Source organism: Pseudomonas cyclaminis, from assembly GCF_015163715.1.
Classification (GTDB): domain Bacteria; phylum Pseudomonadota; class Gammaproteobacteria; order Pseudomonadales; family Pseudomonadaceae; genus Aquipseudomonas; species Aquipseudomonas cyclaminis.
The window spans coordinates 1-98,090 of the sequence record NZ_JADDUM010000037.1 but is presented as its reverse complement, the minus strand read 5'-3'; the positions used below and the strand labels follow the sequence as shown (position 1 = coordinate 98,090).

Genomic DNA, 98,090 nt, shown 5'->3' with positions numbered 1-98,090 from the left:
TGTGTTGGCCGGACGCATACGATACCCCTGCCATAGCGAAAGTCCCAACGCACAGACTGCAATCGCCAAGCTCAATTTATCTATGTGCGACTTCTTCAATGCTCTTGCCTTACCTTTCGGGACTGTGCAGAGATAAAATTGCTAGCAGTAGCCTGCCCGTTGAGAGAACGTTCATGTCTGTTTTCTGCGCCTCTAGGGTTAGAGCTGAACGTCAATCCACGTAACGTCATCTTCAACAGCAATAAAGTCGCTATCTGGTGCTACCAGCAAGCTGCTTTGCTGCGATTCCGTTAACTCCGCCCAGAAGCCATCGGTTACGAACACCAGTCGTTCACCGACGGCCAATTGATGAAAAACAAAGTCAGGGTCCGGGGCACGATTAGCCTTCAAGCATCGGGTTATCCAGTTTCGAGCCGGATCTTGCGCCAGCTCACGGTGTGAGCGGTCGCGCCTCCAATTGGCCTTGCAGTGGGGCGGCGTAATCCACTCGATCGTGCCTGCCGGTGTCACCACTCCACACGAACAGTCACCCTCATACGCAAGCGTGAGCTTCCCATGAGCAACGACACCGACCAGGTAACACGTCGTCCCTGTCTGGTCCGCAAACAAAGTGGGGTGAAGCTCGTTCAGCACTGAACAAAGTACCTGCTCCACTGCACCATGCTCAGTAATATCGCCCCCCTGATCTAAGTGTTTCTGGTAGGCCGCTAAAACACCTTTTACGAAGTGTTCAGCCAGTTGGCCACTGCCGGTCTTCGACGTACCGTCCGTGATAACGAACAGCCCTCTTTCGCCATCGCAGAGAGCTCCAGCACGGTCATGATTGGCTTTCCTGGTACTTCCTATTACTGATCTGGTGTCGTATCTCATGCGTTGCCCAGGTCCTTCATGCGCATGTGGATGATTCGGCCTCTACCCGGATTAGCCTGCACCGAGCCCGAACTTTCAATCACGTAGTCGATACCACTGAGCGCCGTGAGGTCTCGAATTCCAGCAGTGATGAATTCCTTGAGCTCAGACTCTGCTTGACGAACTTCCTCCAAAAGCTCTGTACGACCATCAATCAAGATGATGATGTCTTCGACGTCCTTGTGGTAGGGGTCGCCCTCACCGCGGCCGCTAAAGGCCTCTAGTTTCGTCGCAAGAAAGTAGGTCGGTTTAAATATCTGGATTACGATACCGCTGGGCAACGTAAATTTATCAGCCCTCGCCAGCCCCTCCACGAACCAACGGTTGGCATATCCGAGAACAGCGGGGTCAGAAGGCATCACGTCGACGACGACGTCGTTGAAGCGGAAACGACAGTTGACCTCATCTTCACCTGTGATCTTGAAGTTCTTAGCCGCCAGGCGTTCTGTGAGGTGTTGCCAAGCGCTAATGCCTGCTAGCTCGATCACCAGGTCAACATCATCGGTGAAACGAATGTCGTCCAGCACAGCAGCATCAGTCACCAGCATGGCCGTGGTGCAACCACCGACAAAGGCAACCTCAGCGAGAAAAGCCTCCCCCAAGCCGTCTGCAACAAATTCTATGAGCTCATAGTTGTGATCAGCGTTTGATGACATGTTATTTCAGACCCATCCCTGCCTTTAGAATGTTAACTGCCACACCACACTCTCGCGGGCCGCCAAGACGGATCGCATCAGCAAGCGCAAGATAATGATAAAGAGTTCTGTCCTTCTTTACCGCTTCCGGCACCGTCTTGTAGAGCGGCTCTATCGCCTGACCACGCTCAGTTCCGAGGGCATCAGGCCAAACCGGAATCAGCCCGCCAGCGCTCTTGATGCTTTTGGAGAGCGCTGGCGCTGCGAAGCCCGTTGGAATACCGCGAACCATTGCGCCCGGCTTCACCGGGAAAAAGTATTTCAGAGCGTGCTCGGTGATTTTCAGCAGCTCTCGCCGATTAACTTTCGGAAGCCCGGTGTCGTAATCATTGGTGAGCATTCCAGACTCGCGACACCTAGCTATGGAGTTTGAAACCTCGCTTTTGCTTAGCCCAAGAGACGCGGACAGCGCACGCAACGAGTAGCCTTCACTCCAGCTCGCCAGCGGCGGAGAAGGTACGGGGTCCAACCAACCTTCCCACCCATCCTCGTCGCCCAAGGGCGAGTCGAACTCCTGGCGGTGGAATACAGTTTCTTCACCATCAGCGGGGTAGGTGACTAGCGGCTGCCCCACTCGCCCCCCTGCCGTCATTCGATGTATCTGCTGCGGCTTTAACAAACCCTCAACCGTGTTCGAATTCGACTCAGATTCCATCACCCCATAAAGATTTTCTTCTTGGGCGTGCAGACTGGCCATCTTGAACAGAAGCAAAATATCTTGACTCTTCATAAAGCCAAAAACCTCAAGTGTCCACATTCCATAAAACGTGGACACTTGTCTCATTGGAAATATTAAGCCGTCAAGACCTTTCGAGATTTAATCTGGGATTTCGCTATGAGCAGGAAAGAAGAGTCTCCTAGGCGACGCTGGCAAAAAGCAGTCTACGCGCGACTGGAAGGACTCATCAGTGCCTGCGCGATTTCCTTGAACTCAATTCAGCGGGCCAATCTCTGGCGTTTAACCCTCAACGCAAAGAGCAGCCCTAACCTACGTTGACCTCGACCAATCGCAAAGGGGATGACGGCACGTCCAGCATGTACTGCCTGGTCACCATCTCCGCCGTAAGCCCGGCAGCCGTCAGCACCCGCCTCCAAGTACTATAGTCCAGCAAATTGACCGCTCTCTGTACAAGCATGGGCGACTCCAGTGGGATCAACTCGTCAAACTCCTCATGCTTCGTGAAGCCCTTGCGATTGAGGTAGGTGAAGCCGGATTTAGCCTGCTCGGCTGTGAGCAGATCAAGGGTGTGAGCCCTAAAGATAAGCGCCTTGAAGCTTACCTTCCAACGAAGCTTCATATCCTTGAGCGCTGGCCAATTAAGGTACTTGCCTCGCATCGGAGGAAATTCTGATGCAAAGCTTACCCGGGGCATCAACAAGGCACTGGCAAACTGGTTAGCCTGATCCTCAGTGAGGCGGCAGCCGGTCTCAATACCTTGATGCATGACCAAATGGCCCATCTCATGAGCAAGGTCGAAACGTTGCCGGCATGGATTGACCTTGGCGGTGTTCCTGACGATCAACGGCCGTTTGTTGGATAACGAAAACGCATCGACCTTGTCATCGGCTTCCGCTAGGTTAACGACCAATACTCCAACCTTCTCTGCCAGCTTTGTCACGCTGGACAAGGGACCGACTCCCAGGCCCTGTTCACGTCGAAATTTTTCAGCTACCTGTTCGATTTTGCTGACACCGGATACCGGCTCTTCAAGCATGCTGAAACTCAGTGCAGGAAAAGCAACCTCCTTATCCAACTCGTCGATCAAAAGCTCAAACATCTCGACCTGAGCTGCAATGGTCTTTTTTAGCGTCTGCGAAGAAGATCGCACGCTTCGAAAATGGCATTGTTCCAACTCCACCGAACCGCGTCGTGGCGTAAAGAAAAAGCTCTCGCGCACGCCCAAGGCCTCAGATAGCTGGGCGAGTTGGGTGCTCGAAGGTATCGCATTAACTTCCAGCTTATGCGCGTATTGCCGAGTAACGCCCAGGAGTTCTCCGATATCAGCGAGCGAGCGCCCCGCCGCGCATCGCGCGAGGCGGAGTTTGTCGGGCGAAAATTCGTCGCCAAAAGGCAAAAAACCTGTTCTGTCATTCATTTATTGGATCAGCATCTCGTGATGCGTTCTGGTCGGCATCTTTGTCCCGACGAGCGACTAATGGTTCCTCGATCTCCACCTCTTGTGGAAGCTCGGTGGTACGAGGAGCAAACAGAGGCACGTAATCATGCACCCACTTACAGACGAGACTGCGGTTGGTATCGAACCCCAGAATCGAAGCCGTTAGCTTGGGTCCGTCGAAGTTGCCGTCGCTATCTACATACAAACGCCAGGTAATGTTTTTGTCGATCGCGGGGCCGAGTAGGCTAGCTTGGTAGAGTTCAACGCGATTGGACTGAAGTCGGTAGCCTTTCTTCCTGACCTCGGGATCGTCCATCACCACCTGCATGAGCACGCCGTTCACGCTAAGCGTGAAGTCCATGGTGCGATTGGTAAGCAACAGCCATGGAAGAGTTGGGTCGCGATGTAAACGTTTGAATCGACCATGGACGCGGCCATACGGGAGTGTTCCCATCGTCCAGTTGGTGTCATCTTCTGTAGAGGTGACCTCCAACGCACGGTAAGCCGCCTCCAGAACGTTATTGCAGACTAGCTCAATGTATTCCTGCTTCAGTTTCGGTTCTAGCTCACTCGGGTGCTGGATCGGGGGCATGTGGCCTCTCCATGAAATCGTGCAAAATATAGATACTGTCAACCAATATTTTTGTGCAGATAATAAGTTTTGTCAACCTACTGCTTTAATGAACGTCGATGTTAAAGAAGCTTTTGAGCCCTGCCGCAGGACTGCCATCACCCTGCTACCACATGGTCAATTGCTTAGCTACGATGGGTCTGCCCGGCAAGCGAACATGCAGCGCTTTGGGTAAGCCCACGCGGGTCGCAGATAAATAAAAAGCCAAGAAAGGATTCTAAGTTGAAACTTCAGCACGTCCGCATCTGCGGCTTCCAATCCTTCGGGGCAGAGCCGGTCACCATAGATCTCGAAAATCTCACATTCCTTATTGGCCCGAATGGCTCGGGGAAGACCGCGACACTACAGGCGCTCTGTCGGCTTTTTTCTTTCGATCCCAATCAACGGCGACTGCGTAAATCCGATTTCTCCGTCCCTCACGACGAGGAGCAGGCACCTGACGAAAGAACTCTGTGGATCGAGGCTGAGTTTACATTCCCAGAGTTGGATGACGACGCGGGTGAGCATCCGACCATCCCTTGTCACTTTGGGCACATGCGACTGGATGATCCAGACGGGGTGCCTCGCGTAAGGTATCGGCTAGATGCTTCGATCGGCGTTGATGATGAGATCGAGCAAAGTCTTCGCTACGTCCTGGATGTCGATGAAGAAGGTGATCCAGTCGATACCGTCCCTGTGCCTCGGGATGAGCGGAACTTTATCCAAGTGCACTACCTTCCGGCTCGTCGTGATCCGGCAGACCATATCGCGTATGGTGCGAACGCATTGCTTGGTCGCCTGCTGCGAGCGGTTAACTGGTCAGCTCAGCGCGATACTATTAAGCAGTTGACCACGGACATATCGGAAAGCCTAACCGACAACGAGTCGGTTCTGAATCTCAGTGCAGGGCTGTCCAAGACTTGGAAGGAGCTCCATAAAGGGCAGTTCTTCGCGAGCCCAAGTGTGACGTTCATTGCCAACGAAATTGAGTCACTGCTCCGACATCTGTCCGTATCTTTCTCACCAGGCCACGGTGAGCAGATGGTCGATTTTTCAAGGCTTAGCGATGGTCAGAAATCGATGCTGTATCTGTCATTGGTTTTGTCATCGCAGGCTATAGGACGAGCAGTGCTCAATGGCGATGATGAGTCCTTCGACTCAGATAAGCTGAGACCGGCGGTCTTCACGATTGTAGCCCTGGAGGAGCCCGAAAACAGCTTATCTCCCCACTATCTGGGTCGGATAGTTTCCTCGTTAAAAACATTAGTGGGCAGCCCAGGATTCGCTGACTCGCAAGCGTTGATTGCCACCCATGCCCCGTCGATGTTGCGACGTGTCGAGCCGTCTGCGATCAGGTACCTGCGGCTGGATGAAACGCGGAGCACGGTAGTGACCAAAATCAAAATGCCGCCCAACAAAAAAGGCGAGGCGTACAAGTTCGTAAGAGAGGCTATCCAGGCCTACCCTGAAGTGTACTTCTCACGCTTGGTGATATTAGGGGAAGGTGACAGCGAGGAGATCGTGCTGCCTCGCTTGCTCGCGGCAAAAGGGTTACTGGTAGATGAAGCAGCTATTTCGATTGCGCCGTTAGGCGGCCGTCATATCAACCACTTTTGGCGACTTCTCAGTGGCTTGGAAATCCCTTACGTTACTCTTCTTGATCTTGACGTGGCACGGTTTGGTGGAGGTTGGGGGAGGATCAAGTATGTCGCTACTGAGCTCAAGGAGCACCGGCCTAATGAGCTTTACTTGCCGGAGGATCAGTTGGCAACGCTACCAAAATGGAACAATGCCACTCATAAGATTCTGAAGGTAGAAAAAGACCCTAAATACAGATCTTACATTGGTGACCTTGAGCCGATGGGGGTGTTTTTTTCGGCACCAATGGACCTCGATTTTTCGATGCTCAAAGCTTTCCCTGAGGCTTACGGTTTGACGGCCGATAAGCGGCTCCCCCCGAAACTTGCCCAGGTCAAGTCCGTGCTGGGTGATAGCCATTTTGACGCCAAGCAGTACTCACTGACTGAGCGTAAGCACTTCATTGCGTATCACAAGCTTTTCAAACTCGATAGCAAACCCAAGTCGCATATTGAAGCGCTCTCGCAGCTGACCGATCAGCAGCTGAAGGAATCTATGCCTGCATCCTTGGAGCGCCTGGCAGATTTCGTAATAGCCAAAGTCGAGGCGCTCCAGGAATGATCCTGATCGAAGATTGGACGCCCTCTGAAGGCATAGTGCTTGAGCCAAATGCCGAAACTGCGGTGAGGGAGGTCAAGCGATGCGTTGCGCTCACTGCTGGCCCAGGCTCAGGAAAATCCGAGTTGCTTGCACAGCGGGCTGATTTTCTGCTGACGACGGGAATGTGCCGCTACCCGAAGAGAATTTTGGCCATCGCCTTCAAGGTCGACGCGAGCAACAACTTGAAAGAGCGAGTCTGGCGGCGATGTGGGGCTGGGTACGCCAATCGGTTCGATAGCTACACGTTTCACGGTTTCGCTAAACGGATCATTGAGCGCTTTCGACCGGTTCTCACTGGTGATGACGCGCTGGATGCCGGATTCCAAGTGGTGCCCAAAGGAAAGGCCCATCCTGTTCAGACCGAGTTCGGTCTTCTTATTCCACTGGCCATCAAGATCCTCGATGCTTATCCGATGGCTGTGAATGCCCTCAGGCAGACCTACAGTGACGTGTTTCTCGATGAGTTCCAGGACTGCACGGACGAGCAGTACGCATTGGTCAGCAAAATTTTCGTAGGCACAAAGCGTCGCATCACTGCCGTTGGTGATGTAAAGCAGAAAATTATGGGGTGGGCGGGTGCGCTTGACGGCGTTTTCGGCAAATTTGAAAGTGACTTCGCTGCAACTCATCTCAATATTTACCGCAATTTTCGTTCGCTGCCGCGGCTTCTACGGTTGCAAAACGAGATAGTCAAAGTCCTCGATCCAGGCTCTGAAATGCCAGAAAGCCTGCTTGAAGGAGAAGGCGGGGAAATCCATGCCCAAGCTTTCGACAACTGCACGGAAGAAGCCGATAGCCTGGCAGCACAAATCAACATCTGGATCAACGTGGAGGGCCTTGTTCCTTCTGAGATCGCGGTTCTCGTGAGAAGCCAACCTGAGGCCTATACCACCCGGTTGGCTGTGGCGCTCGACGCGATGGGCATATCACACCGTAATGAGAACCAGATACAGGACCTAGCCACCGAGCCTATGGCAATGGTGATTGTGGACTATTTGCTATGCCTTTACGGTTCGCGAGAGCCCCGGGCGTGGACGAGGTTAATGCGTCGGATCATTCCATCCGACGATGACGAGCAGGGCGGTGCCATGCGCACCGACTGGAACAGATTCATCAAAGAGGCTCGCAAGTCTGCTGCCGAGGATTTGGCAAAGAGATGCTATGCCCAGCGGTGGAGTCTTTTGAAGGAGTTCCTGTCGATGGTTGGGGTGAGTTTACTCACGGGCCTTTCCAACGACTACGAGTCGAGGGACCGACTGAAGGAAGTCATCCGAGATATTAAAAAGCATATTGATGCCACGTTAGAGCAGGAGCCTGACTTGGTTCAGGCCTTGTCCCAACTGTCAGATGATCAGTCGATCCGTATCCTCACGGTTCACAAGAGCAAGGGCCTGGAGTTTGACTCTGTGATCATGCTTGGTGTGGAAGACCAAGCCTATTGGGGCAATGACAGTCATGAGACCCGCTGTACGTTTTTCGTCGGAGTGTCACGAGCCAAAAGACGACTGGTGTTAACCACAGCTCAGACTAGGGATAACCTGAGCAACATTAGTAGTTGGCGTTTCAGGCGAAGCCCTCATGCTGAGTTTATAAATCATGTCTCGAAATGGCAGAATGACATTCTATAAAATCGGCCATTCTCGAGCATCGCGTTGTTACTCAGCTTTGAACGGACCCGAGCAGCCCTGCTACTCGGGTGTATCACATCAAGACTTAGTAATATCTCGTGCGCATCTGCCTTTTTCGTTGGTTTCTTCGATGAAAGTCACTTCAACATCCAAATACGTCTCATCAAGCATATTGCGAGGAGTTAATTCTTTGCGCGGAAAAAACAGACTCTCACCTTGTACGCTTCTAATAAAACCGTAGTTAACACCAGTAGCTGAGTGGACGACCTTATGAACTTTTCCAGAGTTTCGTACCCCGGCTGAAACTGGTGCTACTGGCGCAGCACGCTGTAAAAGATCGTTAGCCTTGAACAAATTTTGTGATGTACAGTTTTGTATATACATATCAAGACCGATTTGCAAGGCTTGCAGGGATTTAGCAGAGAATTTAGCAAATGTAGAATCTATCAATCCGAGAATTTCTATAGATATAGATGCATCATTAACTTGCACATAATAGGCCTCTGCATCCACTAGAGTCTGGCACAATCTTTTTACAGTGCCGTGGTCGAAATCGCCACTTTCAATTGCATGTGACAATATACTAACCCGCCTACAAATACTAAGTTTTGCTGCTGAGTAATCATTATCTCTAAAGGATTGAGATGTCATACGCCGATAACAGTTTGAAGCCTGATCATAAGTACTAATTCGAAACTTTCTATGCCGTGTATTTTGCTCAGGAATTAACTCTTCATACAACACAGCCGCCGACTTGTAATCTCCGCTCAATGTTAAAATCCATGCCTTGCAGGTGCGCAGCGCGATATCTTTACTGTCAACCTGCAATGCTCTGTCAATATGTGTTCGGGCGCGAGGAAAGTCTTCTTCGCTAATTAGAAACTGGGCATATGCGTAGCGCGCTATTGCTGAGTCCGGATTAAAGGCGATAGCTTTCTCAAGTTCCACTTCTGCTTTGTATGGCGATGAATCCTTGAGGATATATCCGTGAACCCTGTAGCACTCAGAGAACTCTGGCATTATATTTTTAGCTTGAAATATAAGCTCTTCGGCTTCCTTAAATTTCTGATTTTTTGCTTCCGACAATGCTTTTTTTAAATAGATGGCACAAATTTTTTCATCTCTTGTTGACCAGGAGATCGTATTCAAGTCGTAATTATAGTGATGCTGCATTATATTTGTCGAGTCAAGAATATTCTGCAGCTCCTTTCTTTTCGATTTAACCATTTGATATGTTTCTTCAGACACCGGCCGAATGCTACTCATGTACTCTTCAGCTACACCAGTCAAAGAATAGAGCCTACCTTCTCCATCTTTTGCATCTACACCGGACTCAAGCATACTTGAATTATGTAGTTGATGGAGTGCCTCTTCAATTTTAACCTCAGTCTCACCATCTAGAAAAAATCTGAGTTCTACTGCAGAAACAGGTTTTCGCAAGCACGCAATAATAGAAATTACTCGAGTCTCGACGCTCCCAAGCTTGTCGTAAAGATTCTCAAAGCAAAAGCGCAGCGCATCTTTAAAGCTCAGACCCTCCTTATTTATCAAGTCGGCTGGACTGCTCCCGGCCGCAACGGCTAAAACATACCACTTTATCAATAGCGGATTATTGTGGAGCCGTTTACATAAATGCTTTAGCTGCTCTGATTTTTTCTTTGAAATACTATCCAAATTCAACAGTCGCGACATATTTCGCATAAGATCAATTGACGGCTTATCATCCAGTTTGTCGAGCTTATATCTATATTCTATTTCCCCCAAACCTATGCGTGTAGTGATCAAAACTCTTGAATGGTGGGGGATATTCGCTAGAAAATCTCTAATCTCAGATGAACTGATTGTCTCTAAGTTATCAATACAAAGAAGGATTTTGAATTCCGACATGTATTCAGATATTTCATTTAGTGAGCTTGTTAGATCGCCGTGCTCACCCGGATCGCCCCCACCTAACACAGCAGAAATATTATGAAAAAGCCCTGAACTCGAACTGATCGCATTTTGAATCTGCTCTACACCACCAATAGTTAGCCGATTAGTCTTAAGTGTAACCCAAATAATAATATCATATAAAGAAGAGTCATTCTTTTCATCTTCACACAGCTCAAGAATATCATAGAGACATCTTTGCGCTAACGCAGTCTTACCAATTCCGCCCTCACCAACAATGGATATCACAGAAGTGTTTGAGCCAAGTAATTTATTTATCGATTTTCTGTCATTATCTCGCCCCATAAAACCTGTATCATCAAACTCGGGAAGAGGAAGGTTATTATATATAGCTTTTTTGCTGGGCTTCCAAAAATCGGGAATTGATAAAGAAAGTGCAAACGCAGGATTATTTAGATTCCTAATTGCTTCATTGATATTTTTCCAGTCAAGCCTATCTCCCGTATCGATCAGTTCTTGAGTAAAGTCAAGGAGGCTCACAAAGTCGGTAGGTTCAAGCGGCCTTGAATGACAAACTCTATTCCTACATTTAGATAGCTTTTCTAGCCCTGCAGTTATGTCCTTCAACTCGCTCTCAGAAAAAGCAGTTTGGGTTTTTGCGATTTTATTCAGAATTTTACTGAGATCATAAAAATCAATAAAGTCTAAGAGCTCAGACAAATCCGTCTCTTTGGAAAATACTTCTTTTTTATGGTCTAAATACCTTGCTTTAGCAGTTATGGCAACGTCTTCAGGCAGGACTTTCAAATAATCGTCATACGACTGAAGTGCCAACACATTTCTTAGGTCGGTTTCTATGGAAGAAATTAGTGAAAAACACGACATCCTTGTAGCATAGTTGCGTCCTGTCATGGCGCGTTCCTTTAGTCATTAAATTCTAAAAAATCACATCGTCGTTAAAATCACATACACTCTAATAAATTCCAATTAAAATCTAAAATTTTACAAAAATTTTGTTATGTACAAACACGCAGGCGCTTCAATTCGAGACAGAGCGTGTCGTATCTTAGCGTGTATCCAGTCCTATTAACCAAGTGATGCTCTGATTGGGATCGCTCGGATTCCTAGGCTCATGCGCGATGACCGCTGCTGGCCAAACCTGCTTAAACAGTCGATTGCCCCAAACGAACGGCATCATCCGTGAAAATACCTTTTCAGCATCCCATAATGTGCAATCCCTGCCGCAGCCTTAGGTCTAGATTTCAATTTCAGCCGAGCCCTTCTCAGTCACGACGGTCACGCCCGGCTTTTTCAACAGAATCGGCCGAATGCGTCTTTGCTGAGGGTTAACAGTAACTGTTCGCTTGGTACCTGCCGGATCGGGAAGGAACGGCTCGAACACTACCCAATTTCAAGCATCCACACATGACCAAGAGCTAGCTTTCGCCAAATGCGCTTTGAAGTCTCTTGGAATCGAGCACGAAACACACGCTGCAAAATCAGTACAACCACGGTACAGTAGTCAGCTTGAGTAGCCTTCACCAATTTACGCTCAACACCACGAACTACGGGCCTTCCAGCTATGCCAACCTACGTTCACCTACGAACGATTTCTCTAGGCATATCACCTCGCCCAGCAACTCATAATCCTTTGGTCCACGGTTCAAGTCCGTGTGGGCCCACCAACTCCAAAGCCGCGCATTGCGCGGCTTTCGCGTTTCTGGAGGCCTGGTATCGGTGTCGGGCCTGTCCACAAAACGTCCACCGTCTCACTTCGCAAACAACTGCCCAATATCCCTGAATGCCTTGAACTCCAGCGCATTGCCGCAAGGGTCAAACAGGAACAGCGTCGCCTGCTCCCCTACTTGTCCCTTGAATCGAATATGCGGTTCCAACACAAACGTCGTCCCCCGCGCCTGCAAGCGTTCCGCCAGTGCGTGCCAGTCCTCCCAGCCCAACACCACGCCGAAATGCGGCACGGGGACATCATGGCCGTCGACGGCGTTGGTGTGGGCAGCTTCCTGGGAGGCCGTTTTCGGGTGTTCGTGGATCACCAATTGGTGGCCGAAGAAGTTGAAGTCGACCCAGTGTTCGCTGGAGCGACCTTCCTCCAAACCGAAGACGTCACCATAGAAGTGGCGTGCAGCTGCGAGGTCGAATACCGGAATTGCCAGGTGGAAAGGCGCAAGTGTCATCAGGTCAAACCTCTAGGGGTATTAAGTGCTTGGAGTTTAGCCTTGCTCCAGCCGATGAAAAGACGATAGTTTTCGCGTCGAGCTCAAATTATTTCGATGAATAGAGACCCCTATGCTGCGTGAATTGAAGACCTTTATTGCAGTCACCCGCCATGGCACGTTCGCGGCGGCGGGCATGCATATCGGCCTGACACAGTCGGCGGTCAGCGCGCAGATTCGGCAGTTGGAGCAGACGCTGGGGGTGCAGTTGTTCGATCGCACCGGGCGCCAGGCCATGCTCAATGCGGCGGGTTTGCGCGCGTTGCCATTGGCCAAGGAAATCATTGAGACGTTCAACCGCATGGCGGTGCCGGTGGATACCAATGAATACCGGGGCGAGTTGAAAGTCGGTGCCATCACCACCGCCCAGACCGGCTTGCTGCCCCAGGCGTTGGTGCGTTTGCGCCAGGCTGCGCCAACGGTCGAGTGCAAGCTGGTCCCTGGCGTGTCCCTGGAGCTGTTGAGCCAAGTGGATGCCGGCGAGTTGGATTCGGCGATCATCATTCGCCCGCCGTTCGATCTGCCCAAGGAATTGCACGTGCAGGTGCTGCGCAAGGAGCCGTTCGTGCTGGTCGCGCCGCACACAATGACCGGCGATGATCCTTTGCAGTTGCTCAGCAGCCACCCTCATGTGCGCTATGACCGCGCATCGTTTGGCGGCCGGCTGGTGAGCCGGTTCCTGCGCGAGCAGAAAATTGACGTACAGGTCGCACTGGAACTGGATGAGCTGGAGGCCATCGTCAAGATGGTGGAATGTGGCCTTGGGGTATCGCTGATTCCCCAGGCGGGCCTGTGGCTGGAGCGTTCGCCTGAAATAAGAACAATCCCCCTGGGCAGTCTGACTTTTTACCGTGAGATCATCCTGCTCAGTCGCTACAGCCAACGGCATCTGCCGGTCCCGCAGCTGTTCGCCCGCTGCCTGCTGGCCGATACAAGCCTGTAACATGCGTGGCTGTTGCCGCCCGAAATGGAGCCTCTCTTGCCTGCCCTAGATGAAATCGACCGCCAGTTGATCGCCGCGCTGCAGATCAACGCCCGCGAAAGCGTGGCCATGCTTGCCCGGCAGTTGGGCATCGCACGCACCACGGTGACATCGCGCCTCGCACGCTTGGAAAAAACCCAGGTGATCACCGGTTACGGCGTGCGCCTGGGGCAACGTGTGGCAGACGGTGGTTTACAGGCCTACGTGGGCATCACCGTGCAACCACGCTCAGGCAAAGAAGTGCTGCGCAGGCTGAGTGCCATGGCTCAGGTGCAGCAGTTGTGCGCGGTGAGCGGCGAGTTTGATTACGTGGCTTGGCTGCGCACGGATTCCCCGGAACAGCTTGATCAGTTGCTGGACCAGATCGGCAGTGTCGATGGTGTGGAAAAGACCACCACCTCGATCATCCTCAGTAACAAATTGGATCGCGGCCAGCCAATCTGACCATCACATTCGTCACTTCGACTGAAAACAGTCCATTTCGACGACACATTGCGTCTTATTAACGAGTGCAACGCTCCCTAAACTGGCTGCCATCTTTTCCTATACTCAGCGGGTTCCTTCCGCCTAGTCGTCAGTAAGGTCAGCCATGAGCATTCCGTCCAGCACCCTCAACAAGACCAATCGCCATCCGGCAGACGGTAAAAAACCCATCACCATCTTTGGCCCGGACTTTCCGTTTGCCTTTGATGACTGGATCGAACACCCCGCCGGCCTGGGCAGTATTCCCGCCGCCAACCATGGCGCCGAAGTTGCAATCGTCGGCGCCGGCATCGCCGGTCTGGTCGCCGCCTACGAACTGATGAAGCTGGGCCTCAAACCCGTGGTGTACGAAGCCTCGAAGATGGGCGGCCGGTTGCGCTCCCAGGCCTTTGAAGGCGCCGAAGGCATCATTGCCGAGTTGGGCGGCATGCGCTTTCCTGTGTCATCCACCGCCTTCTACCACTATGTGGATAAGCTGGGCCTGGATACCAAGCCGTTCCCCAACCCGCTGACGCCGGCCTCCGGCAGTACCGTGATCGACCTCGAAGGCCAGACCCACTACGCACAAAAGCTGTCTGACTTGCCTGCCCTGTTCCAGGAAGTGGCCGACGCCTGGGCCGACGCGCTGGAAGCCGGCTCGCAGTTCGGCGATATCCAGCAGGCCATTCGCGACCGCGACGTGCCGCGCCTCAAAGCGCTGTGGAATAAGCTGGTACCGCTGTGGGACGACCGCACCTTCTACGACTTCGTCGCCACCTCCAAGGCCTTCGCCAAGCTGTCGTTCCATCACCGTGAAGTGTTTGGCCAAGTCGGTTTCGGCACCGGCGGCTGGGACTCGGATTTCCCCAACTCGATGCTGGAAATCTTCCGGGTGGTGATGACCAACTGCGACGACCACCAGCACCTGGTGGTCGGTGGCGTGGCCCAAGTGCCCATGGGCATCTGGCGCCATGTGCCGGAACGCTGCGCCCACTGGCCGGCCGGCACCAGCCTCAGCTCATTGCACAGCGGTGCACCTCGCGCAGGGGTCAAACGCATTGCCCACGCCGCAGATGGCCGGTTCGCGGTGACCGACAACTATGGCGACACCCGTGAATACGCCGCCGTGCTGACCACCTGCCAAAGCTGGCTGCTGACCACCCAGATCGAATGCGATGAAACCCTGTTCTCGCAAAAGATGTGGATGGCCCTGGACCGCACGCGCTACATGCAATCGTCGAAAACCTTCGTGATGGTCGACCGCCCCTTCTGGAAAGACAAAGATCCGGAAACCGGCCGCGACCTGATGAGCATGACCCTCACCGATCGCCTGACCCGTGGCACCTACCTGTTCGACAACGGGGACGACAAGCCAGGGGTGATCTGCCTGTCGTACTCGTGGATGAGCGACGCGCTGAAAATGCTTCCGCAGCCCATCGACAAGCGGGTAAAACTGGCCCTGGATGCCTTGAACAAGATCTACCCGAAAGTCGATATCAAGGCGCGCATCATTGGTGATCCGATCACCGTGTCCTGGGAGGCGGATCCGCATTTCCTCGGAGCTTTCAAAGGCGCATTGCCTGGCCACTACCGCTACAACCAGCGGATGTACGCGCACTTTATGCAGAAGGACATGCCCGCCGAACAGCGTGGGATTTTTATCGCGGGCGACGACGTTTCCTGGACACCCGCGTGGGTGGAAGGCGCCGTACAAACCTCGCTGAACGCGGTGTGGGGCATCATGACCCACTTCGGCGGCAGCACTCACGCCGAGAACCCCGGCCCCGGTGATGTGTTCGATGAAATCGGGCCAATCGCCCTGGCCGAGTAAGGAGTTACGCCATGCGTGTCGCCCTGTACCAATGCCCGCCACTGCCACTGGAGGTGGCGGGCAACCTCAAGCGCCTGCGCCAGCTTGCACACGAAGCGACCGGCGCCGATGTGCTGGTGCTGCCGGAGATGTTCCTCACCGGCTACAACATCGGCGCAGAAGCCGTCGGGGCCTTGGCCGAAGCACGGGATGGCGAGTCTGCCCAGACCATCGCCGACATCGCGCAAAGCGCCGGGCTGGCCATTTTGTATGGTTATCCGGAGCGGGCCGACGATGGGCAGATCTACAACGCCGTGCAATTGATCGACGCCCACGGCCAGCGCCTGTGCAACTACCGCAAGACCCATCTGTTCGGGGATCTGGACCATTCGATGTTCAGCGCCGGCGACGATGACTTCCCACTGGTGGAGCTCAACGGTTGGAAGCTGGGATTCCTGATCTGCTACGACCTGGAGTTCCCGGAAAACACCCGACGCCTGGCCCTGGCCGGGGCAGAGGCGATCCTGGTGCCCACCGCCAACATGGTGCCGTTCGATTTTGTTGCCGACGTCACCGTGCGGGCGCGGGCCTTTGAAAACCAGTGCTATGTGGCCTATGCCAACTATTGCGGGCAAGAAGGCGAGATTCAGTACTGCGGGCAAAGCAGCATCGCCGCGCCGGATGGCCAGCGTATCGCCCAGGCGGGGCTGGATGAAGCCTTGATTGTCGGCACGCTGGATCACCAATCGATCCTCGACGCCCGTGCCGCCAATCACTACCTGCAAGACCGTCGCCCCGAGCTTTACGGCCCGCTGCACAAGCCCTGACCCAACGGGTTTGTTAGCATAGGCACTTGCCCCGTTCTGGAAGTGCCCATGCCTGCCCCGGCCCACCCTTATCCCGTTCATTTGACCCTGGCCAATGGCCTGCGTGTTTCCCTGCGCCATGCACCACGTTTGAAGCGTTGCGCCGCAGCCTTAAGGGTGCTGCCGGCAGCCACGATGTGCCGCTGGATTGGCCTGGACTGGCGCATTTCCTTGAGCATTTGTTGTTTCTTGGCACCGAGCGTTTTCCCACCGGCGAAGGGCTGATGGCCTACGTACAACGCCACGGTGGCCAGGTGAATGCCAGCACCCGCGAACGCACCACGGACTTCTTCTTCGAGCTGCCGGTTTCGACCTTTACGGATGGGCTGGAGCGGCTGGCAGACATGCTCACCCATCCGCGCCTGGCGCTGGAAGATCAACTGCGCGAGCGCGAAGTGCTGCACGCAGAGTTTGTCGCCTGGTCCCAGGACGCCAAGGCTCAGCAACAACTGGCGCTGCTTGAAGGTTTGGCGGCAGATCATCCGTTGCGTGGCTTTCACGCGGGCAATCGCGAAAGCCTGCCGGTGGAGCGTGAGGCGTTTCAGCAAGCGTTGCGGGAATTCCACGCGCAGTTCTATCAGAGCGGGCAGATGACCTTGAGCCTCGCCGGCCCGCAGTCGTTGCAAACGCTGGAAACCATGGCGCAGCAATTCAGTGAGCAACTGATCTCTGGCCCGCAGTATCCACAGGCTGCGCCGCCCGCCTTGATGCAAGGCGCGGCCCGGCGTTATCAGCACACCGAAGACGGCCACCTGCACCACGTCATCACCTGTGAAGCGCCCCGCGCAGCACTGGATTTCCTCTGCTCCTGGCTCAACGCCACTGCGCCGGGCGGGCTGCTCGCCGAGTTGAAAGCACAACAACTGGCCAGTGCATTGCGGGCGTCCGTGCTGTATCACTTCGCCGGACAAGCCGTGCTGGATATCGACTTCACGCTCGGTACCGCAGACACACCTGCGACACACATCGAGGCACTGTTGCACGACTGGCTGAGTTTTTTCTCACACAGCGACTGGACGCCACTGCGCGAAGAGATCGCGCTGCTGAACGCGCGCCAACAACAGATCCAGGGCGCATTGGCATTGGCCCGAAACGACAGCGAAGATCTGTGTGAACACGATATCGCCGCGCTCAAGGCCCTGCTTGAATCACTGCAACTGCCGCCCGCCGAGCACATTTGGCAACTTCCCCCGAACAACCCGTTCCTGCGCCCACCGGTCAAGGAAGAGCGCGCCGGCCTGATCCGCGGCCAAACCAGCGCCCACCGGGGCCTGCGCACCTTTGCCCAGGACCGCTCGCGGGGTCGCCGCGAGGTATCGGCGCTGACCTTCAGCCAGGCCTTGGCGGATGACAGCGACGAAGGCGCGCTGTACCTGCAATGGCGGTTCGACGCGCCAGTTGCTGCCGCACTGGAAAGCACCTTGCAACCATTGCGCGAGAGTGCACGCCAGGCGGGCGTTGAAGTGTCCTTCGAAACCACCGGCACTGACTGGCGGGTGAAGATGACCGGACTGCACGAGCCCATGCCGGCCGTGCTGGAGGTCTTGGCGCAAACCCTGAACCTGCCGCAAGAAGCTGTCATTGCCCCAGCGCCAATGATTCCAATCCGGGCGTTGCTCAAGGCGTTGCCCTCGTGCGGCGCCAACGGCAATGTCGAGACCAGCGAGCAGCCTGCATCCTGGGCTACCGCACGCTGGCATGGCCTGGGCCTGGGTTTGCCCGCAGCGACCCAAGTGTTGATCAAGGCAGCGGCCGCTCGTCTGCCTGGCCAACCTGCCCACCTCGAACCACCTCTGCAAACCCTCAGCGGTCAACGCGTGTGGCATGCGATAAAAACCGATACCCCTGAAGCCGCCTTGCTGCTGTTTTGCCCGACACCGAGCCCATCCCTGGCCGACGAAGCGTCGTGGCGACTGCTGGGACACCTGCTCCAAGGACCGTTCTACCAACGCCTGCGAGTCGAGTTGCAGTTGGGCTACGCGGTCTTCAGCGGTGTCCGACAGATAAACGGAGAAACCGGCCTGCTATTTGGCGTGCAGTCTCCCAGCGTGTCCCTGGAAGGCATCGTTGAACACTTGAACACCTTCCTGGCCCGACTGCCGGCGTTGGTCGGCAGCAGCGAAGACCTGGACAATATTGCCCTTGCCCAACAGTTTTCACCTCAAGCGTTGCCGGTCGCCCAAGCCGCCGAACTGCTGTGGCATGCACACTTGGCCGGCCATCCGTCGGCTTATCTCACCCACCTTCAGCAGTTGATCCAAGGCCGTAGCCGTGAAGACGTGCTGCGAGCCGCCCAACAATTGAACGACGCCCAAGGTGGCTGGCGCTATGTAGCCAACGGCCCCACCGCGAACGTTTGAATGCCTGCAGGTCGATCATTGCCAACCCTGCAACAGGCTTTTTCCATCGAGACAGCGCTAACTTGATCAGAATTGCGTAACATTCCTACACACACATCTGAACATCTCCGACTGGAGGTGGACTATATGTATTACTTGGTAGTAAACGTCCCATCCCTTCGTAGGAGTAAGAATATGACTTGGTCCAAACCTGCTTACACTGATCTGCGCATCGGCTTCGAAGTCACCATGTACTTCGCCAGCCGTTAATCCGCTGGGTAATACAACGCCTCGGTCCGCCCGGGGCGTTTTTGTTTTGAGCTTTGCGTGATGGAGCAATCATGTTTGTCCAGATTCTAGGTTCCGCGCCGGCGGTGGTTTTCCGCAATGGAATTGCAACTGCGTGAACTGCGCAGGTTTTCGTGATGGCAGCCTGCGGGCCCAGGCACGTACCCAGTCGTCCATCGCGATTTCTGACGATGGCGTGAATTGGGTGCTGTGCAATGCCTCGCCGGATATCCGCGCACAGCTGCAAGGCTTTGCGCCGATGCAACCCGGCCGCGCCCTGCGCGACACCGGCATCAGCGCGATCATCCTGATGGACAGCCAGATCGACCACACCACGGGCCTGTTGAGCCTGCGCGAAGGCTGCCCGCACCAGGTGTGGTGCACCGACATGGTCCATGAAGACCTGAGCACCGGCTTCCCGCTATTCACCATGCTCACCCATTGGAACGGCGGCCTGGCCTGGAACCGCATCGAGCTGGACGCCAGCTTCACCATCCCGGCCTGCCCCAACCTGCGCTTCACCCCCCTGCCGCTGCGCAGCGCTGCGCCGCCGTACTCGCCGCACCGCTTCGACCCGCACCCCGGCGACAATATCGGCCTGATCGTCGAAGACCTGCGCACCGGCGGCAAACTGTTCTACGCCCCGGGCCTGGGCAAGGTCGACGCGCCGCTGCTGGAGATCATGGCCGGCAGCGACTGTCTGCTGGTAGACGGCACGATGTGGGACGACGATGAAATGCAGCGCCGTGGCGTCGGCACCCGCACCGGTCGCGAGATGGGCCACCTGGCGCAAAACGGCCCCGGCGGCATGCTCGAAGTGCTGGAGCAGTTGCCCGAGCAGCGCAAGGTGCTTATCCATATCAACAACACCAATCCGATCCTCGATGAAGACTCTCCCGAGCGGGCGGAGCTGGTGCGACGCAATGTCGAAGTGGCCTACGACGGCATGAGCATTGAATTGTAGGAGCAGACGACATGACTGACACAGCGTTGACCACCGCCGAATTCGAAGCGGCCTTGCGCGCCAAGGGTGCCTTCTACCATATCCATCACCCGTACCACGTGGCGATGTACGAAGGCCGCGCCAGCCGCGAACAGATCCAGGGCTGGGTCGCCAACCGCTTTTACTACCAAGTAAACATTCCACTGAAGGACGCCGCGATCCTGGCCAACTGCCCGGACCGCGAGATTCGTCGCGAGTGGATCCAGCGCTTGCTCGACCACGATGGTGCACCCGGTGAAGACGGTGGCATCGAAGCCTGGCTGCGCCTGGGCCAGGCTGTCGGCCTCGACCCGGATCAATTGCGTTCCCAGGAATTGGTACTGCCCGGCGTACGCTTTGCGGTGGACGCCTACGTCAACTTCGCCCGTCGCGCCAGCTGGCAGGAAGCCGCCAGCAGTTCGCTGACCGAACTGTTCGCGCCGCAGATCCACCAGTCGCGCCTCGACAGCTGGCCGCAGCATTACCCGTGGATCGACCCAACCGGCTACGAATACTTCCGCACTCGCCTGGGCCAGGCCCGTCGCGATGTGGAGCACGGTTTGGCGATTACGCTGCAGCACTACACCACCCGTGAAGGCCAGGAGCGCATGCTGGAAATCCTGCAGTTCAAACTGGACATCCTGTGGAGCATGCTGGACGCCATGAGCATGGCCTACGAACTCAAACGCCCGCCGTATCACAGCGTGACCGAGCAGCGGGTCTGGCATAAAGGGATCACCCTATGAGCTTTGATCGCAGCAGAATACCGACCTGGCGCCAGGGTTATCGCTACCAGTACGAGCCCGCGCAAAAGGGCCATGTGCTGCTCTACCCGGAGGGCATGATCAAGCTCAATGACAGCGCCGCGTTGATCGGCGGTTTGATCGATGGCGAGCGCGACGTGGCGGCGATCATCGCCGAGCTGGATCAGCAATTCCCCGGCGTGCCTGAGCTGGGTGACGACATCGAGCAATTCATGGAGGTCGCCCGTGCTGAGCACTGGATCACCCTTGCCTGAAAAACCGGCTATCGGTTTGCCGCTGTGGCTGTTGGCCGAACTGACCTACCGCTGCCCGTTGCAGTGCCCGTACTGCTCCAACCCGCTGGATTTCGCCGAGCAGGGCAAGGAGCTGAGCACCGAGCAGTGGATCAAGGTATTTCGCGAGGCCCGGGAAATGGGCGCCGCGCAGTTGGGTTTTTCCGGCGGTGAACCGCTGGTGCGCCAGGACTTGGCGGAGTTGATCGCCGAGGCGCGCAAGCTGGGGTTCTACACCAACCTGATCACCTCCGGTATCGGCCTGACCGAGCAGAAAATCAGCGACTTCAAGAAGGCCGGCCTGGACCATATCCAGATCAGCTTCCAGGCGAGCGACGAACAGGTGAACAACCTGCTGGCCGGCTCGAAAAAAGCCTTCGCGCAAAAACTGGAAATGGCTCGGGCGGTGAAAGCCCACGGCTATCCGATGGTGCTGAACTTCGTCACCCATCGGCACAATATCGACAAGATCGACCGCATCATCGAGCTGTGCATTGCGCTGGAAGCCGACTTTGTCGAACTCGCCACCTGCCAGTTCTACGGCTGGGCACAGCTCAATCGGGTGGGGTTGCTGCCGACCAGGGAACAGCTGGTACGCGCCGAACGCATCACCAACGAATACCGCGCCAAGCTCGAAGCCGAAGGGCACCCGTGCAAGCTGATATTCGTCACACCGGATTACTACGAGGAACGCCCGAAAGCCTGCATGAATGGCTGGGGCAGTATTTTTCTTACCGTGACGCCAGACGGAACCGCCCTGCCCTGCCACGGCGCCCGACAGATGCCGGTGCAGTTTCCGAATGTGCGGGATCACAGCATGCAGCACATCTGGTACGACTCGTTTGGCTTCAACCGCTTTCGCGGCTACGACTGGATGCCCGAGCCGTGCAAGTCATGTGATGAAAAGGAAAAGGATTTCGGCGGCTGCCGTTGCCAGGCCTTCATGCTCACGGGGGATGCGAGCAATGCCGACCCGGTGTGCAGCAAGTCCGAGCAACACGGCATCATCCTTAAAGCGCGGGAAGAGGCCGAACACGCCACCCAGACCATCGAGCAACTGGCCTTTCGCAATGAACGCAATTCACGGCTCATTGCCAAAGGCTAGCGGCCTCAGCGCTTGGCGATGATGTACACCGCGTGGATGATGCCTGGGAAGTAACCGCACAAGGTCAGCAGAATGTTCAACCAGAACGCGCCGCCGAAGCCTACTTGCAGGAACACACCCAATGGCGGCAGCAGAATGGCGATGATGATACGAATGATGTCCATGGGTAAGCTCCAAAAAATCGGCTCGTGTGAGCCGTGTAGCTAATCGACCTTGGGCGCTCGTGAGGGTTCAGTGGAATCTGGCACTGGGCCACCCTCAGGCCAGGATTTCCAATCCATGCTTTTGCACGATGCTCAGAAGCTTGAGCGCCATCCCGCTGGGTTGTTTCTCACCCGACTCCCATTTTTTTACCGTGGACGCGCTGGTGTTCAGGTAACGGGCGAATACAGGTTGGCTTACATGGCTGTTTTCACGCAGTAGCTTGATCTGTTCGGCCGGGATTTGTTCCGGGACTGCTGATAAGCAAGCTTCGTCATATTCACGGAGGGTGGTTTTGTTGATGGCCCCAATTGAATAAAGTGCTACGGCGGATTGATGAATAGACTCAAACGCCTCACTTTTATATTTCTTAGTCATGATCTATCTCCACAAACTCCTTGAGGTCCAGCATCTGCTGAATCTGTGCTTCGTTGAAATGTTCATAAGTCTTAGCCAGCGATCGAAACCAAGCCAGCTCGCTCTGACTGATACTGCTTTGATCCTGCTTGGCAAACAGAAGCTGATAAACCCAAAAATGCCTGCCCTTGGCCAAGACAATAGCGCGATGACGGTTTTGATTAAGGCGCTTCTTCCAAACCCCACCGCCCAAATTGTCAGCTTGTCCTCTGAGCATTTCGCGGAATGCCTCACTCAACTCCGAATCACAAATCCAAGCCTTGCTGGCCGCATTGGCAAAATTGCGGGTTTTGAACAACCTGAGTCTCATGGATATCCCTTCCCATAAAACATACCACCCAGTGGTACACATAAGAAATAGCGTGCGAAAATAACCTTCACACCCCATCGACAGTCCTTGCCGACGCTCGCTAAAAAGCCATTGTTTTCACAGGCAATCAATCAACGCTTTCAATCCAAAAATTTCACACACAAAAAAACGCCCCCAGCCAAAAAAATCAGGTCGGAGGCGCCGCGTATACCGCGAGACGGTTCAGAAAAATGGGGTTAAACAGCGATGCCCTTGCGGCACTGCAGTTGTGCGGTGCGCACGCGGGAGAAGGCGCGGGCCAGGCGCAGGAGCATTTCGTCGATGTTGCTTCTGCTCACAGTCAACGCCGGCGTGAAGCGCAGGCAGTCAGGTTGCGGGGCATTGAGGATCAGGCCTTCTTGCAACGCGGCGTTTACCACGGCATCAGCAGAATCATCCGACAAGGTCAGGCCCCACATCAGGCCCTGGCCACGCGGTTGGCCGTGATCGTAGCGGTAGGCCAGGCGGGCGAGGCATTCGCCCAGATAAAGGCCGGATTCACGCACGTGCTCAAGAAAACCATGCTCCAGCACAGTGTCGAGTACCGCCGCGCCGGCTGAAGCCATCAATGCATTGCCGTGATGAGTGCCTTCCAATTCGCCCACTTCGAAACAACAAGCCTTGCCCCGCGCCAGCAGCGCCGCGAGGGGCACGCCGCCGCCCAGGCCTTTGCCGAGGGTGATGATGTCGGCACGTACGCCGTACTGTTGTTCGGCCAGCAACGTGCCACAACGACCGAGGCCCGTCTGCACTTCATCGAGGATCAGCAGGATCCCCAATTCACGGCACAAGCGCTCGACCCCCTTGAGGTAGTGTTCGGTCGCGGGGGTTACGTTGGCGCCCTGGATCGGCTCAAGCAGGATGGCAACGGTTTGTGCATCGACAGCAGCGTGCAGGGACGGCAGGTCGTTGAACGGCACATGGCTGAAACCCGGCAGTTGAGGTTCGAAGCGGTTTTCCAAACTACCGGCCGACGCAGCAAGCGCCGCGAAACTGCGGCCATGGCACCCGTTGCTGGCGCTGATGATGCGGTAGGCGCCGCCGCGATGCAGTTGGCCCCATTTGCGTGCCAACTTGATCGCCGCTTCACAGGCTTCTGCGCCACTGTTGAGCAAATAAGCCTGGTCGCTGCCGGTGCGGTGGCACAAGCGGTCGACAAGGTTGAGTTGGGCGCGGTTATGCAGGCCCATGCCGGGGTTGATCAGCGCATGGGTTTGTTCGCTCAAGGCTTTGATCAACACCTGCGGGCTGTGGCCGAGGCTGTTGGCGCCATTGCCTTGGCTGAAGTCCAGATAGGCGCGGTCGTCACTGTCCCACAACCAGGAACCCTGGCCACGCACAAAAACGTGCGGCGGCCGCGCCACAGTGGGCATCAAGGATTCGCCGGACGGATCATCGTGCTGCGCGTCCAAGATCAGATCGTCCAGGCTTGGGGCGGGGCGGCGGATAGAGAACAAGTTCACAGATCCCTCCCGATAGCAACCGAGCCTGGTGCCGACACCGCCTTTTGATTTTTTGACTTGCCTATGTAAACCCTATCAACACAAACACTGTTCATTACCCGATCCGGCCCTGTAAGCCCTGCGAATAGGCGCTAGACTAGGCGTCTCCCAGGCCAACGGCCATTTCGATTTTCCAGCTTTTTCGATAAGAAAGACTTATGGATTTCAAGCAACTGCGTTATTTCGTCGCGGTATATGAAGAAGGCCATGTGGGCCGTGCCGCCGAGCGTCTGTCGATCTCTCAACCGGCCCTCTCGCAACAGATTCGCCAGTTGGAGCAGAACCTGGATGTGAGTCTGTTCGAGCGCAGCAGCAAGCGTCTGCTGCCAACCCTGGCCGCCCACACGCTGTACAACCATGCGCTGCCGTTGATCGATGGCATGCAGCAAGCCGTCGAGGCGCTCCGCAATTTCAAGGGCCAGGCATTGCGCACCTTGGCCATCGGCGTGCTGCAAACCGTGCACACCAGCCTGGTGCCGCAGATGCTTGAGCGCGTGCGCAAGGCCCAGCCGCACCTGGTGGTGCAGATCTATGAACTCACCGGGATTGAGATTGAACGGCGGTTGCTCAACGGCTCGCTGGACATTGGCATCAGCTACCTGCCGCCGCGTCAGCCAGGGCTGCACGGCGTGCTGCTGTATGAAGATGAGCTGAAAGTGGTGATCCCAGACGATCACCCCCTGCGTGAATTCAAAAAAGTCTCCCTGAAACAAGCCGCAGAGTTGCCAATGTTGCTATTGGGAGAAGAGTTTCAAATCAGGCAGATCTGGCAGGGCCAGCTCGCCAATCTTGGGCGACGACCGCAAGTACAGGCTGAGCTCAATACCATGGTGGGTATTCTCGACAGCCTGCCCCATACCAAACTGGCAACCGTGCTGCCGGGGCGCTCCCAGGACGAACACAACAGTCAGATGCTGCTGTGGAAACCCTTGAGTGAACCGAGGGTACCGCTGAAAGTAGGCTTGGTCTGCCGTGATGTGCAGCGCCAACAGGCGACGGTGGCGTTGCTGCGCACCTTGCTCGAAGACGTGATGAATGCCCCGCAGGCGCCGGCCTGACTTTTTCGCAGGCAAAAGAAAACCCCGCCGAAGCGGGGCTTTGCAGACTGTTTCCCTGACATCCATTTCACTCCGCCGTCCTGGCAGAATCCTACGTGTCCGTGTTGTTGCTTTGCGCTTCCTGCGCGACGTCCATGTGAAGTAGATTATCCGTGGATCCAATTTGGCGATAGAGGACGAATAGCAGTACGTCATGTAAGAGAATGCTTACACGCCCTCCAACCCCTTAGAACAGTGCCTCATCCAGCAAAAACAGTGATTCACTACCGGCTTTTACCGACGCGCTCAGCGAGTGAATACGCGGCAGCAGGCGTGCAAAGTAGAAGCGCGCCGTCCCCAGCTTGCTGGCGTAGAAGTCTTCTTCAGCCTCTTTGCCCAATGCGGCTTTGGCCATACGCGCCCACATGTAGGCGTAGGCCATGTATCCAAACGCATGCAAATACTCCACCGAGGCCGCGCCGATTTCGTTCGGGTTGCTCTTGGCGCGATCCAGTACCCAGGCCGTCAGTTCATCCAGGTTATCCACCGCCGCGCTCAGCGGTTTAGTGAACTCGGTTAACCCTGGGCCTGACTCAACGACGAACTGGCGGATCTCGTCAGCGAACAAGGTGTAGAACGCCCCGCCGCTACCCACGATCTTGCGGCCCATCAAGTCCAGGGCCTGAATGCCGTTGGTGCCTTCGTAGATCTGGGTGATGCGCACATCACGCACCAATTGTTCCTGGCCCCACTCGCGGATGTAACCGTGGCCACCAAACACCTGCTGGCCGAGCACCGTGGTTTCCAGACCCAGGTCGCTGAGGAATGCCTTGGCGACTGGCGTCAGCAATGCCACCAGGTTATCCGCTCGTTCACGGGCCGCGGCGTCTTCGCTGAACTTGGCGATATCCAACTGCGTTGCCACGTAGGTGGAGAACGCACGGCCGCCTTCATTGGCGGCTTTCATGGTCAGCAGCATGCGGCGCACGTCCGGGTGGACGATGATCGGGTCAGCGATTTTGTCTTTCGCCTGGACACCGGTCGGCGAGCGGCTTTGCACACGGTCACGGGCATATTCAATCGCGTTCTGATAGGAACGCTCGCCGGACGCCAGGCCCTGGATACCCACACCCAGACGCTCGTAGTTCATCATGGTGAACATCGCCGCCAGCCCGCGGTTAGGCTCGCCCACCAGGTAACCCACGGCTTGGTCGAAGTTCATCACGCAGGTGGCGGACGCCTGGATACCCATCTTGTGTTCAATGGAGCCACAGCTCACCAGGTTGCGCGCGCCCAGGCTGCCGTCGGCGTTGACCATGAACTTCGGCACCAGGAACAGCGAAATGCCTTTAGGACCGGCCGGCGCATCCGGCAGCTTGGCCAGGACCAGATGAATGATGTTTTCGGTGAGGTCGTGCTCGCCACCGGTAATGAAAATCTTGGTGCCACTGATCGTGTAGGAACCATCCGCCTGCGGCTCGGCCTTGGTACGGATAATCCCCAGGTCGGTGCCGGCATGGGCCTCGGTCAGGCACATGGACCCGGCCCACTCGCCGGAATACATCTTCGGCAGGTAGGCTGCCTTGAGTTCTTCACTGGCGTGGGTGTTGATCGACACACACGCACCGGACGTCAACATTGGATACAGGCCAAACGCCAGGCTCGACGAGTTGATCATCTCCTCAACCTGCGCCGACACAGCTTTGGGCATGCCCATGCCGCCAAACGCTGGATCGCCGCCGACGCCGACCCAGCCGCCTTCAGTGTAGGTTTTGTAGGCCTGTGGATAACCGTCCGGGGTGAACACCGCCGTGTTGTCCCAGCGGCAGCCTTGTTCATCGCCGCCGCGACTGATCGGGGCAATGGATTTGGCGGTGACCTTGCCGGCCTCTTCGAGGATCGCCTCGACGGTTTCGGCGTCGACGGTGTCTGCCAATGCCGGCAATTGGGCCCACGTGTTGGCGACCTCAAAAACTTCGTTGAGGACGAAGCGCATATCACGCAGCGGCGCTTTGTAATCAGCCATGGCAAACCTCGTGAGAACGTGAAAAGTGATTCGATAGGATCGGTTTTACAGGCTCCGAGTGTACCCGAACAACTTTTCAGACACATAGGGTCCACTTGTGACTGAGTGGTATTTTTAAGTCACTACAGCGCAAACGCCTCCGCGGGCAGACTCATCAGGCATTCGCTGCCCGCTTCCACAGCGGCGCGGTGCGCTGCAGTACGCGGCAGCAAGCGCTTGAAGTAGAACTCGCACGTCGCCAGCTTGGCCTTGGCAAACTCGACATCGTCGTGGGCCTGCGCCGCGATCGCCATGCGCAGCCACAGGTAGGCGAGGATGATGTAGCCGCTGTACATCAAGTAATCCACGGCAGCGGCGCCCACTTCGTCAGGATTTTTCATCGCGGCAATACCGACCTGGGTGGTCAGTTCGCCCCACTCTCCGTTCAGTTGATTGAGCTGTGCCACAAAGGCCTTGAACTGTGGATGTTCAGCATTCGCTGCGCAGAACTTATGCACAATTTTGGTGAAGCCGCGCAGCAACTTGCCCTGGCTGCCCAATACCTTGCGGCCCAGCAGGTCGAGCGCCTGGATGCCATTGGTGCCTTCATAGATCGGCGCAATCCGCGCATCGCGGGCCAGTTGCTCCATGCCCCATTCGCGGATATAGCCGTGGCCGCCGAACACCTGCATGCCGTGGTTGGTCACTTCCAGCCCGGTGTCGGTCATAAACGCCTTGCAGATGGGCGTGAGAAACGCCAACAGGTCTTCAGCGTCCTGGCGTTGAGCGGCGTCGCTGCTCAAGTGCGCAGTGTCGAGCAACTGCGCGGTGAAGTAGGTCAGTGCGCGGTTGCCTTCGTTGAAGGCTTTCATGGTCAGCAGCATGCGGCGCACATCGGGGTGCACGATGATCGGGTCGGCGGCTTTGTCCGGAGCCTTGGCGCCGGTGAGCGAGCGCATTTGCAGGCGGTCGTTGGCGTATTTGATCGCGCCCTGAAAGCTTGCCTCGCCGTTGCACAGGCCTTGCATGCCGGTGCCCAGCCGCGCGTGGTTCATCATGGTGAACATGCAGTTGAGGCCTTTGTTCGCCTCGCCAATCAAAAAGCCCCTGGCACCGTCGAAGTTCAGCACGCAGGTGGCCGAGGCCTTGATGCCCATCTTGTGCTCGATGGACCCGCAGTGCACCGCGTTGCGCTCGCCGGAATCGGCGTGGAACTTGGGCACAATAAACAGCGAGATGCCCTTGGTGCCCGCCGGCGCATCCGGCAGTTTGGCCAACACCAGGTGGATGATGTTGGCGCTCATGTCGTGCTCACCGGCCGAGATGAAGATCTTGCTGCCGGTGACCGCATAACTGCCGTCCGCCTGTGGCACGGCGCGGGTCTTGATCAGGCCGAGGTCGGTGCCGCAATGGGCTTCGGTGAGGCACATGGTACCGGTCCATTCACCGGCCGTGAGTTTGCCCAGGAAGGTGTCTTTCTGCTCAGGGGTGCCGTGGGCGTGGATCGCCGACATGGCGCCGTGAGTCAGCCCGGGGTACATACCCCAGGAGGTGTTGCTGGAGCCGATCATCTCACTGAGCACCAGGCCCAGGGATTGCGGCAAGCCCTGGCCACCGTAGGCCGGGTCCGCCGCCACGCCGTGCCAGCCGCCTTCGACGTACTGGGCGAAGGCTTCCTTGAACCCCTTGGGCGTGGTGACGACACCATTATCGAAATGGCAGCCTTCTTCATCGCCGCTGCGGTTGAGCGGCGAGAGCACGTTCTCGCAGAATCTGGCGCCTTCTTCGAGGATCGCGCTGACCATGTCCGGGCTGGCGTCGGTTGCGCCCAGCGCGGCGTAGTGGCCGTGGAAATCGAACACGTTGTCGATCAGAAAGCGCATGTCGCGCAGGGGAGCTTTGTACTCAGGCATGGTCATGTCTCCGGCAGCAGATGGTCTCAACCTACTGCCGGCGCACGCCGCAAACAATCACTGTAGAACCGCTGAATACAGCGCCATTACTCAACCGGTAGCGCTTTCCATGCGCACTGCGCCACGGCGCGTCTGCCCGGCGGCAATCACACAGTTACGCCCCGCGCCCTTGGCGGCATAGAGTGCCTGGTCGGCAGACTTGAGGACTTCTTCCGGCGTGCGCTGCTCGGCCTGGCGTTCGGCCACGCCGATGCTGACGGTCACCGACACACTTGTCGCGCCGCTGCCCGCCCGGCGCTGACGGCCTTGCTGATCATCATGGGGACGGTCCGCGTTGCGCAGCTTGATGTCGTAATTGGCGACAATTTCGCGGATTTCTTCCAGGTGCGGCATGCACTCATCCAGGGTCTTGCCGGCAAATACCACGGCGAACTCCTCACCACCGTAGCGATAGGCACGCCCGCCGCCGTTGACCTTGGACAGCTTGCTCGCCACCAGACGCAGCACTTGGTCACCCACGTCGTGACCATGGGTATCGTTGAAGCGTTTGAAGTGATCGACGTCGGTCATTGCCAGCACATAGTTGCGCCCCAGCCGTTGCATGCGTTCGTTGAGGGCGCGGCGCCCCGGCAGGCCGGTCAGCTCATCGCGGAACGCCATTTGATAGGCCTCGTGGGCCACGCCGGCAGCAATCATCAGCATCACCTGGCTGCACATGATGTTCAGGGTAAACGGCAGGATGAAGGTTTTCGGCAACATCCAGAACAGCCCCAGCAGCCCGACCAACTGCGCCGCATGCAACGGGCGCGGCTGGTACCAGTACTGCGCGGCGAGGGTCAGAAAACCGATCAGGAACATCGGATAGGACAACTGGATCAGGCTCATCCAAGTGCCGTGCAGCGCCGGCCAGCGAATCTCTGCCAGCCAGTTCAGTACCGCCTGGGGAAAACTTTGTTCCAGGGCCAGCGCCACACTGCCGATGGCCAGCAACACGGCGCAGCGGGCCACGAAGTCGCGGAACAAATGGGTCTTCTCCTGCCACAGCGCGTAGATGCTGAACAGCAGCGGCAACAACAGGCAACACAGATGAAATACCACCGCCGCGTCTTCGCGCACGCGGCCGTTGTCGCGATAGAAATCGGTCTGGGTATCGAGCAGGAAGTAGGCGATGTACACCGTGATCATCAAAAACAGCTCACGCTGACGGCGATATACCGCGCAGTACGAACCGCCGAGCAACAGCACCAAGGTGGGCAACACGTTGAACAATGATGTGAAGAAGACGTTGAGGTCCTTGACGTACGCAGCCGAGAGCCCGGCCAGCAAGAGCAGCAACGAAGGGAGAAAATGACTGAAACGTACAGCGGACACGCGTGACAAGGGTAAAACTCCGACCCGCAAAAAATGATGGCGATGTGCCTTGGCCGGAACAGTTAAGCACACCCTGCCTGCCATGTATCACATTGCCATCACTGTAACGGCAGCCGGCGGCAATCCCTGAGCGCCGCGCTGTGTTTTTTATCCGCTATAAAAAAACCGCCGCTCCCAAAGGAAGCGGCGGTTTCAGGTAAACCCGGTGAGGCTTAGTAAGCCAGGCCGAAGTCTTCCTCTTTCATGTCCATCAGGTTGTTGGCACCGGACAGCATGGTTGCCTTGTGCGCCAAGGTACGCGGCAGGATGCGCTGGAAGTAGAAGCGCGCGGTCTGCAGCTTGGCGGTGTAGAAGGCCTCTTCGGTGGTGCCGGCAGCCAGTTTTTCAGCCGCCAGGCGGGCCATGTCGGCCCAGAAGTAAGCCAGGCACGCGTAACCGGAGTACATCAGGTAATCCACCGAGGCAGCGCCGACTTCTTCACGGTCTTTCATCGCCGCCATGCCGACCTTCATGGTCAACTCGCCCCACTCTTTGTTCAGTGCAGCCAGCGGTGTCACGAATTCCTGAACGGCGGCGTTGCCTTCGTTGGCCTGGCAGAACTTGTGCACGATCTTGGTGAAGCCCTTGAGCGCTTCGCCTTGGGTCATCAGCACTTTACGGCCGAGCAGGTCCAGCGCCTGGATACCGGTGGTGCCTTCGTACAGCATCGAAATGCGGCTGTCGCGAACGTTCTGCTCCATGCCCCACTCGGCGATAAAGCCGTGGCCGCCGTAGATCTGCACGCCGTGGTTGGCCGCTTCAAAGCCGACTTCGGTCATGAACGCCTTGGCGATCGGGGTCATGAAGGCCAGCAGGCCATCGGCCTGTTTCTTGGCTTCGTCGTCGGTGCCGTACTTGACGATGTCCACTTGCTTGGCGGTGAAGTACACCATCGCACGGTTGCCTTCGGCGAAGGCTTTCATGGTCAGCAGCATGCGGCGCACGTCGGGGTGCACGATGATCGGGTCAGCAGCCTTGTCCGGCGCTTTCGGGCCGGTCAGGGAGCGCATTTGCAGACGGTCGCGAGCGTATTTCAGGCCGCCCTGGAAGCCGATCTCGGCGTGGGACAGGCCTTGCAGTGCGGTGCCCAGGCGAGCGGTGTTCATAAAGGTGAACATGCAGTTCAGGCCTTTGTTCGCCGGGCCGATCAGGAAACCGGTGGCCGCGTCGAAGTTCATCACGCAGGTGGCGTTGCCGTGGATGCCCATCTTGTGTTCCAGGGAACCACAGGTCACCGCGTTGCGCTCACCCACCGAACCGTCGGCGTTGGGCAGGAACTTCGGCACGATAAACAGCGAGATGCCTTTGGTGCCGGCCGGTGCGTCCGGCAGGCGGGCCAGTACGATGTGGACGATGTTGTCGGCCATGTCGTGTTCACCGGCCGAGATGAAGATCTTGGTGCCGGAGACTTTGTAGGAACCGTCGGCCTGAGGCTCGGCCTTGGTGCGCAGCATGCCCAGGTCGGTGCCGCAGTGTGGCTCGGTCAGGCACATGGTGCCGGTCCACTCGCCCGACACCAGTTTGGTCAGGTAAGCGTCTTGCTGCTCGGGGGTGCCGTGCTCGGAGATGGTGTTCATCGCGCCGTGGGACAGGCCTGGGTACATGCCCCACGACCAGTTGGCGGCGCCAACCATTTCACTCACCGCCAGGCCCAGGGATTCCGGCAGGCCTTGGCCGCCGTGCTCCACGTCGTGGGCCAGGCTAGGCCAGCCGCCTTCGACGAATTGCTTGTAGGCTTCTTTGAAACCCGTCGGCGTCTTAACGCCTGACTCACTCCAGGTGCACCCTTCGATGTCGCCTACGCGGTTCAGCGGTGCCAGCACTTGTTCACAGAACTTGGCGCCCTCTTCAAGGATGGCGTCAACCATGTCCGGAGTAGCGTCCTGGCAAGCCGGAAGGCTCTGATAGTGCGCTTCATAACCGAGCAGTTCGTCACGAACGAAGCGAATATCACGCAAGGGGGCCTTGTAGTCAGGCATAGCGATAAACCTCTGCTGATGTAGCTGGAATGAACAACCGCATGGAATGTGTTGTGGCGGTCAAACAGGTGTTTGAAACATACGTTTACGACCTGGGGATGTCAAGCGTCGGTCAGATGCCGTTTGTCATGACGTGCATCAATCCAGGCGCAACAAGGCCTGCGGCGAGATGCCACATCAAATGGGAGTAGAGATTGATCAGGGTGAAGGATGGCAAATATGGGAGGGGGGCTTGCCCCCTCCCAGATTTAGATCAGGCGTAGGTGTCGATCAGGGTACCGAGCATTTCGTCGGAAGCCTTGGCGACTTTGACGCCCAGCTCCACCTGAAACTTGCCTTCGGCCAGTTCCACCATATTGCTGGCGGAGTTGGTCGGCTGGCCACGGTTGACCGCCTGCAAGCGATCATTCTGGGCATCCGAAGGTTGGCTGGTGGCTGCACTGGCGATCTTGCCAGCGGCCTGGTCGACACGGCTTTGCCCGGACTGAATGGTATTCAGGCCCGAGTAAAACGCGCTGCTTCCAGAGATTTCCATGGCGTATGCCTGCCTTTAGAGAATCATGAACGCTGATTGAAGCAGAGAACGTAACAAAACGCCCGTCAAAAACCCTAATGGCATAATGCCTTGGCGATAGCCAAAATCAGTCAAGCAAGTCCAACTGCAAGTATTCCGCCACCGCTTCGGCGCCGGCATGCTTGAGTTTGGGCACGCGCCCCAGGCACGGTGCGGGCAACCGTTCGGCCAAGGTGGCGAGGTTTTCCTCCAGACGGGAGGTCTTGGGGTCGATGATGTTCGCGACCCAACCCGCCAGCGCCAAACCGTCCCGGGCGATGGCTTCGGCGGTGAGCAAGGCATGGCTGATACAGCCCAGACGCACGCCCACCACCAGGATCACCGGCAGTTTGAGCGCGATGGCCAGGTCCGACAGATTGGCCTGGTCAGCCAGCGGCACGCGCCAACCGCCCGCGCCCTCGATCAAGGTGAAATCCGCTCGCCGCGCCAGAACCTGCTGCATGGGCTTGAGCAGCGATTGCACCGTCAGCGAAACACCGGCCTCCCGCGCCGCCAGATGAGGGGCTATGGCCGGTTCGAACGCCACCGGATTGACCTCGGCATAACTCAACGGCAATGAACATTCGGCCAGCAGCGCCAGGGCATCGGCATTGCGCAGGCCGTTGGGGGTCACTGCACAACCGGAGGCCACGGGTTTGCCGGCGGCAGTGCTTTTGCCGGCTTGGCGGGCGGCATGCAGGAGGCCGGCGGCGACGGTGGTCTTGCCGACATCGGTGTCGGTGCCCGTAATGAAATAAGCGACGCTCATTGAGGTTTCTCCAGTACGGCGTACACCACTTGATAAGTCGCCGGCAGGCCCTGGGCCTGGCGGAACCGCTCATAAGCCTCGACCAGTGCCACAATCCGCGCCCGACCGGTCAACCCGCCGGGGCGGCCGGGGTTGAGGTTGTGTGCACCGAGGGCCTTCAATTCATGGGTCAGGCTGCGCACATCCGGGTAATGCAGCACATGGGGCTGGCGCTCCAGGCTGACCACGCGTAAACCGCTGGCCGCGCACAGTTGCTGGTAAGCCTCGAAGGTGCGGAAACGGTTGACGTGCACCAGGCCATCGGCGGCGCGCCAGCTTTCGCGCAGTTCATCCAATGTGCCCACGCACAAACTGGCAAACGCCAACACCCCGCCCGGTTGCAGCACGCGATGGGCCTCGCTGAGCACCGCATCGAAGTTCGCACACCATTGCACCGCAAGGCTGGAGAAAAGCAGCTCAAAGCGCTCGGCTTTCAGCGGCAAGCGTTCGGCATCCCCCGCGATGAAGTGCTGCGCGCCACCCAAGGGCCGCGCATGGTTGAGCATGCCTTCGGCAATATCCAGGGCCACGCCCTGGCTGGCGGGCAATAAATCCCCCAGCACGCGACTGAAATACCCCGTACCACATCCCATATCCAGCCAACGGCGCGGCGCACACGCTGCTGGCAGGCGCGACAGCAGTTCGTGCCCCACTGCGCGCTGCAACTCGGCGACGCTGTCGTAACTGGCCGCCGCACGGGAAAACGACGCCGCCACCTGGCGCTTGTCTGGCAAGGCACCCGGCAGAAGGGGATGAGATAGATCAGTCATCAACACACTCATGCAAAAAAGCCTGAATGGCCCCCGCTACGCCGTGGGGGTCTTCCAGAAGAAACGCGTGACCGGCCTGTTCAATCAGGCCGATTTCAACATCGGGCAGCAGCGCCAGCAGGTCGCTGGCGGCTTCGGCGGGCACCAAGCCGTCCATACCGGCAAACAGATGCAGCTGCGGGCCGCGATAGGCCAGCAAGGCTTCGCGGGTGTCCAGTTGCGCAAGCAGTTCAAGACCGGTCATCAACACGGCGGACGGCGTATTCGGCGCGCCGCTGACCAACAAACGCGCGAGCCCGCGAGGGTCTGCGGCGCCTTTGGCACACAACAGGCCGAAGCGCTTGAGCGTGACCTGGGAGTCCGCGTGGCACCCGGCGAGAAACGCATCGAAGGTCTCGGCGGACATCGCGCTCGGCCAACTGTCGTGGGCGACAAAACACGGGTTGCTCGCCAGGGTCAGCACGCCGCAGCAGCGTTCACCGCGTCGCGCCGCCAATTCAGAGGCCAGCATGCCGCCCAGTGACCAACCGCCGAGCCAGGTGTTGTCCGGCAAGGTGGCGTCGAGTTCATCCAACCATTCGCCGAGGTCGCTGGAGTCCAGCGCCGGCAACGGCTCGATCTGTACGTGCAGATGCTCGTCCAGCCCACGCAATGCGGCGGCCAACGGTTCCAGCGGCGATACGCCAAGGCCCCAGCCGGGCAGCAATATCAGTCGATCACGCATGGTCGGGCTCCAGGGCGCCTGGCAAGCGGAAACACTCTTCCAATGCGTTTAACAATAGCTGCACCTGCGCCACGCTGTGGGCCGCCGTTAACGTCACGCGCAAACGGGCGCTGCCGACGGGCACAGTAGGTGGGCGGATCGCGGTGACCATCAGGCCACGCTCGCGCAGCATCTGGGATAAACGCACGGCCCTGGCGCTGTCGCCGATCAGGATCGGCTGGATCGGCGTAAAGCTGTCCATCAGGTCCAGGCCAAGCTGCTCGGCGCCGTGGCGGAACTGCCGGATCAGGCCGTTGAGGTGTTCACGCCGCCAATGCTCGGTGCGCAGCAGTTCCAGGCTTTTCAAGGTGGCGCAGGCCAGCGCCGGTGGTTGGCTGGTGGTGTAGATATACGGGCGAGCAAACTGGATCAGGCTTTCGACCAAGTCTTCACTGCCCGCCACAAACGCGCCCGCAGTACCGAAGGCTTTGCCCAGGGTGCCGACCAATACGGGCACGTCTTCCTGGCTCAAGCCGAAATGCTCGACGATGCCTGCGCCGTTGGCGCCCAGCGGGCCGAACCCGTGGGCGTCGTCCACCATCAGCCAGGCGCCTTTGGCCTTGGTCTCACGGGCCAACGCGGGCAAGTCAGCCAAATCGCCGTCCATGCTGAACACGCCATCGGTGACTACCAACGTATTACCCGTGGCTTTCTCCAGGCGCTTGGCCAGGCTGGCCGCGTCGTTGTGCAGGTAGCGATTGAAGCGCGCCCCAGACAGTAAGCCCGCATCCAGCAAAGACGCGTGATTGAGCCGATCTTGCAGCACCGTATCGCCCTGCCCTACCAACGCCGTGACCGCGCCCATATTGGCCATGTAGCCGGTGGTAAACAGCAGCGCACGCGGGCGACCGGTCAGGTCGGCCAGCGCCTCTTCCAGCTCATGGTGCGGCGTGGCATGCCCGACCACCAAGTGCGAAGCACCGCCGCCCACGCCCCAACGGGACGCCCCGGCGCGCCAGGCCTCGATCACTTGCGGATGATTGGCCAGGCCCAGGTAGTCGTTATTGCAGAAGGCGAGCAACGGTTGGCCGTCGACCACCACTTCCGGGCCCTGAGGGGTCTGGAGTAAAGGGCGTTGACGGTAAAGGTGTTCGGCACGGCGGGCAGCGAGGCGCGTGGCGAGATCGAAAGACATGCAGGCCTCGGTTTAACAGGTTTAACTCAGTCGCGAATGTCGGAGGGGCTGCTTCGCAGCCCAGCGCGGGACAAGCCTGCTCACCACAGCAAGCCGGCTCCTACTGGGTCCGAATCAGACGGCAGCGTTGTAGAACTGCTCGGTGCTCTTCTGCTCCACCAACGCCTGCTCGATCGCCGCCTGATGCACTTCATCGGCGTGCTCTTCACGGGCTTCCGGCAGGATGCCCAGGCGCGAGAACAGTTGCATGTCCTTGTCGGCCTGCGGGTTGGCAGTGGTCAGCAGCTTGTCGCCGTAGAAGATCGAGTTGGCACCGGCGAAAAACGCCAGGGCCTGCATCTGCTCGTTCATGGCTTCACGACCGGCCGACAGGCGCACGTGGGATTGCGGCATCAGGATGCGCGCCACGGCGAGCATGCGGATGAAGTCGAACGGGTCGATATCTTCGGCGTTTTCCAGCGGCGTACCGGCCACTTTCACCAGCATATTGATCGGCACCGACTCCGGGTGCTCCGGCAGGTTGGCCAACTGGATCAGCAGGTTGGCGCGGTCGTCGAGGGACTCGCCCATGCCGAGGATGCCGCCGGAGCAGATCTTCATCCCCGAATCACGCACGTAGGCCAGGGTTTGCAGGCGCTCGCTGTAGGTGCGGGTCGTGATGATGCTGCCGTAGAACTCCGGCGAGGTATCCAGGTTGTGGTTGTAGTAGTCGAGGCCAGCCTGGGCCAGGGCTTCAGTCTGGTCCTGGTCGAGACGGCCGAGGGTCATGCAGGTTTCCAGGCCCATGGCCTTCACGCCTTTGACCATCTGCAGTACGTAGGGCATGTCTTTGGCCGACGGGTGTTTCCAGGCGGCGCCCATGCAGAAGCGGGTCGAACCGATGGCCTTGGCGCGAGCGGCCTCTTCGAGGACCTTCTGCACTTCCATCAGTTTTTCTTTTTCGAGGCCCGTGTTGTAGTGGCCCGACTGCGGACAATATTTGCAATCTTCCGGGCAGGCGCCGGTTTTGATCGACAGCAAGGTCGACACCTGTACACGGTTCGCGTCGAAATGCGCACGGTGTACGGTCTGCGCCTGGAACAAGAGGTCGTTGAACGGCTGCACGAACAGTGCTTTGACTTCGGCCAGGGACCAATCGTGACGCAAGGTGGCGGTGATGCTGGCGCTCATGGGCGATTCCTTGATTATGCTTGGGCTTTCGCTGCGGGAAGGGCAATACCCACAGGCGCGACACGGATGCTCGGCATATTTAAGGAAGATTCATGCACTGTCAACCTGGATACAAACACCAAGTTTACATCTGGTCAAAAACCGTACAGACCTGTTTAATCTGCGACGAAGCCACAGAAACAGCCGATTGTGTGTGCAACGTCTGCGAAACCGAGCTGCCCTGGCTGATGGAGCACTGCCAAACCTGCGCATTGCCCCTGGCGATGGACGGATTGATCTGCGGCCAATGCCTCAAACAACCGCCCGCCTTTAAACAAGTAATCGCACCCTGGACCTACAGCTTTCCCGTGGACACCCTGATCAGCCGCTTCAAGCACCAGGCACGCTGGCCACTTGGGCATCTGCTGGGGCACTTGCTGGGAAAATACCTGCAACATCGCTTCGACAACCACGAACTCATTCGCCCGGACGCACTGCTGCCGGTGCCCATGGCGAGCCAGCGCCTGCGTGAGCGCGGTTATAACCAGGCGCTGATGCTGGCGCGCTGGCTCAGCGCCGACCTGACTCTCCCCTGCAATGAACACGTGTTGTTGCGCCCCCACGAAACCCTGGCGCAACAGAACCTCGACGCCAAGAGCCGCAAACGCAACCTGCTCAACGCCTTTGCCCTGGCCCCCGACGCGCAGGTACAAGACCGCCACTTCGCGCTGGTGGACGACGTCCTCACCACCGGCGCTACCGCCCACAGCCTGGCGCGGCTGTTGATCAGCGCCGGCGCGCGGCAGGTGGATGTGTACTGCCTGGCCCGCACCCCCAAGCCTGGCACTTGACTCTCATGCCACTCGGCCGCAACGTCCGCTCATCCCAATACAGCGTATGCCCATGTCTCTCCCGACTTTGCTCAGCCAACATATCGTCCGCCGCCCTCAGCGCATCGCGCTGCTGGGGCACATCGCCGAACAGGGCTCCATCACCCGCGCCGCCAAAAGTGCCGGCTTGAGCTACAAGGCCGCGTGGGATGCCATCGATGAACTGAACAACCTCGCGCAAAAACCCCTGGTAGAACGCAGTGTCGGCGGCAAGGGCGGTGGCGGTGCCAAACTCACCGCCGAAGGCGAACGGGTGTTGCGCCTCTACCAACGCCTGCAAGCGTTACAGGCCGAGGTGCTGGGTTCGGACGAAGCGGCCAGTGACTTCAATCTGCTGGGCCGCCTGATGCTGCGCACCAGTGCGCGCAACCAGTTGCATGGCCAGGTCAGCGCGATTGAAAGCCACGGCCGCAATGATCTGATTCATTTGCAACTTGCGGGTGGGCTGAGCCTCACAGCCCAAATCACCCACGACAGTACGCAACGGCTGGAGCTGGAGATCGGCGTGGAAGTCGTCGCGCTGATCAAGGCCGGCTGGCTGGAATTGCTCGCATCGCACAGCACTGCAACACTCGGACACAATTGCTTGAGCGGAACAGTCGACGCCATTCTCCACGCCGAGGACGGCCCCAGCGAAGTGCGCATCGCCCTGCCCAATGGCCAGGTTTTATGCGCCTTGGCGCAGCCCGCCGTACTCAAGGACCTGGACGCTGCCGAAGGCCGGGCAATCCACGTGCAATTTGCCCCCAGTCATGTATTGCTCGGCACGCCGGTCTGAGCTGCAGAGTTCTTCAAACTGCAACAACTTCGTCACACCCGCTCCTTAAGGTGTCTGCAAAAACCGCAGGGAGCCTGAGATGAGCCTATTAGAAGAAAACCAAGCCACCGACCTTGAACAGATGGTTGGCCTCACCCGCCGCCGCTTTATCGGCGCCGGCGCCTTGTGCGGTGCCGCGATGTTCCTGGGCGGCAACCTGCTGAGCCGTAGCGCGCTGGCCGTGAATGCCACTTCCGCCAGCCCGCTGCTGGGGTTTGCCAGCATCGCCGCCGCGACCAGCGACACCATCACCTTGCCGCCGGGCTACAGCGCCTCGGTGCTGATCAGTTGGGGCCAGCCGCTGCACAAGAGCGCGCCGGCCTTCGACCCATCCGGCAACGGCACGGCCAAGGCGCAGGAACAACAATTCGGCGACAACAACGACGGCATGAGCCTCTTCGCCTTCCCCGGTGACGACAACCGCGCGCTGATGGCGATCAACAACGAATACACCAACTACCGCTACCTCTACGCCCACGGCGCGCGCCGCAATCGGCCGAAGACGTGCACAAGGCCCAGGCCAGCGAAGGCGTGTCGGTGATCGAAGTGCGGCGCAAGGGCGACACCTGGCAGTTCGTCCAGGACTCGCGCTACAACCGCCGCATCCACGGCAACTCGCCGATCCGCCTGAGCGGCCCCGCTGCCGGCCACGACTGGCTGAAAACCAGCGCCGACAAATCCGGCAGGAAAGCCCTCGGCACCTTCCAGAACTGCGCCAACGGCATGACACCGTGGGGCACTTATCTGACCTGTGAAGAGAACTTCACCGACTGCTTCGGCAGCAGCAACCCACAACAAACCTTCGACGCGGGGCAGAAACGCTACGGCGTAGTGGCCGCCAGTAAAGAGATCAACTGGCACCTGCACGACCCGCGCTTCGACATGGCCAAGAACCCCAACGAACTCAACCGCCATGGCTGGGTAGTGGAAATCGATCCGTTCGACCCGCAATCCACCCCGGCCAAACGCACGGCCCTGGGCCGCTTCAAACACGAAAACGCCGCCCTCGCCGAAACCCGCGATGGCCGCGCCGTTGTGTACATGGGCGACGACGAGCGCGGTGAGTTCATCTACAAGTTCGTCAGCCGCGACAAGATCAACCACAAGAACCCCAAGGCCAACAAAGACCTGCTCGACCACGGCACCTTGTATGTGGCGATCTTCGACGCGGGCGATGGCGATGCCGACCATCCAAAAGGCAAAGGCCAATGGGTTGAGCTGACGCACGGGAAAAACGGCATCGACGCCAGCACCGGTTTTGCCAATCAGGCCGAAGTGCTGATCCATGCGCGCCTGGCCGCCAGCGTGGTCAAAGCCACGCGCATGGACCGCCCGGAATGGATCGTGGTCAGCCCCACCGATGGCCAGGTCTATTGCACCCTGACCAACAACGCCAAGCGCGGCGAAGACGGCCAACCCGTGGGCGGCCCCAACCCACGGGAGAAGAACGTCTACGGCCAGATCCTGCGCTGGAAAGCCAATGCCGAAGACCACGGCGCGGCCGATTTCAGCTGGGATCTGTTTGTGGTGGCCGGCAACCCCGGCGTACACGCGGGCAAGCCCAAGGGCGGCTCGTCCAACATCAACCCGCAGAACATGTTCAACAGCCCCGACGGCCTGGGTTTCGACAAGGCCGGGCGCCTGTGGATCCTCACCGACGGGGACTACAGCAACGCGGGCGACTTCGCCGGCATGGGCAATAACCAGATGCTCTGCGCCGACCCGGCGACCGGCGAAATCCGCCGTTTCATGGTCGGGCCGGTGGCCTGTGAAGTGACGGGAATCAGCTTTTCGCCGGACCAGAAAACCCTGTTTGTGGGGATCCAGCATCCGGGGGAAACCGGCGGTTCGACGTGGCCGGAGCATCTGCCGAATGGGAAGCCGCGGTCTTCGGTGATGGCGATTCGCAGGGATGATGGCGGGATCGTCGGCGCCTGATAGGACCCCATCGGGGGCAAGCCCCCTCCCACATGGGAACGCATTTCAAATGTGGGAGGGGGCTTGCCCCCGAAGGCGATAGCACAGGCTCCACCTATCCCAAGCCCGGTGCGTTACCATACCCGGCCGGACGCGGCGCCCTGCTGCCCGCAGGAGTTCCCATGGCCCATCCGTTTGAAACCCTCACCCCTGACCTGGTGCTCGACGCCGTCGAAAGCATCGGTTTCCTCAGCGATGCTCGTGTCCTGGCGCTCAACAGCTACGAAAACCGCGTGTATCAGGTGGGCATCGAAGACTCCGAACCCTTGATCGCCAAGTTCTATCGCCCCCAGCGCTGACCAACGACGCGATCCTCGAAGAACACCGCTTCACTTTCGAACTGGCCGAATGCGATGTGCCGGTCGTCGCGCCACTGATCCACAACGGCGAAAGCCTGTTCGAACACGAAGGTTTCCGCTTCACCCTGTTCCCTCGCCGTGGCGGCCGTGCGCCGGAGCCGGGCAACCTTGATCAACTGTATCGCCTCGGGCAACTGCTCGGCCGTTTGCACGCGGTGGGCTCCACCCGCCCGTTCGAACACCGTGAAGCCCTGGGTGTGAAGAACTTCGGTCACGACTCACTCAACACATTGCTTGAAGGCAATTTCATTCCAAAAAGCCTGCTGCCGGCCTACGAGTCTGTGGCCCGCGACCTGCTCAAGCGCGTGGAAGACGTCTACAAGGCCACCCCGCACAAGAACATCCGCATGCACGGCGATTGCCACCCCGGCAACATGATGTGTCGTGACGAGATGTTCCATATCGTCGACCTGGATGACTGCCGCATGGGCCCGGCGGTGCAGGATCTGTGGATGATGCTCGCCGGTGACCGTCAGGAATGCCTGGGCCAACTGTCGGAATTGATGGACGGCTACCAGGAATTCCACGACTTCGACCCGCGTGAATTGGCGCTGATCGAACCGCTGCGCGCCTTGCGCCTGATGCACTACAGCGCCTGGCTGGCACGGCGCTGGGACGACCCGGCGTTCCCCCACAGCTTCCCGTGGTTTGGCAGCGAGCGGTATTGGGGCGATCAGGTGCTGGCGTTGCGTGAGCAACTCTCAGCCCTCAACGAAGAACCATTGAAACTGTTTTAACTGCTAGAACAAGGACTCTGCAATGCACGCCGCCAACCCCCGCAAGGGGTACATCCTGGGCCTCAGCGCCTATGTCATCTGGGGCTTGTTCCCGCTCTACTTCAAAGCCATCGCCAGCGTACCCGCCGCCGAGATCATCGTGCACCGCGTGCTGTGGTCGGCGCTGTTCGGCGGCTTGCTGTTGATGGTGTGGAAGCACCCCGGCTGGTTCCGCGAGCTGCGCGACAACCCCAAGCGCCTGGCGATCCTGGCCCTCAGCGGTTCGTTGATTGCGGGCAACTGGCTGACGTATGTGTGGTCGGTGAACAGCGGGCGCATGCTGGAAGCGAGCCTGGGTTACTACATCAACCCGCTGGTAAATGTGCTGCTGGGCATGCTGCTTCTCGGTGAGCGCCTGCGCCGACTGCAATGGGCGGCCGTGGGCCTGGCCGCAGTGGGTGTGGCGCAACAGGTGTGGCAGGTGGGCAGTTTGCCGTGGGTGTCACTGGTGTTGGCGCTGACCTTTGGCTTCTACGGCCTGATCCGCAAACAGGCGCCGGTCAAGGCGCTGCCGGGGCTGGTGGTGGAAACCTGGATGCTGGTGCCGATTGCCGTCGCATGGTTGCTGTTCAACCCCTCGGCCCACAGTGCGCAACTGGAGTTCTGGAGTACTTCCGAAGCCTGGTGGCTGGTGGCTGCGGGCCCGGTGACGCTGGTCCCGCTGGTGTGCTTCAACGCCGCTGCACGGCATCTGCCTTACACGGCGCTGGGCTTCTTGCAGTACGTCGCACCGACCCTGGTGTTGCTGGAGGCCGTGCTGCTGTTCGGCGAACACCTGGCGCCCAGCACGCTGATCGCCTTCGCGTTTATCTGGGCTGGCCTGGTGGTCTACAGCGTGGATGCCTGGCTGACCGTGCGCAAACGCTGATCAAATAACGTACAACGCCATGCAAGCCACGATCAGCGTGGCTTGCAGGCATTCACCCCAAGGTTATCCACAGGCCCATGCAAGTTTTCCATGCATAACCCTGTGGACAGATTATTCCTCGTTGCGCAGCTCCACCATCAAGTCATCCGCCAAGGTTTCCAGGGATAGCTGCAAGCTCTCCAGGGACAACGACGGCGGCACCTGCAACAACGCTTCGGCGGTGAACAGCGGGTCGCCACTCATGGGGGCCGGGCGCACATCCGTGCTCAAGCGCTCCAGGTTCACGCCTTGCTGGCTCAACAATGCCGTGATCTCACGCACGATGCCCGAACGGTCATTGCCCACCAGCGTCATCACAATCGGTTTGGACGCCGAAGCCTGCCCGGTACTGCCCTCACCCACCAGCACGCGAATGCCGTGTGTGGATAAGTCCTCCAGCGCCCCCAACAATGCCTGACGGCTTTCCGCTGGTACGCTGACCCGCAGGATCCCGGCAAACTGCCCGGCCATATGGGCCATGCGGCTTTCCAGCCAGTTGCCCCCGTGGGCGGCAATGTTCTGCGCGATGCGCTCGACCAGGCCGGGTTTGTCGGCGGCGATAATTGTGAGTACAAGATGGTCCATGGCGAAGCCCTCTGAATTCAATCTACAAGGTGGACCCGGGGCCCCCGAAAACAAATCGTGTACCATTTTTATATTTATCTGGAACAATCCAATAGTTTTTTGAGAACATCCCGTTCTCCGCTGTGACCGTACGACCAAAGTGGGTCGCTAAACGACGTATTTAGTCTAATTTTCACAACCGCAAGTCATCATGTAGTATGCCCAACCGTGCACTACATAATGAAAATCTGAAAAAGCGCATAAGCTCCGCAGAGTGAGGCAAGCAATGACTGAACACGTTCAAGTCGGTGGCCTGCAGGTCGCCAAAGTCCTGTTCGACTTCGTGAACAACGAAGCCATTCCCGGTACCGGCATCACTGCCGACCAGTTCTGGGCCGGCGCCGACAAGGTCATCCACGACCTGGCGCCGAAGAACAAAGCCCTACTCGCCAAACGCGATGATTTCCAGGCGCGTATCGACACCTGGCACCAGACCCACGCCGGCCAGGCCCACGACCCGGTGGCCTACAAAGCCTTCCTGCAAGACATCGGATACCTGCTGCCAGAAGCCGCAGACTTCCAGGCCTCGACCCAAAACGTCGATGACGAAATCGCCCGCATGGCCGGCCCGCAGTTGGTGGTGCCGGTGATGAATGCCCGTTTCGCCCTCAACGCCTCCAATGCGCGCTGGGGTTCGCTGTACGACGCGCTGTACGGCACCGACGCCATCAGCGAAGCCGACGGCGCCGAGAAGGGCAAGGGCTACAACAAGGTGCGTGGCGACAAGGTTATCGCCTTCGCCCGCGCCTTCCTCGACGAAGCCGCGCCGCTCAGCGCCGGCAGCCACGTCGACTCCACCGGTTACAAGATCGTCGACGGCACGCTGATCGTCAGCCTCAAGGGCGGCAGCAACAGTGGCCTGCGTGACGATGCCCAGTTGATCGGTTTCCAGGGCCCTGCGGCCGAGCCGATTGCGATCCTGCTGAAACACAACGGCCTGCACTTCGAAATCCAGATCGACGCCAGCACTCCCGTCGGCCAGACCGATGCCGCCGGCGTCAAAGATGTGCTGATGGAAGCCGCGCTGACCACCATCATGGACTGCGAAGACTCCGTCGCCGCGGTGGATGCCGACGACAAAGTGGTGATCTACCGCAACTGGCTCGGCCTGATGAAGGGCGACCTGGCCGAAGAAGTGGCCAAGGGCGGCAAGACCTTCACCCGTACCATGAACGCCGACCGTGTCTACACCGGTGTGGACGGTCAGGATGTGACGCTGCACGGCCGTTCGCTGTTGTTCGTGCGCAACGTGGGTCACCTGATGACCATCGACGCGATCCTCGACAAGAACGGCGATGAAGTGCCGGAAGGCATCCTCGACGGCCTGGTCACCAACCTGGCGGCGGTCCACAGCCTCAACGGCAACAACACCCGCAAGAACAGCCGCACCGGCTCGGTGTACATCGTCAAGCCGAAGATGCACGGCCCGGAAGAAGCCGCGTTCACCAACGAGCTGTTTGGTCGCATCGAAGACGTGCTGAACCTGCCGCGCAACACCCTCAAGGTCGGGATCATGGACGAGGAGCGCCGCACCACGGTCAACCTCAAAGCCTGCATCAAGGCTGCCAGCGAGCGCGTGGTGTTTATCAACACCGGCTTCCTCGACCGCACCGGCGACGAGATCCACACCTCCATGGAGGCGGGCGCGATGGTGCGCAAGGCCGCCATGAAGGCCGAAAAATGGATCGGCGCCTACGAGAACTGGAACGTCGATATCGGCCTGAGCACCGGCCTGCAAGGCCGTGCGCAGATCGGTAAAGGCATGTGGGCGATGCCCGACCTGATGGCTGCGATGCTCGAACAGAAAATCGCCCACCCATTGGCCGGTGCCAACACGGCCTGGGTGCCGTCGCCGACGGCGGCTGCGCTGCATGCCTTGCACTACCACAAGGTCGACGTGTTCGCCCGCCAGGCCGAACTGGCCACACGCGAGCGCGCCTCGGTGGACGATATCCTGACGATTCCCCTGGCCAGCAACACCGATTGGTCCGAGGAAGAAATCCGCAACGAGCTGGACAACAACGCCCAGGGCATCCTCGGTTACGTGGTCCGCTGGATCGACCAGGGTGTCGGCTGCTCCAAAGTGCCGGACATCAACGATGTGGGCCTGATGGAAGACCGCGCCACCCTGCGCATCTCCAGCCAGCACATCGCCAACTGGCTGCGCCACGGCATCGTCAACGAAGCCCAGGTGCTGGAAAGCCTCAAGCGCATGGCGCCTGTGGTGGACCGTCAGAATGCCGGGGATGCGTTGTACCGCCCATTGGCTCCGGATTTCGACAGCAACATCGCGTTCCAGGCAGCGGTGGAGTTGGTAATCGAGGGGACCAAGCAGCCCAACGGTTATACCGAGCCGGTGTTGCACCGTCGGCGTCGGGAGTTCAAGGCTAAAAACGGCCTGTAAATGAAAAAGCCCTGATCGTGAGATCAGGGCTTTTTCATTGGGGCTTGTAGTGACCAGACTGGCCCCCGATGAGGCCGGCACAGCTACCGACACGCTCAGGAAGCCATCCCCAACTCCCGCTTCACCAACTTCGCCAACTTCACGCTATCAATCGGCTTGAGCAAAAAGTCCACCACGCTCAAATGCATCGCATCAATCACATCCGGGGCTTCGGCATCGCCGGACATGATGATGATCGGCAGCGCCGCACGGGTGGATTCTCGCACCTGGCGAATCAGCTCCAGGCCATTGCTCGGTGCCATGCGCAAGTCGGTGATCAGCAAACCGATGGAGCTGCTGGATTTCAATAAACTCCACGCAGCCTCGCCACTCTCGGCCGTCATGCAGCGAATACCGTCCAGCCCCAGGATCTCCGCCAACAGTTCCCGTGCGTCTTTGTCGTCATCGACGATCAACACACGTTGCGGCGGTAAATCAGGCTCCAGCATCACGGCGCTCAGCGCCTCGCGCTCGGCATCACTCAAAATATCGTGGTCGGACATACGGTTCTCAGCAGTTTTCATCAATCCCCCAGCACACTCGTCAGACATCTGCGGAAGGGCGATCAATGTGCACTTCGTCGGAAAGTTTGCCTAGTGGGTGTTCTACGGGGTTTGGACGATATTCATGTAAGGTTTTTCCCTAGCTCTACGCTGTTTTCATCGACCTAGACTTACGTCCAATGGGCACCCACCGCGTAGGAGCCGACCATGCAGGACGATAACGACAAAAAAACTGCGGTCACTGTTATGAGTAAAGCTGATGCTTTCACGCAGGCGGGTAAAACCGCCGTGTTGCAGAACATCCACGGCACCCTGCAATTCCTGCAACGTTTCCCGCCATTCAATCAAATGGAAAATGCGCACCTGGCGTTTTTGGTTGAACAGTGCCAATTACGCTTCTTCGGCCCCGGCGAGAGCATTCTCAAGCCATCGGGCGGGCCGGTGGAGCACTTCTACATCGTCAAGCAAGGCCGCGTCGTGGGCGAGCGGCCGGACTCGGCAGAAACCACCTTCGAAATCACCACCGGTGAGTGCTTCCCCCTCGCCGCGCTGCTGGGCGAACGGGCCACGCGCACTGAGCATAAAGCCGCCGAAGACACCTTCTGCCTGCAACTGAACAAGCCGGCCTTTATCAAGCTGTTCGCCCTCTCCAGCCCGTTTCGTGACTTTGCCCTGCGTGGCGTCAGCAGCCTGTTGGATCAGGTCAACCAGCAGGTGCAGCAAAAAGCCGTGGAAACCCTCGGCACTCAATATTCGTTGAACACCCGCCTGGGCGAATTGGCCATGCGCCACCCGGTGATGTGCAGCCCGGACACGCCGCTGCGCGAAGCGGTGACGCTGATGCACGAGCAACAAGTGGGCAGCATTGTGATCGTCGACGCGCACCAGGCGCCCCTGGGGATTTTTACCCTGCGCGATCTGCGCCAGGTGGTGGCCGACGGCACCAGCGATTTCAACCAGGCCATCGACAGTCATATGACCCAGGCGCCGTTCTTCTTGACCCCGGACCACAGCGCCTTCGACGCCGCCATCGCCATGACCGAGCGGCATATCGCCCATGTGTGCCTGGTCAAGGACCAGCGTCTGTGTGGCGTGGTGTCCGAGCGCGACCTGTTTTCCCTGCAACGGGTCGACCTGGTGCACCTGGCCCGCACCATCCGCAACGCGCCCAGGGTGGAGAATCTGGTGGCGATTCGCGGGGAAATCGGCCAGTTGGTCGAGCGAATGCTCGCCCATGGCGCGTCATCCACCCAGATCACTCACATCATTACCCTGCTCAACGATCACACCGTGTGCCGGGTGATCGAGTTGACCCTCGCCGAAAAAGGCGACCCCGGCGTGCCCTTCAGTTGGTTGTGTTTCGGCAGCGAAGGCCGTCGTGAGCAAACGCTGTACACCGACCAGGACAACGGCATTCTGTTCGAGGCCAGGGACGCGGTGGAAGCCGCCGAGATTCGCGGTCGGTTGCTGCCCCTGGCGCAGCAGATCAACCAGAGCCTGGCGCTGTGCGGGTTCAGCCTGTGCAAGGGCAACATCATGGCCGGCAACCCCGAGCTGTGCCTGTCGCGGGCGGAATGGGCGCGACGGTTTGCGGCGTTTATTCGTGAGGCGACGCCGGAGAACCTGTTGGGTTCGAGCATCTATTTTGATCTGCGGGTGGTGTGGGGCGATGAACAGGGTTGCGAGCACTTGCGCCAAAGCGTTCTGGATCAGGTGGCGGATAACCGGCTGTTTCAACGCATGCTTGCAGAGAACGCCTTGCGCCAACGGCCACCTGTAGGGCGTTTCCGTGAATTCGTGCTGACACGCAAAAGCGGTGAAAAGGCCACACTTGACCTCAAAGTGCAGGGGCTCACGCCATTCGTCGATGGTGCGCGCCTGCTGGCGCTGGCCAATGGCATTCACGCCAACAACACCCTGGAGCGCCTGCGCCAGTTGGTGGCCAAGGAGGTCATCGAGCCGCTGGACGGCGCCGCGTATGAAGAGGCGTACCACTTTATCCAGCAAACGCGCATGCAGCAGCACCAGTTGCAGACCCGCGAGAACCAGCCGTATTCCAATCGCGTCGACCCCGACAGCCTCAACCACCTCGACCGCCGCATCCTGCGTGAATCCCTGCGCCAGGCCCAGCGCCTGCAAAGCAGCCTGACGTTGCGGTACCAACTGTGAGTTGGTTCGACTGGCTACGTACGAAAAAGCCTGGACTCGATGCCGCGCAACAACGGCGCCTGGAGCAACTGTCCAAGCCGGTGCCGCTGGGCGACACCCCATTGCGCGCCCAACGCTGGGTGGTGGTGGACCTGGAAACCAGCGGCCTGAACCTCAACCGTGACCAGGTGCTGTCCATCGGCGCGGTGGTGATTGAAGACGGCGCGGTGGATTTCTCCCAGCTGTTCGAGCGCACCCTGCAACGCACCGACACCAAACTCAGCCCCAGCGTGTTGATCCACGGCCTCGGCCCCAGCGCCATCGCCGCCGGCAGTGATCCGGTAGAAGCGCTGCTGGACTTCATGGCATTCGTCGGCGACAGCCCGTTGCTGGCCTTCCATGCGCCCTTCGACCAGCACATGCTGGGCCGCGCACTCAAGGACAGCCTGGGTTATCGCTTGGCGCACCCGTTCCTGGATGTGGCCGACATCGCTGCCCTGCTGTGCCCCGAGGCGCATATCCGCGAAGCCGGGCTGGATGACTGGATCAACCATTTCCAGCTGCACGTGGGCGAACGCCATCACGCCAGCGCCGATGCCCTGGCCACGGCGGAGTTGATGCTGATTCTGTTCAGCCGTGCGCGACAGCAGCACATCGACTCCCCACACGCGCTGCAGGAGCGTTTGAGCCAATGGAAACGCCGCAAGCAGGCGCCCTCTTTCTAAGCACGCGAATAAATAACGTTTGGGTGAACGCGCTTTTATTGTGTTGAGTGGGCTTTTATTGTGGTGAGCCCGCTCACCACAGAAAGCCCCCCACCACACAGAGCATGTCTTACCAGGCACGCTCATTTTTCAATCAGATGTCATTAAGCCTTCAACCCGACGGACGCCAATTGCGCCCACCCCACGCCTCTGACACAATCGCGAATAATTCTCGTTAGTTTAAACCCCTTGTTTATTCGGTGATGCCTTGTCGTCGGTCCAGACCCCACACAGTGAGCTTGTTGGCGCGTTGTATCGCGACCATCGTGGCTGGCTGCTGGCCTGGCTGCGGCGCAATGTGGCCTGCCCGAGCCGCGCCGAAGACCTGAGCCAGGACACTTTCATGCGCCTGCTGGGCCGTGACGAGTTGCGCGAACCCCGCGAGCCTCGGGCATTTCTGGTGGCGATCGCCAAAGGCTTGTTGTTCGACTACTTCCGTCGCGCCGCCCTGGAACAGGCCTATCTCACCGAATTGATGCTGATCCCGGAAAGCGAACACCCGTCCCCGGAAGAACAGCAACTGATCCTCGAAGACCTCAAGGCCATCGACCGCCTGCTCGGCAAGCTGTCGAGCAAGGCCCGCGCCGCCTTCCTCTATAACCGTCTCGACGGCCTGGGCCACGCAGAGATCGCCCAGCGCCTCGGCGTGTCGGTGCCCCGCGTGCGCCAGTACCTGGCCCAGGGCATTCGCCAGTGCTATATCGCGCTGTACGGCGAGCCGACGTGAGTGCGATCAGCGCCAAGCCGGTGTCGGCCCGTGTGCTGGATGCGGCGATTGCCTGGCAGTTGTCCCTGGACTCCGGCGACGGCAGCGCCGTGGAACGCGAAGAGTTCAGCAAATGGCTGGCCAGCCACGAAGAACACGCTCGCGCCTGGCGCCAACTGGGCATGCTCGACCAACGCTTCGGCGTGGCCTCGGGCCCGGCACGGGCGGCGTTATTGCAGTCGCGCGAAGGCATTCGCCAGCGCGTGCGCAAGCTCGGCACTGGTCTGGCGAGTATCGCGCTGGTGTGCGGCTTGGCGTTGTTTGCCGGCGAGCGCTATGTGCCGATCCACTATTGGCTGGCCGACCAGCGCACCGCCACCGGCGAACAGCGCACGCTGAAACTGGCGGACGGCACCCGGATCAACCTCAATACCCACAGTGCCATCGACGTGCGCTTCGATGAAAAACGCCGGCTGATCGTGTTGCAGGAAGGCGAAATCCTCGTCGAGACCGGCCACAACGATGCGCGCCCGTTCTACGTGCAAACCCGCGACGGCAGCCTGCGAGCGCTGGGCACGCGGTTTATCGTCAAGCGTGAGGACGACGCCACGCGGTTGAGCGTCTTGCAATCAGCCGTCGCGGCGCAGCCGGAAGCAGCGCGTCAAGAGCAGGTTTTCAAGGAAGGCCAGCAAGTGCTGATGCGCAGCGACGGCCTCGGCCCCGCACTTGCCGTCACCCCCGCCACCGACGCCTGGACCCGCGGCATGCTGGTGGTGGACAACGCCCGCCTGGGCGATGTGGTGGATGAGCTCAGCCGCTACCGCGCCGGCTACCTGGGCGTGGACAAAGACGTGGCGGACCTGCGCATCACCGGCAGCTTCCCGCTGCACGACACCACCCTGGCGCTCAACGCCCTGCTGCCGACCCTGCCGGTGCGGATCGAACAGCACACGCCATGGTGGGTGACGGTCAAGGGTAAGCCGTAGGGTCTGTGGTTGCTGGGCTTGCCCCCGATGAGGTCCTCAAGCCCCCCACAAAAAATATTTTCAGCCTGCCCTATCACTTTTCGATTCTCGTTCGGCACATAGGCAATTGCGAATTACTTCCATTCAGGAGCCGCCCTATGTCCCGCACGCTAGACACCTTGTTGCGCCCCAGCCTGTTAGCCGTGGCCATTGCCCTCAGCGCCCCGCTGGCGAGCACCTCGCTGTTCGCCGCCGAACAGGCGTCCAGCGTGCGCGCCTACAACCTGCCTGCCGCCCCGCTGGCTACCACCCTGAACCAGATCGCCAGCCAGGCCGGCCTCGCGCTGACCCTCAACCCGGCGCTGGCGTCGGGCAAGACCTCGGCACCGGTCCAGGGCCAGTTCGATGCGCAAGGGGCACTGCGTGAGGCGTTGCGTGGCACTGGGTTGCAGCTGGAACAGGGCGCCGCCGGGACGTTTACCTTGGTAGCGATTCCCGAGGGGGTTGTGGCGTTGCCAGAGACCAGCATCATTGGTCAGGGCGACAGCGAAAGTGCTTGGGGGCCGGTGGATGGTTACCTGGCCAAACGCACCGCCGCCGGTACCAAGACCGACACGGCACTGGTCGAGGCACCGCGCTCGATCTCCGTCGCCACTCGCGAGCAGATGCAAGACCGTAACGTGCAGAATCTGGACGACGCGGTGAAGTACATGCCCGGTATCGTCTCCGCCAGCTACGGCAGCGACACCCGTTACGACTGGATGCGCGTACGCGGCTTCGAACCCACCCAATTCCTCGACGGCCTGCCACTGCCACGCGGCGTGTATGCCAACCCGAAAGCCGAAACCTGGAACCTCGACCGCCTCGCCCTGCTGCGCGGCCCGGCCTCATCGGTGTACGGCCAGACCCCGCCAGGCGGCTTGCTGGACATGGTCAGCCGCCGTCCAAGTGCCGAACAGAGCAATGCAATCCAGGTGCAATACGGCAGCGACAACTACCGCCAGATCAACTTCGCCAGCACCGGCAAGATCGACGATGAAGGCCAGTTCCTCTATGGCGTCAGCGGCGTGGTACGGGATGCCGGTACTCAGGTCGATCACATCGATAACAAGCGCTACAACATTGCGCCTAGCCTGACTTGGAACATCGACCCGGATACCAAGCTGACCTTCCTGTCGCAGTTCACCCGCGACGATACCGGCACCACCAGCCAGTTCATGCCGATTCAGGGCACCAAAATCAGTTCCCCCCACGGTGAGGTTTCCCACCACAAGAACCTCGGCGACCCGGACTACGAGTTCTACGACCGTACTTACTACGCGCTCGGTTATGCCTTCGAGCATCGCTTCAACGATACGTGGCAGTTCAAGCAGAACCTGCGTTATACCAAGTCGGACCTGTCGTTCCAGCAACTGACCGTGGGTTCCTATGCGTTCTCCCCGGCTGATGCCGCGGGCAGTATCAGCCGGTCCACCACCAACGTTGACGAGGACATCAGCCAGTTCGCTGTGGACAACAACTTCCAGGCCGACTTCGCCACCGGCGACGTCACTCACACCCTGCTGCTCGGCCTGGACCACCAGCGTACCGACACCTCCTATCGTGCGATCTACGGTACCGCCTCGAATATTAATATCTTCGACCCGGTCAACACCGTGCCGACCGTACGCCCGACCAACGTGAAGCCTTTTTACGACTACAACCAGAAAACCGTGCAAACCGGCCTCTACGTGCAAGACCAGATGGCCCTGGACAACTGGCGCCTGACCATGGGCGGGCGTGAAGATTGGGTGCATCAGGGCACCACCTACTTCAACGACAGCGATGCCACCAACACCGACCGTATCAAACACTTCAGCGGCAACGCGGCGCTGAGTTATGTGTTCGACTCGGGCTTCGTACCGTACCTGTCCTACGCCGAGTCGTTCCAACCCGCGAGCAATGCCGATACAAAGGCGACACAGACGTTCAAACCGACGGAAGGCAAGCAGTGGGAACTGGGTATCAAGTACCAGCCACCCGGCTCCAATACCCTGCTGAGCGCGGCGGTCTACGACCTGACTCAGAAGAACGTGCAGGTCACCACCCTCGGCGCTGGCGGGCAGCAAATAAACAGTCAGACCGGCGAAGTGAAGGTCAAGGGTCTGGAACTGGAAGCAGTGTCTGACGTGACCGACAACCTCAAGGTCATCGCCGCCTACACCCTGGCTAAATCCGAGGTGCAAAAAGGTATCTACAAAGGCAACCGCCTCACCTTGATGCCCAACCAACAAGCCTCGTTGTGGACCGACTACACCTGGCACACCGGCGTGCTCGACGGTTTCGGCATTGGGTTTGGCGCACGCTACACCGGCAACACCTACGGTGACCAAGCCAACACCTGGCTGGGCAAGGCCAATGCCTATACCGTGTTCGACGGTGCGGTGCATTACGACCTCGGCCGCCTGGACAACAGCTTGAAAGGTGCCTCGGTAAAGCTGAACGCTACCAACCTGTTCAACAAGGACTACCTTTCCACCTGTGACGCCAACTACTGCTACTTCGGCGACCAACGCAGCGTAGTCGCCAGCGCCACCTACCAGTGGTAATCGGCTGAGTTAACAACCAGGCCGCCCCGTGGGCGGCTTTGGTGTGTATAAGGCTAGAAAATGAAAAGCAAAACCATCCGCCGCTGGTCCTTCCTCCACACGTGGACCAGCCTGATCTGCACCGTATTCCTCCTGCTGCTCGCCCTCACTGGCCTGCCGCTGGTGTTTCACCATGAGATCGACCATCTGCTGGGCAACGAGCCCACGCTGGCACAGATGCCTGCCGATACGCCGCAGCTCAACCTGGAGCAGCTTGTCGCTAAAGCAGAGGCCCATCGGCCCGGCGAAGCCATGCAATACCTGGCCTGGGACGAGGACGATCAGAACGGCGTGATCGCGATCATGGCCGCCACCGCCGGCACCGAGCCCAATTCGTCCCACACCTTCATGCTCGACGCGCGCACCGGCGATGCGGTGGAAATGCCCTCGGCCAATGGCGGTTTCACGCTGTTCCTGCTGCGCCTGCATGTGGATATGTTCGCCGGGCTGCCGGGCAAGTTGCTGCTGGCGTTCATGGGCGTGTTGTTTGTGCTGGCGATCATCTCCGGCACGGTGTTGTACCTGCCGTTTATGCGTCGCTTGAAGTTCGCCACCGTGCGCCAGGACAAATCCACCCGCCTGCGCTGGCTCGACCTGCACAACCTGATCGGCGTGGTCACCCTGACCTGGGCGCTGGTGGTAGGCGTGACCGGCGTGATCAGCGCCTGCGCCGACCTGATCATCGCCGCCTGGCGCCAGGACAGCCTCAGCGCGATGATCGAACCCTACAAGAATGCCCCGCCGCTGACCCTGCGTGCGCCCGCAACGGAACTGCTGACCATCGCCGCCAAGGCGCGCCGGGCATGCGGCCGGACTTTATCGCCTTCCCCGGCACGCGCTTTTCCAGCGAGCACCATTACGCGGTGTTCATGAAGGGCAGTACGCACCTGACCTCGCACCTGCTCACGCCGGTGCTGATCGACGCCAGCACCCTGGCCGTCACCGCCATCGCCGAACGGCCCTGGTACATGGACGCCATGGGCATGTCCCAGCCGCTGCACTTCGGTGATTACGGCGGCATGCCGATGAAGATCCTGTGGGCGGTACTGGATGTGTTGACCATCGTGGTGCTGGTCAGCGGGATTTACCTGTGGATCGTGCGACGCAAGGCAGGCAAGGCATGAAGCCGCGTCAGTCGAACTTCTGGAAAGTGTTTGGCTTTCCGCTGGGGATTGGCCTGCTCAGCGCCGCCGGGTTGTTTGCGGCGCTGCTGGGGGATGGGTTGTGGGATTCGTTGAGTTGGCTCGGGCTGGGCATACCTGCCGCAATGGGTGCCTGGGGGTTGTTCAAGTGTGGGAGGGGGCTTGCCCCCGATGAGGCCCATAAAAACACCCACAATCCCCCTCGCCAGCCACCGCGCAACCCTCTAGGCTAGCTCCAGCCTATTCAGAGGAATGCCCATGTCCGCTCCCAGCATGACCTTGTTTCATAACCCGGCTTCACCCTTCGTGCGTAAAGTCCGCGTGCTGCTGATCGAAACCGGCCAGCAGGATCGCGTCGCCCTGCAAGGGTGCATGCCGACCCCGGTCAACCCGGATGCTCAGGTGGTGCAAGGCAACCCCGTGGGCAAGATCCCGGCCCTGCGCCTGGCGGACGGCACGGTATTGCACGACAGCCGGGTGATCCTCGATTACTTGGACCACCAGCATGTAGGCAACCCGCTGATGCCCCGCGACGGCTCGGCCCGCTGGCGCCGCCTGACCCTGGCGTCGATGGCCGACGGCATCATGGATGCCGCCGTGCTGGTGCGCTACGAAACCACCCTGCGCCCGGTAGAAAAACACTGGGCCCCGTGGCTCGACGAGCAGCGCAACAAGATCCGTCGCGCCCTCGCCGAATTGGAGCAGGACGCGATTGCCGAACTGACCAGCCACTTCGACATCGCCGCCATCAGCGTGGCCTGCGCCTTGGGTTACCTGGACTTTCGCCATCCGGACATGCAATGGCGGTTGGATAATCCCAAGCTAGCTGCGTGGTACGCCGAGATCAGCCAGCGGCCGTCGATGCAGCAGACCCAGCCACCGGTCTAGCGGACCGCTTGGCTCGCCTGTGGTGAGCCCGATTGTTGTGGTGAGCGGGCTTGCCACAACTGCCCTTCGCCACACTGGAAATAGCGTGTTGATTTTGCTCACCAACAGCGCCCGCTCTTGCTGATCCTCGCGCAACCCGATCATTGCACCGCCTCCAGGTCAAACTGCAGTGGCTCAACCACCTTGCGCTTGCCCACGCCGTACCAGTCCAGCTTACGCGTCAGCACCATCACCGTGCCCAGCAGACCGAACAGCAACAACGACCCCATCAGCAGCGCGTAATCCTCGGCGCTCAACAGTCCGTACAACAAGCCATACAACGTCGCCAACCCCGCCGAAAACCCCAGGCCGTGGACGACGCTGCGCAGCACGTGGCACACATAAAAGCCGATCAACATCACACAGGCACTCGCCGAAATCAGGTACGCCAGGGCAAAGCCCAAGTGCTCGGACAGCGACAACAGCAGCAGGTAGAAGAACGCCAGCGCCACGCCCACCAAGGCGTATTGAATCGGGTGCACCGCCAGGCTCTTGAGCACTTCGAACAGGAAGAAGCCGGCAAAGGTCAGGGCGATAAACAACAGCGCGTATTTGATCGCACGGTCGCTCTTGAGGTACTGGTCCACCGGATCGATGAAGTTCACGCCGAAGCTGCGGCTGTTGAAGTCCTCGCAGCTGTTTTCGGAAAGGCAACCGCGCAGGGCTTCTTCAAGGTTGGTGGAGAAAAACGAGGTCTGCCAGTTGGCCGTGAAGCCTTGGTCGGTGACCTCGCGCTGGGCCGGCAGGAAGTTGCCGATAAAGCTCGGATGTGGCCAATTTGAGGCCAGCGACACCTGGCTGGTCTTGCCCACCGGCACCACTTGCAGTTGTTCAGTGCCTTGCAGGCGCAGGTCAAAGGCGAAGTCCATGGCGGCCGGTTTCTTGTTGTCCTGCGCCGGCAGTTCGACGTGCACACCTTCACCCAGCCAACCCACCTGGCTACCCGGTGAGAACTCCAGGCGCTGGCTGCCCAGTTCCAGTTTCAGTGCGTTTTCGATGCCACGAATATCGCTGATGCCCACTGCCAGAAACGCCGGTTCAAAGCGGTAATCGGCGTAGTTCTCGGTGATGCCCCACTGCTCCGGCAGCACAAAACGCCCGCTGATGCGGTTGTCGGCATGGAACAGTCGCGCCTGGTAAATACCCCGTGCACGCAGCTCTGTCTGCACCTTGCCGTCGAGTTCAAAACGCTCCGGCAGGAAATACAAACGACCGCGCACTTCACGGGTTTCTTCGTAGCGCTTGTTGAGCTTTTCATTGAGCTTCCACTCGCGCACGGTCTTGCGATACGGCACTACCATCACCGGCCCGGTAAGGCGCTGGGCGTAGCTGGAGCTGCGGGCGATGTCCATCAGTACGCCGTCGCGCAGTTGCTGGCGGTCGCTGATGATGCCGTTGATCATCAGCAACGGAATCAGCAACAGCAGGATCAGCAGCGCAATCGCGCCAAGTTTGAAAAGCAGGCTGCGGTTCATGGGTCTCTCCCTGTTTTGATGGAAGGAGAGTGGGCCGCGTGTGTGGGGGTTTTATGTGGGTAATGTGGAGACTGTGTGGAGATGCAGTTCCACGCGCACGCCGCCGGGGACGTTGCCGATCTGCAACGCGCCGCCGTGGAGCTTCATCACTTCCTCGACAAAGTTGAGGCCCAGGCCCGTGCTTTTGCGTCCGCTGGACGGGCGTGGCAGCGAATAAAAGCGCTCGCTCAGGCGCGGCAAGGCGTAGTCGGGAATCGGGGCAGCCTGGTTGAACAGGCTCACCTGCACCGCGTTGTGGTGCGTCTGCGCCGCGAATTTCAACAGGCCGCCAGGCGGTGTGAAATCCAACGCGTTTTCCAGCAGATTGCCCAGTGCCTGGCGCAGCAGGAAGGGCTCGCCGAACACCTTCACTTCCGCTGCAATCGTCTGCTCCACGTGCAAGCCGGCGCCTTCGATTCGCGCACACTGGGCCTTGAGCACGTCGTCGACCAAGGCTGCCAGCGGGATACTCACCTGCTCTTCCAGGCCCTGGCGTTGCTCCACTTGCGCCAGGTTCAGCAGCCGCTCGATCAACTGCTGCAGGCGCGCACTTTCACTGTCGATATTGCCGACAAAACGCTGCTGCTGCTCACGGGTCATGTCGCCCTGCAACAGCTCCGCCGCGCCACGAATCGCCGCCAGCGGGCTTTTCAATTCATGGGTCAGGGTGTGCACGTAATGTTCGACGTAGGCCTTGCCCTCCAGTTGCGTGCGCATGTGCTCCACGGCGGTGGACAACTGCTTCAACTCGCCGCCACGGTAATGGGGCAACTCGGCACGCCGGCCTTCGCTGACCGCCTCGGCATAGGCCGTCAGCCGCCGTAGCGCAACGCTCAACCACCACGACAACAGCGCGCCCAACAGCAGGCCCAGGATGACCAATCCGGCGCCGTACCACAGCAACCGCCGCTCCGTGCGATCCACATAAGGCTGCAATGAGCTATTGGGTTTGGCCACCGTGACCACGCCGATAATCTGGCCGTTGTCACGGATCGGCGCGCCCACGTGCATCACCGATGACGTGGCGTCATCCATTGCGCTGCGGGTGGAGCGGGCGCCGTACTCGCCGCGCAGGGTCAGGTAGACATCGTTCCACTTGGAGTAGTCCTGCCCCACTGCTTCGCCCGTGGAGTCGAGCAACACAATGCCTTTGGCGTCGGTGACATAGATGCGGTGGTTGACCTGGTTTTTCGGCAGGCCCCAGATGGTCGCGCCGGGCTGGCGGGTGCCGTAGGCCTTGAGCAGTTCCGGCCAGTGGCTTTGGCCGAGGGTGCGGTTTTTTACGTCGTCGCGCAGGATCTCGGCCAGCAGGTTGGCGGTGTCCACCAGGGTTTCTTCGGTGGACTGGCGTACGCCGGGGCGGATTTCCTTCATCACGGTGCTGAGCACGAAATAACCGGTAAGCCCGATAAACAGCGCGTACACCAGGAAAATCCGTAGCCCCAGGCGCATCAGCTGTTGCTCGGGCTGTAGCTGTAGCCCAGACCGCGATGGGTCTGGATCGGCTCGGCCTGCGCCGCCACGCTACGCAGTTTGCTGCGCAGGCTTTTGATATGGCTGTCGATATTGCGCTCGTAGCCGGCATCCGCCGTTACGCCCACCGCATCGAGCAACTGCTCGCGGCTGAACACCCGCTCGGGTTGCTCAAGCAGACTCTGCAGCAGGCGGAATTCATGGCGCGTGAGGCTCAGGGGCTGGCCGCGATAGTGGATCTGCATGCGCTCCAGGTCTACCTGGAACACCGCCGGTGCAACGCCGGGGCCGACCCGCTTGAGGATCGCCTTGACCCGCGCCGCCACTTCCCGCGGGCTGAACGGCTTGACCACATAGTCATCCGCGCCGATTTCCAGCCCCACCACCCGGTCGATCTCGCCATCGCGCGCGCTGAGGAACATCACCGGCACTTCGGTGAAACGGCGCAATTGCTTGCAGGTTTCAAAACCGCTGATGTCGGGCAGGCCGATGTCGAGGATGATCAGGTCGGCTGGGCTCTGGCGCTGATGGGCCAATGCCTCCTGGCCGAGGCTCAGCCAGGTGGTGGTGAAGCCCTCGCCTTGCAGGGCGAATATCAGCGTGTCGGCTATCGCCGCTTCGTCTTCGACAATCAGGATGTGGGGCATTTGGGTCTGTCAGCAGTCCGGTTTGTCGGCAGTGTACCGACTGGCCGGGTTTACCGCTGCGCCAAATTCACGCAGGGCCTTGGCGCCGATCAGCAGCGGGTAGTTGAAGCTGCTGCGGTCGGTGAGGTTGACCTCGACGGTGCGCTTGACGTCGCCCAGGCACATTTCCAGGTCGATCACCGGGCGCTTGGCCACGCTGGCTTCGTCCTTGTCGTCGTCTTCGTCGGCGCGGCTCTTGATCTTGCTGATGCGCGAGACTTTGTGTTCGTAGACTTTGTTGGTAGCGTCCTTGCCGCCGAGGCGGAAGCGCACCCAGTCGTCGCCATCACGGGTGAAGGTCTCGATGTCGCGGGCCGACAGCGAGGCGGTCAGCGCGCCGGTGTCCATCTTGGCCTTGAAGGTTTCGCCGATCTCCGGCAACTGGATGTATTCGTAGCGACCGTAAAGGGTCGGCTCGGCGGCCATGACAGGCAGCGCAACGAGGGCAAGCAAGGCAAGGATAGATTTCACGTAGGTGGTTTCCTTGAATTAAGTAGGCGGATTCTAGACCGCAAAAGTGACTGTTAGTTAGTCAGCCCACCCTACCGGGTGCCTTGTGAAACATTCGTCAGGCGTTTTGAGATTTGGCCTCTAGACTCAGCTTGCTTATCATGGCCCGTCCACAAGATCCCAAGAGTTGCTTATGCGCCGCCTGCTCACCGGCTGTCTGGTCACCCTGCTGCTGTTACTCAATACGCTGATCCTGATCGGCCCCTTGCTGGTGTTCGCCCTGCTCAAGCTGGTGGCCCCGGGCGCTTGCGTGACTACATGTCATGGGCGGTGATGTGGATCGCCGAGACCTGGGCCGAAATCGACAAACTGATCTTCGCCTGCTGCATCCCGACCCAATGGGAGATTCGCGGCGGCGGCGACTTGCGCAGTGACACCTCGTACCTGGTCATCAGCAACCACCAGTCCTGGGTGGATATTCCGGCGCTGATCCAGGCGCTTAACCGGCGTACACCGTTCTTCAAATTCTTCCTGAAAAAAGAACTGATCTGGGTGCCCTTCCTGGGCCTGGCCTGGTGGGCGCTGGATTACCCGTTCATGAAGCGCTACAGCAAGGCGTTCCTGGCCAGGCATCCGGAGCTGGCGGGGCAGGACTTGAAGATCACCAAGCAGGCCTGTGAGCTGTTCAAGCGCCAGCCGGTGACGGTCGTCAATTACCTGGAAGGCACACGGTTCAGCAGGGCCAAGCACAAGCAGCAGGATTCGCCGTTCGACAGCTTGCTCAAGCCCAAGGCGGGCGGCGTGGCGTTTGTGCTGGCGGCGATGGGTGAGCAACTGGACGCGATCCTCGACGTCACGGTGGTCTATCCGCAGCAGAAGATTCCGGGGTTCTGGGACTTGATCAGCGGCGCAGTGCCGAAGGTGATCATCGATATCCGCACCCGTGAGCTGGATCCGGCGTTGTGGCAGGGGGATTACGAGAACGACCCGGCGTTTCGCCAGACCGTCCAGAACTGGGTCAACCAGCTCTGGAAGGAGAAGGACGCGCGCATCGGGCAACTGCGCGCGGAATCTGCTTAGCTGCCGGTGCCCCAGGCCTGGGCCAGCTTGCCCAGCACGGAACTGCTGGCACCCTGGCCACCCAGGTATTGCAGGATCACCGGGGCGAATTGGCCGATCATGCCACTGTCCATACCCAGCGCGCTGAACGCGGTGCTGAGGTCGTTGGTGTCCTTCACATTACCCAGCAGGCCGTCCAAGCCGCTGGTCTTGCTGCCGCCGGTCTGGCCGAGCATCCCGCTCAAGGCACCGAGGCTGCCCAGGGCATTGTTGCCCGACAGCTGATCCAGGCCAGGCACGCTGCTGCCCAACTGCGAGTAATCGTTGCCGCTCAGTTTGTTCTTGGCCAGGCCCAGCATGGCACCAGTACCGCCAACGGCTTGTTCGGGGGTGATATTGAGTTGCGAGGTCAGGGCGCTCAGCAGGCCGGCCGTCTCGGACGACGGCGCGGCGGCAGCGGCTTTGTTGTTGCCGCCCTGCATACCGGAAATGGCATTGGCCGCGTCGCCAAGGCTGAAGCCTGCGGCAAACACCGGGGTGGCCGCCAGGGTCATCAGGCAGGAAAGGGCGAAACCGCGTGAAATCTTCATTGAAACAACCTCTGGATGTAGGTGCGAAAGCAGGCGTTTGACTGGGCATTCCGGGGGATTGTTCCCACACCCGCATCCGAATCGCCCTACCCTACGTATAGGCTTCATACCCCGCCCGGAGCAGGATGGAATGAATGCCCAAGCTGAACTAACCTCTGCCTACCGTGCGCAGTCCCGTCGCCCTCGAACGAGAGCCTGGAGAAGCCCTATCACCCTCACCGATGCTGACCCGTTGCGGCCCCTGCTGGCCCAATGCGCCTTGGGCAATCGCCAGGCGTTTGAAACGCTCTATCGCACTGTATCGCCACGTCTGCACGGCGTTGCCATGCGCTTTATGGGCCGCCAGGATCTGGCTGAAGAGGTGCTGCAGGAAGCCTTCATACGCATCTGGTACAACGCCTCGCGCTACGAAGCCCACATGGCTGCGCCGATGACCTGGATGATCAACATCACCCGCAACCTGGCCATCGACCAACTGCGTAAACGCCGCGAACAACCCTTGGCCGACGGTCAACAAGACGCCCTGCCCGACGAAGGCCCCAGCGCCCACGACCTGCTCGACAGCGAACGCGACGCCCGCGCCCTCAACCGCTGCCTCGATACCCTCGACGGCATGCAGCGTCAATCGATCACTGTGGCTTACTTCCAGGGCCTGTCGTGCTCGGAGTTGGCCGAACACTTGGCCGCGCCGCTGGGCTCGGTCAAATCCTGGATTCGCCGCGGTATGGAGCGCCTGCGCAGGTGCCTTGAATCATGAACTACCAAACCACAGCCCTGCGCCGCGCCCTCGCCGCCGACTACGCCATCGGCCTGATGCCCGCCACCGCCCGTCGGCGGTTTGATGCGCTCTTGCTGGACGATGCCGCGTTGCGCGTCGAACTGGGCCATTGGCAGGAAGCGCTTGCCAGCCTGACCGGCGCCCTGCCCGAGCGGCCAGTGCCTGAGCATGTGTGGGCAGTCATCAACGCACGGATCGAGCCGCAAGTGCTGCATGTGCCGGCGCAGAAACCGTTCTGGATGAACCTGCGCCTGTTGGCGGCAGCCTTTGGGATCGTGCTCGCGGTGCTGGTCGGCCTGCTTTACCAGCGCGACACATCCGTGGAATACAACGCCACGCTGGTCGCCGCCGACCAGCAACCGGCCCTGCACATCCAGGCGTTCAGCGACCACCTGCAAATCGAACCGCTGGCCTTGGCGGCGGTGGAGCCGACGCGAGACCTGGAACTGTGGGTCATCCCGCCCGGTGGCAAACCCATCTCACTGGGGCTGGTGCCAGCTGCCGGCAAGGGGCGAATCCAGTTGAGCACGGAACAGCAAGCGCTGCTGACAGCGCCGCTGACCCTGGCCGTGAGCCTGGAGCCCCGCGGCGGCTCGCCGACCGGTCAACCAACCGGGCCGGTGCTGTATCAAGGCCAATTGGCATCACTGTGAGCTGAACCGGGGCCAGGAACCCATCGCGCCTATCGGGGTCCATGACAAGTGTGAAAGCCCTGTCAGGAAAATCTCAATGAGCGCGACACGCCCCACAGTGATTGAACAGAAGCCCCCATTCTGGAACCGCACCCGCCTGTTTATCGGCGTCTGCTTAGCCCTCCTCTGCGGCCTCGGCGGCGCGCTCTACACTCAGGACAACGTCAAGTCCGCCGCCACCCTGGTGACCACCACCCAGCAGCCGGCCGCGCAAATCAGAGCGCACAAGGACTACCTCGAAGTCGAACCCATCGCCACCACGGCCCCGGCACCCGACCAAAGCCTGGAACTGTGGGCCCTGCCCGAAGGTGGCCAGCCGGTTTCGCTGGGGCTGCTGCCGGAGGATGGCCAAGGCATCATCGGCTTGAACCCGCGCCAGCAGGCGAGCATCAGTCAGCCGGTGGAGTTGATGGTAAGTGCGGAGACCAAAGGTGGGTCGGTGACCAAGCAGCCGACAGGCCCGACGGTTTATCAAGGCGCACTGGCTACCCGCTGACAGCGTAAACCCGTGTGGGAGGGGGCTTGCCCCCGATGGCAGAGTGTCAGGCCGCCTATGTGTAGCTGACCCACCGTCATCGGGAGCAAGCTCCCTCCCACATTTGATCTTCATCGGCTGGATGGCTTGCTCATGGCGGAGGATGGCGCTTGTAGCTCCCCGGTCGTCCACGACAGCGCCATCCCCTCCCCGCTGCGATGGGTGTGATCTGCTGGATGTGATCTACAGACGGCTGCAATCGTAGGCATTCGCCTGGACTTAAGTAGTCCATTTCCGAAACGTTAAAACCGCCCCTGCATGCGTCTTACCTCGCTTGTAGCGCCTTCTTATAGTCGTGCGCCACAGTCCTGGAGGTGCACGCAATGCAGGGAGCCTATGCATTTATCAATGAACGGCCGCAGCCTTATCCGCTGCTCAAACTTGGCCTTTCGCTCAACCCAAATACCCAAACCAAGTTCGACATCCTCAACCAGCACATTCGCAACACCGTCGTGCTGCCTGGGCAGTTGGTCATTATCGGGGACAGCCGAACTGCTGCCTGTACAGCTGAAGAAGCTCGCTTGATGCAATCAGCCGCTAACATCAAACATGCCTTGTTCGCGCATTCCGCCACTGATCAACTCTTGATCAAAAACTACGATCAGATACAGGCCATCATGTCCCATGCGTCTTTGGGTATCGGCAGTGTGAGCGGTGCTTGGAGCAAGCACCTGACGCAGATCGAGCAGACGCTCAAGGAAATCGATGAATTGCATAAGCAATACCTGAAGAACGCCACTGCGGGTGCGAGGAATGAGTTTCTGGTTAAGCGCAGAGCGTTATTTGCGAGGCTGGATGGTCAACTTTCGGGGTTGGCAAGGTTGGGCACGGGCCTGAAAAATGAAGGTTCGATTAAAAAGATGCTGGGTATTTCCAGTAAGAGTTATTGGCATCACGGGGAGATTCGCGGGTACGAAGAGACTGTCAAGCGAGTAGCTAGGGCCTCGGAGATCTTGAAAAAAGGCACTTATATTGGGATCGCTTTGGATATTGGAGCAACGACGCTGGAAATATCGGAGGCTTGCTCCACCGGGCGTGAGCAAGAATGTGCGCAGGCAAAGTATGTTGAAGGAGGCAAGTTGGTGTTTGGCCTTGGTGGTGCATACGCAGGAGGAAACATTGGCGCGGCTATCGGGATGGGTGCCTGCATGCTTGTTTTTGGCATACCTACAGCCGGCGCTGGGGCCCTGGCTTGTGCAATCGTAGGAGGCGCTGCAGGAGGGTTCGCCCTAGGCTCCGCCGCGAGCGACGTAGGCATAGATGCGGGCAGCTTTCTCTACAAAACCTGGGGAGACTGAATGGACCCGGTATCTATTGGCATGTTGTCAGGAGCCATCATGCTACTCAGCCTCCCACTCAACTTTTATGTCATGTTCGATAAGCTCGATGCAGCAGAACATTATCTGCAATGCAGCGCATACATCGTCGGGACTCGACTTACTCTGCGCCGCTTACCCTTTGAGGGAAGACACGTGCGTCTATATGTCGTGGCCGCGGTTATTCTTCTGCCAAAATTATTTCAATGGAGAAACCTGATACTCACGGCAGATGTTGAAAAGATCCCGAGACGCCTCAGATGCTGGATGGTTATACCCTCACTCATTACCCATCTATCAGCCCTGACGATGTTTATCAGTTGGCTATTAATAAAAGCCTGATCTCCACAAAACAAGGGCGACTCTAAGTCGCCCTATCTATCAACTACGCCGCACTAAACAACTTATGCGGATCAATCACAAATTTCTTCGGCACACCCGCATCAAACTCGCCGTACCCACGCGGCGCGTCATCCAGGCTGATCACCTGCACGCCAACGATCTCGGCGATGTTGATCCGGTCCCACATGATCGCCTGCATCAACTGGCGGTTGTACTTCATCACCGGCGTCTGGCCAGTGTGGAAGCTGTGGGACTTGGCCCAGCCCAGACCAAAACGAATGCTCAGGCTGCCCATTTTGGCGGCGGCGTCGACGGCACCTGGATCTTCAGTGACGTACAGGCCAGGGATACCGATCTTGCCCGCTACACGCACCACGCCCATCAGCGAGTTGAGCACGGTGGCCGGGGCTTCGGCCTTGACGCCATCGTGGCCGTGGCCGCGTGCTTCAAAGCCTACGGCATCGACGGCGCAGTCCACTTCGGGCTCGCCAAGCAGCGCAGCAATCTGTTCGTGCAACGGCGTGTCGGTGGACAGGTCGGCAATTTCAAAACCCTGCGCCTTGGCGTGGGCAAGACGGATCGGGTTGACGTCGCCGATGATCACCACCGCCGCGCCGAGCAAGCGTGCGGAAGCGGCAGCCGCAAGGCCTACGGGACCGGCACCGGCAATGTAAACGGAGCTGCCCGGGCCAACGCCAGCGGTCACGGCGCCGTGATAGCCGGTCGGCAAAATGTCGGAAAGGCACGTCAGGTCGCGGATTTTCTCCATGGCCTTGTCGCGGTCCGGCAGTTTGAGCAGGTTGAAGTCGGCGTAAGGCACCAGCACGTATTCGGCTTGGCCACCGGTCCAGTCACCCATGTCGACGTAGCCGTAGGCACCGCCCGGACGGGCCGGGTTGACGCTCAGGCACACGCCGGTGTGTTGTTCCTTGCAGGAGCGGCACAGGCCGCAGGCGACGTTGAACGGTACCGAGACCAGGTCGCCGATTTTCAGGTTTTCGACGCCGCTGCCCATTTCGATCACTTCGCCAGTGATCTCGTGACCCAGCACCAGGCCGGTCTGGGCAGTGGTGCGGCCGCGCACCATGTGTTGGTCGGAGCCGCAGATGTTGGTGGAAACCACGCGCAGGATGACGCCGTGCTCAATCTTCCTGCCACGGGGGTCCTGCATTTTGGGATAGTCGATTTTCTGTACTTCGACCTTGCCGTTGCCGAGATACACGACACCACGATTACCAGACATGCTTTCACCTCGCTGTTGTTTTTATGGAACTGCGTTGCCCTAGGGGCAGCGCGTTAAATGCTCGGGTTACAGATGCTGTTTCTTGTGTTGATTGTAAGGGCCTCATCGGGGGCAAGCCCCCTCCCACATTTGGAATGCATTCCACTGTGGGAGGGGGCTTGCCCCCGATGGCGCCAGTCAGAGCACCACCGTCCTATTGGCGTTCAAAAACACCCGCCGCTCAATGTGATACCCCACCGCCCGCGCCAATGTCAGCCCTTCAATGTCCCGCCCCTTGGCAATCAAGTCCTCGGGATAGTGGCTGTGATCCACCACTTCTACGCCCTGGGCGATGATCGGGCCTTCGTCCAGGTCGTTGTTGATGTAATGCGCCGTGGCGCCCACCAGTTTCACGCCCTTGTTGTACGCCTGATGGTAAGGCTTGGCGCCCTTGAACCCCGGCAACAACGAGTGGTGGATGTTGATGGCCTTACCGTCCAGCTTGCGGCACAGCTCCGGCGACAGCACTTGCATGTAGCGCGCAAGGATCACCAGTTCGGCGCCGGTATCTTCCACCACTTGCCACACTTGACGCTCCTGGGACGGTTTGTCGTTGGGGTCGAGGGGGAAATGGTAGTAGGGAATTTGATGCCAGTCGGCCAAAGGTTTCAGATCGGGGTGGTTGGACACCACCGCGACTACGTCCATCGACAGCTGGCCGATGCGCTGGCGGTACAACAGGTCGTTGAGGCAGTGATCGGCCTTGGAGACCATGATCACCACTTTTGGCCGGTAGTTCGGCGCCGTCAGCTCGAAGATCATGCCAAAGGCTTCACCGCGAGTGGCCAGGCCATCGCGGAAACCTTGCTCGTCGAAGCCATCGGGCTGGCGGAATTCCACTCGAATAAAAAACCGGCCCGAGAGGCGATCATCGAACGAATGGTGCTCGGTGACGTAGCAACCCTGCTCGAACAGGTAGCGGGTGACCGCGTCCACCGTGCCGAGCACGCTGGGGCAGTCGGCAGTCAAAATCCATGTATCAGGGGCGCGGCTCATGGGTCATTCCTCAGGCTTGAACACTCAGGCCGAATTCGGCGGCGGCGTCCTGCAGCCACAGCCACCAGTAATCCGAGAAGCTGCGGCGGATCAGCAGTTCCCAAGTGTCTTCAGCGGTGTGACGAATCACCAGTTGCGACTTGGCGAACACCGTGCCCACCGCCTTGCCCACCGGGAAGTTGTTGGGGTGCACATCGTAGCTGGTGGATTTCATCAGCACGTCGCGCACGTTCGGGCCGCTCAGTTCAAGAATCTGCTGGCCGCCGCTGACGTTGACGATCTGGATATGCAAATCGCCCAACGCGGCACGCAGGTTTTGCTCGGCGGCGAATTCTTCACCGCTTGGCACGATCAACAACCACTCATCCGGGCCGAGCCATTGCAGGCTGGTTTCGCCTTTGATGATGACTTGCAGGGCGCCGGGCAGTTCGATGCCCAGGGCCTTGTGCACACCAGCGGCGAAGGCGGCATCATGGCCGTCGCCACGAATGGTCAGGTGGCCGAGGAGTTTCTTTTCCCGCACGGTCACGCCGGCGTTCTTGCGGCCCTTGCCGACCAGGCTGGGGAGGTCGGCGTGGTGCAGCGAGGACTCGGCCTTGGCGCCGGTGGTGGGGCGTTGTTGGTAAACATTGGCTGCTGTCATAAAGCACCTGTTTTGAATTCTGTTGTGAGGCTGATGGCCTCATCGGGGGGGCAAGCCCCCTCCCACATTGGATAGCGGCGCTTTCAAATAACGGAGTTTTCCATGCAACTTTTCAGTCTTCAGGGCCAAGTCGCCTTTGTCACCGGCGCCGCAGCGGCATCGGCCAAGCCATCGCGGTAGGTTTGGCCGAAGCCGGTGCCGACGTGGCGTGTTTTGACCTGCCCGGCAGCCCCGGCATCGCCAGCACCGTTGAGCGCATCCAGGCCCTGGGCCGGCGCGCCCTGGCCCTGAGCGGCACCGTCACCGAGCGCGCCGCGCTGGATGCGGCGGTCGCACGAACCGAGCAAGAACTCGGCGAACTCAGCGTGGCCGTCAACTGCGCCGGCATCGCCAACGCCCAGGCCGCCGAGGACCTGGAACTGCAACGCTGGCAGACCACCCTGGACATCAACCTCACTGGCATCTTCCTCAGTTGCCAGGCCCAGGCCGCCGTGATGCTCCCGCGTGGCAAAGGCGCCATTGTCAATATCGCCTCCATGTCCGGCAGCATCGTCAATCGCGGCCTGTTGCAGGCGCACTACAACACCTCCAAGGCCGGGGTGATTCACCTGAGCAAAAGCCTGGCGATGGAATGGGCCGACAAGGGCCTGCGCGTGAACTGCATCAGCCCGGGCTACACCGCCACGCCGATGAACTCGCGCCCGGAAGTGGCCGACCAGGTGAAGATCTTTGAACAGACCACGCCCATGGGCCGCATGGCCAGCGTGGACGAAATGGTCGGCCCGGCGATCTTTCTGGTCAGCCAGGCCTCGTCTTTCTGCACCGGTGTCGACCTGTTGGTCGATGGCGGCTTTGTGTGCTGGTAGGAGTTGATCATGTCGCAACGATTCAGCGGTAAAACTGTAGTGGTCACCGGCGCCTGCCGTGGCATCGGCGCCGGGATTGCCGAGCGTTTCGCCCAGGAAGGCGCCAACCTGGTGCTGGCCTCCAATGACCTGGAGCGCGTGACCTTCACCGCCGAGCAACTGGCCCGGGAATACGGCGTGAACGCCCTCGCCCTTGGCATCGATGTCACCGACGAAAGCGATATCGAACGCCTCTACCGCGAAGGCCACGCCCGCTTCGGCAGCATCGACGTGTCGGTACAGAACGCCGGCATCATCACCATCGACCACTACGACAAAATGCCCCGCGCCGACTTCGACAAGGTGCTGCAAGTCAACACCACCGGCGTGTGGCTCGGGTGCCGGGAGGCGGCCAAGTACATGGTCAAGCAAGGCAGCGGGCGGTTGATCAATACCTCGTCCGGCCAGGGTCGCCAGGGCTTTATCTACACGCCCCACTACGCCGCGAGCAAAATGGGCGTGATCGGTATCACTCAAAGCCTGTCTCTGGAACTGGCGCCGCACAACATCACGGTCAACGCGTTTTGCCCCGGCATCATCGAAAGCGAGATGTGGGACTACAACGACCGCGTGTGGGGCGAGATTCTCAGCACCGACGAAAAGCGCTACGGCAAGGGCGAGTTGATGGCCGAATGGGTCCAGAACATCCCCCTGCGCCGTGCCGGCAAGCCCTCGGATGTGGCGGGCCTGGTGGCGTTCCTGGCCTCGGATGACGCGGCGTACCTGACCGGTCAGGCGATCAATATCGACGGCGGCCTGATCATGTCTTAAGGGTTTGGTATCCTCACCCGCATTGATGTCATCACTGAGGCCTTCATGAGCCAGATCGAAGAACAGCGCCTGATCACCAAGATCGCGAGCCTCTATTACGAAGAAGGGCTCAAGCAGTCCGAAATCTCCACGCAACTGGACCTGTCCCAGTCCTTTATCAGCCGCGCCCTGCGCCGGGCGTTGCAAGAAGGCGTCGTGAAGATCAGCGTGATGCGCCTGCAAGGCCTGCACCTGGAGCTGGAAACCCAACTGCAACGCCGCTACGGCGTGCGCCGGGTGATCGTGGTGGAAGCCACCGAGCCCGGCAATGACGAAAGCATCAAGCAAGCCATCGGTTCGGCGGCTGCCCACTACCTGGAAACCAGCCTGTCGCCCCAGGACCATATCGGTATTTCCTCGTGGAGCAGCACCATCCGCGCCATGGTCGGCCACCTGCATGCGCAGTCGGGCAAGCAAGGTGCCGAGGAAGTGGTACAACTGCTGGGCGGCGTCGGCAACAAAGGCGCGTTCGAAGCCACGCTGCTGACCCAACGCCTGGCCACCCTGCTCAACTGCCCGGCGTATTTGCTGCCGTCCCAAAGTATCGAGCAGTCGGTGCAGAGCAAGCAGCGCATCGTGCAGATGGAAGAGGTCAAGGAAGTGCTCCAACGCTTTGACAGCATCACCCTGGCGATTGTCGGCATCGGCGATCTTGAGCCCTCGCAATTGCTGCGCAACAGCGGCAACTACTACACCGAAGACATGCTGCGCCTGCTGGCCGAGCGCGGCGCGGTGGGTGATATCTGCCTGCGTTACTTCGATGCCCAGGGCAAACCGGTGCTGGAAGAAGATGAAGAATTCGTGGTGTCGGTGGCGCTGCCCAAGCTGCGCTCGATCCACCGCGTGCTCGGCCTGGCCGGCGGGCTGAACAAGGTCCAGGCGATTCGTGGCGCGCTCAAGGGCGGCTATCTGGACATCCTGATCACCGACCTGGATACCGCACAGGCCCTCAACCAATAACCTTTTTTTGGAGACAGCCGCTCATGACGTCCAAGCTCGAACAACTCAAGCAATTCACCACCGTGGTCTGCGACACCGGCGACCTGGAAGCCATCAGCCGCCTGCGCCCGGTGGACGCCACCACCAACCCGTCGCTGCTGCTCAAGGCCGCCGCCATCCCGGAATACGCCGAGTTGCTGCGTAACGCGGTGAGCGTGTCCAAAGGCGATGTCGACCTGGCCTGTGACCGTTTCGCGGTGTCGGTGGGTTGCGGCATTCTCAAGGTGATTCCGGGGCGCATCTCTACCGAAGTTGATGCCCGCCTGTCCTTCGACGAAGACGCGCTGTGGGCCAAGGCCAACCAGTTGATCGCCCTGTACGACCAGGCCGGTGTCGGCCGGGACCGTGTGCTGATCAAACTGGCGTCCACCTGGGAAGGCATCCGCACCGCCGAACGCCTGGAAAAAGCCGGCATCCAGACCAACCTCACCCTGCTGTTCTCCTTCGCCCAGGCTCAGGCCTGTGCCGATGCCGGGGTGTTCCTGATTTCGCCATTCGTGGGCCGCATCTACGACTGGTACCGCAAGAACACCGGCCTGGACTACACCGGCGCCGAAGACCCAGGCGTGCAGTCAGTGACGCGCATCTACAACTACTACAAGGCCAACGCCATCCCGACTGTGGTGATGGGCGCCAGCTTCCGCACCCTCAGCCAGATCGAACAACTGGCCGGCTGCGACCGCCTGACCATCAGCCCGGACCTGTTGCAAAAGCTCGCCGAAGATAACGGCCCGCTGGAGCGCAAACTGCAACCGGGCGCGCCGGGCGAAGCGCGCCAGCCGTTGAACGAAGCGCAGTTCCGTTGGGCGTCGAATGAAGATGCGATGGCCACTGAGAAGCTGGCGGAAGGGATTCGGCAGTTTGCGCGGGATCAGGAGAAGCTGGAGGCGGTGTTGGCTGCGCTGTAACGCAGCCCACCTGGGAAGCGCGCCCTCAGCGCGCTGGTTCGTTTACCGTAAACCCACGTGCCGCCAAGGCGCCCAGCACGCCACCTACGATGGGCGCCACCCAGAACAACCAGAGCTGCGACAGGTACTCGCCGCCGGCGAACAGCGCCGGACCGGTGCTGCGCGCAGGATTCACCGAAGTGTTGGTCACCGGGATCAGGATCAAGTGGATCAAGGTCAGTGCCAGGCCGATGGCAATCGGCGCAAAACCCGCGACCGCGCCCGGTGCGGTCACGCGCATGATGATCAGCACAAAGAAGAACGTCGCGATCACCTCAGCCAATAATGCGGCCTTCATATCGAACAGCCCCGGACTCAGTTCGCCGTAGCCGTTGGCGGCGAAACCACCCACTTCGAAACCGGGCTGGCCGTTGGCAATCACGTACAGCGCCGCAGCCGCCGCAATAGCCCCAATCACCTGCGCCGCGATATACGGCAGCACATAAGCCGCGCACACACGGCGCCCGGCCCACAGGCCGATAGTCACCGCCGGGTTGAAATGGCCGCCGGAGATACCGCCTACCGCGTAGGCCATGGTCAGGACGGTGAGGCCGAATGCCAGGGACACCCCGGCAAAACCAATGCCCAACTCGGGAAATGCCGCCGCCAGAATGGCGCTGCCACAGCCGCCGAACGTCAGCCAGAAAGTACCCAGGAACTCTGCGGTCAATCGTTTTTGCACACGTGACTCCATTGCTGTTCAAGTGCCGTCACCACAGGGACGTGGACGGTCCCGGGCGACGGTAGCAATGGGTATCAAAGGGGGGTGTAAGACTTGTCTGGTTCTTTACGGGTGGCGCTTGGCGCCTCAGTGATGCGCCACACCCGTCCCAAACCTGCGAATCGCCAGGCAATACCCCGCCAACGCCACCGCCGCCAGCAACCCGCCCGCCACGCCGATCCAGGCGAAGCCGAAGTGGCTGCCGACCCAGCTGCCCATCAGGGCGCCGCCGCCGATGCCGATGTTGTAGATGCCGGAGAACATCGCCATGGCCACATCCGTGGCGTCCGGCGCCAGTACCAGCACCTTCGATTGCATGGCCAGGCCGAAGCCCATGATCGCCATGCCCCAGAAGATGCTCAGGATCACCAGGTACGACTCGGCGCCGCTCAAGGGCAGCATCAGCGTCAGGCACGCGGCGAGGATAAACACTGCGCCGACCACGAACAGGTGCGGGTTGAAGCGGTGCACCAGGCTGAACAGCAACGAGCCGATGATGCCCGCGCCGCCGAAGACCAGCAGGATCAGGGTCACGGCGCCGCCATCCATGCCGGCCACGCCTTCGACGAAGGGTTCGATATAGCTGTAGGCGGTGAATTGCGCAGTCACCGTGAGCGCCGTCAGCACGTAGAGCGCCACCAGCGCCGGGCGCTTGAACAGCAGCGGCAGGCTGCGCAGGGAGCCGGAGTTCTGGCTCGGTAACGGCGGCAAGGTGCGCGCCAGCCAGAACACCAGCCCGGCCGCGAAAACACCGATGACCAGGAAGGTGGTGCGCCAGCCCATGGCCTCGCCGAGCAGGCGACCCAGGGGAATCCCCAACACCATCGCCAAGGACGTACCGGTCGCCAGCAACCCCAGGGCCTGCACCTGCTTGCCTTCCGGCGCCAGGCGCACCGCCAGGGACGCGGTGATCGACCAGAACAACGCATGGGACAAGGCAATGCCGACGCGGCTGACCATCAGCAAGCCAAAACTGTTGGCGACGCTGGAGAGGATATGGCTGACGATAAACATGCCGAACAGCACGATCAGCAATTTGCGCCGCTCGACGTTGCGCGTCAGCAGCATCACCGGCAGCGAGGTCAGGGATACGATCCAGGCGTAGATGGTGAGCATCAGGCCGACGCTGGACACGGGCATGTCGAAGCTCGCACCGATGGCGCTGAGCAGGCCGACCGGTACGAATTCGGTGGTATTGAACACAAACGCGGCCAGCGCGAGGGCGATGACCGGTTGCCAATTGGCTTGGGGGGTTGCGGCTGAAATGCTCATTGAAGGGCGAGGTACTCTGGCGATGATCGAGCGGCCACCCAGGACAAGCGCCGCCGCCCGACATTCTATAGGTTTCTCGGCCGGCTGTTGACGCTCATCCCCCTCAAAATACCTTCAGTTTTGTCACGGTGCGGTCACGGTGACCACATAGTTCCCCGACTGAATGGGCTTGCCGGTGCTGTCTACCACCAGATACCGCTGGTCGTAATATCGCCCGCTGCCGCTGTCGGCCACCAGCCTCACGTTGCCCGAGGCATTGCCCACGGCGTTGACCGTGGTGACCGGCCGTACGTCGAACTGACTGCCACGGCTTGCCACAGGGCAACCCTTCAATTCCATCATCGAGCCGCTGCTCGCCGACGTCGAGCACCCCTGCTCGACGATGCTGCCGCTAAAGTGAATGACACCTTGGGATGCAGCCATGCAGGTGCCCCCCCATACCGCAACGACGCCTGTAAGCACGGTCATACGCATACTGTTCATGTCGACGTACCTTCTTGGGTTATTACCCAGTAGTCGACATTTCGCGGGCAGACTTTAGGTATTTCGTCGCTTTAAGGAATGACTGATAGACAGGCTGAAGCAGCGGCACTCACAAACGGGCCGATGGGCGCCCCTTCCGGCAGTTGCACCGCATTGAACACGCGCCTACCTTTGATCGTCGCGTCCAGGATCGCCAGCCGTTGCGGCGCCAGGTCGTAGATACAAACCTGTCGCATCAGGGGCTGATCAAGGCAGTACGTTTGTAAGTCGCCTCCCGCTTCCAGGTTCAGGTTGGCGTTGATCAGTACCCAGTCAAAACCACGGTCGCCATAATCCAGCAGGGTGACCATGTCGTCCAAACCCGATACCGGCGCAATGGCGTAATAGCCCTGGCGGTTGAAATCCTGCTCCAGGCGCAGCCGCTGAACGTGCTCGGGATCGACGATCATGATGCGCAACGCTTTGTTGATCATGGGCAGCTTCCGGCAAAGGTCGTGGATAACGGGCGTTCGGCACTGCGTTGCAACCAGCGCAGCAGATCGGCGCCATTCATGGGCCGTGCATGCCAATACCCCTGCCCTTGGATACAGCCCAACTCAAGCAATGCCTGACGCTGCTCGGCGGTTTCAATTCCCTCGATCACCACAGACATGCCAAGGGTGCGCCCCAACGCGAGGGTGCTTTCGATCACCGCCCGGCAGCGCGGCTCGTGCAGCAAACCTCGGACGAATTCTGCGTCGAGTTTGATTTCGTTAAAGGGCAACTGGCACAGACGCTGCAACGAAGAGAACCCGGCACCGAAGTCATCGATCGACAAACGGCAACCCATCATGCGCAAGCGCACCAGGTTTTCCAGGGAGACCGCCGGGACCTCCAGCAAACCGCTCTCGGTCAGTTCGAAGGTTACGCTGGCGTAAGGTGTCTGGTAGCTGGCCAGTATCCGCTTGATGCGCATGGGCAGACCCACCTCAGCCAACTGTGCTGTTTGCAGGTTGAAAGCCACATTCAGGGCCATACCCTGATCCAAAGCGCGACATTGAACGGCCAGCGCTTGTTGCATCATGCTAAACAGGAGCGCGTCGAGCAGACCGGCACGCTCCAACGCCGGCAGGAATACCGCCGGTGACAGGACGCCCAGAATGGGATGATTCCAACGAGCTAGCACTTCTACACCGGTCACGGCGCCGCTGCGCAAATCGAACTTGGGTTGGTAATAGGCTTCCAGTTGTTGGTCCAGAATGGCTCGGCGCACCTGTTGTTCGTCGGCCAATTCCCATCCCGGCAGCGCCCGGGGAGTTACGGTCCGGGAGTGCAAAGCCATCTGAAGCAACGGCTGCAACGTCTCCAATTGCAAAGGTTTGCCGAGATTCCCCAGCACGTTCACGTCGAGCAGCGCGCCCATCTGGCTGACGGCGCGACGGATGTCGCCCGGCAGGCCGCTACTGATGATGATTGCCCCGACTTGGCCCGTCGCACTGATGCGTTGAATGAACTGCAGACCGTCCATGCCATCCATCTGCAGGTCACACACCACCACGTCCACGGGGCCTGTCTCTTTCAGCACAGCAAGCGCTTCAGCGCCATCTCCCGCCTCCAGGACTTCACCGCAGCCCATTTTCTTGAGCAGATTGACGGCCACCGAGCGTTGAAAAAGGTGATCTTCGAGTACCAGTACCCGAAGCGATAGGAAGGACATAACGGCACTCTCGCGGGCTAATAGGAGGCATGAAGGTGCGCAATTGATCAGGACAATTTGCGTGAAAACCTCCGAAGTCTTGAGGAAGTTTTCGAACACCCTCCAGGGGCTCAGTAGTAATTGATGGTGAACGTGGCCGTGGCATTCGCCGGGCCGGCAGTGACGCTGCTTGCGGTCTGAATGTAGCGGGCCTTCAGCGCAATGCTGTAGCTGGCTCCTTCCTGGGCGCGCGTGGTGATGCCACTGGCGCGCAACGTGGCCAGCGGCATTGGCGTGCCCGCATTGTCAGCCACTTGGACACCCACGCCCGTGGCGGCGGGATCATTGCCGGGAGCACTGGGGTTCAGGCTCAGGATGCCCAGGGCGGCATTGAGCGGCGTGCGGGTTGGATCGAGGCGCACTTGCAGCACGTTATTCTTGCGCGAGTCGAGGTTGCTGGCCGTGCCGTCACTGGCCCAACGAGGGCCGGTGGTCTGGTAATACCCGTTGAACGCCGGGCAATTGTTCAGCGCGATGGAATAATCTTTCCACGGCGTAAAGGAATTAAGACCGGAGAACGCGTTGAGCATATGGCTGCCCATCGGCACGTTGACGTCCGGTGTGGAACAGGTGCGCGACACGATGTTGATGCTGCCGGAAAAGTTGACGCGTTGAACCTCCAGGTTATTGCTGCTGACGCGAGACTGGGTCATGGTCGGCAAGGATGAGCCCTGTATCGTCCCGGGAGAGACGTCACCGATTTTTATGAATGACATGTCAAAGGCCAGAGGGCCGGTAATATTCACGTTGCACGCATTCGTCCCGCCGCCACAATTGGTGGTGTTCAGGGAAAAAGGCATGGCGTTGCCCGCATACCAAAGGGCCACGCCGATTCCGGGCACCCCGGTCTGATACACGTGACCGCCATAGGGTGTCCCAGCCCAGTTGGACAACGGCAAAGGCGTGACAGGCAACGAGCGTCGCGTCTCAATGTTATAAATGCCGGCCGAACAACTGATCGTGAAGTTGGCCGACGACGTGAAGGTTTGCCGATAGATCTCCGCACCCAAGGGCACATCGCGGCCCACCGTCAGGTTGCCACCCAACAACGGCTGGGTGCGAACCAGACTGCCGGCGGGGGTTAAGTAATTGCACTCAGCCATCGCTGCGCCCGCTACCAGTGACAACGCGGCCACTGTGAATACACGTTTAAACACCATCATTTTTGCTCTCCTGCACTGCTCACAGAAGCAACGCGATTATCTGATTGACCGACTGAACACACCGCATCTACCTGTCGCAGTTGCTTGCCATCGCTGGTGCCGGGAGGCAATGGCAATGCACATTGCTGACTGGCCTGACTACCCCAGTTGATCAAGAGTCTGCGGGCACCGTCCTTGACCCGTGCATACAATTGCCCGCCCTGCCCGACCACCCCTACCGACACGCCACGGTCATCCATCACGCTGGCGCCGAACGGTAGCGGGCTGCCATCGCTCAGGGTCACGTTGAGCAGCAGGGCCTGGCCATTGCGGGTGCCGTACTTGAGGGCCACCACTGCACCGGCGCGCGGCGCTACTTGCTGGCTGGTCTCATTGAGTTCGACGTTCAGCGAGGTGCCTATCGGGTCAATGGCGACCTCGTTCAGCTCATAAGGGCGCAGGTACGGCACCACCGCATTACCCCGGCCGTCGAGCTTGAGACCAGGGAAGCCAACCACTTTGGCCCCCTCAGCGCCTTCGGCAGTGACCACCGCCAGGGTTTCACCGCGATAAGGCGTGAACGTCACGCCGTTAGGGTGAGCGACCACACTGCCACTGGCATTCAGGGACAGGCTGTCATAACCCTCGCCACGGCTGACCGTCGCACCGACCATGGCTTTGGGCCCGGTGTACTGGCCGTTGACCGACGTGCTGTTAGAGTTGGTGGCTCCTTCATGGCCGCCGGTCAGGCTGTAGCTGTACTGGCGATCCACGCCGGCGCTGCCGCTGAGGGTCGCTTGTTGGCTGTATTGGCTGTTGGTGTCGCGCAATACACGCATCGACAATTGCGGCTGGTTGGTGGAAGAACCAAACTCCAGCGGCATGCTCACAGTGAATAACAGGCTGTTATCCATCTCCCCCAAGCCGACTCGGCTGCGATTGGCACTCACGCCATAACTGATCCGTCCGGCCTGCTTGTTGTAGCTGAACTGGTACTGCACATCCCGCCCCGGCTGGTTCCAGTAGTCTTGCGAGAACCCGCTGAATGCCACCTGCCCCCAAGGCCCCAGACTCTGGTTGGCGCTAAGGGACAAGCGGCTGCGTGGCCGGGCATAGAGGCTGGTGTCGATACCGTTGCGCTCAGCATCCAGCAACAGCGTGGCGCCACTGAAGTCGAGGTATTTTTCCGTGGAGAAGCGTGTTGCCGCCACGGCAAAGTTACTGCCGGTGCTCAGAATATTTTTGCTGTAACTCATGCGCACACTTTGGCCGCTGTCCTGGCCGCCTTTGAACTGGGTCTGGGCCTGGGTCACGTCTATCGACATGGCGCCGATCGGCGTACTGAATGCCAAGCCACCCAGCAGCGAACGGTAATCGTCGCTGGCTTGGCCGCCGGTATAGCCGGTGAAGATATTGCTCAAGCCCAACTGATAGGTGCCCTGCACCAACCTGGCCTGGCTTGAGGTGAAGTTGTTGCGGGTCTCACCGGCCGTGACGCTATAGCGTGAAGTGCCTGGACGCAGCAATTGCGCCGCAGCGGCGTAAGGCACGATAAAGCGTTGTTCACTGCCATCGGCTTCATAAACGGTCACGTCCAGGTCGCCGCCGTAGCCGGTGGAATACAGGTCATCAATCACAAAGGCCCCAGGCGCCACCGTGGTTTCATAAAGCAGATTGCCTGCCTGGCGGACCGCAACCCGTGCTCCGGTGCGGGCAATACCCCGGATCACGGGCGCATAACCGCGCTGTGACTCAGGCAACATGCGATCGTCCGTGCCCAGTTGCACACCGCGATACGCCAGGGTGTCGAAAATCTCGCCACTGGTATTGGATTCGCCCACGGTGAGTTGGCTGCGCAGGCTCGTGACATCACGCTGTGCATAGGTATTGAGGGTCTGGTAGTTTTGCCCCGCTTCCTTCTGCCAGCTCATCGAGCCGTTATGGCGCAAGCGCCAGTCGCCCAGGTTCAAGCCGGCGTTCAGCCCCAGATAAGCCGAGTCGTAATTACCGAAGTCGGTTCTGTTGTGGTTGCCATTGAAGGTGTAGCTCAGGGTGCCGGCGGTGACGCCACGGTCCCAGAGCTCCGGGCTGACATAACCCCTGGCATCACGACGCAAGGCGATTTGCGGAATGCTGATGTCCAGCAATTGCGTCGACGGCGAGAAACTGGCAGTGGCACTGTCGATCAACAGGCCAATGTCCAGGCACGGTGCCCCGCTTTCCAGGCTCGCCAAGGCTTCAGGCGACAGCTTGTGCATATCCACACCCAGCAGTTCCAACATGCTTCGGTTGAAGCAGACCATCGGATTGCTACCGTCCTGGGCCGCATTGATTCGAATATCCTGACGAGTGACAAGCTTGCCGTTGATCGCCATGTCTGCGCGATACTCGCCGGGCAGGACCGGGTTGCCTTTCTCGTAGGGAGTCAGGTCCAGGCTGCGGGAGCCTGCGGGCAAAAAAGCATCGTTGAACTGTACGTCTTCGGCCCACACCCCTTGAGCGATCATCACACCCGGCAACATGGCCAGGGCTTTGATCAGCATTGCGGTCACTGGATTGAAGGCAAAACGAGGGCGCACCTGAGGGCGCTCGGCCAGGCGTGGAATAGTCGTCATAAGTTACTCGTGCGCAGAAACGGTCGCGTGAAGATCAGGGCTTGAGCGGCTGGCGGGTCGGCACAATGGCGCCGTAATCGTTGATCGCGTTGAACTCAACCTGTGCCGAAACGCCCGGCGGTGACTTCAGAGCAGGCAAGGCAAACACGGTGCTCTCACCCGGGCCGACCATACCGCCGCCGGCCTCGTAACGCTGGGTGCCGGCCACCAACGTCAACTCCACCAGGGATACGTGATAAGCCGTTGGGTTGAAGGCTCGCAAGGCATAGCCTGCGGCGTCGGCAACCACTTTCCACTCCACTTGTGGCGGCGCGTCGCTGGCCGAGCCTGGCAGGTTGTCGGGGCGGTAGAAAATCTTGATCCGGGACCGAAAGGCCATTTGCAGCACATTCATTTCCACCGGGCCTTCGGCTTTGGGTGGTATCTCCAGAATGTTGAACCAGAACACCGACTCTTTATTGGCCGGCAAGGAAGCGCCGGTAAACATCAGGCGCAGGCTTTGGCCTTTGTTCGGATCAATACGGGAGACCGGCGGCGAGAGCACAAACGGCGCCTTGGAACTGGTAGGGCTGGACTGCACATCCCCGGTATCGACCCATGCCTGCACGAGTGCTGGCTTGAGCCCGTTATTGTTGAGTTTGACCGTGATTTCCTGCTGACTTGCCGGATACACCAGGCGAGTCCCGGTGATCACTACACCGGCAACGGCCTGGGAGCAGACCAGCGAGACCAGAATCAACCAAACACTGAAACGAGCTTTTTTCACGTACGGCATAACACTCCTCGCCCGCCACACATCGGCGCACCGGATCCCGGTGCGCTGACGTGAAAGCGGCTTAGTTGTAGTCGATGTTATAGGTCACGGAGCTGAGCACTGTGCCGGAGGTCGCCGCCCCGGTCGCGTAGTACTGCACGGCGTAATCCATACGCACACCGCCGGAAGCAAGGGTGTTACGGGAAGTTTTGGTCTTTTGGTTGGTGTTACCTGCCTGGATGACAGCGTCTGTCACCGCGTCGATCAATTGCAGCTGCACGAGGGTAGCGGTGCCGGTCGTGTTCTTCAGGTTGCCGGTGGCCGGATCGACGGTGGCGCCGGCGTTGAAGAACGCAGCCGCGGTGGTTGCCGTACCCGTGCAACCACTCAAGGTGACATCAAAACCGGTACGGCCTTCGGTCTTGCCGGCGGCGTCAAGCAAGCTGTTGGAAATGGTCGGCAGCGTTACGGTAGCGACAGCCGGGCTGACCACACCGCCAACGGAAATAGTGCAGGTCTGGCTGACCAGTTCGCCGGCAAAATTGATGGTGCCATCAGCCGCATTGGCGAACTGGGCGCCGGTTGCGCAAAACACGGCGGCGAGGGTGAGTGCTTGAACTTTCATGGTACTGCTCCAGAAGGAAGGTTATGAACACCGTCGCCAAGCCTTGTTGGGCTGCCAAACGCTGAAGCGGATGACCAGCGAACAAAACACATGTCTTGTGCGACGAGTGCATCTTCCGGTGAATCGCACCCCGATCCTGTAGTACACATCCCTCTGACATGTAGGAAAATTCCTACTCACAATTTAAGGCGCGACGTTCATACGCCCGAAAAAAAGCCGCATCGTGGATGCGGCTTTTTTCAGCGTGCGTGGAGCCTCAGTTCAAGTAAATCTCCAACCGTTGCTCCAGCAACTCCATGGCTTGCTGCAACGCATCCACCGCTTCAGTCAGCACCGCTGAGTTCAACCCTTTGCAACCCACTTCCAGCACCTCGCAACACTCAATCAACCATGAGGCCTGGATGATCCTTGCGCCGCCCTTGACGCGATGCGCCAGATCGCTCAACCCAGTCAGGTCGTGCTGGGTAAACAACTGGATCAACCGAGTCATATCCTGGGCGTTGCTGGTCGCCAAGTCTTGCAGCAGGCCGCGGATGGCAACGGTGTCACCACGGCTGAGCTGTTCGAGACTGGTCAGGTCGATGCCTTCGATAGTCGGTGACGGTCCCGGATCCGCTGGAATGACGACGGCGGGCACCACAGACGTCAATCGTGCGCTCAGATCACTGAGGCTGATGGGCTTGAACAGGCAATCGTCCATGCCAGCCTCAAGGCAACGAGCCCGCTCCTCAGGCTGAGCATTGGCCGTCAACCCCAAGATCATCCCGGGTGCGGATCCCCTGCTGCGCTCTTCATCGCGTATTGCACGGGTCAGTTCGTAACCGTTCATGATCGGCATGCTGCAGTCGGTAATCACCACATCGAAATGCTGGTTGCGCCAGGCACGCAAGCCATGGGCACCGTCTGCGGCGTCGCTTACGCGGTGCCCCAGGAAACTCAGTTGCTGGGACAACAACAAACGATTGGCCGGGTAATCATCGATCACTAAGACATTCAGCGCATGGGCAGCCTGCAGGAGCGGCGCAGAGGGTATCGGGGGCACATCAACCGGTTCAAGGGTTGGCAAATCAATACGAACCTCCACCTGGGTGCCCTGCCCTGACACGCTGCTCAACGTCAGGGTCCCGCCCATCATCTCGCACAGCGTGCGACTGATCATCAGCCCCAGGCCCGAGCCACTGCGCGCCGACTGCGCATGTCTACCGGCCTGACTGAAGGGGGTGAACAGCCGTTGCTGATCGTCAAGGGAAATGCCACTGCCACTGTCCTCGACCCGCAGGCAGACCGCCAACCGTTCCCCATTGCCGGTCGGTTCGGTGCTGACCCGCAGTCGCACATGCCCCACGTCAGTAAACTTGATCGCGTTGCTCACCAAGTTGGAGACGATTTGCTTGAACCGCAACGGGTCCACAAGCACCTGGCAGTTGAGGGTGGTGTCCAGGTCGAGGATCAACCGCAATTGTTTTTGCCGCGCCAACCCCTCGAAGATGCGCGCCACTGACTCAATCAGTTCCAGCAGATTGGCCCGCTCCGGCGCCAGGGACAGCCGGCCGGACTCGATACGGGCGATGTCGAGGATGTCACCGATCAAGTCCAGCAAGCCGTGGGCGGCATTGGCCGCCACGTCGATGGAGACGCGGTCCATGTAGCCTTGATCGGCTTTTTTCTGCGCCAGTTCCAGCATGCCGATGATCGCGTTCATGGGCGTGCGGATCTCATGACTCATGGTGGCCAGAAAGGTGGTCTTGGCGCGACTGGCATCGTCTGCATGGTCCTTGGCATCCCGCAGGGCTTCCAACAGGTGCTGACGTTCGCTGATATCAATCCAGCCGCCTATCATGCCGTTGACCTCACCGTCGCTCCCCCGGTACGGCAACATCCAGTGATAGATCATCAATACCTTGCCCGAGCCCATCGTCAGGCTGCGGTCCTGCACACGCGGGACCCCGTCTTCCATCGCCTGCAAATAATCCTGATGGTAACCGAACGCCTCATTGGGGTTGCTGAGCACGCCGTCCATCACGGTCTTGCCGATGACGGCTTCGCGGTCTACGCCAAACACACTCAGGTAGCCGCTGTTACACACCATCAAGCGCCCTTGACGATCACGCACGTAGATCGGGTGCGGTGTGCCGTCGATCAATACCCGCATGAATTCCAGCTGGTCATTCAAGGCAATTTCAGCCTGCCTGCGCTTGCGCATGAGTCTGCGCAGATGGGTAATCCAGGCAATCGCGACCAGCAACAACACGGCCGCCAGGGCAAACCCTTGGATGATCACTGTGCGGTTGCGCAGCCAGTAGCTGTCATCCACGGCAATCTCGCTGCGCCAGCGGTTGGTGACCTCATCCAGCTCTTCGGGAGGAATGCTGAGCAAGGCTTTTTCCAGGATTGAGTACAGTTCCAGGGCGCCGCGAGGGGTGGCAAACGCCGTGCGCGCCAGTTGCGTGCCCACGGTGCTGGTAATACGTAGCTGATCGCGGTACTGATGCGAGATCATGTAGCGGGCAATGATCAGCGAATTGACCCCCGCATCCGCTTTGCCATTGGCCACCATCGCCATCACTGCCTGGGCGTTACTCGCCTCCACCAACACAATCTTGGGATAGTGCTCGATCACGAAGTCCCGCACCGGATTGCCATGTATCACCGCCAGCCGCTTGCCTGCCATGTCGTCCAGGGTGCTCGGGCTGGAAGGATCGGTGCCGCTGACCAGCACATAAGATGTATTGAGGTAGGGCCGTGTAAAGCGCAACACCCCCTCACGGTCGGTGCTGGGCGTCAGCGTAATCAGCAGGTCGGCTTTGTCGGTACGAATTTGCGCCAGCATGTCTGTCACCGACACCGCGCGCTGCACCTCAAACGTTAAGCCGGTACGCAGTGAGACCTTCGCCAGCACGTCGGCACTGATGCCACGAAACTCGCCGTCCTGATTGAAAAACGACAACGGCAGGAAACTGTCGTCAATCGCGACCCGCACCAATGGATGTGCATCCATCCAGCGTTGCTCACTGGCGCTGAAATGTAACGCCGTACGACCGGGCATACTGCTGCCGCCAGCACTCCAGCGGCGCTGGATATTCATGTGTTCACTGACCGGAATTGCCGCCAGCGCACTGTTGAGCACGCGCTGCATCCGCGTATTGTCCTCGGTCATGGCGAACGAGAAGTTGCTGGCCTCTATCTGGGAGAAGTCAGCCAATTGCACATTGTTCAGATAGTTCTTGTTGATCAGAAAGTTGGCGCTCAATGCATCGCCCAGGTACACATCGGCACTGCCAAAAGCCACCGCACCAATGGCGCTTAATGTCGAGGGGAACAATTGCAAACTGGCTTTAGGGTAAAACGCCTTTACCGCTTCAGGTGAAAGGTAGTGATACAACATCGCAATCTTCTTGCCTGCCAGGTCCGGCGGTAGCCCAGAGCTGTCACCCAAGCGCGTCACCAACGCCGGCATGTCCTGGGCATAGGCAGTCGAACGCAGCAGGCTTGCGTCGGCGGCTTCGTAGCCGTTGGCGATGCCCAGAAAATCCACCTCTGCTCGCTTGAGCGCATCGATCACCTCGGCACGCGTGGCATATCGGCGTACCTCCACCCGAACGCGCAGCAGCTCGCTCAATAGCTGCGCATAGTCGGCGGTCACGCCCTCGTAGTCCCGGTCATTGCTGACCATGCCCAGAGGCGCATAGTCGGGGTTGGAATCGCCCAGGATCAATACACCCTTGCTGCGCAGCCAGCTCCAGTCCGCCTCGTTCAGCCCGGCCCTGTAACCATCGACATGCGAGCGGCCCAACACCTGAAACGTGCCCACCTGCGAGTCCGCTTGGGCAGCACCGTTCAGCGCCATGCCAACTGCCAATACTGCCATCCATGTGCGCAAGAAAAGGCTCATCAGATCAGGTTATTACGTTTCGCAAAGTCGGCGAGGTAAACCACCGACTTCACGTTGAGCTTTTCGATCAAGCGCGTTTTGTAAGTGCTGACAGTCTTGTTGCTGAGCAGCATTGAGTCGCCGATCTGCTTGTTGCTGAAGCCTTGGGACAACTGTTGCAAAATCGTCAGCTCACGGTCAGAAAGGCGCTGGATCAACTCCAAGTCAGTCTTTTGGACATCAGTGCGGCGCACTGAACTGTCTGCCAGGTTCGGAAAGAAGGTGTACCCGCTCATGATTGCCTTGATTGCCTTGACCAGCTCATCCAGGTCATTGGTTTTGGAGATGTAACCCGCTGCGCCGGCTTTCATGCAGCGCATCGAATAAAACAGCGGCGATTGGGACGTCAACACCAGGATCTTGCACTTGAGACCCAATGCGAAGATCCGCGCAATAACTTCCAGACCGTCCAGCTTGGGCATCGCGATATCCAGCACGATCAGGTCAGGTTCGTGCTCCCGTGCCATCTGCACCGCGTCTGCCCCGTTGTCTGCTTCGCCGACGACATCGAAATGCTCGTGCTTCAAGAGCATCTTGACCGAAGATCGAATAAAAGGATGATCGTCCACAACTATCGCTTTAAACATAGCTACCTCTGGCAGATACACCTGCAAAGGACGATGAAGCATGTGCCCATCGCCTGAAACACTGGAAAACCGGTCCGATCAATACGCGGCTCAAACTACACGAGTGTGGTTCATGCGCAGGAAATATCTTGGGTAGCTCAGGGGCTGCCCAATGTCGCACACTGCCGCTTGGCGTGGGCCTCAAGCCACACAAGCAGTTGATGACCTGCCATAGGCCGTGCGAGGTAAAAGCCCTGACCGATTTCACACCCCAGGGCCAGTACACCTTCATGGATGCGTTGAGTGCCGATGCCCTCGATCACTAGACTCATGTGCAGCGATTTTGCGAGTGCCAGCGTGCTCGCCACCATGGCCCGACCGAGCGGTTCCTCCAGGTGGCGGACAAACTGGCCGTCGAGCTTGAGTTGATTGAAGGGTAGCTGGCAAAGCAGCTTGAGCGACGAAAAACCGCTGCCAAAATCGTCAATGGACAAACCGCAACCCAACATCCGCAAACGCAGCAGGTTATCGTGGATTCGCGGTGAAATATCCAGCAGGCCGTTTTCCGCCAGCTCGAACAACAACGTGGAGCCGGGAAGGTCGTGGCGCAGCAACGCACGCTGGATATCCCCAAACAACCCATTATTGAGCAATTGCGAAGCGTGAAGGTTATACGCCAATTCGAGCGGCGTCTGCTGGCGGCGCAGCCCCCCCAGAAGGTTCAGGCCTTGCTCCAGCAGTTGCATGAACATCTGGTCGATCAAATCGTAGGCAAGTATCGCTGCCAGGAACTGCGCAGGTAACAGCACGCCCCGCCCCGGGTGCTCCCAACGCACTAACACCTCTACCCCTGCCAGATGCCCACTACCGAGCATGAACTTAGGCTGGAACCAGGCACGAAATTCCCCCAGTGCCAGGCCTTGGCGAATCTCGTGCTCGGGAAATAAGGTCTCAGGGGCTGAGGGGCTCGCCAACGACGGGTAGCGCTGAGAATAGGAGCGCAAAAGATGCTGCAGGGCGCACAACTGCAACGGCTGGCTCACTACACCAAGTAACTGCAGACCGCATAGCCTGCGTAATTGGGCCAAAGCCCGACTTAATTCGGCATTTAGCTCACTGCAAAAGGCCACGGCACGCACCAGGCCTGCCTGCCTGGCGCTTTGCAGGAACATCAGACAATCAAGGCTGCTGTCAGCCAAGTCACAGAGCACGATGTCGACCCCACCGCAGGCATGCAATTGCGCCATGGCCTGTTCGCTATCACAAGCGTGCAGCACGTTCGGCACGCCCAGCCGATCAAGCATCTTGATCAGCACGCTGCGCTGAAATCGTTGGCTTACCAAAACCAGGATGCTGGGATGAGCCATGCTTTTCAACCTCCTTGCAAGAGCGAAGGAGGTCATAGTGACCTGCCAAAGTCCGAACTTGAAAAGGAAGCATCCTGTCGAGTTGTAGGAAATTTCCCAGGCAAACCCTGCAACCCGGTAAACCTATTAAGGCTCCACCCGCCCCATCAACTCGGGAATGCTCTCCGGCCGGTTTGCGTACCGCTGCGCCAACGCCGCACAGACCATCAATTGAATCTGGTGAAACAGCATCAATGGCAGGATCAACACGCCCATGCTCGCCCCGGCAAACAGCACCTGGGCCATGGGTACGCCGGTCGCGAGACTTTTCTTCGAGCCGCAGAACAAAATGGTGATGCGGTCCTCCTGACTGAAGCCGAACGCCTTGCCCAGCACGCTGGAAGCCACCAGCACCAAGGCCAGCAGCACGCAGCAGGCGACCACCAGACCACCCAGTTCCCACAGCGGGATCTGGTGCCAGATGCCTTCATTGACCGCCTCGCTGAACGCGCCGTAGACCACCAGCAGGATCGAGCCCTGATCGACAAATTTCAGCCAGGCTTTGTTGCGCCCGACCCATTCGCCGATCCAGCGGCGCGCGATTTGCCCTGCAATAAATGGCAGCAGCAACTGCACGCTGATTTTCAGGATTGCGTCGAGGGTGGAGCTGCCCTCACCGTGCACATTAAGCAACAACGTCACCAGCAACGGCGTCAGGAAGATACCGAACAGGCTCGACGCCGCCGCGCTGCAAATCGCCGCGGGGATATTGCCCCGCGCCAATGAGGTGAAGGCAATTGCCGATTGCACGGTGGCCGGCAAGGCGCAAAGGTAAAGCATGCCCATGTACAGGTCTTTGCCGATCAGCGGCGACAGCACCGGCTTGAGCGCCAGGCCCAGCAAGGGGAACAGCACGAAGGTCAGGCTGAACACCAGCAGGTGCAGGCGCCAATGGCCGGCACCGGCGACGATGGCCTGGCGCGACAGCTTGGCGCCGTGCAGGAAAAACAGCAGCGCGATAGCCAGGTTGGTGACCCAGCCGAAAGCCACGGCGGTCTGGCCGCTGGCAGGCAGCAAGGACGCGAGGATCACCGTGGCGATCAGGGTCAGGGTGAAGTTGTCGGGCAGAAAACGGGGGCGAGTCATAAGCGGATCTTCCAGGGGTTGCAAAGAGCGTCACCGCGACTCTAACGTAACGGCTTGTTACCGACTAACGCCAATGAGCCAGTAAATGCCGCCTAAAGGACATGACAAGACCGTGCGCCGCAGTATCCCCGGGCTGTCCAGCCTGCCGCGGCCGGTGTATGGGCGTACTGAATCCTTGCCCAATCGCGCATTGACCCGACGCCACAGTCACCCGTGGGTGCAGTTGTCCTACGCGATTTCCGGGGTGCTGGAGATCCAGACCAGCGCCGGCCGTTTTGTCGCGCCGCCGCAGCGGGCGGTGTGGATTCCGGCGGGCATGCCGCACCGGGTGTACAGCTCGCCCCACACCGAAATGCGCAGCCTGTATCTGGATTGCAGTGTGACCGCCTGGGCCTCGCAGCTTTGCCATGTGCTGGAGGTGAGCAGCCTGCTGCGCGAATTGATCCGCAGCTTCAGTGAACTGCCGGTGGAGTATGCCGAGGACGGTCCCGATGGGCGCCTGGCCCAAGTAGTCCTTGACCAACTCGCCGCCGCGCCCCACGTGGACTTGATGCTGCCCCTGCCCCTCGACCCGCGTTTGCGCCAGATCTACCGCAGCCTGAACCTGCGCCCGGAACAACAGACCACCTTGGGGCACTGGAGCGAAAAACTGGGGGTCAGCGAAAAGACCCTCAGCCGCTTGTTCTTGAAGGACACCGGCCTGACCTTCCGCGCCTGGCGCCAGCGTCTGCGCCTGCTGAGCGCACTGCCCGCCCTGGAACAAGGCGAGCGCGTGACGGATGTGGCGCTGGGCTGTGGGTATGAATCGACGTCGGCGTTTATCAATGCGTTTCGGCAGCAGTTCGATGCGACGCCGGGTGAGTTCTTCCCTTAACTGGCAATGTGCAGGGCCTTGGCCAGGATGGCCTGGAGCAACACATCCGCGCCCGCCGTCGACCACGCGGGGGAAATTTCCTCCGCTTCGTTGTGGCTAAGGCCATCCACGCACGGTACGAAGATCATCGCCGTCGGCGCCACCTGGTTCAGGTAGCACGCGTCATGCCCTGCACCGGAAATCATCGGCCGATGGCTGTAGCCCAACGCCTCAGCCGAAGCGCGCACCACCTCCACGCACCCCGCATCGAAGGCAATCGGCGCGTACTTGAAGATTTGCTTCACGCTGTGCTGCAGGCCCACACCGTCGGCGATGCGTGCCACGGCGTCGCGCAATTGCTGGTCCTGGCGGGCCAGCACCGCCTCGTCCGGGTGGCGGAATTCGACGCTGAAAAACACTCGCCCCGGCACCACATTGCGCGAGTTGGGGAATATATTCGCCATGCCTACCGTGGCCCGGCCCTCGGCGCCCTGCTCCAGGCCAAGCCCGTTGACGGCCTCGACCACACGGGCAAAACCGAGCAGTGCATCCAGGCGATGGTCCATCGGGGTGGTGCCTGCGTGGGCGCTGCGCCCCGTCAGTTCCACTTCGTACCAGCGCTGCCCCTGGGCACCGGTGACCACGCCGATGGTGATGCCTTGGGCTTCCAGGATCGGCCCCTGTTCGATATGCAGTTCAAAGGCCGCATGCACCGCCTGGCCGCCGACTGGATGGGGCCCGGCGTAGCCGATCTGCTGCAATGCTTGCCCGATGGTTACGCCCGCCTTGTCTTCGCGGGACAGGCCGTACTCAAGGTCAAACACACCGGCGTAGACGCCCGATGAAATCATCGCCGGGGCGAAGCGCGAGCCTTCTTCGTTGGTCCAGTTGACCACTTCGATTGGCCGCTCGGTCTGGATGCCGAGGTCATTGAGGGTACGCAGCACTTCCAGGCCCGCGAGCACGCCATAAATGCCGTCGTACTTGCCGCCGAACGGCTGGGAGTCGCCATGGGAGCCGGTCAGTACCGGGGCCAGATGGTCCTGGCGCCCGGCGCGCCGAGCGAAGATATTGCCCATGGCATCCACGCGAATGCTACAACCGGCCGCGGTGCACCACTGCACGAACAGGTCGCGACCGCGACGGTCCTCATCGGTAAGCGCCAGGCGCGAGACGCCGCCTTTCTCGGTGGCGCCGATCTGCGCCATCTCCATCAACGAAGCCCACAGGCGTTCGCCGTTTACCCGCGCCAAATTACTCATGAGGTTTCGCCCGATAACGGAAGTCGCAGTGGTGCGCGCCGCCCATGATGGTCTGGGTGCGGGTCAATTCGATGTCCGGGTTGTAGCCGACGATGAACAGCTCGTCACGGTTGCACGAGAGCAGATGGCCGATTTCGCCCAGGCCCATCTCGGTGTACATCTCGGCGTAGCGGCAACGTTTGACGTCGTAGTCATAGTGCTCGGCATCGCTGGCGATGATCTCGACCTTGAGCGCGTCATCCTTCTCCCACAGCACTTGCAGTTCGACAAAGCTCTTGAGGTCGGCACCCTGCTCTGCCAGCGCGGCAAAATGCTTGCCGGCCTGGATCGCCGCGTTGCCCACGGCCTCGCCGATCACAGATGCGGCAAAGTGCTTGCCTTGCTCGCGCTTGAGGATCTCGTAGATCGGTTTGATGATCTCGGCTTCGATACGCCGCCGGGCGAGAATGCCCAGTTCACCTTCCAGTTTGCTCATTGTGTGCCTCCATCAGCTCCACAAAATGTATTCAAAACGACCGCTGTGGTCACCGCGCTCTTTGTGGTGAGCGACTAGTTGCCGCCCGCCACACTCACCGGCTGCCATTGATTGGCTTTGACTTGGTACACGGTGAACGACGGCTGCTTCAGGTTGCCCTCGGCATCGAACGCAATCGTGCCGGTCACGCCCGCATAGCGGATGGCGCGCAGCACCGGCAGGTACTTTTGCGGGTCGACTGAATCCGCCTTTTCAATGGCCGCCACCAGCACACCGACGCCGTCATAGGCAAACGGGGCATGCAGTTCGATGTTGGTTTTGTAGCGTTCTTTATAGGCCTGCTCGAACGCTTTGCCACCGGGCATTTGCGTAATCGCCAAGCCCGGCTCCAAGGCAATCACGCCTTCGCCTTCGTTCTGCGCCAGTTGCAGGAAGGTCTGGCTGACAAAACCACCGGCGCCCATCAACGGTGCCTTGATACCCAGCTGTTTGATGCGTCGCGCCAGCGGTGCGGCTTGGGCATCCACACCGCCGAAGAAGATCAGGTCCGGGTTCTGGCTGCGGATATTGGTGAGCACGGCGCTGAAGTCGATGGTCTTGTCGTCCACGTATTCGCGGGCCACCACCTTGGCCCCCCCGGCTTCGATGGATTTGACGAACTGGTCCGCCAGGCCCTGGCCAAAGGCGGTGCGGTCGTCGATCACGGCGATACGCTGGGCTTTGAGGGTCTTCAACGCGTAGTCGCCGGCCACCTGACCACCGTCGTCGTCATGGCCCATGATGCGAAAACTGGTGTCAAACCCCTGCTGGGTGTAGGCGTGCCCCGTGGCCACCGGTGCCACCTGGGCGATACCGGCGTCGTGGTAGACCCGCGCCGCCGGGATGCTGGTGCCGGTGTTCCAATGCCCGACCACGCCGACCACGCCTTCATCCACCAGGCGCTGGGCGACGGTCACGGCAGTGCGCGGGTCGGACTGGTCGTCTTCGGAAACCAGTTTGAAGGTCACGGCTTCACCCTTGATCTTCGGGTGCTTGGCGTTAGCCTGGTCGATGGCCAGTTGCGCACCGTTCTCCAGGTCTTTGCCAATACGTGCCGAAGGGCCGGTCAACGGACCTGCCAGGCCGATCAGCACGGTCTGGTCGGCTTGGGCCACGGCGCTGGCCAGGCTGCTCAGGGCCAGGGCGATCAATGCGGTGTTCTTGATAGTCGTCATGAGAGGTTCCTGCTTCTTTTCGGGCGGGTCGGAACACGCCGGGCGTCCGGTAGCGTCTTGGGGTTAGTTAATTCATTCACCGAGGTAGGCACTGCGCACCTCGGGGTCATCCAGCAAATCCTTGGAAGCGCCGGTGAGGCTGATGCGCCCGGTGTCCATCACGTAGGCACGGTCAGTCACTTGCAACGCCAGCCGTGCGTTTTGCTCTACCAGCAACAGGGTCATGCCCTGGCGGCACACGTCGTCGATCACTTGGAAAATCTTCTCGACCATGATCGGCGCCAGGCCCATGGACGGCTCATCAAGGATCAGCAAACGCGGGCGCGACAGCAGTGCACGGGCCAGGGCGAGCATCTGTTGTTCGCCGCCCGAGAGCAGGCCGGCGGACTGTTGCAGGCGCTCTTGCAGGCGAGGGAAGTGCTCGAACAGCTGGCGCATTTCACGTTGCACCTGCGCGTTATCGCGGCGCAGAAAGGCTCCGGCCTGGAGGTTTTCCAGCACGCTCATGCGCGCAAAAATGCCGCGCCCTTCCGGCACCATGACGATCCCCTGGCGCAGCAATTGGTCAGGTGCCTGGCCGCGAACCGAGCGGCCGGCAAAACGGATCTCGCCGCCGGCCACCGGGAGCAGACCGGTCAAGGCCTTGAGACTTGATGTCTTGCCGGCACCGTTGGCCCCGATCAGGGTGACGCGCTCGCCTTCAGCGATATGCAGGTCCAGAGATTTGACGGCCTCGATGGCGCCGTAGCGCACCTGCAATCCGTCGATCTGCAACAGAAGTTCAGACATGGGCACTGGCTCCCAGGTAGGCCTGGATCACGGCCGGATGCTGGCGCACCTGCGAAGGTGGCCCCACGGCAATCACACGGCCGTAATCAAGCACGCTGATGCGGTCGCACACGCCCATCACCAGCTTGACGTCATGCTCGATCAACAACAGCGTGTGGCCGTCGTCGCGGATTTTTTCCAGCAGGCCGCGCAGTTGCACTTTCTCACTGGCGTTCATGCCGGCCGCCGGCTCGTCCAGGGCCAACAGACGCGGCTCGGTGGCCAAGGCACGGGCGATTTCCAGGCGGCGTTGGTGGCCGTAACTCAGGCTGTCGGCCCGGTAGTTGGCAAAGCCGGCCAGGCCCACATACGCCAGCAGGCGATGGGCGTGGGCGCGGGTTTGCGCCTCTTCCTCACGGGCCCGGCGATGTTGGCTCAAGGCGGCCCACAGGCCATTGCGGGTACGCACGTGGCGCCCGACCATGACGTTTTCCAGGGCACTCATTGCGTTGAACAGGCGGATATTCTGGAACGTGCGGGCGATCCCCGCTTGGGCAACCTGGTGCACGCTGGTGGGCTGGTACTCGCAGCCACCGAGCTGGAAGCGTCCGGAGTCTGGCGTATAGAGGCCGGTCATCACATTGAAGAAGGTGGTCTTGCCTGCGCCATTCGGGCCGATCAGCCCGTAGATCTCGCCGGGCTGAATGCTCAGGCTTACGTCGGTCAGCGCAGCCACGCCACCGAACCGCTTGTTGACGTTGTCGATCTGCAACAACGGTGCGTTCATCGTGCCACTCCTTTGGGCCACAACCCGGCGGGCCGGTACAGCATCGCCAGGATCAATGCCAAGCCGTAGAACAGTTGGCGGATGACTTCCGGGTCCACCAGCACCTGGCCGAACAGCGCCTGCTGCAACGGCCCCATGCTCGCGCGCAAGGCTTCGGGCAAGGCCGCCAGCAGCACGCAACCGAGAATCACACCGGGGATATGCCCCATGCCGCCCAGCACGACCATCGCCAGCACGGCAATGGACTCGTTGAGGGTGAAAGACTCCGGCGACACAAACCCCTGGAACGAGGCAAACAACGCCCCGCTCACCCCGCCGAACGCCGCACCAATGGCAAACGCCAACAGCTTGAGGCGCACGGTATTCACGCCCATGGCCTGGGCTGCTTGTTCGTCCTCACGAATCGCCACCCAAGCGCGGCCGATGCGCGAACGCTCCAGGCGGATGCAGGCCAACAGGATCAGCACCACCAGCGCGGCGAACAGGTAGTAATAGAGATACACCGAAGGCAGGCGCAGGCCGAACAGCTCTTGGGTGCGGCCCAGGTTCAGGCCAAACAGGCTGACCGGGTCGACCTGTGAAATACCTTTGGGGCCATTGGTGATGTTCACCGGCCGATCGAGGTTGCGCAGCAGGATACGAATGATCTCGCCAAACCCCAGGGTGACGATGGCCAGGTAATCACCGCGCAGGCGCAAGGTCGGGGCCCCCAATACCACGCCGCACCCCGCCGCCAGCAAGGCGCCCAACGGCAGGATCAGCCAGATCGAGGTGTGCATGCCCGCCGGCAACAGCGCCAGCAGCGCCGGGAACTGTTGCAGCAGATGAGGCGATGACAGCAACGCAGCCAGGTAGGCACCCACCGCGTAGAACGCGATAAAGCCCATGTCCAGCAGCCCCGCATACCCGACCACGATGTTCAGCCCGAGGGCGAGCATGATGTACAGAAGGGCGAAATCGAGGGTGCGCACCCATGTGTTGCCGCCAGCGTGCCCGACGATCCACGGCGCAAGCACCAGGGCCACGGCAAACAGCAACAACCCCAGGCTGGCGCGTTGATTGGTCGTCAGTGACTTGATCATGCGCGGGTCGCCAGACGTTCGCCCAACAGCCCGGAAGGCCGGAACACCAGCACCGCGATCAGCACAATAAAGGCGAACACATCCTGGTAATTACTGCCGAACACGCCATTGGTGGCGGCGCCGAGGTAGCCGGTGCCCAGGGCTTCGATCAGCCCCAGCAACAGGCCGCCGAGCATGGCGCCCTTGAGGTTGCCGATACCGCCCAGCACCGCTGCGGTGAAGGCTTTGATGCCCGGCAAGAAGCCCATGTAGAAATGCGCGCTGCCGTAGTTGCTGGCCATCATGATCCCGGCCAACGCCGCCAAGGCGCCGCCGATGGCAAAGGTGATGACGATGATGCGATTGGGGTTGATCCCCATCAGGCTGGCGACCTGAGGGTTTTCTGCCACGGCGCGCATGGCACGACCAAAGCGGGTGCGCTCCACCAGCACCAGCAACGCGGCCATCACCGACAGCGCGATGGCAATCGTGGTGAGTGCGGTGACATGGGTGATTGCCGGGTGCTCGGAGGCACCGGCCAGCACTTCAATGGGCTCCAGCGGCAGCAACTGCGGGAACATTTGCGGGTTGCGGGTCCACACCAGCATGGCGATGGTTTGCAGCAGCAAGGACACGCCAATACCGCTGATCAACGGCGCCAGGCGCGGGGCGTGGCGCAAGCGCCGATAGGCCACGCGCTCGATTACCACCGCCAACACCGCACAAAACGCCATAGCCACCAGCGTGGCGCACAGCAACACGAACACCGGCGGCAAGGCCGGCCACGTCGCCTGCACCAGGCGAATCACCGACAATCCCACCAGCGCGCCGATCATCAGCACATCGCCGTGGGCAAAGTTGATGATGCGCAAAATGCCGTAGACCATGGTGTAACCCAGGGCCACCAGCGCGTAGAGACTGCCCGTCATCAAACCGTTGAGCAGTTGTTGGATAAACCCATCCATGAAAACCATCGACCTCAGTGCGTACAGGGGCGGCACACTAAGCATCTATTCTGTTTTTATCAAATATCAGAAAGTAATATGGTTATATCAAACTAAAAAAACGACATAAACGCCGAAAATACGGCATTTATGACTCTTTATCTGCCATTAAACTTGGTATTTAATTCAATACATGAATAAATCAGAACAATTAGCCAATGACCCTCCCCTGCGCGCCGTGCGCACCTTCGAAGCCTTTGCGCGCCATGGCGGGGTCAATGCCGCCGCGCGGGAGCTGGACGTGTCCGCCTCGGCCATCAGCCATCAACTGCACTTGCTGGAAGATTTCCTGCAGCAGCCGCTGACCCTGCGCCAGGGCCGCAACCTAGTGCTGACCGATGAAGGCCGCGAGTACTACCGCGCTATCCGCTCGGCTTTCGCAGTGCTGCGCAGCGCCACCGAACACGTGCGTGAGAAAAGCGCCACGCGCCAGGTCACCATCAGCCTGATTCCCTTGTTCGGCATCAATCTGTTTATCCCGCGCCTGGCGACGTTTCTGAAAGATCACCCGGCGCTGGACATCAACGTGACCTACGCCAACCACCGCAGCTACCCCAGCGACGCGGCCGACCTGTCGATTCGCTTCGGCACCGGGCACTGGCCGGGTTATCACAGTGAACCGTTGATCTGCGGTGCAGTAACGCCTTATTGCAGCCGCGCATTCCTGGCACAACACGGCCCCATCGACACCCCCGAGGCCCTGAGCCAACTGCCACTGTTGCACGACGAAGAACGCGGCACTTGGGGCCAATGGTTCGAGGCCGCCGAGTTCGACGCCACCGCCTTGAATGGTTTGCTGCTGGAAGATGGCCAACTGGCGCTTACCGCCACCCTCACCGGCCTCGGCTGCGCGTTGTTGCGCGAACCGCTGGTGGCCCCCCATGTGGCCAGTGGTGAGTTGGTGAAGTTGTTCGATCTGCAGGTCAATGATGGCCGCCAGTACTACCTGTGCCGGCGCGCCAACAGTGAGTTGTCGAGCGAGGGCAATGACTTGTACGACTGGATCAAGCGCAGCCTGATTGCGGGGTAATGCTGTTCCATACGTCACCCGGCTGCTATTGTGCCGCGCTTTGAAAAACTGCCACCGACCTGCGAGGAAATGCACGTTGAACACTGACGAAAAAATGACCGGGGACCTGTTCGAGGTCGATAAGCGCCTGTCACTCAAGCCCGTGGTGGACTTCAATGCCTACCTGCGCAGCGCGTTCGGTGACGGCCCGTGCACTTGCATTCGCTGCGTTGCCAGCGGTAGCGATGAAAGCGGTTATGAGTTCCAGCACACCTTCAATTTCGACGGTAAACCCACCCAGCGCCGCTTTGCCTCCACGGCGGGAAGTGATGTGCTGATGGCGTTGAAGAAGGCATGGTTGTCCTACACCAAGGCGGAACTGCCGCTGAGCGGGGCGCTGGCGTTGGAGACGGTGAAGGAGTTTGTCGAGCCGCAACTGCACAAGCGCCTGGCGCCACTGTTTTTGGCCAGTGGGCTGGTCAAGGATATTGCGGGTGAGTTGCAGGTTCAGCCGCAGGCGGCCTGACCCGTAGTGAGCGGGCTTGCC

At 59.7% G+C, this 98,090-nt stretch carries 83 protein-coding genes and 7 pseudogenes; 39 read left to right on the top strand and 51 right to left on the bottom strand.

The features are described 5' to 3' along the window. Positions 1-198 precede the first annotated feature (198 nt). From IQK56_RS06615 to IQK56_RS06595, 5 genes are all read right to left on the bottom strand, one after another. Complete coding sequence (locus IQK56_RS06615; protein ID WP_193862901.1) at positions 199-870, bottom strand: PP2C family protein-serine/threonine phosphatase; 672 nt, start codon at positions 868-870, stop codon at positions 199-201. Beyond that, positions 867-1,565, bottom strand: a complete 699-nt coding sequence (locus tag IQK56_RS06610) for a hypothetical protein (protein ID WP_193862899.1) — start codon at positions 1,563-1,565, stop codon at positions 867-869. Before IQK56_RS06610 ends, IQK56_RS06615 begins: the two co-directional genes overlap by 4 nt. Before the next feature lies 1 nt (position 1,566). After that, positions 1,567-2,361, bottom strand: a complete 795-nt coding sequence (locus IQK56_RS06605; protein ID WP_193862903.1) for a MarR family transcriptional regulator — start codon at positions 2,359-2,361, stop codon at positions 1,567-1,569. A gap of 226 nt (positions 2,362-2,587) precedes the next feature. Next, positions 2,588-3,700 (bottom strand): helix-turn-helix domain-containing protein, encoded by a 1,113-nt coding sequence (locus IQK56_RS06600; RefSeq protein ID WP_193862897.1) that lies wholly within the window; start codon positions 3,698-3,700, stop codon positions 2,588-2,590. Continuing rightward, complete coding sequence (locus IQK56_RS06595; protein ID WP_193862895.1) at positions 3,693-4,313, bottom strand: hypothetical protein; 621 nt, start codon at positions 4,311-4,313, stop codon at positions 3,693-3,695. The genes IQK56_RS06600 and IQK56_RS06595 overlap by 8 nt, the downstream gene beginning before the upstream one ends. A 261-nt stretch (positions 4,314-4,574) precedes the next feature. Between IQK56_RS06595 and IQK56_RS06590 the strand changes: the two genes are divergently transcribed. Both IQK56_RS06590 and IQK56_RS06585 read left to right on the top strand, forming a co-directional pair. Then, positions 4,575-6,530 (top strand): ATP-dependent nuclease, encoded by a 1,956-nt coding sequence (locus IQK56_RS06590; RefSeq protein WP_193862893.1) that lies wholly within the window; start codon positions 4,575-4,577, stop codon positions 6,528-6,530. After that, the gene (locus tag IQK56_RS06585; RefSeq protein ID WP_193862891.1) at positions 6,527-8,197 is read left to right on the top strand and encodes an ATP-dependent helicase; all 1,671 of its coding nucleotides are present in this window, start codon (positions 6,527-6,529) and stop codon (positions 8,195-8,197) included. Before IQK56_RS06590 ends, IQK56_RS06585 begins: the two co-directional genes overlap by 4 nt. Positions 8,198-8,275: 78 nt before the next feature. On the opposite strand, the gene IQK56_RS06580 is transcribed toward IQK56_RS06585, so the two are convergent. Then, a complete protein-coding gene (locus IQK56_RS06580; RefSeq protein WP_193862889.1) occupies positions 8,276-10,999 on the bottom strand; it encodes a tetratricopeptide repeat protein in 2,724 nt (907 codons plus the stop codon). Positions 11,000-11,856: 857 nt separating this feature from the next. Next, positions 11,857-12,282 carry a VOC family protein gene (locus IQK56_RS06575; protein WP_193862887.1) on the bottom strand — a complete coding sequence of 142 codons (426 nt, stop codon included), beginning with the start codon at positions 12,280-12,282 and terminating at the stop codon, positions 11,857-11,859. Positions 12,283-12,394: 112 nt separating this feature from the next. Between IQK56_RS06575 and IQK56_RS06570 the strand changes: the two genes are divergently transcribed. From IQK56_RS06570 to pqqE, 10 genes and pseudogenes are all read left to right on the top strand, one after another. Beyond that, positions 12,395-13,264: a LysR family transcriptional regulator gene (locus IQK56_RS06570; protein ID WP_122308079.1), complete on the top strand. Its 870-nt coding sequence runs from the start codon at positions 12,395-12,397 to the stop codon at positions 13,262-13,264. Positions 13,265-13,300: 36 nt separating this feature from the next. Then, a complete protein-coding gene (locus IQK56_RS06565) occupies positions 13,301-13,747 on the top strand; it encodes an Lrp/AsnC family transcriptional regulator (protein ID WP_048722099.1) in 447 nt (148 codons plus the stop codon). A gap of 145 nt (positions 13,748-13,892) precedes the next feature. After that, complete coding sequence (locus IQK56_RS06560) at positions 13,893-15,596, top strand: flavin monoamine oxidase family protein (RefSeq protein WP_150760200.1); 1,704 nt, start codon at positions 13,893-13,895, stop codon at positions 15,594-15,596. A gap of 11 nt (positions 15,597-15,607) precedes the next feature. Beyond that, a complete protein-coding gene (locus tag IQK56_RS06555) occupies positions 15,608-16,402 on the top strand; it encodes a carbon-nitrogen hydrolase family protein (protein ID WP_122309715.1) in 795 nt (264 codons plus the stop codon). Positions 16,403-16,450: 48 nt separating this feature from the next. Further along, positions 16,451-18,801, top strand: a pseudogene (gene pqqF, locus IQK56_RS06550) (pyrroloquinoline quinone biosynthesis protein PqqF). A 174-nt stretch (positions 18,802-18,975) separates the two neighbouring features. Next, positions 18,976-19,050 (top strand): pyrroloquinoline quinone precursor peptide PqqA, encoded by a 75-nt coding sequence (pqqA, locus tag IQK56_RS06545; RefSeq protein WP_003194766.1) that lies wholly within the window; start codon positions 18,976-18,978, stop codon positions 19,048-19,050. Positions 19,051-19,121: 71 nt separating this feature from the next. After that, a pseudogene (pqqB, locus tag IQK56_RS06540) lies at positions 19,122-20,032 on the top strand (pyrroloquinoline quinone biosynthesis protein PqqB). Positions 20,033-20,043: 11 nt separating this feature from the next. Then, complete coding sequence (gene pqqC, locus IQK56_RS06535) at positions 20,044-20,796, top strand: pyrroloquinoline-quinone synthase PqqC (protein WP_150677131.1); 753 nt, start codon at positions 20,044-20,046, stop codon at positions 20,794-20,796. Next, positions 20,793-21,068 carry a pyrroloquinoline quinone biosynthesis peptide chaperone PqqD gene (pqqD, locus tag IQK56_RS06530; RefSeq protein ID WP_099585690.1) on the top strand — a complete coding sequence of 92 codons (276 nt, stop codon included), beginning with the start codon at positions 20,793-20,795 and terminating at the stop codon, positions 21,066-21,068. The genes pqqC and pqqD overlap by 4 nt, the downstream gene beginning before the upstream one ends. Then, entirely contained in the window at positions 21,061-22,191 is a 1,131-nt protein-coding gene (gene pqqE / locus IQK56_RS06525) for a pyrroloquinoline quinone biosynthesis protein PqqE (RefSeq protein WP_150677140.1), read from the top strand. Before pqqD ends, pqqE begins: the two co-directional genes overlap by 8 nt. Positions 22,192-22,196: 5 nt before the next feature. On the opposite strand, the gene IQK56_RS06520 is transcribed toward pqqE, so the two are convergent. The 4 genes from IQK56_RS06520 to IQK56_RS06505 form a co-directional block, all read right to left on the bottom strand. Further along, positions 22,197-22,355 (bottom strand): YqaE/Pmp3 family membrane protein, encoded by a 159-nt coding sequence (locus IQK56_RS06520; RefSeq protein WP_003194776.1) that lies wholly within the window; start codon positions 22,353-22,355, stop codon positions 22,197-22,199. A gap of 94 nt (positions 22,356-22,449) precedes the next feature. Then, positions 22,450-22,770, bottom strand: coding sequence for a helix-turn-helix domain-containing protein (locus IQK56_RS06515; protein ID WP_193862883.1), 321 nt, complete (start codon positions 22,768-22,770; stop codon positions 22,450-22,452). Further along, positions 22,763-23,119 (bottom strand): type II toxin-antitoxin system RelE/ParE family toxin, encoded by a 357-nt coding sequence (locus IQK56_RS06510; protein WP_122308147.1) that lies wholly within the window; start codon positions 23,117-23,119, stop codon positions 22,763-22,765. The genes IQK56_RS06515 and IQK56_RS06510 overlap by 8 nt, the downstream gene beginning before the upstream one ends. 236 nt (positions 23,120-23,355) lie before the next feature. Then, positions 23,356-24,621, bottom strand: a complete 1,266-nt coding sequence (locus IQK56_RS06505) for an aminotransferase class III-fold pyridoxal phosphate-dependent enzyme (protein WP_193862881.1) — start codon at positions 24,619-24,621, stop codon at positions 23,356-23,358. 197 nt (positions 24,622-24,818) lie between these two features. Here IQK56_RS06505 and IQK56_RS06500 point away from each other — a divergent pair, with 197 nt between their 5' ends. Next, entirely contained in the window at positions 24,819-25,718 is a 900-nt protein-coding gene (locus tag IQK56_RS06500; protein ID WP_099585695.1) for a LysR family transcriptional regulator, read from the top strand. A 226-nt stretch (positions 25,719-25,944) separates the two neighbouring features. On the opposite strand, the gene IQK56_RS06495 is transcribed toward IQK56_RS06500, so the two are convergent. From IQK56_RS06495 to bioB, 10 genes are all read right to left on the bottom strand, one after another. Next, on the bottom strand, positions 25,945-27,723 hold the full coding sequence (locus IQK56_RS06495; protein WP_193862879.1) for an acyl-CoA dehydrogenase C-terminal domain-containing protein: 1,779 nt from the start codon (positions 27,721-27,723) through the stop codon (positions 25,945-25,947). A gap of 122 nt (positions 27,724-27,845) precedes the next feature. Next, positions 27,846-29,615, bottom strand: a complete 1,770-nt coding sequence (locus IQK56_RS06490; RefSeq protein WP_193862877.1) for an acyl-CoA dehydrogenase C-terminal domain-containing protein — start codon at positions 29,613-29,615, stop codon at positions 27,846-27,848. A 90-nt stretch (positions 29,616-29,705) separates the two neighbouring features. Continuing rightward, the gene (locus IQK56_RS06485) at positions 29,706-30,995 is read right to left on the bottom strand and encodes a GGDEF domain-containing protein (protein ID WP_099585698.1); all 1,290 of its coding nucleotides are present in this window, start codon (positions 30,993-30,995) and stop codon (positions 29,706-29,708) included. Positions 30,996-31,198: 203 nt separating this feature from the next. Then, a complete protein-coding gene (locus IQK56_RS06480; protein WP_122308138.1) occupies positions 31,199-33,004 on the bottom strand; it encodes a phenylacyl-CoA dehydrogenase in 1,806 nt (601 codons plus the stop codon). A 253-nt stretch (positions 33,005-33,257) separates the two neighbouring features. Then, positions 33,258-33,539 (bottom strand): pyrroloquinoline quinone biosynthesis protein PqqE, encoded by a 282-nt coding sequence (locus tag IQK56_RS06475; protein WP_099585700.1) that lies wholly within the window; start codon positions 33,537-33,539, stop codon positions 33,258-33,260. Positions 33,540-33,645: 106 nt separating this feature from the next. Beyond that, on the bottom strand, positions 33,646-34,326 hold the full coding sequence (gene bioD, locus IQK56_RS06470) for a dethiobiotin synthase (RefSeq protein WP_150677138.1): 681 nt from the start codon (positions 34,324-34,326) through the stop codon (positions 33,646-33,648). Further along, the gene (gene bioC, locus IQK56_RS06465; RefSeq protein WP_150760208.1) at positions 34,323-35,135 is read right to left on the bottom strand and encodes a malonyl-ACP O-methyltransferase BioC; all 813 of its coding nucleotides are present in this window, start codon (positions 35,133-35,135) and stop codon (positions 34,323-34,325) included. Before bioC ends, bioD begins: the two co-directional genes overlap by 4 nt. Then, entirely contained in the window at positions 35,128-35,859 is a 732-nt protein-coding gene (locus IQK56_RS06460) for an alpha/beta fold hydrolase (RefSeq protein ID WP_193862875.1), read from the bottom strand. Before IQK56_RS06460 ends, bioC begins: the two co-directional genes overlap by 8 nt. Next, entirely contained in the window at positions 35,852-37,033 is a 1,182-nt protein-coding gene (gene bioF / locus IQK56_RS06455; protein ID WP_193862873.1) for an 8-amino-7-oxononanoate synthase, read from the bottom strand. Before bioF ends, IQK56_RS06460 begins: the two co-directional genes overlap by 8 nt. A 114-nt stretch (positions 37,034-37,147) precedes the next feature. Then, a complete protein-coding gene (gene bioB, locus IQK56_RS06450; RefSeq protein WP_122308143.1) occupies positions 37,148-38,203 on the bottom strand; it encodes a biotin synthase BioB in 1,056 nt (351 codons plus the stop codon). Between the two features lie 92 nt (positions 38,204-38,295). Between bioB and IQK56_RS06445 the strand changes: the two genes are divergently transcribed. From IQK56_RS06445 to rarD, 5 genes and pseudogenes are all read left to right on the top strand, one after another. Continuing rightward, the gene (locus tag IQK56_RS06445; protein WP_193862871.1) at positions 38,296-39,033 is read left to right on the top strand and encodes a ComF family protein; all 738 of its coding nucleotides are present in this window, start codon (positions 38,296-38,298) and stop codon (positions 39,031-39,033) included. 52 nt (positions 39,034-39,085) lie between these two features. Further along, a complete protein-coding gene (locus IQK56_RS06440) occupies positions 39,086-39,850 on the top strand; it encodes a TOBE domain-containing protein (protein ID WP_193862869.1) in 765 nt (254 codons plus the stop codon). Positions 39,851-39,929: 79 nt separating this feature from the next. Beyond that, positions 39,930-41,827 (top strand): annotated as a pseudogene (locus tag IQK56_RS06435) (PhoX family protein). Between the two features lie 161 nt (positions 41,828-41,988). Continuing rightward, a pseudogene (locus IQK56_RS06430) lies at positions 41,989-42,962 on the top strand (serine/threonine protein kinase). A 22-nt stretch (positions 42,963-42,984) separates the two neighbouring features. After that, the gene (gene rarD, locus IQK56_RS06425; protein WP_193862280.1) at positions 42,985-43,869 is read left to right on the top strand and encodes an EamA family transporter RarD; all 885 of its coding nucleotides are present in this window, start codon (positions 42,985-42,987) and stop codon (positions 43,867-43,869) included. A 111-nt stretch (positions 43,870-43,980) separates the two neighbouring features. Here rarD and IQK56_RS06420 read toward each other — a convergent pair whose 3' ends face one another. Then, entirely contained in the window at positions 43,981-44,493 is a 513-nt protein-coding gene (locus IQK56_RS06420; RefSeq protein ID WP_150760211.1) for a glycine cleavage system transcriptional repressor, read from the bottom strand. Between the two features lie 265 nt (positions 44,494-44,758). On the opposite strand from IQK56_RS06420, the gene IQK56_RS06415 reads away from it, so the two are divergent. Then, a complete protein-coding gene (locus IQK56_RS06415; protein ID WP_150674337.1) occupies positions 44,759-46,936 on the top strand; it encodes a malate synthase G in 2,178 nt (725 codons plus the stop codon). A gap of 95 nt (positions 46,937-47,031) precedes the next feature. Here the strand turns inward: IQK56_RS06415 and IQK56_RS06410 are convergent, their stop codons facing one another. Then, a complete protein-coding gene (locus IQK56_RS06410) occupies positions 47,032-47,478 on the bottom strand; it encodes a response regulator (protein ID WP_122307707.1) in 447 nt (148 codons plus the stop codon). A gap of 246 nt (positions 47,479-47,724) precedes the next feature. Between IQK56_RS06410 and IQK56_RS06405 the strand changes: the two genes are divergently transcribed. From IQK56_RS06405 to IQK56_RS06370, 8 genes and pseudogenes are all read left to right on the top strand, one after another. Then, positions 47,725-49,647: a putative nucleotidyltransferase substrate binding domain-containing protein gene (locus IQK56_RS06405; protein WP_193862279.1), complete on the top strand. Its 1,923-nt coding sequence runs from the start codon at positions 47,725-47,727 to the stop codon at positions 49,645-49,647. After that, positions 49,644-50,351, top strand: a complete 708-nt coding sequence (locus tag IQK56_RS06400) for an exonuclease domain-containing protein (RefSeq protein ID WP_193862278.1) — start codon at positions 49,644-49,646, stop codon at positions 50,349-50,351. Before IQK56_RS06405 ends, IQK56_RS06400 begins: the two co-directional genes overlap by 4 nt. A gap of 247 nt (positions 50,352-50,598) precedes the next feature. Further along, a complete protein-coding gene (locus tag IQK56_RS06395; protein ID WP_122307710.1) occupies positions 50,599-51,117 on the top strand; it encodes an RNA polymerase sigma factor in 519 nt (172 codons plus the stop codon). Then, positions 51,114-52,082, top strand: a complete 969-nt coding sequence (locus IQK56_RS06390) for a FecR domain-containing protein (protein ID WP_193862277.1) — start codon at positions 51,114-51,116, stop codon at positions 52,080-52,082. Before IQK56_RS06395 ends, IQK56_RS06390 begins: the two co-directional genes overlap by 4 nt. A gap of 137 nt (positions 52,083-52,219) precedes the next feature. Continuing rightward, the gene (locus IQK56_RS06385; protein WP_193862276.1) at positions 52,220-54,649 is read left to right on the top strand and encodes a TonB-dependent siderophore receptor; all 2,430 of its coding nucleotides are present in this window, start codon (positions 52,220-52,222) and stop codon (positions 54,647-54,649) included. 60 nt (positions 54,650-54,709) lie between these two features. Continuing rightward, a pseudogene (locus IQK56_RS06380) lies at positions 54,710-55,812 on the top strand (PepSY-associated TM helix domain-containing protein). After that, entirely contained in the window at positions 55,809-56,063 is a 255-nt protein-coding gene (locus IQK56_RS06375; RefSeq protein WP_150760215.1) for a hypothetical protein, read from the top strand. Before IQK56_RS06380 ends, IQK56_RS06375 begins: the two are co-directional and overlap by 4 nt. 25 nt (positions 56,064-56,088) lie before the next feature. Continuing rightward, on the top strand, positions 56,089-56,718 hold the full coding sequence (locus IQK56_RS06370; protein ID WP_150674344.1) for a glutathione S-transferase: 630 nt from the start codon (positions 56,089-56,091) through the stop codon (positions 56,716-56,718). A gap of 140 nt (positions 56,719-56,858) precedes the next feature. On the opposite strand, the gene creD is transcribed toward IQK56_RS06370, so the two are convergent. Genes creD through rloA2 form a run of 4 tightly spaced genes read right to left on the bottom strand, consistent with a single transcriptional unit; the run spans position 56,859 to position 60,901 of the window. Then, on the bottom strand, positions 56,859-58,232 hold the full coding sequence (gene creD, locus IQK56_RS06365; RefSeq protein WP_193862275.1) for a cell envelope integrity protein CreD: 1,374 nt from the start codon (positions 58,230-58,232) through the stop codon (positions 56,859-56,861). Positions 58,233-58,283: 51 nt separating this feature from the next. After that, the gene (gene creC, locus IQK56_RS06360; protein ID WP_193862274.1) at positions 58,284-59,723 is read right to left on the bottom strand and encodes a two-component system sensor histidine kinase CreC; all 1,440 of its coding nucleotides are present in this window, start codon (positions 59,721-59,723) and stop codon (positions 58,284-58,286) included. Then, positions 59,723-60,391: a two-component system response regulator CreB gene (gene creB / locus IQK56_RS06355; RefSeq protein ID WP_122307718.1), complete on the bottom strand. Its 669-nt coding sequence runs from the start codon at positions 60,389-60,391 to the stop codon at positions 59,723-59,725. The genes creC and creB overlap by 1 nt, the downstream gene beginning before the upstream one ends. 9 nt (positions 60,392-60,400) lie before the next feature. Then, positions 60,401-60,901, bottom strand: a complete 501-nt coding sequence (gene rloA2, locus IQK56_RS06350) for a retropepsin-like aspartic peptidase RloA2 (protein ID WP_193862273.1) — start codon at positions 60,899-60,901, stop codon at positions 60,401-60,403. A gap of 172 nt (positions 60,902-61,073) precedes the next feature. Between rloA2 and IQK56_RS06345 the strand changes: the two are divergent. After that, positions 61,074-61,960, top strand: a pseudogene (locus IQK56_RS06345) (acyltransferase). On the opposite strand, the gene IQK56_RS06340 reads toward IQK56_RS06345, so the two are convergent. Beyond that, a complete protein-coding gene (locus tag IQK56_RS06340) occupies positions 61,957-62,529 on the bottom strand; it encodes a DUF2780 domain-containing protein (RefSeq protein WP_193862271.1) in 573 nt (190 codons plus the stop codon). The pseudogene IQK56_RS06345 and the gene IQK56_RS06340 overlap by 4 nt on opposite strands. 130 nt (positions 62,530-62,659) lie before the next feature. On the opposite strand from IQK56_RS06340, the gene IQK56_RS06335 reads away from it, so the two are divergent. From IQK56_RS06335 to IQK56_RS06320, 4 genes are all read left to right on the top strand, one after another. Beyond that, positions 62,660-63,286: an RNA polymerase sigma factor gene (locus IQK56_RS06335; RefSeq protein WP_150760220.1), complete on the top strand. Its 627-nt coding sequence runs from the start codon at positions 62,660-62,662 to the stop codon at positions 63,284-63,286. Continuing rightward, positions 63,283-63,960 carry an anti-sigma factor gene (locus IQK56_RS06330; protein WP_122307723.1) on the top strand — a complete coding sequence of 226 codons (678 nt, stop codon included), beginning with the start codon at positions 63,283-63,285 and terminating at the stop codon, positions 63,958-63,960. The genes IQK56_RS06335 and IQK56_RS06330 overlap by 4 nt, the downstream gene beginning before the upstream one ends. Positions 63,961-64,036: 76 nt before the next feature. Continuing rightward, positions 64,037-64,495: an anti-sigma factor domain-containing protein gene (locus IQK56_RS06325; protein WP_150674349.1), complete on the top strand. Its 459-nt coding sequence runs from the start codon at positions 64,037-64,039 to the stop codon at positions 64,493-64,495. Positions 64,496-64,857: 362 nt separating this feature from the next. Next, the gene (locus IQK56_RS06320; RefSeq protein WP_193862270.1) at positions 64,858-65,832 is read left to right on the top strand and encodes a hypothetical protein; all 975 of its coding nucleotides are present in this window, start codon (positions 64,858-64,860) and stop codon (positions 65,830-65,832) included. A 403-nt stretch (positions 65,833-66,235) separates the two neighbouring features. On the opposite strand, the gene fdhA is transcribed toward IQK56_RS06320, so the two are convergent. The 3 genes from fdhA to IQK56_RS06305 form a co-directional block, all read right to left on the bottom strand. Continuing rightward, positions 66,236-67,435, bottom strand: coding sequence for a formaldehyde dehydrogenase, glutathione-independent (gene fdhA, locus IQK56_RS06315; RefSeq protein ID WP_122305816.1), 1,200 nt, complete (start codon positions 67,433-67,435; stop codon positions 66,236-66,238). Between the two features lie 177 nt (positions 67,436-67,612). Beyond that, positions 67,613-68,470 (bottom strand): formyltetrahydrofolate deformylase, encoded by an 858-nt coding sequence (gene purU / locus IQK56_RS06310; RefSeq protein WP_016977808.1) that lies wholly within the window; start codon positions 68,468-68,470, stop codon positions 67,613-67,615. A gap of 10 nt (positions 68,471-68,480) precedes the next feature. Beyond that, complete coding sequence (locus IQK56_RS06305) at positions 68,481-69,113, bottom strand: sarcosine oxidase subunit gamma (RefSeq protein WP_193862016.1); 633 nt, start codon at positions 69,111-69,113, stop codon at positions 68,481-68,483. Positions 69,114-69,215: 102 nt separating this feature from the next. Here IQK56_RS06305 and IQK56_RS06300 point away from each other — a divergent pair. From IQK56_RS06300 to tal, 4 genes and pseudogenes are all read left to right on the top strand, one after another. Then, a pseudogene (locus tag IQK56_RS06300) lies at positions 69,216-69,979 on the top strand (SDR family oxidoreductase). 9 nt (positions 69,980-69,988) lie between these two features. After that, positions 69,989-70,789, top strand: a complete 801-nt coding sequence (locus IQK56_RS06295) for a glucose 1-dehydrogenase (RefSeq protein ID WP_193862712.1) — start codon at positions 69,989-69,991, stop codon at positions 70,787-70,789. A gap of 45 nt (positions 70,790-70,834) precedes the next feature. Then, a complete protein-coding gene (locus IQK56_RS06290) occupies positions 70,835-71,788 on the top strand; it encodes a sugar-binding transcriptional regulator (RefSeq protein WP_032889554.1) in 954 nt (317 codons plus the stop codon). A gap of 23 nt (positions 71,789-71,811) precedes the next feature. After that, positions 71,812-72,735: a transaldolase gene (gene tal, locus IQK56_RS06285; RefSeq protein ID WP_122305476.1), complete on the top strand. Its 924-nt coding sequence runs from the start codon at positions 71,812-71,814 to the stop codon at positions 72,733-72,735. Between the two features lie 25 nt (positions 72,736-72,760). Here tal and aqpZ read toward each other — a convergent pair whose 3' ends face one another. The 13 genes from aqpZ to IQK56_RS06220 all read right to left on the bottom strand — a co-directional run bounded on the left by aqpZ (position 72,761) and on the right by IQK56_RS06220 (position 89,110). After that, positions 72,761-73,468 carry an aquaporin Z gene (gene aqpZ / locus IQK56_RS06280; protein WP_122305475.1) on the bottom strand — a complete coding sequence of 236 codons (708 nt, stop codon included), beginning with the start codon at positions 73,466-73,468 and terminating at the stop codon, positions 72,761-72,763. Between the two features lie 114 nt (positions 73,469-73,582). Beyond that, positions 73,583-74,767, bottom strand: a complete 1,185-nt coding sequence (locus IQK56_RS06275) for a sugar transporter (RefSeq protein WP_122305474.1) — start codon at positions 74,765-74,767, stop codon at positions 73,583-73,585. Between the two features lie 123 nt (positions 74,768-74,890). Next, entirely contained in the window at positions 74,891-75,250 is a 360-nt protein-coding gene (locus IQK56_RS06270) for a type 1 fimbrial protein (protein ID WP_122305473.1), read from the bottom strand. A gap of 71 nt (positions 75,251-75,321) precedes the next feature. Then, positions 75,322-75,723, bottom strand: coding sequence for a response regulator (locus IQK56_RS06265; RefSeq protein WP_150676912.1), 402 nt, complete (start codon positions 75,721-75,723; stop codon positions 75,322-75,324). Next, positions 75,720-76,946 (bottom strand): EAL domain-containing response regulator, encoded by a 1,227-nt coding sequence (locus tag IQK56_RS06260; protein ID WP_193862710.1) that lies wholly within the window; start codon positions 76,944-76,946, stop codon positions 75,720-75,722. Before IQK56_RS06260 ends, IQK56_RS06265 begins: the two co-directional genes overlap by 4 nt. Before the next feature lie 110 nt (positions 76,947-77,056). After that, positions 77,057-78,148 carry a fimbrial protein gene (locus IQK56_RS06255; protein ID WP_193862708.1) on the bottom strand — a complete coding sequence of 364 codons (1,092 nt, stop codon included), beginning with the start codon at positions 78,146-78,148 and terminating at the stop codon, positions 77,057-77,059. Beyond that, positions 78,145-80,742, bottom strand: coding sequence for a fimbria/pilus outer membrane usher protein (locus tag IQK56_RS06250; protein ID WP_341869489.1), 2,598 nt, complete (start codon positions 80,740-80,742; stop codon positions 78,145-78,147). Before IQK56_RS06250 ends, IQK56_RS06255 begins: the two co-directional genes overlap by 4 nt. A 34-nt stretch (positions 80,743-80,776) precedes the next feature. Next, complete coding sequence (locus tag IQK56_RS06245) at positions 80,777-81,517, bottom strand: fimbria/pilus periplasmic chaperone (RefSeq protein ID WP_193862706.1); 741 nt, start codon at positions 81,515-81,517, stop codon at positions 80,777-80,779. A gap of 61 nt (positions 81,518-81,578) precedes the next feature. After that, the gene (locus IQK56_RS06240; protein WP_193862704.1) at positions 81,579-82,121 is read right to left on the bottom strand and encodes a fimbrial protein; all 543 of its coding nucleotides are present in this window, start codon (positions 82,119-82,121) and stop codon (positions 81,579-81,581) included. Positions 82,122-82,377: 256 nt separating this feature from the next. Next, positions 82,378-86,013, bottom strand: a complete 3,636-nt coding sequence (locus IQK56_RS06235) for an ATP-binding protein (protein ID WP_482827555.1) — start codon at positions 86,011-86,013, stop codon at positions 82,378-82,380. Continuing rightward, positions 86,013-86,639, bottom strand: coding sequence for a response regulator transcription factor (locus IQK56_RS06230; RefSeq protein ID WP_150676917.1), 627 nt, complete (start codon positions 86,637-86,639; stop codon positions 86,013-86,015). Before IQK56_RS06230 ends, IQK56_RS06235 begins: the two co-directional genes overlap by 1 nt. A gap of 137 nt (positions 86,640-86,776) precedes the next feature. Then, the gene (locus IQK56_RS06225; protein WP_191629777.1) at positions 86,777-87,985 is read right to left on the bottom strand and encodes an EAL domain-containing response regulator; all 1,209 of its coding nucleotides are present in this window, start codon (positions 87,983-87,985) and stop codon (positions 86,777-86,779) included. Between the two features lie 126 nt (positions 87,986-88,111). Then, the gene (locus IQK56_RS06220; protein WP_150676919.1) at positions 88,112-89,110 is read right to left on the bottom strand and encodes a bile acid:sodium symporter family protein; all 999 of its coding nucleotides are present in this window, start codon (positions 89,108-89,110) and stop codon (positions 88,112-88,114) included. A gap of 85 nt (positions 89,111-89,195) precedes the next feature. Here IQK56_RS06220 and IQK56_RS06215 point away from each other — a divergent pair, with 85 nt between their 5' ends. Further along, a complete protein-coding gene (locus IQK56_RS06215; protein WP_193862698.1) occupies positions 89,196-89,984 on the top strand; it encodes an AraC family transcriptional regulator in 789 nt (262 codons plus the stop codon). Here IQK56_RS06215 and IQK56_RS06210 read toward each other — a convergent pair. The 7 genes from IQK56_RS06210 to IQK56_RS06180 form a co-directional block, all read right to left on the bottom strand. Next, the gene (locus IQK56_RS06210; protein WP_193862696.1) at positions 89,981-91,225 is read right to left on the bottom strand and encodes a Zn-dependent hydrolase; all 1,245 of its coding nucleotides are present in this window, start codon (positions 91,223-91,225) and stop codon (positions 89,981-89,983) included. The two genes, IQK56_RS06215 and IQK56_RS06210, sit on opposite strands and share 4 nt — an antisense overlap. After that, a complete protein-coding gene (locus IQK56_RS06205) occupies positions 91,218-91,700 on the bottom strand; it encodes an L-2-amino-thiazoline-4-carboxylic acid hydrolase (RefSeq protein WP_193862694.1) in 483 nt (160 codons plus the stop codon). The genes IQK56_RS06210 and IQK56_RS06205 overlap by 8 nt, the downstream gene beginning before the upstream one ends. 74 nt (positions 91,701-91,774) lie before the next feature. After that, positions 91,775-92,914 carry a branched-chain amino acid ABC transporter substrate-binding protein gene (locus IQK56_RS06200; protein ID WP_193901602.1) on the bottom strand — a complete coding sequence of 380 codons (1,140 nt, stop codon included), beginning with the start codon at positions 92,912-92,914 and terminating at the stop codon, positions 91,775-91,777. A gap of 72 nt (positions 92,915-92,986) precedes the next feature. Beyond that, positions 92,987-93,703, bottom strand: coding sequence for an ABC transporter ATP-binding protein (locus IQK56_RS06195; protein WP_193862692.1), 717 nt, complete (start codon positions 93,701-93,703; stop codon positions 92,987-92,989). Beyond that, positions 93,696-94,469 (bottom strand): ABC transporter ATP-binding protein, encoded by a 774-nt coding sequence (locus tag IQK56_RS06190; protein ID WP_193862690.1) that lies wholly within the window; start codon positions 94,467-94,469, stop codon positions 93,696-93,698. The genes IQK56_RS06195 and IQK56_RS06190 overlap by 8 nt, the downstream gene beginning before the upstream one ends. After that, positions 94,466-95,551 carry an ABC transporter permease subunit gene (locus IQK56_RS06185; RefSeq protein WP_193901600.1) on the bottom strand — a complete coding sequence of 362 codons (1,086 nt, stop codon included), beginning with the start codon at positions 95,549-95,551 and terminating at the stop codon, positions 94,466-94,468. The genes IQK56_RS06190 and IQK56_RS06185 overlap by 4 nt, the downstream gene beginning before the upstream one ends. Next, on the bottom strand, positions 95,548-96,495 hold the full coding sequence (locus IQK56_RS06180; protein ID WP_193862688.1) for a branched-chain amino acid ABC transporter permease: 948 nt from the start codon (positions 96,493-96,495) through the stop codon (positions 95,548-95,550). The genes IQK56_RS06185 and IQK56_RS06180 overlap by 4 nt, the downstream gene beginning before the upstream one ends. A gap of 172 nt (positions 96,496-96,667) precedes the next feature. On the opposite strand from IQK56_RS06180, the gene IQK56_RS06175 reads away from it, so the two are divergent. Further along, complete coding sequence (locus tag IQK56_RS06175) at positions 96,668-97,564, top strand: LysR substrate-binding domain-containing protein (RefSeq protein ID WP_193862686.1); 897 nt, start codon at positions 96,668-96,670, stop codon at positions 97,562-97,564. Between the two features lie 76 nt (positions 97,565-97,640). Next, positions 97,641-98,069, top strand: coding sequence for a hypothetical protein (locus tag IQK56_RS06170; RefSeq protein WP_150676921.1), 429 nt, complete (start codon positions 97,641-97,643; stop codon positions 98,067-98,069). Positions 98,070-98,090 lie beyond the last annotated feature (21 nt).

Excerpts from the sequence above, each read along its gene's own strand:
- IQK56_RS06615 (WP_193862901.1), bottom strand. The coding sequence starts at position 870 with ATGAGATACGACACCAGATCAGTAATAGGAAGTACCAGGAAAGCCAAT.
- IQK56_RS06610 (WP_193862899.1), bottom strand. The coding sequence starts at position 1,565 with ATGTCATCAAACGCTGATCACAACTATGAGCTCATAGAATTTGTTGCA.
- IQK56_RS06605 (WP_193862903.1), bottom strand. The coding sequence starts at position 2,361 with ATGTGGACACTTGAGGTTTTTGGCTTTATGAAGAGTCAAGATATTTTG.
- IQK56_RS06600 (WP_193862897.1), bottom strand. The coding sequence starts at position 3,700 with ATGAATGACAGAACAGGTTTTTTGCCTTTTGGCGACGAATTTTCGCCC.
- IQK56_RS06595 (WP_193862895.1), bottom strand. The coding sequence starts at position 4,313 with ATGCCCCCGATCCAGCACCCGAGTGAGCTAGAACCGAAACTGAAGCAG.
- IQK56_RS06585 (WP_193862891.1), top strand. The coding sequence starts at position 6,527 with ATGATCCTGATCGAAGATTGGACGCCCTCTGAAGGCATAGTGCTTGAG.
- IQK56_RS06580 (WP_193862889.1), bottom strand. The coding sequence starts at position 10,999 with ATGACAGGACGCAACTATGCTACAAGGATGTCGTGTTTTTCACTAATT.
- IQK56_RS06575 (WP_193862887.1), bottom strand. The coding sequence starts at position 12,282 with ATGACACTTGCGCCTTTCCACCTGGCAATTCCGGTATTCGACCTCGCA.
- IQK56_RS06570 (WP_122308079.1), top strand. The coding sequence starts at position 12,395 with ATGCTGCGTGAATTGAAGACCTTTATTGCAGTCACCCGCCATGGCACG.
- IQK56_RS06560 (WP_150760200.1), top strand. The coding sequence starts at position 13,893 with ATGAGCATTCCGTCCAGCACCCTCAACAAGACCAATCGCCATCCGGCA.
- IQK56_RS06555 (WP_122309715.1), top strand. The coding sequence starts at position 15,608 with ATGCGTGTCGCCCTGTACCAATGCCCGCCACTGCCACTGGAGGTGGCG.
- pqqC (WP_150677131.1), top strand. The coding sequence starts at position 20,044 with ATGACTGACACAGCGTTGACCACCGCCGAATTCGAAGCGGCCTTGCGC.
- pqqD (WP_099585690.1), top strand. The coding sequence starts at position 20,793 with ATGAGCTTTGATCGCAGCAGAATACCGACCTGGCGCCAGGGTTATCGC.
- IQK56_RS06520 (WP_003194776.1), bottom strand. The coding sequence starts at position 22,355 with ATGGACATCATTCGTATCATCATCGCCATTCTGCTGCCGCCATTGGGT.
- IQK56_RS06515 (WP_193862883.1), bottom strand. The coding sequence starts at position 22,770 with ATGACTAAGAAATATAAAAGTGAGGCGTTTGAGTCTATTCATCAATCC.
- IQK56_RS06510 (WP_122308147.1), bottom strand. The coding sequence starts at position 23,119 with ATGAGACTCAGGTTGTTCAAAACCCGCAATTTTGCCAATGCGGCCAGC.
- IQK56_RS06500 (WP_099585695.1), top strand. The coding sequence starts at position 24,819 with ATGGATTTCAAGCAACTGCGTTATTTCGTCGCGGTATATGAAGAAGGC.
- IQK56_RS06495 (WP_193862879.1), bottom strand. The coding sequence starts at position 27,723 with ATGGCTGATTACAAAGCGCCGCTGCGTGATATGCGCTTCGTCCTCAAC.
- IQK56_RS06490 (WP_193862877.1), bottom strand. The coding sequence starts at position 29,615 with ATGCCTGAGTACAAAGCTCCCCTGCGCGACATGCGCTTTCTGATCGAC.
- IQK56_RS06480 (WP_122308138.1), bottom strand. The coding sequence starts at position 33,004 with ATGCCTGACTACAAGGCCCCCTTGCGTGATATTCGCTTCGTTCGTGAC.
- IQK56_RS06475 (WP_099585700.1), bottom strand. The coding sequence starts at position 33,539 with ATGGAAATCTCTGGAAGCAGCGCGTTTTACTCGGGCCTGAATACCATT.
- bioD (WP_150677138.1), bottom strand. The coding sequence starts at position 34,326 with ATGAGCGTCGCTTATTTCATTACGGGCACCGACACCGATGTCGGCAAG.
- bioC (WP_150760208.1), bottom strand. The coding sequence starts at position 35,135 with ATGACTGATCTATCTCATCCCCTTCTGCCGGGTGCCTTGCCAGACAAG.
- IQK56_RS06460 (WP_193862875.1), bottom strand. The coding sequence starts at position 35,859 with ATGCGTGATCGACTGATATTGCTGCCCGGCTGGGGCCTTGGCGTATCG.
- bioF (WP_193862873.1), bottom strand. The coding sequence starts at position 37,033 with ATGTCTTTCGATCTCGCCACGCGCCTCGCTGCCCGCCGTGCCGAACAC.
- bioB (WP_122308143.1), bottom strand. The coding sequence starts at position 38,203 with ATGAGCGCCAGCATCACCGCCACCTTGCGTCACGATTGGTCCCTGGCC.
- IQK56_RS06445 (WP_193862871.1), top strand. The coding sequence starts at position 38,296 with ATGCACTGTCAACCTGGATACAAACACCAAGTTTACATCTGGTCAAAA.
- IQK56_RS06440 (WP_193862869.1), top strand. The coding sequence starts at position 39,086 with ATGTCTCTCCCGACTTTGCTCAGCCAACATATCGTCCGCCGCCCTCAG.
- rarD (WP_193862280.1), top strand. The coding sequence starts at position 42,985 with ATGCACGCCGCCAACCCCCGCAAGGGGTACATCCTGGGCCTCAGCGCC.
- IQK56_RS06420 (WP_150760211.1), bottom strand. The coding sequence starts at position 44,493 with ATGGACCATCTTGTACTCACAATTATCGCCGCCGACAAACCCGGCCTG.
- IQK56_RS06415 (WP_150674337.1), top strand. The coding sequence starts at position 44,759 with ATGACTGAACACGTTCAAGTCGGTGGCCTGCAGGTCGCCAAAGTCCTG.
- IQK56_RS06410 (WP_122307707.1), bottom strand. The coding sequence starts at position 47,478 with ATGTCCGACCACGATATTTTGAGTGATGCCGAGCGCGAGGCGCTGAGC.
- IQK56_RS06405 (WP_193862279.1), top strand. The coding sequence starts at position 47,725 with ATGAGTAAAGCTGATGCTTTCACGCAGGCGGGTAAAACCGCCGTGTTG.
- IQK56_RS06385 (WP_193862276.1), top strand. The coding sequence starts at position 52,220 with ATGTCCCGCACGCTAGACACCTTGTTGCGCCCCAGCCTGTTAGCCGTG.
- IQK56_RS06375 (WP_150760215.1), top strand. The coding sequence starts at position 55,809 with ATGAAGCCGCGTCAGTCGAACTTCTGGAAAGTGTTTGGCTTTCCGCTG.
- IQK56_RS06370 (WP_150674344.1), top strand. The coding sequence starts at position 56,089 with ATGTCCGCTCCCAGCATGACCTTGTTTCATAACCCGGCTTCACCCTTC.
- creD (WP_193862275.1), bottom strand. The coding sequence starts at position 58,232 with ATGAACCGCAGCCTGCTTTTCAAACTTGGCGCGATTGCGCTGCTGATC.
- creC (WP_193862274.1), bottom strand. The coding sequence starts at position 59,723 with ATGCGCCTGGGGCTACGGATTTTCCTGGTGTACGCGCTGTTTATCGGG.
- creB (WP_122307718.1), bottom strand. The coding sequence starts at position 60,391 with ATGCCCCACATCCTGATTGTCGAAGACGAAGCGGCGATAGCCGACACG.
- IQK56_RS06340 (WP_193862271.1), bottom strand. The coding sequence starts at position 62,529 with ATGAAGATTTCACGCGGTTTCGCCCTTTCCTGCCTGATGACCCTGGCG.
- IQK56_RS06335 (WP_150760220.1), top strand. The coding sequence starts at position 62,660 with ATGAATGCCCAAGCTGAACTAACCTCTGCCTACCGTGCGCAGTCCCGT.
- IQK56_RS06330 (WP_122307723.1), top strand. The coding sequence starts at position 63,283 with ATGAACTACCAAACCACAGCCCTGCGCCGCGCCCTCGCCGCCGACTAC.
- IQK56_RS06325 (WP_150674349.1), top strand. The coding sequence starts at position 64,037 with ATGAGCGCGACACGCCCCACAGTGATTGAACAGAAGCCCCCATTCTGG.
- IQK56_RS06320 (WP_193862270.1), top strand. The coding sequence starts at position 64,858 with ATGCAGGGAGCCTATGCATTTATCAATGAACGGCCGCAGCCTTATCCG.
- fdhA (WP_122305816.1), bottom strand. The coding sequence starts at position 67,435 with ATGTCTGGTAATCGTGGTGTCGTGTATCTCGGCAACGGCAAGGTCGAA.
- purU (WP_016977808.1), bottom strand. The coding sequence starts at position 68,470 with ATGAGCCGCGCCCCTGATACATGGATTTTGACTGCCGACTGCCCCAGC.
- IQK56_RS06305 (WP_193862016.1), bottom strand. The coding sequence starts at position 69,113 with ATGACAGCAGCCAATGTTTACCAACAACGCCCCACCACCGGCGCCAAG.
- IQK56_RS06295 (WP_193862712.1), top strand. The coding sequence starts at position 69,989 with ATGTCGCAACGATTCAGCGGTAAAACTGTAGTGGTCACCGGCGCCTGC.
- IQK56_RS06290 (WP_032889554.1), top strand. The coding sequence starts at position 70,835 with ATGAGCCAGATCGAAGAACAGCGCCTGATCACCAAGATCGCGAGCCTC.
- tal (WP_122305476.1), top strand. The coding sequence starts at position 71,812 with ATGACGTCCAAGCTCGAACAACTCAAGCAATTCACCACCGTGGTCTGC.
- aqpZ (WP_122305475.1), bottom strand. The coding sequence starts at position 73,468 with ATGGAGTCACGTGTGCAAAAACGATTGACCGCAGAGTTCCTGGGTACT.
- IQK56_RS06275 (WP_122305474.1), bottom strand. The coding sequence starts at position 74,767 with ATGAGCATTTCAGCCGCAACCCCCCAAGCCAATTGGCAACCGGTCATC.
- IQK56_RS06270 (WP_122305473.1), bottom strand. The coding sequence starts at position 75,250 with ATGAACAGTATGCGTATGACCGTGCTTACAGGCGTCGTTGCGGTATGG.
- IQK56_RS06265 (WP_150676912.1), bottom strand. The coding sequence starts at position 75,723 with ATGATCAACAAAGCGTTGCGCATCATGATCGTCGATCCCGAGCACGTT.
- IQK56_RS06260 (WP_193862710.1), bottom strand. The coding sequence starts at position 76,946 with ATGTCCTTCCTATCGCTTCGGGTACTGGTACTCGAAGATCACCTTTTT.
- IQK56_RS06255 (WP_193862708.1), bottom strand. The coding sequence starts at position 78,148 with ATGATGGTGTTTAAACGTGTATTCACAGTGGCCGCGTTGTCACTGGTA.
- IQK56_RS06250 (WP_341869489.1), bottom strand. The coding sequence starts at position 80,742 with ATGACGACTATTCCACGCCTGGCCGAGCGCCCTCAGGTGCGCCCTCGT.
- IQK56_RS06245 (WP_193862706.1), bottom strand. The coding sequence starts at position 81,517 with ATGCCGTACGTGAAAAAAGCTCGTTTCAGTGTTTGGTTGATTCTGGTC.
- IQK56_RS06240 (WP_193862704.1), bottom strand. The coding sequence starts at position 82,121 with ATGAAAGTTCAAGCACTCACCCTCGCCGCCGTGTTTTGCGCAACCGGC.
- IQK56_RS06235 (WP_482827555.1), bottom strand. The coding sequence starts at position 86,013 with ATGAGCCTTTTCTTGCGCACATGGATGGCAGTATTGGCAGTTGGCATG.
- IQK56_RS06230 (WP_150676917.1), bottom strand. The coding sequence starts at position 86,639 with ATGTTTAAAGCGATAGTTGTGGACGATCATCCTTTTATTCGATCTTCG.
- IQK56_RS06225 (WP_191629777.1), bottom strand. The coding sequence starts at position 87,985 with ATGGCTCATCCCAGCATCCTGGTTTTGGTAAGCCAACGATTTCAGCGC.
- IQK56_RS06220 (WP_150676919.1), bottom strand. The coding sequence starts at position 89,110 with ATGACTCGCCCCCGTTTTCTGCCCGACAACTTCACCCTGACCCTGATC.
- IQK56_RS06215 (WP_193862698.1), top strand. The coding sequence starts at position 89,196 with ATGCCGCCTAAAGGACATGACAAGACCGTGCGCCGCAGTATCCCCGGG.
- IQK56_RS06210 (WP_193862696.1), bottom strand. The coding sequence starts at position 91,225 with ATGAGTAATTTGGCGCGGGTAAACGGCGAACGCCTGTGGGCTTCGTTG.
- IQK56_RS06205 (WP_193862694.1), bottom strand. The coding sequence starts at position 91,700 with ATGAGCAAACTGGAAGGTGAACTGGGCATTCTCGCCCGGCGGCGTATC.
- IQK56_RS06200 (WP_193901602.1), bottom strand. The coding sequence starts at position 92,914 with ATGACGACTATCAAGAACACCGCATTGATCGCCCTGGCCCTGAGCAGC.
- IQK56_RS06195 (WP_193862692.1), bottom strand. The coding sequence starts at position 93,703 with ATGTCTGAACTTCTGTTGCAGATCGACGGATTGCAGGTGCGCTACGGC.
- IQK56_RS06190 (WP_193862690.1), bottom strand. The coding sequence starts at position 94,469 with ATGAACGCACCGTTGTTGCAGATCGACAACGTCAACAAGCGGTTCGGT.
- IQK56_RS06185 (WP_193901600.1), bottom strand. The coding sequence starts at position 95,551 with ATGATCAAGTCACTGACGACCAATCAACGCGCCAGCCTGGGGTTGTTG.
- IQK56_RS06180 (WP_193862688.1), bottom strand. The coding sequence starts at position 96,495 with ATGGATGGGTTTATCCAACAACTGCTCAACGGTTTGATGACGGGCAGT.
- IQK56_RS06175 (WP_193862686.1), top strand. The coding sequence starts at position 96,668 with ATGAATAAATCAGAACAATTAGCCAATGACCCTCCCCTGCGCGCCGTG.